Genomic DNA, 115,343 nt, shown 5'->3' with positions numbered 1-115,343 from the left:
TGCAACTGATGGCCGAGTGCACCCGCAAGCGGTTTCCGGAACTGATCGTGAAAGAGCATCGGGAAAATGTCACCGACGCCAGCAGCACTTCCATCGAGCAGAGAATAGAGCTGCTGAGACGCGAGATCGGCAACGATCTGTTCGACGAACTTTGCGTCAGGAATCGGCTGGATCTGCAGTTGTACAGCTACGCCTCCGGGCGATTTGCGGCCAGTCTGCAACGGTTGGAGCAGCGGGTGGGCAGTGCTGCTGCACGTCGTCTGACGCTGGTTCGATAGACGCGTGAGCAACTGTCCGTCGTGGAAGGCCTCCTGCTTCAACGCCATGACTGGCACCTTCGGTCAGTGGCATGTTTGCTGCTGGTCATTGACAAGCGATCGGGATGGGTAAGCGCGTGCCTCAAGCTGCTGTCGAGAAAAAACAACTGCCGGCCAATGATGCCGAGTACGGTGATGATGCCGATGTCGAGCAGGCGGGCGAGGAGGCGCGACGACCTCGTTCCACGGCCGACAATCCGGTCAAGCGTGCGGTCGAGGAATTCAGTGACCTGATCAACGAGATGGATGACATTCGAGAGATGCTGCGGGCTCACGGTGTGCCGCTGCGAACAACTCGAATGATCGTCGAATTCGGTGTTCAGAAAAAGCCCGACAAGCAGGCTGTGGCCATTGACAGCGCAATGGAACAGGCTGAGAGCGCGTTCGGACAAGGTGGTTTGTCCCGACAGGCACTGGAAAATCACATTTCCACGATTGTTAACCTTGAGCTGGATCTGAACCATGCCAGATCGGTAGCACGAGAGGAGGGCCTGGATGCCAAGGCCTTGTCCACCTTGACACAAATGGTTCAGCAAAACCCGGGAGACGGCGGCGCAAAGGCGGTCAATACCTTTCTGGCCTATGCCCTGGCGTGTGGTATCAAGACCGATCAACTATCTGATATTGCTGGAAATCTGCTGCGACAGCCAGCATCCGTACTCCCACAGATACCGCGCAGGAAAGTGGAGGCACCGTCCTGGTCCGGCAAGAGGCTGGTGCGAGACGTTCTGACAGGTCTGCTCATCGGCATAGCGGTCATTGCCTTGCTGCTGTGACAGATAAATGGCACCTGGGGGAGTTATCAGGCTCTGTGCGGGGACTGATCACTGGCTCGCTAATTGCTCGAATACGGATGAGGTGTAATTGCGCAAAAGCCATATCGCAGGCTTTAGCTCTTATAATGGCGGCCGACCTTGCAGACTCTGTTTCTTCAGGCTGTTTCCATTACACATTCATGCATTCAGGAAAATCATTTATCCGATGAACGACGCTACTTCAACGCCCGGCAGTTTGGTCCGGAAGAGAATTCTGGTTACTGGTGGGGCAGGATTCCTGGGATCACATCTGTGTGAACGTCTTCTGAATGAAGGCAATGAAGTGATCTGTATGGACAACTACTTCACCGGATCCAAGCTGAACATATTGCCCTTGATGGACAACCCCAGCTTCGAGTTGTTGCGTCATGACGTAACCTTCCCGATTTATCTGGAGATTGACGAAATCTACAACCTGGCTTGTCCCGCGTCGCCCATTCACTACCAGCATGACCCGGTGCAGACCACCAAGACCAGCGTTCACGGTGCCATCAACATGCTGGGTCTTGCCAAGCGAACGGGGGCGAAGATCTTCCAGGCCTCAACCAGTGAAGTCTACGGTGACCCCAAGATTCATCCGCAGCACGAGAGCTACTGGGGACATGTGAATCCGATCGGTTTCCGGTCCTGCTATGACGAGGGCAAGCGTTGTGCGGAAACCCTGTTCTTCGATTACCACCGTCAGCACGATCTGCGTATCAAGGTGGGTCGTATCTTCAATACCTATGGCCCACGCATGCATCCCAACGATGGCCGCGTCGTGTCCAACTTCATCATGCAGGCTCTGACCGGTGAGCCGATCACCATCTACGGTGAAGGCGATCAGACTCGCTCGTTCTGCTACTGCCTGGATCTGATCGACGCCTTCGTGCGCATCATGGGCACCGGCGACGATTTCACCGGGCCGGTCAATATCGGCAATCCGGACGAGTTCACCATTCGTCAGCTGGCGGAGAAGGTCATCGAGATGACCGGCTCCAGCTCGGAACTGGTGTTCAAGGAACTGCCCAGTGACGATCCCACTCAGCGTCGTCCGGACATCACCAAGGCACGCAATGAGCTTGGCTGGGAGCCGCAGGTGAAGCTGGAGCAGGGCCTGGAAAAGACAATCGCCTATTTCGATGGGCTTCTGAAATCAGGTGCCACAGGGCACAAGGTAGCCGGAGTAAAATAGATCATGAAGGGCATCATACTGGCAGGTGGTTCTGGAACCCGGTTGCATCCGATGACTCAGGTTGTATCGAAGCAGCTGATGCCGGTGTATGACAAGCCCATGATCTACTACCCGCTCAGCACATTGATGCTGGCGGGTATTCGCGAGATATTGCTTATCTCCACACCAAGAGATATTCCCCTGTTCGAATCCCTGCTCGGTGATGGTAGCCAGTGGGGAATCGAACTCGACTATGCCACGCAGCCAGAGCCGGATGGCCTGGCGCAGTCATTCCTGATCGGCGAGGATTTCATCGGAGATGACTCGGTTGCTCTCATTCTTGGCGACAATATCTTCTATGGGCACGATCTGAGCAGCTCATTGCTCAACGCCACCAGCCAGACGCGAGGAGCGAGCGTGTTTGCCTATCGTGTCAGTGACCCGGAACGCTACGGCGTGGTAGCGTTCGACAAGAGTGGCAAGGCTCTGGATATCGAAGAAAAACCTGCTCAGCCGAAATCCAGTCATGCAGTAACAGGCCTGTATTTCTATGACAATGATGTCGTTGATATCGCCAAGTCCATCAAGCCCTCTGCCCGTGGCGAGCTGGAGATCACCGATGTCAACAAGGTGTATCTCGAGCGTGGAGATCTGATGGTAGAGGTCCTGTCGCGCGGCTTTGCCTGGCTCGATACCGGTACTTGCGGCTCTCTGCTGGAGGCCAGCCAGTTCGTCCAGACACTGGAGAGCCGCCAGGGTGTGAAGATTGCCTGCCCCGAAGAAGTCTCCTGGCGTCAGGGCTGGATCGATGACCATGACCTGCTGGCACTGAGCCGGCCGCTGATCAAGAGCGGTTATGGCAATTACCTCGTATCCCTGGTCGAAGAACAGAGCAATCTCGTTCAACTGAAGCTGGCCAGCTAGGTTCGCTGGATCATGCACCGGTGAGTGCAACGATTGCTCGCTGGCTGATGCGGTTGGTCGGCCGCTACCATGAGGTTCGTCAACCGGTAGCGCAAGGCAACATCTCATCGGCAACGGCCCACTGCCCATCCGTCGAAGAAGCCTCTACGCCGTCCGGGACCGCAACCAGCTGGGATTTGCAGCAACTGCGACTCGAAGCCGGTTGGTACATGCTGGAAATCGAGCACTCTCTCAGCAGTATCGGCTGCGTGCTGACCCTGGAAGGCGAGGGTGGTTTGCAGGAGCATCTGCTGCTGACTTCCAAGCCGGTCTGTAAACGAATCATCAGGCTCGATCGCTCCCTGCAGTGTTGCACCATCAGCCTGGATCAACCTGGCTGTACGCTGGAGCGAGTGGTACTGAGTGGCTTGACTTCCCGCTTTGCGATCAACCGGATTCGCAAACGTCTCAGCCATCGCGGTTGTGTCGATGCAGCAGAGACGGCTGACGTGTCAGTGCTCTATGCGGATTACCGGAGCCATGTACATGATGCGATATTCCCCCGAGCCTACACACCACAAGGCGAAGCAGACACTGACGGCAGTGTAGCCGCTACCATTACCGCAGAGCGAGATGGCGTGTTGCTGCTACTGTTGTCGTCCGCAAGCGGGCATGAGAACCCGGATGAGTCGATAATTGCCGCCATGGCCCATGCGAGACGACTGGGTTGGGAGATAGCATGGGATTCGACCACTGATCCGGAGTCGGTCGATACCGCCTCACTGGCGGGAAAACGGGTGTTTCGCATGCCATTGCCACACGGCTACCGTTGTCGGCGGGAGCTGTTTCACCAGATGTTGAGTGCCGTGAATGACGACAGCATCCTGGTATATGCCGATCACGATCATGTGAGTGCTGACGGGGCGGCGTCAGACCCGGTGTTGAAACCGGCCTGGAACCCCGAGCTGCTGTTGAACCGAAACTATATCCGGTTCCCCTGGATGGTCTGTGATGCCTGGAGACAGCGCCTGGCCCTTCCGCCGGGTGAAGGGCAGCAGACTCACGACCTGATACTGCTGGCAGCCTCGGTTGGCGTGTGCGAAAACGCGCACCGGGTGGAGGATGGTGCCTTGCCGCAGCACGAGTGGTTTGACAGACTCATGGCTGTGCCACCCTTGCGGGATCATCAGGTAACACGGATTCCACGGATTCTGGCAAGTCGCTATCTGCTGTCGAATGACAAGTACGGGCACGACCTGGAAGATGCTGACCAATGGCAGCAGTGCATCAGGCTGGCCCTGGCGAGAGCCGGTATCAAGGCCCGAGTCGAAGCGGGTGTGCACGCGGATATCAGTCGGGTTCTCTGGCCCTTGCCGGTAGCCTCGCCGGCTGTCGATATCATCATACCCACACGTGACAAGGTCGATATCCTGAAAACCTGTATCGACTCGGTGCTGGAAAAAACCCGCTATCCGAACTACCGCATACTGCTGGTGGACAATGACAGCGAAGAGCCGAAAACACTGGACTACTACCGTGCGCTGTCTCGGCAATCACGTGTCGACGTACTGCATTTTGCCGGTGCATTCAATTACTCGGCAATCAACAATCATGCGGTGGCGCAGGGTGAGTCTCCGATAGTGGTGTTGCTGAACAACGACACCGAGGTCATCTCGCCAGGCTGGCTGGATGAAATGGTCCGACAGGCCATGCGGCCGGAAATCGGCTGTGTTGGTGCAAAGTTGTATTACAGCAATGGCCGCATTCAGCACGGCGGGGTCATCGTGGGCATCACGGGTGTTGCCGGGCATGCCCACCGATACAGCCCCGGACAAGCAGCAGGCTATTGTCGTCGACTGATCTGCTCACAGAACCTGACGGCGGTCACAGCCGCCTGTCTGGCACTCAGACGAACGGTCTACGAGCAGGCAGGGGGGCTGGATCAGGACGAGTTGGGCGTTGCCTGGAATGATGTCGATCTGTGCATGAAGGTGCGTCGCCTGGGGTACAGGAATCTGTGGACGCCGCATGCCGAGTTGTATCACCACGAAGGTCTGAGTCGTGGTGCTGACGATACGCGCGTCAAGACAAGACGCGTGGATGCGGAACGGCGCGTCATGATGCAACGCTGGGCACTGGAAGACTTCAGCGACCCCGCCTATCACCCCTTACTCGCTCGAGACAATGAAGGCTTCGCGTTGGGGAAAAAGATTGCCTAGCCAGCAGGCCTCCGCTTCCCAGTTGTGCCGAACAGAGCGTGCATCGTCGTCAGCATGATGATTGCCGTGGACCGCATGCTCGGTGACGCAACGGGTAAAGCCGTGACAGCTGACATCGAGATCCATTGCCTTGAGCGATGCCAGCAGCAGGGTTCCCGCGCTGGGCGGAGCCCGGAAGCAGGCAACCAGCTCGTGCCATTGTGATGCAGGACATTGACTCAACGGTTTGCCGGGGCCGGGCAGGGTCGGCCAGAAGAAGGACGGCCGCGTCAGTGAATCCAGACCGCTGACGATGATGCCTTTCGCATCCGCCGGACAGCATGATACCGGCGTCGACGGAGACATGACCCAGATATCGGTACGCCGGCCGGTGTGGCGGATCTTGTTCGGCTCCATCGATACCTTGTTGAACCTGATGACGAGGTCGGCAGAGTCGATTTCGTCTCCCCTGCCGGCAGTCAGTATGCTGGGAGAGTTCCCGACGACCGCGACCGTGGGTCGATACGAGGTGTCCTTGCCGCCTGCAGCACGCGATAGACACTCTCTGATCAGAACTTCGAAAGGTTGTGTCAGCGAGAGCAATTGCCTGGCGGCCTGGCGTCGTCTCTTGCCTACTGGAAACCCCTTTGCCACCACGGGTAGGCGCATGGACTCGCCTTGTGTCAGCAAGCAGGGGTAATGAGAAAGGCGAGACCCCAGGTATCCGGATTGCAGAACATCGCGTGCGCAGGCAATCGGATCCTGCCAGACGGGTGAGATCAGAGCGTCGTGGCGCCGTTGGCGCTCTTCGTTGCTCAGCTCGGGAAACAGCGTCGGGCTGAGAATCGAATCCAGCAGCTTGAGCCACAACTTCGGGGAGGCTCTGTCAGCTGCGAGGTAGTGGTTGGCGACATGCTGCCAGTCTCTCAGGGTAAGTCCCCTGAGTGCCTGGCAAATGTCGAAATGGATTATCCAGTCGCTGGATCGACCACTGTTCTCTGCCTGCGTCAAGGCCGAGTCCAGCAGAGAAGAATCCCAACGACCCTGTCGATAACGTGTCTCGAGTTCGCCGTTCTCCAGTACTGCCGGAGTCACCGTGCCGTGCGCCCGGCAACCAGGGATCTCAGGATGGCGCTCTGACTGTCTTCCATGAAACGGGTGGGGGACTCCTTGAACTTCTGGAACTTTCTGCGACTCGATTCCAGCCCGGACTTCAGTCTGACGGAACGGTTGGCACGGGAACACAACGATTGCTGCGTGCGCAGAATCAGGTCTTCGTAACCATCCGGTTCGTTGACCGAAGACTGTAGCCCTGCCTGGCCATGCCGATCCTGACAAGTTGAGCCCCCCGTGGCTTCCCGGGTGCTTTGCCTGCCAGCTTCTGACAACCGTGTCCGTATCAGTGTACGCAGGGTGCACTGATTGCTCATGACGTGATAGTCGGAAGTTGCGCTGTCGAGCAGATCGGCCAACGCGTCCTGCTGCTCTTCGAGCAGGCGCCGGGAATCGCCATGCTCCAGGAATCTGCTTATGCAAGCCTGGACTTCTTCGAATCCCGATGGGGTACCGCTGATGAAGGCAGCCGGAACCGAGGCGCGCAAGGCATCCACGGCAATGCCAGCGGAATCGCAGAGCACCAGATCTGCCTTGCCAATGACATTGAGACGGTGACACAGATGGGAGAGCTGGTACAGCTCTACCAGAACCTTGTCCAGTCTGCGACTTTTCAGGCTGCCTCCGGGTTCGTTCTTGCTGTCCAGAAAATGTGGAATCAGTACTTCGTGCGGCGTACGCTTGCCATAAAGCATGGGGTTCAGCGCAAGGTGCAGGCTGCGCATCATGGTGGTGTCTGTTCGCTGCAGGTTGGCCTCGTCATCCAGAATGGCGATGGCGTGCCGGCCAGAGCGATACATGAGACCGCCCAGGTAGCTGGGCAGAGGTTCCTGAAGCCTGTAGTGAAGGCTGGTGTCCACCGGGAAGTCCAGCGCGCCACCGGTCTGTCCGACAAGCTCTGCAGGCAGAAGAGCCGGCAAAGGCTCTTGCAACGGGCCCGGAAGATTCACCGCAATCTCGGTGCTCAAGAGGGAGTTGGGAAAAACGGGCCATGCCTCGAGCAGTAACGGCTGTCTGCGGGTATCGTCGTTCGTGCCCGGACGGGCACGATCATGGCGACGTTGCGTTCTCTCGACAACGATGTGCTGAGGCCTTCGGGAGCAAGGCGTCTTGCGCAACAGCGCCGAGTAGTCGGGATAGCTGCTCACGCCGATGACCGAGCTTATCGCGTTGTTGATGTCGATGTATTGCAGCGATGGCAGATTCATGGTTGTGACTGGTTCATTATCCAGGCCATTATTCGTCAAACGACGGCTTGTGATTACACCGCAACGTTCTGCAGCGACTGTGAACCTTCCTTTTTCCAGTGCGCCAGCAGGGTATCGGCTGATTTTCCGGCGGTGGCATTCTGACGAACGTAGCTTTTCATGCGACTCAGCTCCGCGCTGTCATGAGGGGGGTCCAGCGTCCGCTGCAGGGCGGCGTGCCAGTCATCGACGGTATTGGCAATGTGCAGTCCGTCGATGTCGTGCCTGCAGATGTCATGGTTGGGTGAACAGATGGCTGGTGTCCCGAATGCTGCCGACTCGATGAACTTGATGTGCGATTTCGCATGAGTGAACGGTGACTTGACCAGCGGCGCCAGCGTGACGGAACTGCTGGCAATGATCTGGGGAAGCTTGAAATAATCAATCCAGGGAGAGCGTGACAGTCGAGCTTTCGGAAATTTTCTCTCATCCGTGTTCAGCGATCCGACAATCAGCAGTCTGATGTTCTTGTCACGATTCACGAAGTCGGCCAGTACGTCGACAATTTCCGAAAAATCCCTGTTGTGGCTGTTCGAACCAGGCAGATAGGTAATGGTGCGACCTTCGTTTGCCGGATCAGTCTGCCGACTTACCGGCGTATCCAGCCAGCGCATGGACAGACCATTGGGGATGACGCTGACTCGGCTTCTGCCGGTCTGTTCGCGCCAGTGGTGGGCCAGCGGCTCGGTAGCCACCGTTATCTCGTCAAAACACAACATGGCCTGCAGATTGCGCTTGAACTGGGCGCGCACACTGAGTTCGGTCGCCTGATCATTGATGACGCTGGGTGACAAGGCAGAGTAGCGTGGAATGAACACCAGGTCATCCACATCGGCTACGGTGCGAATGCCCAGTCTTCGGCAACGTTTGAGAATCTGGTCAAGCGTCTTGCTCGGGCGAGGGCGGAGTACACAGACAGTACGGTATCTGTTCAGGTGCTCAATGCGCACATCGGTCAGCGGAGCGATGTCAGCAATATGTCCCTTCTGCCGCAGAGATTCGGCCAGGTGATAGCAACGATAGCGTGTCGACCCATCTCGCCAGGGGGTGAGTTCATGACGCGAACCATGCAGAAACAATATGTTCAAGACAACTCTGGATTCCGACCGAGAGAGCGTTTACATGCAGTTTGCAAGCCAGTAATGATCGAAATGTGAGAATCCTTCGGCGCGGCTGGCTTGAATGCTGCTTGTTCCGGAAGTCTCGGCTTATCGGAACTATTGCTAGTGAGCACGTTGGAACTGGAAGACAGTATCACCTGTGAGGAGCAGGGAAGTGACTGCAAGACATCCAGTTTCGCCGTTTCCTTCTCCAATGGCATTCGCAGAATCAGGAACATCAGTCGATTTCTGGGCGTCACCGAAGTGGTCAGCCCGGTACAGGCTGCCAGACGACATCTGCCCGTATCGAGCGTGGTTGTCTGGGGACGCAAGCAGAACAGCGAGCGAGCGCTGCGTTATGCTGCTCACCACCAGCTACCGGTGTTGTATGTCGAGGATGGCTGGATCCGGTCCTGTTCGGCCAATGCGCATTCCCGAGTCTGTTATTCGTTGTTGGTGGACGATCTCGGCGTGTATTACGACAGTACGGTGCCATCCTCGCTGGAGCGCTACCTGAACCAGCCTGACGAGCAGTTCGACCCGCAGTGCAACGCAGGCGATCTGCGCTATGCAGCCCGCTGTCGGCAGCTGATGATCGACAGGGACATCACCAAGTACAATTTCTGCAAGCAGCCTGATGGCGCGCGTCTGCACGGCGATGGCAGAGAGCTGGTGCTGGTGCTGGATCAGACCTGTGACGATGCATCCGTGAGGTTCGGGGGGCTGGATGCCGCAGGCTTCGAAGCCATGCTGGAACGTGCCATACAGGAAAATCCGGAAGCACGGATCGTCGTACGCACGCATCCGGACGTGGTTGCAGGGCGTCGTGAGGGCTATCTGCAGGCGCGGGCAAAGGAGCTGGGCATTGAGCTCAGTGCCGATGCTGACAACCCCATCCCGTGGTTGAAGCGATCGACAGTGGTATATGCAGGCACGTCACAGTTGGGCTACGAAGCCCTGCTGTGCGGATGCACCGTCAAGGTCGCCGGACAACCCTTTTACGCCGGTTGGGGCCTGACCGAAGACTGGCAGCCGATTGAACGCAGAACGGCGCGGCGAACGCTTGACCAGCTGTTTCACGCCACGCATGTACATCATGCCCGTTACTGCTGTCCTGTCACCGGCAGGATCTGGTCACTGCGTGAATGTCTCGATCACGTCTGCCTGCAGCAGGACTATTTTCAGAGGAACGCCGGCAGCCGGGTCTGTGTCGGCATCACGCCCTGGAAAAAACGTTATCTGGCGCAGTTTCTACGCTCACCCGATGGGCGACTGCGTTTTTCCAACAGGAATGATGCCGCGCCCAGTGAGATGCCCCTGTGCTGGAGCTTTACCGACTCGGCCAATGGTATCGGCAGGAAACTGTCTTCTGCAGGCTGCGACCAGCCGGGATCGGCCGGCTCCTCGGCCTTCATCCGGGTCGAGGATGGCTTCATCCGCTCACGGGGCCTGGGTTCCGATTTCGTGCCACCGGCGTCGCTGGTCATCGATGAAATGGGACTGTATTTCGATGCCGGTTCGCCCAGTACACTGGAGAGACTGCTTAACGAATATGTCTGTTCAGACGAGGAGCTACGCCGGGCAAGGGTACTTCGGCAATCGATTCTGTCGGCCAATCTGACCAAATACAATGTCGGTCGGCAGGAGGGTGAGTCCGTACCGCGCAATGCGCGAACTGCCGACAAGAAGCGGATTCTGGTCGTTGGCCAGGTCGAAGGAGATCAATCCATTCTGCGTGGCGGGAAGGACGTCAGATCCAATGGTGGACTTCTGACGGCGGTGAGAAAGGCCAATCCCGATGCCTTCATTGTCTACAAGCCGCACCCCGATGTGGTCAGCGGCAACCGCAAGGGGGAGGTCAATGACAGCATTCTCAACAGTTGTGTCGATCGTGTCGAGAGCGTTCGACATTTTCTCGATTGCCTGCATGAATGTGATGAGTTGCACACCATGACATCGCTATCCGGGTTCGAAGCCATTCTGAGGGATGTGCCGGTCGTTACCTACGGCATGCCGTTCTATGCCGGTTGGGGAATAACCACGGACACACTCACCTGCGCCCGACGCAGGGGTGAACGAACGGTGGACGAACTGGTGTATCTGTGTCTGGTGGCCTATCCGCATTACGTCGATCTGGACAGTGGCGAATTCATCTCGGTGGAACAGCTGATCGCGAAGATGGGGGCCGAAGGGAGTGATAGCCGCACCATGACCGGCATGCGCTGGATGAGCAAACTGGCCAATGTCTGCGGAGCCCTGTCCTACCGGGCATGACCGGATGCCGGAATCCTGTCTGGATACATGCCCGACCGAACAACATTCTGATCATCAGAGTTACTTGCCAGCACCATGAGAAGAGTCATACTGCATATCGGACGTCACAAGACCGGCACGACTGCCATTCAGCGATTTCTGCGCAAGAACCGCAGCTTGCTGGAGGAATGCGGCTTCTGTTATCCCGACTATGGCATACGAGGCTTCGGCCATCACGAGATAGGGGCGCCGATCACGCGTGGTGCATTGTCACGTGTGCGGCACAAGGCGGATGACATCATCGCCGGTGTTCGCAAGGGGCTGGATGCCGTCGTGCAGCAGCAGAAGAATCCCCTTGTCATCAGTTCGGAGGCATTCCAGAACTGCAACCCGGCGGATGTGCGCAAGTTGTTCGACGGGTATGACGTGGAAGTGATTGTCTATCTGCGAGAACAGGTCAAGTACCTGCTGTCGGCCTATGCCCAGAAGGTCCAGGCGAGCAACTACAGCGGTACGCTTGAAGATTTCTTTCTGGCCACGTCGCATTCCACTTACAAGGATTTTCTGGACGATTGGGAGAAGCATTTCCCGAACCGGATCAGGGTGAAGAACTATGACAGACAGGAATTGATCAAGGCCAATGTGGTGGTGGATTTCTGCCAGACCTTTCTGGGCATGGATGGCGATACCGTTGCGGCAAGGTGTCAGGACACAGATGCCAACCCGTCGCTGACCAGTGACCTGCTGGCTTTCAAGTTGCGCGTCAATCACGGGGAGCCACTGTCTGCCGAGCATTCTCGGATGCTGTTCAACGGTCTGGCCAGGCTGGCCGTTGAAGACAAGAGTGGCAGTCTGAGGATTCCCGAGGCGCTGGCCTGTCGAGTGGCACGACGCTATGCAGAGTCGAACCGCTATATCGCTGATCGCTACTTCGGCAGAGAAACGTTGTTCCGACCTTTCAGTTGTACGGCGGGTTCGACGATGGATGCCAGTCTGGATGCGCGCATGAGCCGGATACGTGAAAAGCTGATTTCCGGGACGCCGGAGCTGGCGCCGTATCTGCCGGACAGTAGGGTCGCCGAAAAGCGCTAGTTCACAGAATCGCCAGAATTCATCTGGCACGCAAGTTGTTAGATCAGTCAATGGTGGTGCAGTCGACCTTCATTGGTGATCAGGGACGGTAGGTTCTGTGCCAGCACAATATGTTCAGTATTACTGTTACTGGACGATACCCACGGTAGAGGTCGGCTAAATGCGGGTAGTCATCGAATTACCCCAATGCACATTCGGATAAAAGCAAAAATGCAGAAGAGTGCTTTACGCTCTATTGATTCAGTGTCAGGTTCGCAGGAGCTGCAGGGGGATTCTGCACAGGCCCTGTCGAGAAACGCGCTTTTACTGCAAGGGCCCATTGGTCCATTCTTCTCGCGTTTTGCCCAGGATCTGACCCGGCGTGGCTTCAACGTCACCAAGATCAACTTCAATGGTGGTGACAGCTTCTTCTACAGGAATTCCGGGGCACTCGACTATACCGGTACCCTGGACGACTGGGAGGTCTGGCTGGAGCGCGTGCTCATCAACTGCCAGATTGGTCGTATCTATCTGTTCGGTGATTGCCGTTCCTATCACCGGATCGCCAGAGAGCTGGCCAAGCGCCTGAAGATCAGGGTCTTCGTGTTCGAGGAAGGCTATATTCGTCCCAACTTCATCACGCTGGAAGAGGAGGGCGTCAACGGCCACTCCAGCATGATGTCCCGACCCTTCAGAAAGTCCGAGGTCACCGACGAATTGCCGACCGAATTGCAACAACCGAATCATGTGTTTCACCTGACTGCCGTGTACTCGATGATGTATTACCTGGCCAGTGCGGCGCAACGCGATCGATTCCGACACTATCGCCATCATCGCCCCTTCGAGTGCTTTTCTGAAGGTGCCAGATGGATTCGCTCGGGCCTGAGAAAGTGGAAGTACGGCAGACAGGAGAAACCCGTTCTGAAAGACATCCTCTCCCAGTACGACGGAAATTTCTTCCTGTGTCCGTTGCAGGTGCACTGTGACATGCAGGTGATCGTGCACTCGGAATTCAATTCGATCGAACACTTCATCGGCGATGTTCTGGCCTCATTCCGCGAGCATGCGAGCAGCAACAAGGCCATTGTCTTCAAGCACCATCCTCTGGACAGGGGCTATACCGACTACACGACCCTGTTTGCCAATCTGGTTGCCGAGCTGGGACTGCAGGGACGGGTCTTCTATGTTCACGATGTCTGTCTGCCGACGCTGTTGAAGCATGCTCAGGGGACGGTGTTGATCAACAGCACCGTCGGCATTTCATCTCTGTTCCACGGCGCACCCGTCAAGACACTGGGCAAGGCGATCTACGATATTCCGGGCTTGACGGCGCAGGAATCCCTCGATGACTTCTGGTCCTGCAAGAGGGCTGTCAACAGTGACCTCTTCAAGAGCTTTCGTGCCTTTCTGATCAATCGAAACCAGTTGAATGGCAATCTGTATCGTCGTGTCAGCGACGAAGGGGAAACCGGAATCGTCTGGTCAAGCAATCTTGCGGAGATCCACTCCTGGCAGGAAGATACCGCCGTGGTCGAGAGAGTCGCAGTACCTTCGCTCAAGGTTGTGGGAGGGACATCCGTCGCCGGTTTCAATCAGGACAAGGACGGGAGTGCCGAAGCAGCCTGATCCGCTCATGGGCGAGCAGGCATCAAGCTGCTCGCCTTGTGTCATGGTGGTCGGAAAATGATCGAACAGGCCTCGATGCCCAGAAGCGCCTTGCAATCAGGCTGGCGTGTGCCAATCCATCACGTGTGATAATCCAGCAAGGGTGAAGCGCAGTAAGGGTGAGGCGCAGAAAGGAGCGTGCGCCTCCCTCCTGATCATTCTGTCTGGCCGGGTTCTCCAGTCAGTCTTGTCGCCTCGGAGAGCGAAATGATGCCTTCCTGGGCCAGCTTCAGCAGGCTGCGTCCCAGACTCCGCTGTTGTTCCACGAGTGAAAACGCGTACCGGTAATCGGCATCGTACAGGGCATCGCGTAGTTCGCTGGTGATGGAGATGACATCGAAGATATCCAGCCAGTTGCGATGGCCGGTGCCATTGCAGCGATCGCAGCCTTCGGAACTGCTGAACGAGGAGCGCATGCGGTGCCGGAGCCAGTCGTTGATGTTTCCCGACTGAATCGGGCTGTAGCGGGCCAGCCAGGCGGTGCCTGCATCATCGGGCGAGGCTGGAACTCTGCAATACGGGCACAGGCAGCGGACGCGATGTTGCAGTACGATCGCTGTCAGACAGTGCGCCAGTGTTTCACTGCGTATGCCCAGGCCGAGCAGGCGACCGATACATCCGGCTGCGCTGTCGGCGGCAATGCTGTTGACGACGAGGGTCTGTTCGGCAGCCTGATTGATCAATCGCCGCGCAGCCGTGTCTTCCAGTGTCTGCGCCGTGACGATGGCGTCTGCACCAAGGCGACACATGGCATTCCAGGTATCCTGCTGCGAACTGTCGGCCGGGAAGTCCATGCCCAGCTGGGTGGTGCGTGGTATCACGGGGTGTACCAGTGTGTCTGCCACAATGATTTTCATGTCAGGAGCGACCAGGCTCTGGGCAATGGCTCGACTGATTCTGCGTCTGGCCTGTGACAGCTCGCCCGCAACCACAATCAGCCCGTTTCGTTGCTGCAGGGCTTCTTTCAGGGTACTCAACTGTACGCGGTTGAGGCCGAGATCTTCCAGACGAGCCGGTTGCTGGCGCGAATCGTCCAGATGGGTCAGCAGGTAGGTTGCCCCTTTACTGCTGCGAACCACATCGAGTTGATACAGGCAGGTAGTGTTCGACACCGTGAAGTTGAACCAGCCACGCCTTGCAGTATCAGAATTGTCGGCATGCCACAGGCTGCCTTGCAGACGTGCCAGGGCATCGAGATAGGGAGTGCTGTCCTCGAGTCGGATTTCGGTGAATTCGAACAGACTCCTGAACCGCACGCGCAGGCAATCGCTCTCGGGTTCGAAATGGATCTCGAAGGCGTCCCTGCCTTCTGCCTCATGCAGCACGTTGCCGAGAGTGTCCCAGCAGGCTCTTTCCTCGACAGGGCAGACACTCATGGCCGTTGTCAGATCCACGGGAGCGATATCTGCAGCGGGAGCAGGAGAGGGCAAGGGACGAGACATGCAATGGATTTTGTGCAGTTGATTCAAGCAGCTATCGGCGCAGCTCTCGTTTTTCGTTGCAGCAAAGAGTAAGGTGAAGCGCGATCTGTGATTGGACGCGCGCTTCGAGTCAACGAACTGTGATCAGTTTATCGTGCACTCCAGCGATTCCCCAATGCGAAAGCACCGCTTGCCCGGCGCGCAGGGAATACCGGCTGGCAGGGGGCTGGAACCTGCAGGACAGACATTCCCTCGCTCTCCGGTACACCACTTGCCATTGTTGAGCTCATAACAGGCAGCGTCGTCCTGCAGACACTGACTGCTGCTGTCCACTTGAGTGTCGGTACTCTTGCAGACGTCGGCATGACCCCCATTGCCAGAAGGGCGCGGCTTGTCGTTCAGGCCACCACCGGATGCACAGGCACCCAGCAGCACAAAGAGGGTCGTGGCAAACAGGGCTCGACAGAATGTTGTTCGCATCACTTGAAATACACCGGTTTGACTTCGCCTCGGTCGAGCTTGCCTTTCCACAGGGCAGGGCCGGTGACATGCACGGACTCACCCGTGGTATCGACCGCAACCGTTACCGGCATGTCTTCGACCACAAACTCGTGAATCGCTTCCATTCCAAGGTCCTCGAAGGCGACAACGCGAGACTGGCGTATGGCCTTGGACACCAGATAGGCGGCACCACCGACAGCCATCAGATAGACAGCCTTGTGCTTGCGAATGGCATTTATGCCGGCTTCGCCGCGCTCGGCCTTGCCGATCATGCCGAGCAGACCACACTGATCGAGCATCATCTCGGTGAATTTGTCCATGCGGGTGGAGGTTGTCGGTCCGGCAGGTCCGACGACTTCATCGCGTACAGGGTCGACCGGGCCGACGTAGTAGATGAACCGGCCGTTGAAGTCGACACCTTCGGGCAGGCCTTCTCCACTTTCCAGAAGACTCTGGATACGTTTGTGTGCGGCATCACGACCCGTCAGCATGGCACCGCTGAGCAGCAGGGTCTCTCCCGGTTTCCAGCTGGCTACATCCTCGGGAGTGACACTGTCAAGGTTCACGCGTCTGGCGCCGGTGCCTGCGTCATAGGTGATCGCCGGCCAGTCTTCCAGTGACGGTGGTGTCTGCAGGGCAGGGCCGTTGCCGTCAAGCACGAAGTGGGCATGACGGGTGGCGGCGCAGTTCGGAATCATGGCGACCGGCTTGGAGGCGGCATGGGTCGGATAGTCGAGAATCTTGACATCGACCACGGTGGTAAGCCCGCCGAGACCTTGCGCACCGATACCCAGCGCGTTCACGGCCTCGAAGATTTCCAGACGAAGTTCCTCGATCCGGTTCTGCGGTCCCCGATCCTTCAATGCCTGGATATCGACCGGCGCCATCAGGGATTGCTTGGCCAGTACCGCTGCCTTTTCCGAGGTGCCGCCAATGCCGATGCCGAGCATGCCCGGCGGGCACCAGCCCGCGCCCATGGTCGGCACCGTCTTGACAACCCAGTCAACGATGCTGTCGCTGGGGTTCAGCATGGCCAGTTTGGACTTGTTCTCCGAGCCACCACCCTTGGCAGCAATCTCGAAGTCCACGGTGTCGCCTTCGACGATCTCGGTATGGATGACCGCTGGTGTGTTGTCGCCCGTGTTCTTGCGAGCGCCGGCAGGGTCAGCCAGGATCGATGCACGCAGTTTGTTGTCGGGGTGGTTGTAGGCGCGACGAACCCCTTCGTTGATCATGTCTGTCAGGCTCATGGATGCGTCCCACTGAACATTCATGCCCACCTTGACGAATACGGTCACGATGCCGGTATCCTGACACAGAGGGCGCTTGCCTTCGGCGCACATGCGGGAGTTGACCAGAATCTGCGCCATCGCGTCCTTGGCCGCCTGGGATTCCTCGCGCTGCCAGGCTTCATGCACAGCGTCGATGTAATCCTTGGGGTGGTAGTAGCTCATGAACTGCAGGGCGTCGCAGACACTGTCTATCAGGTCATCCTGGCGAATCACGCTCATTGAAGGGACTCTTGGCTGGGGTGGAAGATAGGCGGCAGTTGCCACTCACATATACTGATTATAGAGCCTGATTGCCACGAGAGGCTTGACGGGTGGCAATCGGGGCAGGCAATATCCACTTGTGATGAATGAATTCTCCCATAACAAGAGCTGCAGTACCCGGAGTTGGCGCTGGCGAAGCTGAACGACCGCATCTGCCTGCCTGTCTGTATCGGCACCGGAGAACCGGACTTGCCGATAGCCATACCAACCGATAGCCTTGTTTGAGAACCGATAGTCATGAATCCCGCCGATTTTGAGCGTTACCGCGCCGAAGGTTATACTCGCATCCCTTTGAGCTGCGAGCTCATAGCTGATCTGGACAACCCGCTTTCCACCTTCATGAAGCTGGCTGACCAGCCCTATACCTTTCTGTTCGAATCGGTGCAGGGTGGCGAGAAATGGGGCCGATACTCGATCATCGGACTCCCGGCCAGAACCGTTGTTCGTGTTCGTGGCAAGCAGATCACCATCGAACATCAGGGGGTCGAGTCGGCACCCGAGGAGGTGGCTGAGCCGCTGGACTGGATAGAAGAGTATCAGTCGCAGTTCCGGATTCCCGATATCGCCGGGCTGCCACGTATCACCGGCGGACTGGTTGGCTATTTCGGCTATGACACCGTGCGTTACATCGAACCCCGGCTGGGCGCCAACCCGCATCCGGATCCCATCGGCAACCCGGATATCCTGCTCATGGTGACCGATGAGCTGGTGGTATTCGACAACCTCAGCGGCAAGCTGACCATCATCGTGTTGGTGGACCCGGAGGCCGAGGATGCCAGGCTTGCAGGCATCCGGCGGGTCGCCGAACTGCATGATCAGATCCGGCAGCCGTTACCGGTCCGGAAAAGCAGCCACCCGACCTCCAGGGTGGCAGAGGCAGATTTCGAGAGCGGATTCACCGAGTCAGGCTACAAGCAGGCGGTATCGAAGATCATCGACTACATCACCCAGGGTGAGTGCATGCAGGTGGTTCTGTCGCAACGTCTGTCAGTGCCGTTTGCCGCGCCACCGCTGGACCTGTACCGCTCCTTGCGCACACTCAACCCTTCGCCGTACATGTTCTACCTCGACCTGGGGGATCACCACGTGGTGGGAGCCTCACCGGAAATACTGGTGCGGCTGGAGGACTCGGAGGTCACCGTTCGTCCACTGGCCGGTACCCGTCCTCGCGGTGCCGACGAGGCTCAGGATCTGGCGAATGAGGAATCCCTGCTGGCCGACCCCAAGGAGTTGGCCGAGCATCTGATGCTGATCGACCTGGGACGCAACGATATCGGCCGCATCGCCACGACGGGTACGGTAGAGGTCACCGACAAGTTCAGCATCGAGCGCTATTCCCATGTCATGCACATCGTGTCCAATGTCGTGGGCAAGCTGAAGGACAACATGACACCGATGGATGTGCTCAAGGCGACCTTTCCGGCGGGAACCCTCTCCGGAGCACCGAAGGTGCGTGCCATGGAAATCATTCAGGAACTGGAGCCTGTCAAGCGTGGGGTCTATTCGGGTGCTGTCGGCTATCTGTCCTGGAACGGCAATATGGACACGGCCATCGCGATACGCACCGCCGTCATCAAGGATGGCACGCTGAACGTACAGGCGGGTGCCGGTATCGTCTACGACTCGGATCCCGAGAGCGAATGGCAGGAAACGCATTCCAAGGCGCGCGCCATATTCAGGGCCGTCACCATGGCAGAAGCCGGGCTGGATTCACCGCCGGTGCTGTTTGACGAGTTGCCATCCGGAGGTGAGGCATGAGCATGCTGGCCGTGATCGACAACTACGATTCCTTCACCTGGAATCTGGTGCAATACGCCGCCGAACTCGGTTGCGATGTTCGCGTGTTTCGGAATGATGTCATCAGCTGCGAGGATCTGGCAGAAATGCAACCGGCGGCCATCATGGTCTCTCCCGGCCCGGGACGTCCCGAAAGCGCAGGCATATCACTGCCGGTGCTCGAGCGCTTTGCCGGGGAGATACCCTTGCTGGGTGTCTGTCTCGGTCATCAGAGCATCGGCCAGCATTTCGGTGGCTCGATCGTACTGGCAAGGCAGATCATGCACGGCAAGCTGTCGCCGGTGTATCACGACAATACCGGGGTGTTCGAAGGCCTGCCGAACCCGCTCACGGTTACCCGCTACCACTCGCTGGTCATTGATGCCGACTCGCTGCCGGAAGAGCTGGAGGTGACCGCCTGGACACAGAATGCCGATGGCTCCCGTGAGGAGATCATGGGGGTACGACACCGGGAATACCTACTCGAAGGCGTGCAGTTTCACCCCGAGTCCATCAGCAGCGAGCATGGCCATGACATGCTGGGCAACTTCTTCAAACGCGCAGGTCTCCTGCCCTGACCACAGGTTGAGCGAACATGAATATCCAGCAGGCACTCGAACTGTTGATTGAGCGGAAGGATCTGCAGGCCGCCGACATGGAGTCGGTCATGCGGCAGGTCATGACAGGCGAGGCGACGCCTGCACAGATCGGTGGTTTCCTGATTGCCTTGCGCATGAAGGGCGAGACTGTGGACGAAGTCGCCGCTGCTGCCAAGGTCATGCGAGCCCTGGCATCAGGGGTCTCGCTGGAGCATGTGGATGCCATCGACATCGTGGGCACGGGAGGGGATTCGACCAGCACCTTCAATATCTCCACCTGCAGTGCGATCGTGGCGGCAGCTGCAGGTGCCAGGGTTGCCAAACACGGCAGCCGTTCGGTGTCCAGCAAATCCGGCGCGGCCGATCTGCTCGAAGAGGCCGGTGTCAATATCGATCTGACACCCGATCAGGTAGCGCACTGCGTCGATGAGCTGCAGCTGGGCTTCATGTTCGCGCCACGTCATCACAGCGCCATGAAGCATGCGATCGGGCCGCGGCGTGAAATGGGCGTGCGGACGATATTCAATCTGCTGGGTCCTCTGACCAACCCTGCCGGAGCGCGAAGCCAGTTGCTGGGTGTCTACAGCAAGCATTGGGTCAGACCGGTGGCGGACGTACTCGAGAAGCTGGGTAGCGATCATGTCATTGTGGTCCACGGACACGATGGCATGGATGAAATCAGTATCAGCGGACCCACTCAGGTGGCTGAACTCAAGGATGGCAAGGTGACTGAATACGTGATCGAGCCGGCTCAGTTCGGTATCGAAGTCTCGCCGCTGGATGCCATCAGGGTCAAAGGGGCCGCAGAGAGTCTGAAGACCATCCAGAGTGTGCTGAGCAATGAGCCCGGCCCGGCTCGCGATATCGTCGTTCTCAATGCCGGGGCTGCACTGTGTGTGGCCGGCATCGCCGATTCGATCAAGGATGGAGTGGTTCTGGCAGACGAGGTCATCGTGAATGGCATGGCTGCGCGGAAGCTGGCTCAGCTGATCTCGGTGTCACAGTCATTCGATCAGGCCTGATCTGCAGGAGCGGTAACAAACATGAACAGCAAGCTGGAAGTGCCGGATATTCTCAAGCGGATCATTGCTCGCAAGCATGAGGAGATCGCGGAGAGAAAACGGACCACGCCACTGCACGCTCTTAAACGGCAGGCTGAACAGGCGGACGATTGTCGTGGCTTCGTGCAGGCTCTGAACGCCAGAACAGAGCAGGGACAGGCTGCGGTGATTGCCGAAGTGAAAAAGGCATCGCCGAGCAAGGGCGTGTTGAGAGATCCCTTCGATCCGGCGGCCATTGCGGCAAGCTATGAAGCCGGTGGGGCGGCGTGCCTGTCCGTTCTGACGGATGCGGATTTCTTTCAGGGCAGTGAAGCAGCCCTGCGGGACGCAAGAGCGGTCTGCAAGCTGCCGGTCATCCGCAAGGATTTCATTGTCGATTCGTATCAGGTTGCCGAGGCCAGGGCCATTGGTGCGGATTGTATTCTGCTGATTGCGGCGGCTCTGGATGATCAGACATTGTCTGACCTGCATGAAGAGGCGGTGGAGCTGGGTATGGACGTGCTGGTCGAGGTTCACGACGCGCGGGAATTGCAACGTAGCCTGGCGCTGTCGCCGATGCTGTTGGGCATCAACAACCGGGATCTGCGAACCTTCGAGGTGTCGCTGAAGACGACCGAGTCCCTGCTGGCCGATATTCCGAAGGGGACGCATGTGGTCACCGAGAGCGGAATCATGAATTCCGCTGATGTGCAGCGCATGCGCAGCGCGGGTGTTCACACGTTTCTGGTAGGGGAGGCGTTCATGCGTGCGCCGGACCCGGGGGCCGCTCTGCAGCAGATGTTTACTGCAAGGGAGTGATGTCAGTCACTGGCGGTCTTGTCGAATCGATTGCATCGGGCTCGTGCATGCGCTCTGAAAGCCGGAACTCTGTTGTCAGTGTTCCGGCTCTCTGGCTGGCCAGGCTGGCTCGGTAGTCGTGTACTGCAAGCTGCGCAATGGAGGATTGTCCTGACGTCGTGTCGAAAGGCACAGAGACATTGTCTGCTGCAAGACCGGTCGACTGTCTCTGCACTCAACGGGTTCCGTAAATGACCATGGTCTTGCCACGAGCGTGGATGAGGCCTCGGTCTTCCAGTTCCTTCAGGACCCTGCCCACCATCTCGCGTGAGCAGCCGACGATACGGGCAATTTCCTGGCGAGTGATACGGATCTGCATGCCATCGGGGTGGGTGATGGCGTCCGGCATCTTCGCCAGATCCAGCAAGGTGGAGGCGACTCGTCCGGTAACATCCAGAAAAGCCAGATCACGAACCTTGATACTGGTCTTTCGCAGACGTGCTGCCATCTGTGTTGTCAGGGCGTAGATCAGGTCGGGCTGATCAGCGGCCAAGCGACGAAACTGGTCGTAGTTCATTTCTGCCAGTTCGCATTTTGCTCTGGCGACTACCAGCGCGCTGCGCCCGGCGGCCTCATCGAACAGACCCATTTCGCCAAAGAAGTCACCGGCGCTGAGATAGGCCAGCACGATTTCCCGGCCATCGTCATCTTCAATGACAACGCTGACAGAACCGTCAACAATGTAGTACAACGTCTCGGGAACATCGCCGTGATGAATGATGGTGGTTTTTGCCGGATACTGTCGTCGGTGGCTGCTTCTCAGGAACATGTCCAACCATTCAACAGGCGGCGGTGCAATACGTGGCGCCAGCATTTTGTGATTCTCCGTACTCAAAGTTTGCGCAAGAACCGGATGAGTCTCGGTTGACCATCCAGGCTGTTTTTGTCTAACGTCAAACATTGATCGGCGGTTTTTTTAAATTCTTCAATGAAATCGACACCACTGCGCGTGGCCGGTTCAGGACACGAGGACGAATAACGTTGCACGCACGAGTAAAATGGCTTGATCATATGAGCTTTGTTGGTGAGTCCGGTAGTGGCCACTCAGTGGTCATGGATGGCTCCCCTGAGCACGGCGGCCGAAATCTGGGCGTTCGTCCCATGGAAATGCTCCTGATGGGTTTGGGTGGTTGCACTGCTTTCGATGTTGTGCTGATGTTGCAAAAGTCTCGCCAGAACGTCATCGATGTGGAAGTGGCTCTGGATGCCGAGAGGGCAGAAGACATTCCGCAGGTGTTTACCGGGATAACGGCGCATTTCAAGGTCTGGGGGAAGGATCTGAGTGCCAGACATGTGGAACGGGCGGTGAGCTTGTCGGCGGAGAAGTACTGTTCGGCTACCAAGATGCTCGAGAAGACGGCCACCATTACTTATACGTGGGAAATCATCGAAAGCTGACGGTCCCCGGGCAGGCAACGTCGGTGGCCTGAACGCGGCGATCGAGCGGCAGGCAGTATCGATTACTGCCCGGATCTCCTCCGCTGGTCACCGGCTTGCGCCGAGTCTGGCCGTTCGGCCTTCCTGTGTTAGCTGGCAGTTGTCGCAGTGTTACAGAGCCTTGCAGGTTTCGGCGTCTGTCCGCGGCAAGCATCGCGCGGTGGCGTCGTCAGGCATCGACAGGGCTTCAGTCTCATGCTCGTTCTGCCGCTGTCATCGGGCAAGTGTAGGAGGCTGCGTTACGCGGTGTGACGGTGCGCTTGTGCGCTCCTGGCGAGCGGAGGCAAGGCCCCTGGTGTATTACCGTGAGACAGATCTCGGTCTGGCCTGCCGTTTGCAATTCCGGTATCGCGCAAGTGACGTTTTCTCCTACATCATCTTTCCCGAGATGGTTTGCGGTGCGGCCGTCAGGCCGCACTGATTCTTTGCGTGTCAATGCCGGATTCATGAGTCTGTGAGCCACTACTCTGACAAGAGAGTCGCACCGGCACAGGAAATGTTCTCCCGATGCTTGAGATTCGTGCAAACCTCCATTACAATTGTGGGCTTAGTTTCGACAGTGCCCTACCGAGAAATATACGTGAACAAGACTACCGTCAGCGCAAAACCTGCAGAGGTTAAACGTGATTGGTTCGTTATCGATGCTGAAGGCAAGACGCTCGGTAACGTAGCAACAGAATGTGCGCGCCGCCTGCGTGGCAAGCACAAGGCCATCTACACCCCCCACGTGGATACGGGTGATTACATGGTTGTCATCAACGCTTCGAAAGTGGAAGTGACAGGCAACAAGGCCAAGAACAAACTGTATCGTCACCACACTGGTTACATCGGCAACCTCAAGACCACAAACTTCGAGAAGTTGCAGCAGACACATCCAGAGCGAATCATCGAGCTGGCCGTCAAGGGAATGCTCCCCAAGAATCCTCTGGGACGCGCCATGTTCGGCAAGTTGCGTGTGTTCGCGGACGACAAACACACACACCAGGCCCAACAGCCACAGCTCCTGGAACTGAAATAAAGTATGGCAGCTCAACAGTATTACGGCACCGGCCGTCGAAAGTCCTCCACAGCTCGCGTGTTCATGAACTCGGGCAGTGGCAAGATCACCGTCAACGACAAGCCGCTTGACGAGTATTTCGGTCGAAAGACAGCTCACATGGTCATCCGGCAGCCGCTGGAGCGTACCGATACGCTGAACAACTTCGATTTCAACATCACCGTCAAGGGCGGTGGTGGCAGTGGTCAGGCTGGAGCCATTCGACTGGGCATTTCCCGTGCACTGCTGTCGTATGACGAAACTCTGCGTGTGACATTGCGCGGTGCCGGATTCCTGACTCGTGATGCTCGTGAAGTCGAACGCAAGAAGGTCGGTCTTCGCAAGGCACGTAAAGCGACTCAGTACTCCAAGCGATAAGGACTTTGCGGAGCTGCTGCGGCAGCTTCGCCAAGCTATTGCAAGGAAAGCCCCGCCAGTCGGGGCTTTTTTGTTTCCGCGAATCGTCGGTCCGAACAGCTCGACAATTCGTAACATGAATTTGTGCCTGAAACTGCTTATCGCCAAGCGTCATTGAGTGTACTGTCGACGTCATGAATGCACCATTGGTCAACGATCCGATCGAACTTCCCGCAACGCAATTGCGAGAGATTCCATACAACTACACCTCGTTCTCCGACAGGGAGATCGCGTTACGCTATCTGGGTGACGATGGCTGGAAACTCATCCAGTCATTGCGCAGTGAGCGGCAGACCGGGCAATCGGCGCGCATGTTGTTCGAGGTTCTGGGTGATATCTGGGTCATTGACCGCAACCCCTTCATTCAGGAAGACTTGCTGAGCAATCGCAAGCGACGGGATGCACTGGTCGAGGCACTGCGGCACCGGGTCGCTCAGATCATCAAGCGTGCCGGGACGGACCCGCGAGTCGATGAACTGATCCGTCTTGCCAGCGAAGCGATCGAATCCTTTCAGGTTCGGCTGACGGAAATGCAGGCCCTGCGCAAACGCATGGTGCAGCAGATGCGTGGAATCACCCACGCTGACAATATCCGCTTTGATGGCCTTTCACGTGTGTCTCACGTGACCGACGCCACCGACTGGCGCGTCGAGTTGCCCTTTGTCGTACTGACGCCCGACAGCGAAGCGGAGCTGCCCGGCATCATCAAGCAGTGCATTGCCTTGTCGTTGACGATGATTCCCAGAGGTGGTGGTACCGGCTATACCGGCGGCGCCATTCCGTTGCATGCGCGAACGGCAGTCATCAATCTGGAAAAGCTGGATGCGCGTGAACCTGTCCAGGCGATAACCCTGCCGGCGGAACAGGATCTGCCGGAAAGGCAGATTCACACGATTCGAGTAGAGGCGGGCGTGGTCACGCGCCGTGTGACTGAGGATGCACAGGCCAGAGGTCTGGCCTTTGCGGTAGACCCGACATCCCAGGACGCCTCCACCATCGGCGGCAATATTGCCATGAACGCGGGCGGCAAGAAGGCCGTGCTGTGGGGGACCACGCTCGACAATCTGCTCTCCTGGCGCATGGTCGATCCCGATGGACACTGGCTGGACATCGAACGCCTGGCGCACAATCTGGGCAAGATCCATGTACAGCCCGACGTTCGGTTCCGCGTGACGCGACGCGACGCAGACACGAACGAAGTCATTGGTGAGCCCTGGATCATCGACGCGCCCGGCGCCAGTCTGCGCCAGCAGGGGCTGGGCAAGGATGTGACCGACAAGTTTCTGGGTGGTCTGCCTGGTGTACAGAAGGAGGGGTGTGATGGTCTGATCACATCGGCCGTCTTCATCCTGCATCGCATGCCGGAACACGTGCGAACCGTCTGCATGGAATTCTATGGGCGAGACCTGCGGCAGGCCGTGCTCGGAATCACCGAGGTCAAGGACTTCATCGACGCCACCGATGGAATCCAGCTGGCAGGTCTCGAGCATCTGGATGACCGATACATCAAGGCGGTTCGATACAGCGCCAAGGCGGCGCGCGGTGAATTGCCTCGCATGCTGCTGATGGCCGATATCGTCAGTGATGACGAGAATCTGCTCGGCAAGGTTGCCTCCGGGGTGGTGCAACTGGTCAACAAGCGCGGCGCTGAAGGCTTCATCGCCATCAGCGCGGAGGCGCGCAAGCAGTTCTGGGCCGCCCGCTCCCGCACCGCGGCCATCGCGGCGCACACCAACGCGTTCAAGATCAACGAAGATGTGGTCATTCCCTTGCCGCGACTGGCTGATTACAGCGAAGGCATCGAGCGCATCAACATCGAGCATTCCCTGAGCAACAAATTGCGCATGCTCGATGAGGTTCGGCGCCTGCTGAAATCGGACGAGGCACGTGCTCTGGTGGCACGTCCGTCAGATGACTCGGATGATGAAAGCAGCCTGATCGTGCACGGCAGTCTGGCAGCGGGTGCTGTCATGCTGGATGAGGTTCATGCAAAGTGGGCAGCGCTCTACGATCAGTTGCAGGCCTCCGAGCAGCAGTTTCTGCAGGCGCTGCGCGACAAGCGCGAACCGGTGGAAGAGGACGACTGTGTTCAGGCCCTGTTGAGTCGCGAAGAGGAGTTCAGCTACCGTGCGTCGGTGGAAAAACCTCTGAAGGACCGCTTCTCCGGGGAGCGCTATGTGCGACTGCGCAAGAAGATTGATGACATTCATGCACAGTGGCGGCCGCAGCGCCTGTTCGCTGCGCTGCACATGCACGCCGGTGACGGCAATATCCATACGAACATTCCGGTCAATTCGAACGACTACACCATGATGCGCCAGGCCGAAGGCATCGTGGATCGTGTCATGGAGCTGGCTCGTGTGCTCGATGGTGTCATCTCGGGTGAGCACGGTATTGGCCTTACCAAGATGCAGTACATGGACGAGAGCGTGGTCGGTGCTTTCGCCGAATACAAGCAGGCCGTTGACCCCGAGGGGCATTTCAACAAGGGCAAGCTGATGCCCGGCTCCAGTCTGGAAAACGCCTATACGCCGTCATTGCGACTGGTGCAGCAGGAGGCCCTGATACTCGAACAAAGCGAGCTGGGTGCGCTCAATGACAGCATCAAGGACTGCCTGCGCTGTGGTAAATGCAAGCCCGTCTGTACCACGCATGCGCCGGGCGCGAACCTGCTGTATTCGCCACGCAACAAGGTGCTGGGTACGGGGCTGATCATCGAAGCGTTTCTGTACGAGGAACAGACTCGGCGGGGTCTGTCCATCAGGCATTTCGACGAGATGAACGACATCGCCGATCACTGCACGGTCTGCCACAAATGCCTGGCACCCTGTCCTGTGGACATCGACTTCGGCGATGTATCCATTACCATGCGCAAGATTCTGAAGGATCGGGGGCAGAAGAACTTCAGTCTGGGTACCCGGGCATCCATGGCCTTTCTCAATGTCAAGGATCCGGCAACCATCAAGTTCATGCGCAAGGGCATGGTCGACTGGGGCTTCCAGGCGCAGCGTACGGCCAGTGCCGTGCTGGGCAAACTGCCTGTGGTCAATCAGAGCCGACAGCAGCCGCCCAATACCAGCGGGCCTGCAAAGCCGATAGAGCAGGTTGTGCATTTCGTCAATCGCAAGTTGCCGAATCGCAGCATGCTGCCGGCCAAGACAACTCGGGCCCTGCTTGGGGTCGAGAACAGGGACTATGTACCGATCATCCGCGACCCGCAAAAAGCCACGGATGACAGTGATGCCGTATTCTACTTTCCCGGTTGTGGGTCCGAGCGACTGTTCAGCCAGGTTGGTCTGGCCACACTTGCCATGTTGTACGACACGGGTAGCAAGACGGTCCTGCCACCGGGGTATCTGTGTTGCGGCTATCCGCAGACTTCAACCGGCGATGTCGACAAGGGCAAGCAGATCACGACCGAAAACCGGGTGCTGTTTCACCGCGTGGCCAATACGCTCAACTATCTCGACATCAAGACCGTGATAGTGTCCTGCGGAACCTGCATGGATCAGCTGTTGAAGTATGAATTCGAGAAGATTTTCCCCGGTTGTCGTCTGCTGGATATTCACGAATATCTGATGGAGAAGAATTACTCGCTGGACGGCGTCAGTGGTGAGCATTACGTCTATCACGACCCCTGTCACAGCCCCATGAAGACCTACCAGCCGATGAAGGTGACCGAGGCACTGCTGGGCAAGCCCGTGACCATGTCCGATCGATGCTGTGGCGAGGCAGGCACTTTTGCGGTTGCGCGTCCGGATATTGCCTCTCAGGTAAGACAACGCAAGGCTCGGGAGCTGGTAGCGAATCTGGAAGCCAATGGCGTCGCCCAGGGGCAGACGCAGCATGATGTCAAGATGATGACTTCTTGCCCGGCCTGTGTGCAGGGCCTGAGCCGCTATCGAGACGAAACCGGCATGGATACGGACTACATTGTGGTCGAGTTGGCCAAGGGCCTGTTCGGTGACAACTGGGCCAATGACTTTGTCGAGCGCGCCAATCGCGGCGGAGTGGAGCAGGTCCTGCTGTAGGCCGTCAGGCCATGGTCTGCCGGTGTCGGTGGATCATGGCCTGTCGAAAATCGAACCGGAGGTCGGGCTCAGCAGCTTGTGATACAGCTTGCCGGCTGACACATCGGTCATGCTGGACAGGTAGTCGGCGATGGCCCGGCGACCAACCTGCTCATACTGTGCGAATACCGGTATGGGGAGCAGTCGCTCCGGATTGGCGGCAAATATTTCGAACAGGCGCACGATCACCCGCTGCCCCTTGTATTGCAGCATCTGCAATTCGGGACGAAATATCACATGACTCATGACAAAGTCCTTGATCAGTCTGAGTATCCGGTAGGCGAGAGGTTCCATGACCGTCTGTAGTTTCAGCAAGGGGGCATCGAACTCTTCCTGCTCGTGTATGACGATACTGCGGATGAGGTAGCCCACGAATCGGCTGATGGCATGCTTGCGATCCTTCGCCGATGCGCTGAACAGCAGGCGATTGAATTCGTCCATATGCCGATTGATCGGGTTTTCCGGCCATCCCATCAGCGTCGCCGAGACTTGTTCCATCCAGACATCTCGGTCCACCAGACCCAGAGCCAGCGCATCTTCCAGGTCGTGTACCCCGTAGGCGATATCATCCGCCAGTTCCATGATGCTGGTATCCAGTGACTTGTAGCGTGTCCGGCCGTGTCCCCGGGGAGAGGGTACGGTCGTCAGAAATCTGTCGCGATCCGCTTGCGAAAACGGCTCCAGCAGCCATTCGAGAACATCGCGCTCGGAGTCATAGATGCATTTCGGAGGGGCCCAGTGGTCGATGTTCAGTGGGTTGTCCGGCTCGACGGGGACGTAGTTGCATACCTCGGAATAAGTCGTGGGGTACTTGATGGTCCCCAGCATGGAGCGGCGAGTCAGGTCGAGTCCGGTGTCAGGGGAGTATTCTCCCAGACGGGCGATGATACGCAAAGTCTGACCATTGGCTTCGAAGCCGCCATGATCGCGCATCATGGTGTTCATCGCGACTTCACCACCGTGTCCGAAGGGCGAGTGTCCGATATCGTGGGCCAGGCAGATTGCCTCGATGAGGCTGAAAGAGGGGATCAGAGGCTCATGGGCTGCGTTTTCCGGTTGATCTCGCAGCCATTCGCAGATCCCGGAGCCGACCTGTGCCACCTCGAGGGAATGCGTGAGACGAGTTCGGTAGAAATCGCTTTCGCCCAGACCCAGTACCTGGGTCTTGGATTGCAGGCTGCGGAACGATGCGCTGTGAATGATTCGCGCCCGATCACGCTGATACTGGCTATCTTCTCGGGTACTATTGAATCCACGCCCCGGGTGGCTCTGGTATTCTGATCGTCGTGCTAGCCAGACGCTCAAGGTGATGCTCCTGCCAGGATCAGAATGTCAGTCCCGGTCGTGGTTTGGTTACAGGTAGAGTCAGGCTGTCGAGGCAGAGTCGATTGCAGATGACAATTCCCCTGTCAGCTTGAATATGCCAACAGTGACATCATAGTGTAAGACATTGACGTCCAACGAGCGTACTTTACAAGGAACGGTTTTTCTACAGGGTCGAAACGCAAGATGCATTTGGCAGTATGGATAAGTTCAGCCGGATACAATGTATGACACATATTCTAAATACAATTGATGGCCCTGAAGAGTATTCTCGATTAACGTCTCAAAAGATTCACGAGTGTCATCAGGATGTTAGATTGATACTCGTCACCGCTCGCATGATAAACCAACACTTCAATTGACAATGGCCAGAAAACCCAGGATTCACTTCTCAGGAGCCGTCTACCATGTGACTCTCACAGGGCTCGACCAGCAACCGATATTCAAGACGGTCGCTGATCGCCGCGCGTGGGAATCTCTGGTGGAGGAAGGCGCTCAGCGCTTCGGGCACACCTTGCACGCCTACTGTTGGGCAAGGAACCATGTGCAGATGGCAATACAGGTCAGCGATGCACCCCTGTCCAAGGTGATGCAGAACCTGTCTTTCCGCTATACGCGATATTTCAATAAGCATCACAAGAGAGAAGGGGCGTTGTTTCAGGGGCGTTACAAGGCAATCCTGATCGACCCGGATGACTATCTCAACGATCTTGTGCGTTACATTCACAACAACCCTGTACGCAATGCAAAGGCAAAATCTGCCGAGGCTGCCAAATGGACCAGCCATGCCGCGTACCTGGATGCGGACAAGCAGCCAGCCTGGTTGACCACGTCCACGGTGTTGTCGACGTTTGGCAAGACCGACAAGGCTTCACGCAAGGCATTTGCAAAATTCGTGGATGCGGGTCGGGACGAGGGTGAGCGAGTCGATCTGATGCGAGGTACCGATGGCGGACGTCTGCTGGGTAACGCAAAATTTGCCAAGAAGGCACTCAAGCCGGTCAAGGTCAAACCACCATTGATGACGCTCAACCAGCTCGTGAAACGAGTCTGCAAGGAAGAGAACATCAAGGAGGCCCAGCTGAAGAGCGAGAGTCGCGCCCGGCATGAAAGCCGAATCCGGCAGACCATTACCTACCTTGCGATGGAGCTGGAAGTTGCCAGCCTGACGGCAATGGCCGACCGGTTCAATCGTGACCTGACCACCATGAGTCGCAATCAGCGTTACTTTCGAGATCGGCTCAATGATGACGCCGAGTTGCAGAAACATGTACGCAAGCTTCAGCGACTGCTGCGATCGGGCGATTGATCGTCTGTTTCAGGGTGCCTTGCCTGCTGATATCCAGCCATGACTGAATGGCTGGATATCGTGGACGACACGGATACGGTGATCGGGCGCGCCCCGCGTGACCGGATCCATCGCGAGGGGCATCTGCATCGATCCGCACACATTGCCCTGTTCAATTCCAGAGGTCAGCTGTTCGTGCAGTTGCGCAGCCGCTTCAAGGATGTGGCGGCCGGCTTGTGGGATACCAGTGCCGCCGGGCATGTCGATAGCGGTGAGTCCTACGAAGCCTGTGCGGTGCGCGAGCTGCATGAAGAGTTGGGTGTCAGGATTGCGGTGGAAAATCTGCATTCCATAGGCCGTTTGCGACCGGAAGAGCGTAACGGCTTCGAATTCACCGAAGTCTATGCCGTGCGATCCGATCAGGCGCTGGTGCTGCAGGCTGAGGAAATCGAGGACGGCCGCTGGCTCGGTCTGCAGGAGCTGGAGCAGTGGATGCAGCAGAAGCCAGCCGATTTCACGCAGGTGTTCAGGATGATCTGTCCGATGATCAAGGGTCTGGACAGACATTTCTGACTGGATCCATCCCTTGTATTGCACTGAAGGTAGAAGCGCGCGTCCGACTCTGTTACAAGTGAGGTTTGTGGTCTCAAGACCGTTCACGCAACCGAGGTAACAGATCGTGACAGATACTCTGCCAAGCCAAGCGAGCGCCGTGATCATCGGCGGTGGCGTCACAGGCGCCAGTGTGGCGTATCATCTTGCCAGGCTTGGCTGGCAGGATGTTGTTCTGTTGGAACGCAAGCAGTTTGCCTGTGGTACCACCTGGCATGCTGCCGGCCTGATAGGGACGGTCCGCGCCAACGAGAGTCATGCCCGACTGACCGAATATTCGATGCGCCTGCTGCAGGATCTGGAGGAGGAGACAGGTCAGTCCACGGGGTTTCGTCAGGTCGGCAGTCTGAGCATTGCCCACAGTACGGATCGCTGGGAAGAATTGCGGCGTGTCGCGGCGATGAACAACGCCTTTGGCGTCACCAGGGTAGACACGGTCACTCCGGAGGAGATCAAGGCCTTGTTCCCCCTGATTGACACGGACAGCCTGATCGGCGGCACCTTTGTCGAACATGACGGCAAGGGAAATCCCATCGAGATAACCAATGCCTTCATCAAGGGCGCTCGCCAGCGTGGTGCTCTTTGCCTCGAAGGAATCCGGGTCGACGAGGTGCTGGCAGACAATGGCAAGGTCACGGGCGTGCGAACCGGGCAGGGCACGATCGCCACCGATTTTGTTGTCAACTGCGGTGGCATGTGGGCGCGTGAACTGGGCCGCATGAGCGGGGTCAACATTCCGCTGCATGCCTGTGAACATTACTACGCGGTCACCGAAAAGCACGAGCTGGTAACGCCTGATCTTCCCATCCTTCGTGACCATGACAAATGTGTCTATATCAAGGAGGATGCCGGTGGTCTGCTGGTCGGGGCCTTCGAGAAGAAGGCAGTCGCCTGGGGACAAGCCGGTATCCCGGCAGATTTCAGTTTCGATGAGCTGCCGGGTCATATGGAAGAGCAGCTGATGCCGGTTCTGGAAGATGCGATGGTTCGCGTACCCATGCTGGCGGATGTAGGCTGGCGCAGCTTTTTCTGCGGCCCCGAATCCTTTACCCCGGACGACCAGTTCCATGTGGGAGAGGCGCCGGAGCTGCGAGGCTACTTCGTCGCGGCAGGACTCAATTCGGTGGGCATTCAGAGCTCGGGTGGTTTGGGCAAGGTCTGCGCGGAATGGATGCACAAGGGCCACAGCCCGCTGGATCTCTGGGGTAACGACATCCGCCGCATGTATCCGTTCATGGGTACACAGGCATTTGCCGCCGAACGTGCCGAAGAGTCACTGGGCCTTCTGTACGCCAATCACTATCCATTCAGGCAGTTCGAGACCGGTCGCAACGTTCGTCTGTCGCCAATCCATCAGCGTCTGCAGGAGCACAATGCCTGCTTTGGTCAGGTTGCCGGTTGGGAGAGGCCCAACTGGTTCGCACCTGCCGGGGTCGAGCCGAGATACCAGTACAGTTTTGGTCGACAGAACTGGTTCGAGCACTCCGCTAGCGAGCACGCAGCCGCACGCGAACGTGTAGCCTTGTTCGACCAGTCCAGTTTCTCCAAATACCTCGTACAGGGACGCGACGCGACGCGGGTACTGCAACGGATCTGTACGGCTGACATCGATGTGTCGGCAGACAGGATTGTCTATACGCACTGGCTGAACGAGCGCGGTGGCATCGAGGCCGATCTGACGGTGACACGGCAGTCGGAAAACGAATACCTGGTCATCAGTGGTGCGGCAACCACCCACAAGGACCTGCACTGGTTACGAACGCATATCGGGCCCGATGACTTCTGCACGGTTACGGATGTCACCAGCCAGTATGCGGTGTTCGGCATCATGGGGCCCGATAGTCGAGCGATGCTGGAGCCGCTGCTGCGCATGGATCTGTCCAACGAGGCATTCCCATTCGGCCGCAGTGTGCCGGGAGAGCTCGGCTATGCCCCCATACGGGTTACCCGTGTGTCCTTTGTCGGCGAGCTGGGTTGGGAGCTGTGTCTGCCGGCGGAGATGGCCATGCCGACCTTCGACCGTCTGCTGGAAGCGGGGCAGGCTCACGGGCTGAAGCTGGCTGGTCTGCATGCCCTCGACAGTTGCCGCATCGAGAAGAAGTTTCTGCATTTCGGCCATGATGTGGCTGACGAGGATACACCGCTGGAAGCGGGAGTCGGCTTCGTCTGCGCCATGGACAAGTCGGTGCCGTTCATCGGTCATGAGGCGATAGCTCGACAGAAGGAAAGCCGGTCGCATCTGAACAAGCGTCTGGTGCAGTTCGTACTGCAGGATCCGGAACCTATGTTCTATCACCATGAGCCCATTCTGGCCGATGGGGTATGTGTGGGCTATCTGAGCTCCGGCAATTACGGTCACACACTGGGTGCCTCTGTAGGTCTGGGTTATGTCAGGAGTGACGAGGCGATCACTGCCGACTGGCTGGCCGGTCAGCAGTGGCAGATCGATGTCGGTGGTCAGCGCCACGCTGCCAGCGCCAGTCTCAGAGCCGCCTACGATCCGGATGGATCGCGCATGCGCTGATTGCCCGAGTTCTGGCGCTCGTGATGAGCATGGACGTCAGAACGGCATTGGCTGACTGCAGGGGGCGACGCCGGTCCGGGAAATGGCCCGCCTCGTGCTTCTTACCGGGTTTCAAGTGGGCTACTCAAGTACCGGTATGCAAATCATCGACACAGCGCTGGAGTCTGTCAAGATTCTGGAACCGAGCGTTTTCGGAGACGACAGGGGCTTCTTTCTGGAGTCCTGGAACCGGCAGGACTTCGAAAAGAGCGGTTTGCCGGGCAATTTTGTCCAGGATAATCACAGCCGTTCGTCGCAGGGTGTGCTGCGAGGCTTGCATTATCAGGTCAGGCATCCGCAGGGCAAGCTGGTCCGCGTAACCCGTGGAGAGGTGTTTGATGTGGCCGTGGACATGCGCCGCAACTCACCGCAATTCGGGCAGTGGGTGGGTGTCATGCTGTCGGAGAGCAACAAGCGACAGTTGTGGGTGCCGGAAGGCTTTGCACATGGGTTCTATGTGGTTTCCGAGTCCGCAGACTTTCAATACAAGTGTACGGACTACTACCATCCGGAGTTCGAGCGCAGCCTGCTCTGGGACGATCCGGCGGTCGGTATCAAATGGCCGATTGCCGCCGGTACGGAGCCCTTGCTGGCCGCGAAGGATGCAGCGGGTTTGCCGCTCGCCGAGTGTGATACGTTTGATGATATCGAACGGCGACTGGCAGCCTGACTGACACATGGTCTGGACATGAAAGCATTCATTACCGGTAGCAGCCGGGGACAATTGCATTGGGAGCTATTGCGGACGGTTCCCGAGGATGTGGAACTTCTGGAACTGGGCGAGCGCCTTGATATCGGTGACGATGCGGCCGTGCAATCGGCCATCTCGATGTTGAAGCCCGATGTGATCATCAATGCCGCAGCCTATACGGCTGTTGACAAGGCAGAATCGGAACCGGAGCAGGCCATGGCGATCAATGCCGGTGCCGTGGAATCACTGGCACGCGCATCGATAGCCAACGATGCGCATCTGCTGCATGTGTCGACCGACTTTGTCTTCGGGCAGGGCAATGGGGCTCCGTTCGTGGAGGATGCGGAGGTTGCACCGGTCAGCGTCTATGGCAAGACCAAGCTTGCCGGCGAGCAGGTTCTACGCCGCCTCATGCCGGATTCCAGCCTGTGCATGCGGACCGCCTGGGTGTATTCGTCTCACGGGAACAACTTCGTCAAGACCATGCTGCGTCTCATGAACGAGCGGGGTGAGGTCGGGGTGATTGCCGATCAGGTAGGCTCACCCACCTGGGCCAGGGCACTGGCAGCTGCCTTGTGGCATGCCGCGGCCAGAAGGTCCAGTGGTACCATGCACTGGACCGGAGCCGGGGTGGCTGGCTGGTACGACTTCGCGGTGGCCATTCACGAAGAGGCTCGTGCTCTGGGGCTGATCGACAGGCCGGTGACCGTCAAGCCGCTGACCACCGAGCAATACCCGACACCGGCAGCACGTCCTCATTACAGTGTGCTGGAACTGACACGCACATGGCAGGCACTCGACCTGCGTGCAGAACACTGGCGCAATGATCTTCGAACCATGCTCAAGGAGCTTACATGAGACGCATGATGGTGACCGGCGCCGCCGGATTCATTGGCGCCAATTTTGTCCGGTACTGGCTTGAGGCCTATCCGGAAGATGTCATCGTGATCGTTGACGCGCTCACCTATGCCGGAAATCGGGCCAACCTGGAAGGCGTATTGTCCGAGCGCTGTTCATTGGTGGAGTGCGACATCAACGATACGGATACGATCAAGGGCTTGCTGCGTGATCAGCACCTGACGACCATCGTGCACTTCGCGGCAGAGAGCCATGTCGATCGCTCCATCGAAGGCCCGGATGCCTTCATCGAAGCCAACATTCTGGGTACACACAGTCTGTTGAAGGCGGCCAGACAGGTCTGGCAGATCGAAGGGCTTGCCGTGGATCAGCACCGTTTTCATCATGTGTCCACCGACGAAGTGTATGGCTCTCTGGCCAGTGACGATCCTGCCTTTACCGAAAGCACTGCCTATGCACCCAATTCACCTTACTCTGCCAGCAAGGCGTCCTCGGATTTTCTGGTGCGTGCCTATCACCACACCTACGACCTGAACGTGACGACCAGCAATTGCTCCAACAACTACGGTCCATATCATTTTCCGGAGAAACTGATACCGCTCATCATCATCAATCTCCTGCATGGAAAGTCGCTGCCGATCTACGGTGACGGCAAGAACATTCGCGATTGGTTGTATGTCGAGGATCACGCGCGTGGCATCGAACTCGTGCTGAACAAGGGGGCTGTTGGCGAAACCTACAACGTCGGTGGTGTCAACGAGTGGACCAATATCGACATCGTCAGACTCATCTGCGAGCTGATGGATGAGCGTTTTGCCAGCAATCAGGCGCTGGCAGCACAGTACCCGGCGTGTCCGGCTGCGCAAGGTCAGCGCTGTGACTCGCTGATCAGCTTTGTCACTGATCGCGCTGGTCACGACTTTCGCTATGCCATCGATACGGCAAGGATCAGGGATGAGCTCGGTTATGAACCTGCCGTCGACTTTGAAACAGGCATACGCCGAACGCTGGACTGGTATCTGTCCAACGCCGAATGGTGGAAGGCCGTGCTCGACGGCAGCTATCGCCTGCAGGGTGAGTCGGTCAGCGCCACGGCGTGACACCGTCTTTCTACCTGCTCTCGCGAGACGAGGGCAGGCCGGTACGGCTTCAGATCCCTACGAACGGTTGCATTATTCTGCCAATGACGCCGGAATAGCGGACCGGTGACTGCGTGGCAATCAAGGCGATACAGGGCTCTTCGCTGTCAACCACTGGCTGGTGTTCGATGCTGCCATCCAGGTCGGCAATATCACCTGCCTGAAATCTGCCAATGCTGTCACGGTAGGAGCCCTGCACCAGAAACGTCAGTTCCCGATCGTGATGGGAATGTTCGCTCATCACGGCTCCCGGAGCCAGATGCAACAATTGAAAGGCGCCGTGTCGACGATGCTGATCATCCAGCTTGTATTGCTTGATGCCGGGCGCGACGCGCCGCCACTTGAGTTGTTCCAGAGGGGCGGGCAACAGGCGGGCAAGTGGACGAGGAACGCCCTTGATGGCAGGCGCTGAAGCGCCATTCACAGCGGGCCGATTCGGCTCACCGGCAACCGGCCCAGAGCACCGTGAGTCGGCCGCTTCGGCTGATCGGGCAATGAGATCCAGTGCTGACACCTTGATGGGGGCCGGTTCCAGGCGCTCGAACAGTCCACCACCGACACCATCGGCCATCAGGGCCCGCTCACGACACTGCCGACAAACGGTCAGGTGGCACGCGACCAGCGTTTCCATGGGCATGCTGAGGCTACCCGTTGCATAGTCGTGTATCGTTTCATCTGTCAGATGGTGGGAAACGCTCATGTCAAACTTGTCTGGCTCTGTTGGTCAATCGGTGAGGGGCCTGTCGCTGGAGTCCGGGGGAGCAGCAGCAATGTCTTCATCCTTCAGACTTGACCTTACGGCCTGCATCGCCAATCGGATTCGTGATTTTACCGTTCCGATGGGCAAATCCAGCCATTCGGCTATATCCCCGTGCGATTGCCCCCTGAAATAGGACAGGTGCATCACCTGACGCTGTTCCTGGGGAAGTCGTTCCAGTGCGCGATGCAGACGCTCGGAAGCCTGCTGTGCATCGACGAATCCTGCCTGAGTGTCAGATTCATCGACATCGACATCCAGCATTTCATCCTCGAGTTCCACCTCGATACGTGAGTTGCCGCGCAGGAAGTCGATACGGCGATTCCTTGCAATGGTGAACAGCCAGGTGCTTGCTGCGGCCTTGGCAGGGTCATAGCTCTCGGCTCGACGCCAGACGATGAGCATGATCTCCTGCATCAACTCATCGGAGATCTCCTCGGTCATGCCCTTGCCCATGAGGAAGGATTTGACGCGTCCAGCATAATAGTTGTAGAAATCTGCAAACGCTGACTCATCGCGATCACGACCGACTCTCAGCAGATTGTCGCCCATGCGCTTGCGCAAGGCTATCGATGCCTCCGCATCCTTGTCTTGTCTGGTGTTCGCCATGTTGGTCATTGAAGAATTGTACCGTCGAGCGGAGGACAGGTCATGCTGGTTGATCCTGTTGGCCGAATAATGCGTAGCAGAGCATTCACATACCCACTATAGAGTAGACTCGAGAGCATGGTCCCAGACAGCAAAAAGCACATTGCGGTCGTTGGCAGCGGCGCAGCGGGCATGTCGGCTGCCTGGTTGCTGTCTCGATCGCACCGGGTCACCTTGCTGGAAAAGGACGATCGGATCGGTGGTCATGCCCACACGGCGACCATTCCGGGTGAACTGCACGGTGGACAAGCACTGGGCATCGATACCGGCTTCATCGTCTACAACGAGCCCAGCTATCCGAACCTGACACGCTGGTTCGAGGCCTTGCAGGTGGCCACGGAAGACAGTGACATGTCGTTTGCGGTGTCGCGCGACAATGGCAATTTCGAATACGCGGGCGGTCCGCTGCTCGGTTTGCTGGCTCAACCCGGTCTGCCATTGAAGCCGAGATTCTGGCGCATGTTGCTTGACCTGTTGCGCTTCTACCGGGAAGCTCCGAACCGCATTCCGGCTGACGGGAGCGTGACGCTGGGAGCTTATCTGCAGGCGAATCGCTATTCGCAGGCATTCATTGACGATCATCTGCTACCGTTCGGTGCCGCCATCTGGTCGACACCCAAACAGCAGATGCTCGATTACCCTGCAGCCTCCTTCATCCGGTTCTGCAGCAATCATGGGCTGTTGCAGATCAGCAACCGTCCGCAGTGGAAGACCGTCACCGGTGGTAGCCAGTCCTATGTCAGAGCGGTGGCCGATATCATCGGGCATGACGCCATCCAGACCGGGTTTGCAGTACAAAAGGTCGAGCGCCGAGTCGACGGCATCACCGTCCATGCGGAAGACGGACGCACACTGGATGCTGATGAGCTGGTACTGGCCACGCACGCCGATCAGGCGCTGGCCTGCCTGGAGTCACCGTCGGAACGGGAAGTTGCACTGTTGAGCCCGTTTCGCTATGAGAGCAACCAGGCGTATCTGCACACTGATATCAGCTACCTGCCAAAGCGACGACGAGCCTGGTGCAGCTGGAATTACGTCGAGCAATCACCTGATGATACGCAACAGGTGTCCCTGAGTTACTGGATGAACCGTTTGCAGAACCTGCGGAGCGATACGCAATTCGTGGTGACGCTCAATCCCGACAGAGTTCCGGATGACGCATGCGTACTGCGCTCGCACACGTATGAACATCCCTTGTTCAATGCTGACACCTGGCAGGCGCAACAGGCTCTCTGGTCCTTGCAGGGACAGAACCGGACCTGGTACTGCGGCAGCTATTTCGGTTCCGGGTTTCATGAGGACGCGGTCCAGTCGGGTCTGGCAGTCGCGGAGCAGCTGGGAGGTCTCGAGCGGCCGTGGAAGCTGGAAAACCCGTCCAGTCGCATTGTTCTCTCCGCAGACGCAGATGCTCCTGCAAGGCGGGCTGCTGCGTGACGTTTGCCAGTCGACTCTACGCCGGACAGGTCTTTCACTGTCGGCGCCGGCCGAAGGTGCACCGCTTGCGCTACTCCGTGTTTTCGCTGTTACTCGATCTGGATGAGATCGATGATCTGCAGCGCCAGTTGTGGTTGTTTTCACGTAATCGTTTCAATCTGTTCTCGTTTCACGACGAGGACTTCGGCGATGGGTCAGGGGATTCGCTGAAATTGCAAGTCAAGAACAGGCTGCTGGCGGCCGGTATGGCCGAGACACCGGTCAAGGTGTTGCTCAGCTGTTACCCCCGGGTGTTGGGCCATGCCTTCAATCCGCTGAGTCTCTTCTATTGCCTTGACGGGGAGGGGCGCTGCATGGCAATCGTGCATGAAGTCCACAATACATTCGGTGAGCGGCATTGCTATGTTCTGCCGGTCGATCTGCAGGCTGGCGGAACGCCCCGGTGGATCCACCAAAGGGCGGACAAGGCCTTGTTCGTCTCACCCTTTGCACAGATGGACATGCAGTATGACTTTCGACTCAATCTGCCCGCGGAGCGACAGGTGATCGTCATTCGCGCCTCAGACCCACAGGGCTTGCTGATCACGGCGAGTTATGTCGCTCACCGAGAGTGCATCACTGCCACCCGCCTGCTGCGTTGTTTTCTGGTCTATCCGCTGCTGGGTGCCAAGGTGGTTGCAGGCATCCACTGGGAAGCATTCGTTCTGTGGTGCAAGGGTGTTCCCTGGTTCAGGCACCAGCCCAAGACGTCTGCCTGAACAAACCAACGAACCGAATTCACACAGAAGCCAATGTCAGATATGGAAAACCAGACGATCAGCCGGGCGCTACCTTCGCTTCAGTGGTATCAGCAGTTGCTGGGTCATCTCATCGGTCGTCGTTTCGATCATCTGCTCGACGGCATCAGCCACGGTCAGTTGAGTCTCACCTGGCCGGATGGCCACCTGAGCCGCCACGGCAGGAAGTCGATCGATCCCTCTCGCAATGCACAGCTGACCCTGCACAACTACCGACCGATCCGTCAGATGATGCTCTCGGGTGAGAATGGTTTTGCGGAGAGCTACCTGCAGGGTGATTGGTCATCGGACAATCTGCGTAATCTGTTTACCCTGATCGTCAACAACGAGGCGGAAGTTGCCACCATGACTACGGGTAGCTGGTACGCGAGATGCCTGAACACGCTGCGCCATGGCAGAAACCGGAACTCGTTGCGAGGTAGCCAGCGCAACATCGAGTTTCACTACGATCTGGGCAACGATTTCTATGAGCTCTGGCTGGATCGAACGATGAGTTACTCCTCCGCCATGTTTCGTGGCGATGAATCCCTGGAGCAGGCCCAGATAGCCAAGCTGACCAGGGTTGTCGAAACCCTGCAGCCGGCACCGGGAGCCCGTGTACTGGAAATCGGCTGCGGCTGGGGAGCCATGGCCCGGCAGCTGGCGACTCGAGCCCACTGTCATGTGGAGGGCATTTCACTGTCTCAGGAGCAGCTGCGCTACGCACAGGAGGTCAACAGTATTGTCAGCGACGACCGGCAATCGCAGGGCAGTACCGAGTTTCGTTATCAGGATTATCGGTCAGTGCAGGGTCGCTATGACCATATCGTTTCCATCGAAATGTTCGAAGCCGTCGGCGAGAAATACTGGTCTACCTATTTCGGCAAGCTGAGTCAGCTTCTGCAGCCGGGAGGAACTGCATTGTTGCAGGTGATAACCATCGATGAAGAGCGCTTCGATGACTATCGTGCCAGTCCGGATTTCATCCAGCGCTATATCTTTCCCGGCGGCATGCTGCCGACGAAGGATCACCTGGTCGGTCTGGTTGAAGACTCCGGATTCGAGCTGGTCGACGTTGACTGGTTCGGTCCGGGCTATGCGCAGACATTGCTGCACTGGCGGGACCGCTTCGATCAGGCGATAAGCGAGGTGACCGCATTGGGGTTTGACGAGCGCTTTGTGCGTATGTGGCGTTATTACCTCGACTATTGCGAGACCGGCTTCAGGCTGGGTCGAACGGATGTCGGTCAGTTGTTACTGCGAAAATCGGGCTGACTCTGTCTCCAGGCAGCGTGCCACCGCCTCTCTGAGTGTCGCTTCGTGCTGGCGCCTGCTGATGCCCGGTGGGGGCGATAGTGTCAGGGGGTATTGCATGGCCAGTCGGCTCAGGGCTGCATACGTGTCGACCAGGCTGCGCTGAGAGCGGGAAAAACGTGTCAGCAAGCTCATATCGACCGGGTCATGAGCCGTGTGCGGGTTCGTGTCGTGCAGCCAGCACTGGTTGTCATCGTGGATGCGGGCAGCTTCCTGCAAGGCCGCATTCACAGGGCTGTCGAAGGCCTTGAGTACGGCAATGGCCTGAGTTCCCGTGCGCGGATTGCGTCGGAAGCCGGTATGAAAACGCGTGAATCCGTTGGCTGTCCAGAAGTCGAGTCTGCTCGAGTCTCCCGCAAAACTGGCACCCAGAGCACTCGATCCACCCTGCGGTACGGTGATGGACCGAGTGACCTGCTGAAGCAGTAAGGAGCCCAGTCCTCTGCGCCGCCTGGCGGGGGGAACCGCGATGCGAATGACTCTGGCCATGCGAGCCTGTAGTGGTGCCGTCTGGTTGGCACTCTGGGCCAGCAGCTGTGGCAGCAATTGATGCGGCAATCGTCTTTGCTTGCTGAGTACCGCATCGTGCAGCTCGGTGTCCAATTCGCCTTCCACCACCAGCAGCAACGCAGCTTCCAGCCGTCGCTGTTCTTCCAGCACCCAGATCTGCAGTTCGGGGCCGTCGAGCAGGTGGGCAATATCCGAGGCCGTCGTCTGGTAATGGCTGTCGCGCAGCAGCGAGAAAACCTCGGCCAGCAGCGTTTCGTCACGTGCCAACTCATCCCGGTCCAGGCGGCGTACCTGCCGGTCCGCACTGTGGCTGTCCGGCCAGTGTTGGTCCTCGCCACTCAGCTGCCCGGTCAAGGCCGAACCGGGCGCCTTGTGAGTATCGGCGTTCGTGGACTGAGTATCGCTCTGTCCGGTGAGCAGGAGAGTGTCGAGAAATTCTTCCAGAGGGTCTTGCCGGTTCCAGCGCCAGGGGGTGTGCGGATGCAAGTGCAAGACATGGTGCCGCTGCCGTTGCAGGACCTCATTGAAACGGATATCGAATGCTCTGCCGGCTTGCTCGTAGCCGTCGATCGTGGTGGCGTAGATGATTTGTGGGTGCTGCTGCAGATACCGTGTCAGCGTGTCGACCGACAGGCTGGCGGCCTCGTCCACCAGCAAGACCTGACAAGCGGCATGTACGGCGTCGGCTGCAGCGATAAACGGAATCCGGACTCCCTGATTCTCGAGGCTCTGCAGGGCGGATCGTCTGGCAGCGGTCATGGCAACCGAGATGCCCTGTTGCAGCAGTTCTTGCGCTATGCGGCCAAGCAGTACGGACTTGCCTCGCCCCCGACGTCCGGTAATCGTGATGCAGCCGCGAGGGTGCTGTCGCAGATGGGCGACTGCGGCGTCCAGCAACTCATCCTGTTCGCTGACAGCAGCGCTGTCAGGCAGGTCATTGTCCGCTGAGTGGGCTGTTGTCGTGCAATTGGCGATCCCTTGCCGGTACGTGGTCGCGTCATCGCCTCGGGCATCCGCCTTGAGCGGGCGCATGTCGGCACCACAGCCGATCCTGATCATGTTGCCGTGTCTGTGCGCCGATTGCAGCAGCAGCCTTGTCAGCCGCTGCTGAAAGCGGCCGATGGGCTGCGTGGCGGTGTTGCTCTCGGATTCCCGCAAGGCGAATGGAACTCCGAGTATCAGTAGCCCACCGGCTTTCAGGGTGCCAGCCAGGGCGGCCAGCAGACCAGCGTCGACGGCCTCGAGGGTTTCATGAATCAGGATGCCGAATTCCCGACCGAGCAGGGCAGTAATGCGATCGGCACGGTCAGCGTTATCGTTCGGGGTCAGAAACGGGACATCGAGCAGTGTTGCCAGGTCTTGCAGGTGGCCCGCAGGCGGATTTTCGATGATCAGCAGTGCCCGGTGCCGATCGATGCGGGCTCTCTCACGCAGCTCGGAGATATATTGCATCAGACCCGGGTCATTGCTGATATCAAGGCGTGACACAGATGTTCCAGTTTCACAATCAAAGGGGGGGCGTTTTTGTATGATAGAGACTCGAAAGTGTGGTGACTTTCGTTATTCCTCCTCCAAGTGGTATTGAGGCACGGAGCCCGGCGAGGCCACGGACGGCCACTTTTTTTGTCTTGTCCGTAGAGTGTAGTGCGTTTACCTGCCTTACGGGAATGACAATCAGGAGTCGAGTGATCTTGCCCGCCGTTTTCTGTTCGAAATCTGCGAACCATGCCCGGACTGCGCCTTGTTTCTCCCTCATCATGGCGAGACGGTTGTGGTGTGGGTTTCTACCGGTTGCAGCAACGACCCCTCGCTGACGGCACGATTCTGTGTCCGCAGGCGTACCGGACGCGGTAAAGGGACTGGTTATCGCAATTGCAATGGTCGTGGAGTCCATTTGAAACTATAATGGATTCAATAGTTTGAGTGTTTTATTTGATTTTGTTCCTAGGGACAGGGCTGTGGTTGCCAACTGTTTCGTTGAAATAATGCGCGCGTCCAGTAACATGCGCCTTCGTTCGGTGGCAGAGAGTTCCACGGCAGTAGACAGACCTGCGTTTCTGCGTGCTGGAGAGGTCTTGTTTTTCAGAGTTTGAATATCACTGTGGCGACGGCCATACTTGTTCATGCCTGAACAAGGGTAGTATTTGCAACGTTGCTCACGAAGCGTTGAACAGTTGGTAGTTTTGTTCGGATACACTATGCAGTGTGTTCGGCAGTTAATAATTCATGTTTTCAATCGAGGATCACCTATGATCAACAAATATTTTGCATTGAGTCTTGTTGCTGCCAGCGTGGCAGTGGCTTCTGGCTGTTCTTCCGACGATGACGACGATAACGGTGGAACGGATCCGGTATACGTATCGCCTCCAGCAACTCCTGGCGTCGGTGGCTCGGTGTACGATTACATCGTTGATGCCAATGAAGCTGGTGAGTTCACATCACTGAAAGCGGCAATCGACGCTGCGGGTCTGGCTGATACTCTGGATGATGAAACTCTGGAATTCACTGTATTCGCTCCGGATGATGCCGCATTTGCAGCACTGGACGCAGAAACCGAAGGTACTGTTGCCGCTCTGCTGGCCGACACAGACCGACTGGCTGAAATCCTGATGTACCACGTGGTACCAGGCACTCAGCTGTCCACCGATATTGCAGCAAGCGTTGCTGCAGGCCCGGTAGAAGTCGAGACTCTGCTGGAAGGCGAGAGCGTGACTCTGGCACTGGGTGAAGAAGGCCAGGGCCTGTCTGTCAACGGTGTTGCTCTGGTTGGTACCGATCTGCAGGCTGAAGTCGGCGAAGATGAGACTGCTGTTGGTGTTGTTCATCAGATCACTGAAGTACTCGACGCTCCTGAAGTTGATGATTCAACGACTGGTGGTGAGACCGGCGGCGAGACTGGCGGTGAAACCGGTGGCGAGACTGGTGGTGAAACCGGCGGCGAGACTGGCGGTGGTGAGAACACAGGTCCTGTGACTTCTTCTCTGGCTGCCAACAACAGCGCCTTCCTGAGTGCTTTCTCATCAACTTTCGGTGCTCAGAAGCTGGATGCCGAGACTGATGCAGATCCATGGACTGTCTTTGCTCCAACTGAAGCTGCTGCTGACATCGATGTTCGCAACTACCTGATCACTGGTACTGCACTGACAGCTCAGGAACTGATCGACATGGGTCAGGGCACCACTTTCGGTGGAACGACTCTGACTTTCGGTGGAACTGCTGATGCACTGACCATCAATGATCTGCCAGCGACTGTAGTTGGTGACGGTACAACTGCGTCAGTCACCTACTCTGTAGAAGGTGCGCTGTAAGTAGTTCACGACAGTTTCTGAACTGATTTCGAACGAAGTTCAGTTGTTGTAAAAGGCCGGAGGATCCGCGTGATCCTCCGGCTTTTTTTTGGGCGACAGAATGTGACTTGGCTTGCCCCGGTTTCCGGATCATCGGGAAGACGGGGATAGTCCGTTGTCATTCGCCACGCGACCACAGGTCCGATCTCTGCCTCCTCCGAGATTTTCGATTACGGAATCTGCAACTCCATGACTATCCGCATCAACAGCTGTTTCGACAGTGGCAATATCGACGTCGTCGATGCCACGGACTGTACATCCATCGATCTGCGGATCCGCAAGGACAGCAATTCCGACTTTCTGCAATGGTTCCATTTCAGTGTGGCAGGCGTTCGCGGCAAGACTTGTCGGATCAACATCGTCAATGCCGCAGACACCAGCTATCCCAAGGGCTGGGAAGGTTACGATGTGGCGACATCATTGGACAGGCAGTTCTGGTATCGGACACCGGCTGAATACGATGGACGGACCCTCAGCTGGACGTTTGAAGCACAGAACGATCTCATCTGGTTTGCCTACTTTGCACCTTACTCGATGGACCGCCACCTGGATTTCGTTGCCGCGGCGGCAACCGGGGAGAGTGTTCAGTACGAGAGTCTGGGTGTGACACACCAGGGGCGAAGCATTGATTATCTGAAAGTGACTGCCTTGCAGTCCGAAGCGGCCAACGAGCCGCACAACAGCAAGCGCAAGCAGCTCTGGGTCATCGCTCGTCAACACCCGGGTGAGTCCATGGCCGAGTGGTGGATGGAAGGATGGCTGGATCGCCTGCTGGATCAGGATGACGCACGCAGTCGGGAGTTGCGTTCACTGGCGGACATTCATATCGTGCCGAACATGAATCCGGATGGCACTTTTCTCGGCAACCTCAGAACCAATGCCCTGGGGGTCAATCTGAATCGTGAGTGGCAGTCTCCGAGTCTCGACAAGAGCCCTGAGGTCTATCATGTGCGGCAGCGCATGCAACAGACCGGTATCGATCTGGCGCTGGATGTTCACGGCGACGAAGCACTGCCCTATAACTTCATTGCCGGCACGGAAGGGGTGGAAGGGTGGACGGATGAACGGGATGCCGAGCTGCAGGTCTTCAAGCACGAATGGGCTGCCATCAATCCCGATTTTCAGTATGCGCAGGGCTATCCCCGAAGTGCAAAGGGTAAGGCCAATCTGGATATCTGCAGCAGTTATCTGGCACACCATTTCGGCTGTCTGGCGATGACGCTGGAAATGCCTTTCAAGGACACCATGGATACGCCGCGACCATTCAGCGGCTGGTCCCCCGAGCGAAGCATGCGTCTGGGAGCCTCGTTTGTGGACATGGCCCATCAGGCACTGAGTGGGCGTTTGCCACGTTGACGCAGGATTCATTGCGTTTCCCGCCGCCTTGGAACGCGCGCTGATGCGGTTCGTTCGTGCGGCGCAGCCCGCCGTCATTGACTGGCGGGCCTTGCCTGCTTCTTTCTACTCGCCTACTGGAAAGCGGTTTCGAAGAAACTTCTGAGCTTTCTCGAGTGGAGGCGCTCTGATTTCATCTCGCTGAGCTTTCGCAGTGCCAGCATGCCGATTTCCAGGTGCTGGGCGACCTGGTTCTGATAGAACTCGGACGCCATACCGGGCAGTTTCAGTTCACCCTGCAAGGGCTTGTCGCTGACGCAGAGCAGGGTTCCGTAGGGAACACGCAAGCGGAATCCGTTGGCTGCAATGGTGGCTGATTCCATGTCCAGCGCGATGGCTCGGGATTGTGACAGCCGGCGAACCGGCTCTCTCTGATCCTGCAGTTCCCAGTTGCGATTGTCGATGGAGGCTACCGTGCCGGTTCGCATGATGCGCTTCAGCTCGTAGCCATCCAGACCGGTCACCTCGGCCACGGCGCCTTCGAGTGCCTGTTGAACTTCGGCCAGCGCAGGGATCGGCACCCAGACAGGGATATCGGCATCGAGTACCTTGTCCTCACGGACATAGGCGTGAGCGAGCACGTAGTCGCCCAGTTCCTGCGAATTGCGCAGTCCGGCGCAATGGCCGAGCATCAGCCAGGCGTGTGGGCGCAGCACGGCGATGTGATCGGTGATGGTCTTCGCATTGGAAGGCCCCACACCGATATTGACCATGGTGATGCCTTTCTGCTTGCCGGCCTTCAGATGGTAGGACGGCATCTGGGGTTGGCGTGGCGGCGGCGTGCCGGAGCTGGGTTCAGACTCGCCATTGAGGGTGGTTACATTGCCCGGTTCCACGAAGGATTCGTAAGAGGTGTCGCCCTTGCGCATCATCTCGCGAGCCAGGCGGCAGAACTCATCGATATAGAACTGATAGTTCGTGAACAGAACATAGTTCTGGAAATGCTCGGGTGCCGTCGCGGTGTAATGGACCAGGCGATGCAGCGAGTAGTCGATTCGTTGTGCAGGAAAAGGGGCCAGGGGCAAGGGCAGGCCGGGCTCGATCTCGTGCGTGCCGTTGACGATGTAGTCGTTGACCTGCGCAATGTCGGGCACATCGAAGGCATCTCGCAGGGCCACGGTAATCTGTTGTGGGCGGTGTACAGCCAGCGCGGAGCCTGATTCCAGTGCGAAGTGCAGGGGAATGGGAACATCCGATTCGGCAATCTCCACCGGCTGTGCGTGATTCTCGATCAGCAGGCCGAGCTGGTGTATGAGATAACCGCGGAACAGGCGAGGCTGTGTGATAGTGGTGGTATACACACCCGGCTGGTCGACATGCCCGTAGGAGAGGCGTGAATCCACTCGCGCATAGGTACTGTTGCGAAAGCGGATTTCAGGGTAGAAGGCGCGATGCTTGTTGTCGGGCAGGTTACCGGCAAGATACTGGGCGAAGGCATCGGCAAGAAAGGCCGTATTGCGATCATAAAGGGCGATCAGGCAGTCGACTGCTTCGGTGGCGTCGGTGAAACTTGCCGAGGCTTGTCGGGGTGGGGTCGTCTGTTGTTCTGTCATTGCAGCTCCGTTCGAATTCTTGAGCAACGATATCATGCCTGTCGGTCACGTCCCGTCCGAATAACGCAGGTACAGGACGGATAACAGGGCCGCTGGCAGGTAGAGATACTGGAGTAGCAGATCATGCGGTAATGGTGTGACAAGCAATACAACCGCGAGCAGGGAAAAGCAGCCGCCAAGCCAGAATTGGGAGCTGTAGCTCTTCATCAGAAGGTAGCGCTGGCTGCCGCTTGTCCGGGCAACATCATAGAAGCGTTTGTTGAAGGCCAGGCGGAAGAAGGATGAGAAGAAAGTGATGAAGATCAGCGTCATCCAGAGGCTGGGTCCGCCCGAGTCGTCGTTCAGCGTAAAGCGCAGCAGCCAGGAGCCCAGGTACAGCCAGACGGCGGCCTGGTAGACCTGCCGGGAAGCCAGCTGATCGATTCGGTTCTTGATCAGGTAGAAAAGAGCGGCGAACGTCAGTGCCAGTACGACCACGGCAAGACCCAGCCGACCGAAGTCTTCCTGCACCACGAGAAACAGTGTCAATGTCCAGAAATGGCTTTCCAGATAAAGGAATACACCGTCAATCAGGAAAATCGGTTGGGAGCCGCGCTTGTCACGAAATGCAATGCTGTCGCGCAATGTAACTGCCGTGGATTCATCATGCCTGGCCAGTGGTTGCTGGCCTGTCGGTTTGCCGGCCAGGTGCAGATTGGCGATCAGGCTGGTGCCGGCTGACAGGGCGAGCAGCCAGACGAAGCCGCCGGTGTCCAGCAACACGCCACCGAGCAGGATGCCGATCTTCAGAAATACCATCACGAATATCTGAAAGTTGCCGTACTGTCGTCCGGTATCGTTTTTGCCGAGCAGCTGCATGAAAAGCGTGCGCTGGGTGGTCCAGAAGAAGGCGTTGTAGAGACCATTGAACAGGCCCAGTACGGCGGCAGCGACGATCATGTCCGGTGTCGACACCGACACGGCATTGCCTGCTGCGGTAAACAGCGCCGCCCCCGGGACCGTGGTCACCAGCCCGACTGCACCAAGCAGCAGCAACTCGAGAATGAAGGTGAGGGCGACCAGATGCTTCAGCTGCCAGCGACGAGACAGGGCCTGCCACAGGCCCAGTGCGGCGGTGAAGCCGAGACCTGACAGGCCTATCATCAATGACAGGCCTGCAAGGCCGAGCCCATGCTGCCAGAGGTATACCGGCAGAAAGAAGGGCAGCAGACCGATCAGCAGTGAATGGGTTCCCAGAAACAGATAGAAGTAACCCGGGCCGGAATTGCCGGCCGGTAGTCTTGGTCTCATGGGGAGGGTCCGCCGCCAGGGCTGTTGTCAGAGGGTGGGCAGCGCGTAGCGGTTGATAGCGGCAGCAGAATCAGAAGGTATCCGAATCGGCGATGACCAGGGAGTCCATTTCGCTGTAGAACTCATCCAGGTTTTCTCGTTCGCCATAACGGGGAACACTGTGCATGCGCGTGTATGGGCGGGAGTTCACTTCGAGAAAGATGCAGCGCTGTTCGCGGTAGTCCTTTTCGATACCTTCTTCGAAAATGACATCGATGCCGAACAGCTTTGCATCGAAGGCATTGATCACTTTCAGGAAAAGTTCGCGATTGGCGTCGGGAATGGTTGATTGATCGATGATTTCGATCACGCCACCCGGCGCAAGCGCCACGCGGTTGAAGGTGTAGACGCGTTCGCCGTCATCCGGCACGCTGTCCAGCGTCTTGCCATGGCGGCGCAGATAATCGATGGTGGCCTGCGATTTCTGTATGGGGTGAATTGTCGGGTACAGACCCATCTGCTCCCGCGTGGCGTTTTCGGCATCGATCAGAGTGCTGATGGAGTCCCGGCCATTGCCATCGACAAAGGGCGGGTAGCGGCGAATCACCGAGACCAGCGAATCCCCGGTGGCCAGTACCCGGTAATTGGCGCCCAGCAGATACTGCTCGATAATGCTGGTCGGCCACCAGATCTTGACCATCAGCGCGGCTTTCCACAATTCCCGGTAGTTGTTGATCGGGAAGTGACTGCCGCGAGAGAAACCACTGACATTGGGTTTGATGCACAGCGGGAAACCGTGTTCTCTGGCAAACAGATGGGCTTTCCACGGGTTCAGAAACAGTGTGCCTCGGGCGTGAGGGATGTCATGCCGGGCAAACATCTCGCGCGCCTGCCGTTTGGACCGGCTGGCCTTTCTCACCTGCAGGGAGTTGTAGTTGCTGCAGCCAGCCATGTATTTCTGGCTGACCCAGCTGTAAATCAGCGCTTTGATGGATTTCACGGTTGTATGTAACGTTCGCCGATCTTGTGTGTCGATTTGGAATTGCTGACGGTTGCAGGCGACTTGCCACGGCCGTACAGCATCATGCGAGTGAAGATGGGTTGAGGGTTCTCGACAGGGGTGATCATGCGGGTGGCGCGTGCCAGGCTCATCATGGCCGAGCGAATGAATTTCCAGCGTTGCGACCAGGTGTAACTGCGATCCAGCAAGTTGATGGGCATCGGCAGAAACAGGTTGATCTCGATGACGTGGAAATTACCGGCAACCAGCTCTTCGTTGGAGTCGGCCCTGACACTCATGCGGCTGATGCCGAACTCGCCTACCTGGGACAGGTACTGGGCCACGATATCCTTCTGGTCTGCAGCGAATTGATGGCTGATATCCACATAGCGTGTGTGCCGGTTGTTCTTGCTGTTGATCGGAAACTGCTCTCGATCGTTGACAGCCTCGGTAATGGTGATGACATCGTGCCGCCCATCCTTGCGGTTGGCGTCGATGCTGAAAATCTCGTATTCGCGCTTTCCGGGAGCTGCTTGCTGGATCAGGTAACGCTGAGGTTCGGAACGCAGTGATGCTCGCAGACGGACCAGTTGCTCGGCGTCATCCGCACGATGAATGCCGTGGGCATTCTGACCCCACTCGGGTTTCAGGAATACAGGGTAGGTGGTTGGTGTGATCGCATCGGAATCGATGGACTGGGACAGTCTCCAGCGTTCCGGAATCAGGGCGTCCAGTGACAGTTTGGAAAAAATGCCGTGCTCGGCAGAGAAGTAGCGCGCATTGAGCTGCCAGTATCGCCAGGGCGGGGTTCCAATGCGCACGCAGCACAGGATGTAGGTTACAACCATGATTATGGTGATATGCATGTCGACCTACCACTGACTCCTTGATTCTTGGGCGGAAATCCCACAACTCGCAATATTACAGTGTCATGCCATACCACTGCCACTGCCTGAGGGCTCTGGCGGCTTGCAATATCGTTATCCGACGTGAAATTGTAGATACTGAAACTCATTGGCGATTGTGAGCAGCTGTAGCCGGGAAGGTTCCATCGTGTTACTCGCCTTGTGGATCAGAGGCTAGCGTGAGCGGAGCCCGATCGGCTGAGACTTGCAATATTCACTGTCGTGATCATTCGGACAGGCTGATGGTCAGCTCACCGCCGCGGTGCAGGATCTCGTAGTGTCGCAGAAAGTTCATGCCCAGTAGTGCTGTCGAGCCTTCCAGGCCCGGGTTGATATGGGCCGTCACGTCATGTCGTGTGAATGGGCCGATGGAGAGCGTGTCGATTCGCGTGCGATGGACGCGGGTGCTGCCATTGGCCGTCATGACGTCGAAGGCCCGGCCTCTGGGCAGATTCAGTGTCTCGGCGATGCTCCCGGGTATGCTGATGCCCGAAGCGCCGGTATCGACCAGAAATGCCACGTCCTGATCGTTGGCGCTACCGGTGACTACGAACTGGCCATACCGATCGGCCTTCAGGATCAGGGACGGTCGGCCGCTGTCATCACTTGACCATTCGGGCGCTCTGTCCGCCTGGCGAGCATCCAGCCAGCCCTGCACCAGCCAGGTGCCTCCACCGAGAACCAGCACCCAGAGCAGGGCGATCATCACGCCGGCCATGCGACGGCTCTCATCATGTACCGAATCTGACTTGCTATCTGACATTGCGTCCCAAAATTGGGTAGAATTGTGGGTTTACCGCGTCAGGCATCTTCTCGAAAGACGTTGCTTCTGATTCACGGAGTCGAGGGCAGGCAACTGCATGTCTTCGGACAGTGATCAGGGTATCGGGTTTCGGGAGCATGGCCTGTAGCGGATCCCAGCAAGGTAACGTCCGGATTGGAACAAGACACCGGGCCATCAATCCCAGACCGTGAGCATCAAGATGACTGACCTTTCACACTACCGCAACATCGGCATTTTTGCCCACGTTGATGCGGGCAAGACCACAACCACAGAGCGTATCCTGAAGCTCACGGGCAAGATTCACAAGACTGGTGAAGTGCACGACGGTGAAGCCACTACCGACTTCATGGCGCAGGAGCAGGAGCGTGGTATCACGATCCAGTCGGCTGCAACAACCTGCGAATGGGACGGCCACCGTTTCAACATCATCGATACTCCCGGACACGTGGACTTCACCATCGAAGTGTATCGCTCGCTGAAAGTACTCGATGGCGGCGTGGGCGTTTTCTGTGGTTCCGGTGGTGTCGAGCCACAATCGGAAACCAACTGGCGTTATGCCAACGAATCGGAAGTTGCGCGCGTCATCTTCGTCAACAAGCTGGATCGCATGGGCGCGGATTTCTATCGCGTTGTCAAGCAGGTGAAGGACGTGCTGGGTGCGCGCCCACTGGTCATGGTGCTGCCAATCGGCACCGAAGACGACTTCGTCGGTGTGGTCGATCTGCTGACTGAAAAAGCCTGGATCTGGGACGATTCCGGCAACCCGGAAAGTTACAAGATCGAGGACGTGCCTGCCGATATGGTCGAACAGGTTGCCAAGTATCGTGAAGAGCTGGTCGAGAGTGCGCTGGAAATGGACGATGAGGCCATGGAAAAGTACTTCGAAGGTGAAGAGCCGGACATCGAGACTCTGCAGCGCTGCATCCGCAAGGGCACCATCGACCTGGTCTGGTTCCCCACGTTCTGTGGATCTGCGTTCAAGAACAAGGGCATGCAGCCCATGCTCGACGGTGTGGTTGCGTATCTGCCCAGCCCGACTGAAGTCAAGCCACAGCCTGAAGTGGATCTGGAAGGTAACGAGACTGGCGAGTTTGCCATCGTCGATGCCAGCCGGCCGCTGCGCGCGCTGGCGTTCAAGATCATGGATGACCGCTACGGTGCACTGACCTTCATCCGAGTCTATTCGGGCAAGCTGGCCAAGGGCGATACCGTGCTGAACACCTTCACGGGCAAGACCGAGCGTATCGGTCGAATCGTGGAAATGAATGCCGATGATCGGATCGAGCTGGATTCTGCGCAGGCGGGCGACATCGTTGCCGTGCTGGGCATGAAGAACGTTCAGACCGGTCACACACTGGCAGATCCCAAGCATCCGGCCACGCTGGAGCCCATGGTATTCCCTGATCCGGTCATCTCGATCTCGGTGTCTCCTGTCGACAAGGCAGGAACCGAGAAGCTGGGTGTGGCCATCGGCAAGATGGTTGCCGAGGATCCGTCTTTCCGCGTCATGACCGACGAGGAAAGTGGTGAGACCATTCTCATGGGTATGGGTGAATTGCATCTGGATATCAAGATCGACATCCTGAAGCGTACTCACGGCGTCGAGGTTGAAGTCGGCAAGCCGCAGGTGGCTTACCGTGAAACCATCACTCAGACGATCGAAGACACCTACACGCACAAGAAGCAATCTGGTGGTTCCGGTCAGTACGGTCGTATCGATTACACCATCGAGCCGGGCGAGCCGGGCAGTGGTTTCGAATTCGAGTCCAAGGTCACGGGTGGTAACGTTCCACGCGAATACTGGCCGGCGGTCGAGAAGGGCTTCAAGATGTCCATGGAAGACGGTGTTCTGGCCGGATATCCGCTGCTCGACTTCCGCGTAGTGCTGAACGACGGTGCTTTCCACGCGGTTGACTCCAGCGCCCTGGCCTTTGAAATCGCAGCCAAGGGTGCCTACCGTCAATCGATTCCGAAGGCGGGTCCTCAGATCATCGAGCCGGTCATGAAGGTGGATGTGTTCACACCGGAAGATCACGTCGGTGATGTCATCGGTGACCTCAACCGTCGTCGTGGCATGATCAAGTCACAGGAGCCGGGTGCCACGGGTGTGCGCATCAAGGCCGATGTGCCTCTGTCGGAAATGTTTGGCTACATCGGCGATCTGCGTACCATGACTTCCGGTCGTGGCCAGTTCTCGATGGAGTTCAGCCACTACAACCCATGTCCCAAGAATGTGGCAGATGTGGTCATCAAGGAAGCTCAGGAGCGCAAGGCAGCCAAGTGATCGGCCGCATTGTGACGTGATGCAAAAAGGCGCTCCGCGAGGAGCGCCTTTTTTTGGTGTTCTGTTCGAGCTGTTCGCCCGTTGACTGGAGAATCTGCGTGAAATACGCCGTTTCCGGCGGGGTGATTTTCAGAAGTCGATGATCGATGCTTGCAGTGCCTTGGCAACCGCATGCAGGCGGTTGGCGGCGTTCAGCTTGCGTGTGGCATTGCGCAGGTGGTAGATGATGGTGCTTTCGGTCACGCCCAGTATCTGGCTGATTTCCCAGGACGTCTTGCCCTTGGCAGCCCAGTTGAGGCACTCCCGTTCCCGTGCACTGATGTGACTGTCACCAGCGGCATTGCCGGTCTCGTCATTCCTGTCGCGAACGCTGTAACGTGATATGACTCTGGGTTGACTGGTGGAGGGGTCCGCAGCGTCGCTTGGGCGGCTGTTGACGTTGTTGATCAGGTTCATGACGCGTTGCGCGGCGTCTTTCCCGACCTGCGTGAGTGGCAGTCGCAAGGTGCTCAGGGCCGGGCGGGTATGCGCTGCCTCGTAATGGTCCCCGCAGCCGATCAGTGAGATATCGTCGGGAACGCGAATACCGTTTTCCTGGCAGACGCGTAGCGCTCCGATGGCCATGCGGTCGTTGAGCAGGAAGATGGCGGTCGGGGTGACCTTCGAGGCCAGCAGGATATTCATGGCATTGGCGCCGCCTTCTTCGTCCATGGAGGACTCCAGTGTCTGCAATTCCACACCGCGTCCCTGCGGACTGTTGATGGGCTGCATGAATCCTTCGACCACATGCTGGATGCTGAAACGGTAGAGCGGTCCGGATACCAGCGCGATTCGTCTGTGCCCGTTCCTGATCAGATGGGCGGCTGCCAGTTTGCCGGTCAGCGTATTGTGGACATTGGCCAGCACCACGTTCTTGCGGGTGCTGATCAGTCGTGCGAGCTGGTCGTTGGACAGGCAGTCGGAATGCAGGATGATTCCGTCGCAGGCACTGCGGGACAGAATGTGCCAGGCGGTCTTCTCGGCACGCATGCTGCGCCCCGCCGAAACCACTACGGTTTCGAAGCCGTTGGCCTCCAGGTGGTCGACGGCGGCGTCGATCAATGGTGCCAGACTGGAAGTGCCTGTGAGTTCAGCCATAAGGCCGACACGCCGGGTCGTGGAGGGCAGAAACCTGTCAGACATCCCGGATTCAGTGGCCTGCAGGTACATGACAGGGGGACGATGACAGTCTCTGAGAGCACAAGATTTTTTTGACCGCGGAACCTTCCATGTGGGTGCCTGTACGTTGCTGTGCGTGTAGGATAACGTCTTTATCAAGCACATTGCCCAGTACCATGCTCGACACCACACTAAACGATGCGTCAGATAACCTTCTGCTACCCGATACAACGGTTTCCGTCAGGGAAGTCTTTGGGCTGGATGTGGATCTCATGGTACCTGCCTACTCGAATCATACCGAGCGTGTGCCGGATATCGATCCATCCTATCTGTTTGATTTCCGCACCACAATGGCCATTCTCTCGGGTTTTGCCAATGACTGGCGAGTGCTGATCTCCGGGTTTCACGGAACGGGAAAATCCACGCATATCGAACAGGTGGCTGCCAGGCTGAACTGGCCTTGCCTGCGGATCAATCTCGACAGTCATGTCAGCCGTATCGATCTGATCGGCAAGGATGCGATCGTGCTGCGCGAAGGCAAGCAGGTAACGGAATTTCAGGACGGCATTCTGCCCTGGGCGTATCAGCGCAATGTCGCACTGGTGTTCGATGAATACGATGCCGGGCGTCCCGACGTCATGTTCGTCATACAGCGTGTCCTGGAATCGGCCGGGCAGCTGACCCTGCTTGATCAGAGCCGGGTCATCCGGCCGCACCCGGCCTTTCGCTTCTTTGCCACGGCCAATACGGTGGGCCTGGGTGATACCACAGGGCTCTATCACGGAACACAGCAGATCAATCAGGCGCAGATGGATCGCTGGTCGGTGACCACCATCCTCAACTATCTGCCGCCGGATCAGGAGGCCAAGGTGGTGCTGGCCAAGGCGCCGCATCTGCAGGATGAAGCCGGGCAGAAACTGGTTGCCCAGATGGTTACCCTGGCAGGGCTGACTCGCAGCGCCTTTCGCAACGGCGATCTGGCCACCGTCATGAGCCCACGCACGGTCATCACCTGGACGCAGAACCTGACATTCTTCAAGGATGTCGGCCTGTCGCTCGAGCTGGCGTTCGTCAACAAGTGTGATCCGGCCGAGCGTGCATTGCTCGGTGAACTGTATCAGCGTGTGTTTGGTGAGGAGCTTCCGGACATTGGCGACTGATGATCGCAAGGCGCCGCATGGCGGAGGGCTGAAGGCCACTGCATCGCCACCCGTGCAGGTGGGGCAGGGTATCAATGCGCCCCGAGATGATGAGTCGCACATGCCCGAGTCCTTTCGGCAATCCACGGGTGCCTGCGCCCGGGCCATTGCGCGGGACACCTCCATCGACATCACCTTCGACGATGCTGCCGCCGATGTCGAAGGCATGGTGTTGCCGGGTATTCCGGATGATGCCACCGAGCTGCAACGGCGACAGACTCGTGGCCGCAGTGATGCCATCGCACTGCACAAGCAGCATCACGATGCCCGTACGCATGCCCGGCATCAACCCACCACCGATACGTCGCAACGTCTGCATGCCATGGCCGAGCAGACGCGGGTGGAACTGCTGGGCGCCAATATGTACGAAGGCGTCGGTCGCAATCTCGACGCAGCGCTGGATGGTCGTTATCGCCTGCTGCTGGATACGGTGGCCAAGCCGGTCATCGACCTGCGGGAGAACAAGTCCGAACCGCGCCTGGGTATCGAGCATGCCTTGAGCCTGTATCTGCGGGAGCAGCTCGGTAATCGGCCCTTGCCTGCCGCCGCTGCGGAAACACTGTCCGACTGGCGTGAATGGCTGTCCAGTGATGTGGCGGACAAGTTCAGACCGGGCGACTTCAACCTCGAGGATCAGGCCGGTTTTGCCCGCGCACTGGGGCAATTGCTGCGCTCTCTGGAGATGGAAAACGGCGATCCGAGTGATAACCCGGAAGACCTCGAAAACGAGGAGCAGCAATCGGAGGACATGCAATCCGAGCAGGATCAGTCCGAATCCACTGAATCCGACAGTACTTCCCTGGAAGAGGATGGTGAATCGGAATCCATGGAGGATGACGATGGCAATGCCGAGGATGGCAGCGATATCGTCGAACCCGAAGAGGACATGCCCGAGCGCAGCTCGGAATCCCCGGGCAGTGAATGGCGCGCCACCGCGGGTGAGGCTCAGCGACGCTCGCTCAACGACTATCATGTCTATACGCAGGAGTTCGATGAGGTCATCCGGCCGCTCGACCTGTGTGATGTCGACGAGCTGACTCGTCTGCGGCAGACTCTGGACAGTCATATCGGCGACCTGCAACGTCAGATTGGTCGCTTCGCCAATCGACTGCAGCGGGTGCTCATGGCCCAGCAGCGTCGATCCTGGGAGTTCGATCTGGAAGAGGGTCAACTGGATACCGCGCGGCTGACGCGAGTGCTGACGGATCCGATGATGCCATTGACCTTCAAGCAGGAATCGGAAACGCCGTTTCGCGATACGGTGGTGACCCTGCTGCTGGACAACTCCGGATCCATGCACGGTCGCTCGATCCGGGTGGCTGCCGTGTGCGCCGACATACTGTCCTCCACGCTGGAGCGCTGCGGCGTGCGTGTCGAGATCCTGGGCTTTACCACCTGTGCCTGGAAGGGCGGGCGATCCCGTGAGAAATGGGTCGCCGGTGGTTATCCGGCCAATCCCGGCAGGCTGAATGACCTGCGGCATATCATCTACAAGGCCGCAGACACTCCCTGGCGGCAGTCACGGCGCAACCTCGGCTTGATGATGCGCAAGGGGCTTCTGAAGGAAAACATCGATGGCGAGGCCCTGCAATGGGCGCATGGGCGTCTGCTGCAGCGAACGGAACAACGCCGCATCCTGATGATGATTTCCGACGGTGCCCCCATTGACGATTCCACGCTTTCCACCAACCCGGGGCGTTTTCTGGAGAAGCATCTGCGGCATGTCATTGCCCAGATCGAACGACAGGATGACGTCGAGCTGGTAGCCATCGGCATCGGTCATGATGTCAGACAATACTACTCGCGTGCCACGACCATCCACGATGTTGCGCAGTTGGCGGATGTCATGACAAGCCAGCTGGTGGATCTGTTCTCAACCAACCGCGCTCGACAGCCTCGCTGAAAATGACGTTGGCCAGGTTCCACAGCTCGTCGGAACCCTTGCCGATCTGCGCTGTACGGGATCTGACCTGAGCCAGCGATACGTCGAAGTCGTTCCAGGTGCCGCCACCGGTGAGCGCATTGAGCAACACCGGCTGAAGTCGGTCGATGGCCTTGGCGAAGCGGGCGTCAGCACTGTCGCCCGCCTCGAATTCGTCCCAGCACTGTCGTAGCAGGCTTGCCTGATCATCGGGTAGCAGACCGAACAGGCGGTCGGCGGCAGCTTGCTCCTCGGCTTCCATGTTCGGGTTCTGCTGACCGTGGATGGGAACATCGCCGGCATCGACTTCGACGATGTCATGCACCATCAGCATGAACACCACTCTGTCCACATCCACCGGCTGGTTGGCATGCTCAGCCAGGATGCGGGCAAACAGAGTCAGATGCCAGCTGTGTTCCGCACTGTTCTCGCGCCGTTCTCCCGAGGCAATCAGAGTGGCACGGTGTACCGACTTGAGCGCATCGATGGCGACCAGAAACTCGATCTGCGATTTCAGGCGAGGTGCCAGCGGTTCGGACCAGACGGGTAGAGACATGTATTTCGGGCTCGTTCGTGAAGGACAGGGCGCTGACCATAACCGATCGCTGCCAGTCAGGTAAGAGGAATTGCCGGACAGTGAAGCTGGCGGGCAGGTGATAGGTGATTCCAGGTCTCGTGACAGAACAGCGTGGCGGCAGGTTGGTCGAGTCGTCATTTAAAATTTGACCATTTGGAAAAAGATTGCTTTAATCGGATTCATCCCGTGGTCTTCCGGTCCGGATGATGCGCGGCGGCACAGTCTGTAGAGGAGTCCTCAACGATGGCGTCCAGTAGTTACGAACAACTGCAACAAGACCTGCACCCTCCACTGTCCAGGCACGAAGCGGCGGTGGAATCCGACCGTTGCTACTTCTGTCACGACGCGCCCTGCGTGACTGCCTGTCCCACGGGCATCGACATTCCCCTGTTCATTCGGCAGATCAGTACGGATAATCCGACAGGGTCGGCACGGACCATCTTCAACGAGAACATTCTGGGTGGCATGTGTGCCCGGGTCTGTCCCACGGAAACCCTGTGCGAGCAGGCCTGCGTGCGCAACACCGCCGAGGACAACCCTGTCCGCATCGGCGAATTGCAACGCTATGCCACTGACCACCTGATGGAAACCGGTAGACAGCCCTTCGAACGCGCCCCTGCCACAGGCTGCAAGGTGGCCGTCGTCGGCGCAGGTCCGGCAGGATTGGCCTGTGCGCACAGGCTTGCACTACTGGGTCATGAGGTCGATATCTTCGATGCCAGGGGTAAGCCCGGCGGGCTCAACGAATACGGCATTGCGGCCTACAAATCCGTGAATGACTTTGCCCAGCAGGAGGTGGCCTATGTCCTGTCCATCGGTGGCATCACGCTGCGTCAGGATGAAGTGCTGGGGACAGACTTCGTCCTTGATGATCTCAAGCGTGATTATCAGGCAGTGTTTCTCGGTTTGGGCCTGGGCGCGGTCAATGATCTGGGTATCGAAGGCGAAGAGCTGGCAGGTGTCGTTGATGCCATCGAATTCATTGCCGAGCTTCGCCAGAGTCAGGACTATGCAACGCTCGATCCCGGCCAACGCACCCTCGTCATCGGTGGCGGCATGACGGCAATCGATGCTGCCGTGCAGAGTCGCATGCTCGGCTGCGAAGAGGTTACGCTGGCCTACCGCCGAGGGGTCGATCGCATGAATGCCAGCCAGTTCGAACAGGATCTGGCCAAGGTCAATGGCGTGGTGATTCGCAACTGGCTGCAGCCTCTGCGCGTCATTGGCGAGAACGGTCGGGTGACGGGAGTCGAATTTGCCAGAATGAGCGAGGAAGAGGGCCGGTACGGCCCTACGGGAGAGACCGTGATTCTGCCCTGCGACCGGGTGCTCAAGGCGATTGGTCAGCAATTCGTCAACAGTGTTGCCGCAGCAGATGGCGTCACGGCAGTCGAGCTGGACGCAGGGCGCATTCGTGTGGACGAGGAAGGTCGTACCTCGGACCCTCAGGTCTGGGCTGGAGGTGACTGCGTCACCGGTGGCGAGGATCTGACCGTGGCAGCCGTGCAGGATGGCAAGCTGGCTGCCGAATCCATTCATTCAACTCTGACAAAGGGGTAGGCACATGGCTGATCTGAGCAGCGAATTTCTGGGCATCAAATCCCCCAATCCGTTCTGGTTGGCGTCAGCGCCACCGACAGACAAGGAATACAATGTCGTGCGCGCCTTCGAAGCCGGCTGGGGCGGGGTCGTATGGAAGACGCTGGGTGAGGACCCCCATGTGGTCAATGTCAATGGTCCGCGCTATGGCGCCATGTATTCCAATGATCGCACACTGATCGGCTTGAACAACATCGAGCTGATTACCGATCGTCCCCTGCAGGTGAATCTGGACGAGATCACTCGTGTCAAGCGCGAATGGCCCGATCGGGCTGTGGTGGTGTCACTGATGGTGCCTTGCGAGGAACAGAGCTGGAAGAGCATCCTGAAGAAGGTCGAGGATACCGGTGCCGACGGCGTGGAGCTCAACTTCGGTTGTCCGCACGGCATGTCGGAACGTGGCATGGGAGCAGCCGTGGGGCAGGTGCCGGAGTACATCCAGATGGTGGCCGAATGGTGCAAGCAGAATACGCAGTTGCCGGTCATCGTCAAACTGACTCCCAACATCACCGATATCCGGGCACCTGCCAGGGCGGCCATGGCCGGTGGTGCCGATGCGGTATCGCTGATCAACACCATCAATTCCATCATCAGTGTCAATCTCGACACCATGTCGCCGGAACCGTCCATCGATGGCTGGGGGTCCCACGGTGGTTATTGCGGGCCGGCCGTCAAACCCATAGCACTGAACATGGTGGCGGAAATCGCGCGGGATCCGCAAACCGCCGGCATGCCCATTTCGGGCATTGGCGGGGTGACCACCTGGCGTGATGCCGCCGAATTCATGGCACTGGGAGCTGGCAATGTACAAGTGTGTACTGCAGCCATGACCTATGGTTTTCGAATCATCGAGGAGTTGACGCAGGGCCTGTCGGACTGGATGGACGAGCAGGGTTATCGCCACACCAGTGATATCGTCGGCAAGGCGACACCGAACGTCAAGGACTGGCAGAATCTGAACCTCAACTACATCAGCAAGGCTGTCATCGATCAGGATCTGTGTATCCAGTGTGGTCGATGCCATGTGGTTTGTGAGGACACCTCACATCAGGCCATCACTTCCATGGTGGAGGGCAAGCGGCACTTCGAGGTCATCGATGAAGAGTGTGTGGGTTGCAATCTGTGTGTCAGTGTCTGTCCGGTGGTTGACTGCATCTCCATGGAACAGGTCAGTGAAGGCATGGATGTACGTACCGGCAAACCCATCGTCAATGAATATGCCAACTGGACGACTCACCCCAATAATCCGTCCGCCCAGCGTTGATGCTTCTGGGCCAGCGTCAGGCTGGCCATGGCCGGGCTGCTCGAGGGCAGGGAGACGATACGCAGCTGACGCTGCAAGCGTCCTTGCAGCGCGTCGAGGGATGCGCCGCAGTGGCGCACGAGCAGCTTCTCTGCAGCCTTGCCATTGCAGGCAATGCAGTCAAGCTGCGGATGGCGCCTGACCAGGCCGGCAATGTCATTGGCCTGTTCGCTGGCGCGCACGATGCGACTGTCCAGGCTGCCGGGTCTTTCACAGCGAGCCAGGACATCCCACAGCGCATAGCCGCCGGATGTCAGCAGGGTGCAGCGTTGGGTGTAGTCGAATGCCTGCACGGATTCGAAGCTGGCTTCCGACTGACCGCCGATGATCGCCAGCATGATGGGCCAGAAGGCGTTGCGCGGATGGGCGTAGTAGCGAGCGGCAGTCAGCGAGGCCTGACCCGGCATGCTGCCCAGTATCAGCGTGTGTGCTGCACGACCTTCCAGGGGAGCAAAGGATTCTGCCTGACTCATGCTCAGCTGGCGTCAGGCTTGAGAAAACATGACAAGTCCTGTCCCGATCGTCGTGGTTTCGGTAGGCGGCTGTAGTGGTCCTTGCCTTGCGTCATGTCGGGCTCAGGCCTCGTGTCAGTACGAGTTTCAGGGTCTGTTCGGCCTGTGCATACAGGGCTTCTTCCGAACCTTCGTGGAGTGCACTGATCTGGGGGGCAAAGTCTGCATAGTGTTGAGTCGAGGACCAGATGAGGAATATCAGGTGCAGTGGCGCGACCGGAGCCAGTTTCCCCGCATCTATCCAGTCCTGGATTATCCGGCATTTGGCGCTTACCAGGCTCTTCAGCTGATTCTCCAGAAAGGGTCGGATGACCGGACCACCCTGCAGGATTTCATTGGCAAACAGGCGTGAAGCATGTGGAGCCTTGCGAGACAGACGCAGCTTCTGTTGCGCGTACTTCCACAACTCCTCGATGGGATCACCATCGGCGTCGAGTTCTTCGAGCGGGTCCAGCCAGACGGTCAGGGTTCGTGCCAGCACGGCCGCGTAGATATCCTGCTTGGTGTTGAAGTAATACAACACATTGGCCTTGGACATGCCGGCGGTATCGGCAATCTGATCGACCGTGGAGCCGCGATATCCGTTGGAGGCAAACACGTCCAGCGCAGCGCGCACGATACGCGCTTCGTTACGTATCTGGATGCGCGTACGCTTGCGCGGACTCGAGTCTGCTGTCGACACGTCGCCACTGAGATTGATCTCGTCGTCTGCCAAGAGAGTTTCGTAAATTGTTGACCAAGTGGTCAAGGTACGATAGCGTTGAATCAATCACAAGTAAAATCAGTCGAACCCTGAGAGTCCAATCATGATCACGAATCTTGTCGGTGGCCAGCGAGTAGCGACGAGCAGCGGTAGAACGCAGCCAGTCTATAACCCGGCAACCGGAGAAGCCATTGATGAGCTCGGCCTCAGCACGGCGGACGAGGTGGCAGCGGCGGTGGACGTGGCGGCCGAGGCCTTTCCTGCCTGGGCGGCAACGCCCCCCCTGAAACGTGCTTCCATCATGTTTCGCTTCAATGAACTGTTGATCAAGCATGCCGATGACATTGCCCGCGAGATTTCACGCGAACACGGCAAGACTCACGATGATGCTCTGGGCGAGGTGCAGCGTGGTCGGGAAGTGGTCGAGTTCGTGTGTGGCATTCCGCACTTGCTCAAGGGGGAATTCTCGCGCAATGTCGGCCCGCAGATCGATACCTGGTCGGATCGGCAGGCGCTGGGTGTCTGTGCCGGTATCACACCGTTCAATTTTCCGGCCATGGTGCCCTTGTGGATGTACCCGGTAGCCATCGCCTGTGGCAATACCTTCGTGCTGAAACCTTCCGAACGTGATCCGTCGGCAGCGCTCATGGTCGCCGATCTGCTGCATCAGGCCGGCTTGCCAGACGGGGTCCTGAATGTCGTGCACGGTGGCAAGGAGACCGTGGATGCGTTGCTGGACAACCCCAGGGTGCAGGCCATCAGCTTCGTCGGTTCCACCCCCATAGCCGAATATGTCTACCACCGTGGTACTCAGGCGGGCAAGCGAGTACAGGCGCTTGGCGGCGCCAAGAATCACATGGTTGTCATGCCGGATGCCGACATGGATCAGGCGGTCGATGCGCTGATGGGAGCCGGTTTCGGGTCTGCCGGTGAGCGTTGCATGGCCATTTCCGTGGCAGTGCCGGTTGGAGAAGAAACTGCTGACAGACTGGTCGATGCTCTGCGTCCTCGGGTCGAGGCACTGCGAATCGGTCCGTCAGACGACCCCGATGCGGAGATGGGGCCGGTGATCACGGCGGCGGCCAAGCAGAAGATCACCGCGCTGATCGATTCCGGGGTCGAAGCCGGGGCCGAACTGGTTGTCGACGGGCGCGACGTCACATTGCAGGGTTACGAGAATGGCTACTTTCTGGGTGGCTCCCTGTTCGACAAGGTCACAACCGACATGCAGATCTATCAGGAAGAGATCTTCGGACCGGTGCTGGCCGTGGTCCGGGCTGCCAGCTATGACGATGCCGTGACCATGATCAACGATCACGAGTACGGCAACGGTACCGCGATCTTCACACGAGACGGCGATGCCGCACGATCCTTTACCGACAGCATCCAGGTCGGCATGGTTGGGGTGAACGTCCCGATTCCGGTGCCGGTGGCCTATCACAGCTTCGGCGGCTGGAAGCGCTCCCTGTTCGGCGATCACTCCATCTACGGACCGGAAGGCGTGCATTTCTACACGCGTCTGAAAACCATCACCAGTCGCTGGCCCACCGGCATCAAGTCGGGTGCCGTGTTCACCTTTCCAACCTGATTCCGGGCTGTATCGGATTGCCTCATGAACGCGGTGCTTCATGAGTGATCCGGGCGGTTTCGGGGCATTCACTTTTCAGGCTCGCCAAAGACGTCATTCGTTTCAACCAGCAAGAGGGCAGGACATGGCCATTACCAGCAACATGCGCATCAACAGTGAACGTCTGTGGGATTCACTCATGGAGATGGCGAAGATCGGGCCGGGGATTGCTGGTGGCAACAATCGTCAGACACTGACCGATGAGGATGCCGAAGGGCGTCGCCTGTTCGAGCGCTGGTGCAAGGAAGCGGGCTTGAGCATGGGCATCGACAGGATGGGCACCATGTTCGCCAGGCGTGAGGGCAGTGACCCCGATGCCTTGCCGGTCTACGTCGGCAGTCATCTGGATACCCAGCCCACGGGTGGCAAGTACGATGGCGTGCTGGGGGTGCTCGGTGGTCTGGAGATCATCCGTCAGCTCAACGACATGAAGGTCACCACACGACACCCGATCGTCGTGGTCAACTTCACCAATGAAGAAGGTACGCGGTTTGCCCCGGCCATGGTAGCCAGTGGGGTGTTCGCCGGCATGCATACGCTGGAATGGGCCTATGACCGGACCGATGCCGAGGGCAAGCGTCTCGGTGACGAGCTGCAGCGGGTGGGCTATCTGGGTGAAGAGGAAGTCGGTGCCCGGAAGATGCATGCCTTCTTCGAACTGCACATAGAGCAGGGGCCCATCCTGGAAAACGAAGGCAAGGACATCGGGGTGGTCACCCACGGACAGGGGCTGAAGTGGCTGGAAGTGACGCTCATCGGCAAGGAGAGTCACACCGGGTCCACGCCGATGCCAATGCGGGTCAATGCCGGCCTGGGCATGGCACGCATGACAGAACTGGTCAACGAGATCGCGCTGAGTCATGCACCCCATGCCGTGGGGGCCATCGGTCACTGCGATGTCTATCCCAATTCACGCAACATCATCCCCGGCAAGACGGTTTTTACCGTCGACTTCCGGCATCCTGAAAAGGACGTCATCACCGATATGGAAACACGCTTTCGGGCGGGTGCGAAGGAGATAGCCGATGGTATCGGCCTGCAGATGTCCATCGAAGAGGTGGGCGGATTCGATCCGGTGGCCTTTGACGAGAACTGTGTCACGGCCGTTCGCAATGCAGCGGAACGACTCGGATACAGTCATCGGGATCTGGTATCGGGCGCCGGCCACGATGCCTGCTGGATCAATCGCGTGGCGCCGACTGCCATGGTGATGTGCCCTTGTGTCGATGGCCTGTCGCACAACGAGGCCGAGGAGATCTCGCCCGAATGGGCGGCAGCGGGCACCAATGTGCTGTTCCATGCTGTTGTGGAAACAGCCGGTATCGTTGACTGAACCGTGGTGAACAGTCAGCACACAGGATTCACATTCGTCGAGTCAGCATCACAGGAGTCACAGACAACATGAGCAAGGTGATCAGGGGAGGTACGGTCGTTACTGCCGACCGGAGCTACAAGGCCGACGTCAGGATCGACAATGGTGTCATCACACGGATTGGCGAGAATCTCACTGCAGACGAAACACTCGACGCCACCGGTTGTTATGTCATGCCGGGTGGTATCGATCCGCATACGCATCTGGAAATGCCATTCATGGGCACGTATTCCTCCGACGATTTCGAGTCCGGTACCCGTGCGGCCCTGTCCGGTGGTACCACCATGGTGGTGGACTTCTGCCTGCCGGCGCCGGGTCAGTCACTGCTCGAAGCACGGCAGATGTGGGACAACAAGACCGTCAAGGCATCGTGTGATTTTTCCTTTCACATGGCCATCACCTGGTGGGACAAGCAGGTCTTCGAGGAAATGGAGAAGGTGGTCGACAGCGGCATCAATACCTTCAAGCATTTCATGGCCTACAAGGGCGCCCTGATGGTCAATGACGAAGAACTGTATTCGTCATTCAAGCGTTGCTCGGCACTGGGTGCCATGCCGCTGGTGCACGCCGAGAACGGTGATGTCGTGGCGCAGCTGCAAGCCAGCCTGATGGCTGAAGGCAACAGTGGCCCCGAGGCGCATGCCTATTCGCGTCCGCCGCAGGTGGAAGGCGAGGCGGTGAACCGGGCCGTCATGATTGCCGACATGGCTGGTGTTCCGCTGTATGTCGTGCATGTATCCTGCGAAGAAGCCCATGAGGCGATTCGGCGTGCACGGCAGCTCGGAAAACGGGTCTATGGTGAACCGCTGGTGCAACACCTGACCCTGGACGAATCCGAATATGCCAACCCGGATTGGGATCATGCTGCGCGGCGAGTCATGTCACCGCCATTTCGCAGTGCGGTCCATCAGGATTCACTGTGGGCAGGTCTGGCGGCGGGCAGCCTGCAGGTCGTGGCCACCGATCACTGCGCCTTCACCACCGAACAGAAGCGCATGGGGCTGGGTGATTTCACGCAGATTCCGAACGGCACCGGCGGTCTGGAAGATCGCCTGCCTGTGCTCTGGTCACGCGGAGTCAACACGGGTCGATTGACCATGAACGAGTTCGTGGCAGTGACCTCCACCAACATAGCCAGAATCCTGAACATGTATCCGAAGAAGGGTGCCATTGTCGAAGGTGCAGATGCCGACATCATCGTCTGGGACCCGGAGCGCACCAAGACCATCACGGCAGCCACACAGCAATCGGCCATCGACTACAACGTTTTCGAAGGTTTCGAACTGAAGGGTCTGCCGCGTTTCACCCTGACGCGTGGCCAGTGTGTCGTGACGGAAGACAGCATCGACACTCGGGAAGGGCATGGCAAATTCGTTGCGCGAGACGCCTATCCAGCCGTCAACCGTGCCTTGTCACAATGGAAGGAGCTGACAGCACCTCATCCGGTGCAGCGTGATCCATCGAAGATGCCTGCTGGTGTCTGATGCGAGCAAGGGCCGGAATCTGCCGATATGAATGACGCTTCCAGGGTCATCGAAGTCAATGGACTATCCTTGATCTTTCCCACCAGCGATGGCGATGTACACGCCTTGCAGGACATCGATCTGACCATCAACCGGGGGGATTTCGTCTCTTTCATAGGTCCCTCGGGATGTGGCAAGACGACGTTGCTGCGGGTGATTGCCGATCTGGAGCAGGCGACTGGCGGCTCCATCGAAGTGAACGGCATGAGTCCGGAGGAGGCACGCCTGGCCCGGGCCTACGGGTATGTGTTTCAGGCGGCCTCGCTGTATCCATGGCGCACCATTGCCAGCAATGTTGCACTGCCGCTGGAAATCATGGGCCTCAAGGCGGAGGAGATCCGCTCTCGTGTCGAACAGAATCTGGCACTGGTGGAACTGGCGGGATTTGGCAAGAAGTATCCCTGGCAGCTGTCCGGTGGCATGCAGCAGCGAGCATCCATTGCCCGTGCTCTGGCAGTCGAGCCCGACCTGTTGCTGATGGATGAGCCGTTCGGGGCTCTGGACGAGATCGTGCGGGATCACCTCAACGAACAGTTGCTGAAGCTCTGGGCCAAGACCAACAAGACCGTGGTCTTCGTGACCCACTCCATTCCGGAAGCGGTGTTTCTATCCAACCGGATCGTGGTCATGTCGCCGCGACCGGGACGCATCCATGAAATCATCGACAGTGACCTGCCGGTAGAGCGGGATCTGTCGATACGTGAAACGCAGTCGTTTCTGCAATTGGCCAACCGGGTACGCGATGGCTTGCGTGCCGGTCACGGCTACGACGAGGTGTCCTGACATGGTGTCACGCCATGTGAGTGCGGTGATACCGGTTGCAGTCGTGACGCTGGCCATTGTGCTGTTGTGGTATGTCGGCGCCGCGTTATTGAATCTGGCCTGGGAGAGAAGCGTTGCCGAGCGTAACGGCACCACGCCCACGACCATGCAGATGCTGCGCAACACCATGCAGCAGGAGCGTCCGGTGCTACCGGCTCCTCACCAGGTGGTGCAGGAAATCATCGATACCACCGTGCACAAGAAGATCACCTCCAAGCGATCACTGATCTACCACGCCGGCGTGACCTTGTCATCGTCGATGCTCGGCTTTCTGATGGGCACATTGCTGGGTATCGTACTGGCGGTCATCATCGTTCATGACGATGCCCTGAACAAGAGTCTGTTGCCCTGGATCATTGCCTCGCAGACCATTCCGATACTGGCGATTGCACCGATGATCATCGTGGTCCTCAATGCCGTCGGCATTCAGGGGCTGTTGCCCAAGGCTTTCATCTCGATGTACCTGAGCTTCTTTCCGGTAGCGGTCGGCATGGTCAAGGGACTGAACTCGCCCAGCAGCAGTCATCTGGACCTGATGAGAACCTACAGTGCCTCCAGCTGGCAGACATTCTTCAAGTTGCGGTTGCCGACCTCCCTGCCGTTTCTGTTCACCAGCATGAAGGTCGCCGTGGCCATTTCGGTGGTGGGTGCCATCGTTGCCGAGCTGCCAACCGGTGCTGTTGCTGGTCTGGGGGCACGCTTGCTGGCTGGATCCTATTACGGGCAGACCGTGCAGATCTGGTCGGCTCTGGTCGTGGCTTCGGTACTGGCCGCCTTGCTGGTAGTTCTGGTGGGTGTTCTGGGTGACTGGGTAAACCGTCGTATGGGGCTGGCCCATGGCTGAGTCGGTGAACCTGCATACCATTACCGGGCAGCTGCCGTCGGCCAGGCCGTACCGCTACCGCATCATGGAGCGCATCCTGTTCACCGGAGCGAGCATTCTTGCGGTGCTCGGTGTGCTGTTGCAAGGCCCTTGGCAGACCGCTCTGGCGATACTCGCCGTGGCGCTCATTGCCTTTCTGCAGATCAGGCGCTCGCGTCTGCTCGCCGCCTTTGCCACGGGGGCGATGGCGCTGGTGGCAGCCAACAGTCTGCTTGCCCTGGTGGATGAACCCGGCGCGACCAACGCCGGTTTCTGGTGTCTGGTCGCCGCTGCCTGGCTTCTGGCCTGGGGCAGTGTGGGGCAACTGGCTGCCATCCGGACACTGTCGCGTAGCTACCGCACGTTTCTCGGCGTGCTCATTCCCGTGCTGTTCGGTCTCTGGCTGCTGATCCTGTGGGAGCTGCTGACCCGTGGCCTGAATGTGCCGCAAGTGCTGCTGCCGGCGCCCAGCCAGATCGGTCAGCGCTTCGTGGAATCCAGCGCCATTCTGTGGATGGACTTCAAGCAGACCTTTCTCAGAGCGGTACTGATCGGCTATGCCATTGGCTGCGGGGCCGGTTTCATGGTGGCGATACTGATCGATCGTTCGCCGTTTCTGCAACGCGGGCTGTTACCCATCGGCAATCTGGTGTCGGCACTGCCGATCGTCGGTGTGGCGCCTATCATGGTCATGTGGTTCGGTTTCGACTGGCCTTCGAAAGCAGCGGTCGTGATCATCATGACCTTCTTCCCGATGCTGGTGAACACCGTCTCCGGGCTGGCGGCGGCGCAACCCATGCAGCACGACCTGATGAAGACCTATGCTGCCAGTTACTGGCAGAGCCTGTTCAAGCTGCGCATACCCGAAGCCCTGCCATTCATCTTCAATGCACTGAAAATCAACTCGACTCTGGCCATGATCGGCGCCATCGTGGCTGAATTCTTCGGTACGCCAACCCTGGGGATGGGCTTCCGAATTTCCACCGAAGTAGGGCGCATGAACGTGGATATGGTGTGGGCAGAAATCGCAGTGGCAGCACTGGCCGGCTCATTGTTCTATGGCCTTGTCGCCTTGCTGGAGAGAATTTTCACGTTCTGGCATCCCTCCGTTCGCAGCTAGTCTTCCGCTGGTGGAGGCGAACGGCAAGAGTGTCCCGGGCAAGCTGTAAAACCTGTACCTGAAGAGGAAATTGGAGCAAGCATGAAACGAATGAAATACGGCACGACGATGGCTGTTCTGGGTGGAACGATGCTGGGTGCATCCTTCCAGGTCAGCGCGGCAGATGATGTTGCCCTGCAGCTCAAATGGGTAACGCAGGGGCAATTCGCCGGCTACTATGTGGCTCAGGACAAGGGCTTCTACGAGGAGGCCGATCTGAATGTCACGATCAAGCCTGGGGGGCCTGACATCGCACCTCCACAGGTCATCGTGGGAGGCGGCGCCGATGTCATCGTCGACTGGATGCCCTCTGCACTGGCCAGTCGGGAAAAGGGTGTTCCTCTGGTCAACATCGCACAGCCCTTCAAGCGCTCCGGCATGATGCTGACCTGTCTGAAGGAAACCGGCATCACGTCTCCGGACGATTTCAAGGGGCGCACGCTGGGCGTGTGGTTCTTCGGTAACGAGTATCCCTTTCTGAGCTGGATGTCGGCACTGGGAATTCCGACCGACGGCGAGGAGAACGGTGTCACCGTGCTAAAGCAGGGCTTCAATGTGGATCCCCTGCTGCAGAAGCAGGCGGACTGTATCTCGACCATGACCTACAACGAGTACTGGCAGGTCATCGATGCCGGCATCAGCGAAGAACAACTGGTGGTTTTCAAGTATGAGGATACCGGCGTATCGACGATGGAAGATGGTCTCTACGTGCTGGAGGAGAACCTGCAGGATGAGGCCTTCGTCGACAAGATGGCGCGATTCGTGGCGGCCAGCATGAAAGGTTGGGAGTACGCTCGGGAGAATCCGGATGAGGCGGCAGACATCGTGCTGGAAAATGATGCCAGTGGCGCACAGACGGAAAAGCATCAGCAACGCATGGTTCGAGAGGTCAACAAACTGACAGAAGGCAGTGATGGCTCTCTGGACCCGGCGGACTACGAGCGAACCGTGCAGACATTGTTGTCCGGCGGTTCGGATCCGGTCATAACCAAAGAGCCGGAAGGTGCCTGGACATCCATTGTCACGGATAAAGCGCTGGCCATGTAGGCCGGAAGGGCGTACTTTGGTGCGCCCTGTTTCACGGAAAATCGCGTGGCATGTCAGATCAGAGTAAGTCGGGTCCCGGTGCAATCGCACCGAGGCCCAGTATCGGTCTGGTGGTGGGGATTCTGGTACTGGCATCCAGTGTCAGCATCATGTCGACGGACATGTATACGCCAAGCCTGCCGGATCTGGCCATCTGGTTCGATACCACACCCACTCATGTCAAGCTGACCATCAGCCTGAACATGCTGGCCTTCGGCCTGGCGCAGCTGATTCATGGCCCCTTGTCCGATCGTTTCGGGCGTCGGCCGGTCATGATGTGTTCTCTCGTGTCTGTCGCCGTTCTGTGTCTGGCCTGTGCCGCTGCACAGAGCATTGATCAGCTGATCGCTGCCAGAGTCCTGCTGGGATTTGCTGCGGGCGCCGAAGCCGTGGTGGGGCTGGCCATCATCAAGGATCTCTATTCCGAAAAGGAGCAGGTCAAGGCGCTGGCACTGCTGGGCATGGTGATTGCCGTGGCACCGGCCATTGCCCCCATACTGGGCGGCTATATTCATGTGGCCTTTGGCTGGCAGGCCAATTTCTTCGTGATTGCCCTGATGTCTCTGCTGGCGGTAGCCTTTGTGGCCAGGCTGCTGCCGGAGTCCACTCAGGCCGATCCTGAAGCACTGCAGCCGACTGTCGTGTTCAATGGCTACCGGGGCCTGCTGGGCAATTCGGATTTTCTGACCCATACCGCCATGCTGGGAGTGGCTCTGGGGCTCGTTTTCGTGTTTGTCACGGGCGCTCCTTTCGTCCTGATGGACTTGATGGGGGTGCCTGCTGATGAATTCGGTTATTACCAGGCCGGCATCGTGGTGGCCTTCTTTCTGGGTAGTGTGCTGGCGTCGCGATTGGCCGATCACTGGCAGGCCAGCTCACTGTTGACACTGGGGGTGACCCTGGTGGGCGGTGGGGCGGTGACACTGACTCTGGTGGTCATGCTGGGTGTGGCAAGTCCCGTGACTCTGACGGCGGCCTATTCGGTCATGACCTTCGGCATGGGGCCGTTGTTTGCGGTAGCGCCGAGTCGAGCACTGCGCTCCATCCAGGGACAGGCGGGCACCGCATCGGCCATGTTGAGCGGGATCGAGCAGTGCATGGCAGGCATGGCCGCTGTGATGATCAGTCTGCTCAACGACGGAACGGCCAGACCGATGGCCATCATGTGCATGGTGTTGGCCGTGTTGTTGATTCTGCTGTTCACGCGTTCGCGGGCAGAGGATCGTCTGCGTGAACAGGCCCTGGTGGGTATGCGGCTCTGAGACCCTGCCCTGCGAAAGAGGTCGTGTCGCTACGGGAAATCAGAGGCGGGGCATGATCGCTGCCCGAACTGCCCGAACTGCCCGAACTGCCCGAACTGCTTGAATTGCTTGAATTGCTTGAATTGCTTGAATTGCTTGAATTGCTTGAACCGGCGGAGTTGTCCGAGTTGCCGTGGATGGCCGGACGGGCGTCGGGGGCAAGGCGCGGGATCGACCACGCCTTGACCTTGGCGGCAACTACTCAGTCAGCCTGACTGTCATCACTGACATACCGTTCCATCAGGGCGATGCCGGCTGCACCGGCCAACATCAGCAGGATGGCAATCCAGGTGCTGCCGTCCGTCAGTGCCGGCAGAAACCAGTCGTAGCTGGTGACGACCTCGCGGGGCGGTTTGCCCACCCGTTCAACGGTATGGGTTATCGCGTTCTTCCAGGGCCAGATGACAACCAGAGAACCGATGACGAATCCCGTCATGACCGCCAGCGTGACGTCGGCGAAGCGCTTGAAGACCCAGGACAGGATGTGCGAGAACGCCACCAGGCCAAATGCGCAACCCAGTGCCAGCGGGATCAGTATGCTCAGGGAAAACGCGCTGATGGCACCCAGAACCAGCGCATAGTTGCCAAGCAGGATGAGCACGAAGGAACCGGACAGCCCCGGCAGGATCATGCTGCTGATGGCCAGCACTCCGCACAGGAACATATACGCCATGCCGTCATTCTGTGAAGCCGGGGCCAGCATGGCAATGCCCATGGCAACAGCTGTACCGACCAGCAGGGCCAGTATCACTGACAGATTCCACTGTCGAACTCCGCGGGCAACGTACAGGATGGACAGCAGGATCAGGCCGAAGAAGAAGGCCATCGTGTAGCGTTCATGGTATGCCAGCAGGTATTCGAAGAGTCTGGCCAGGGAGATGATGCTGACGGCGACACCAGCGAGCAGGGTGAACAGCCATTGGCCGTCGACATGTTGCCAACAGGCTTTCCACTGGCCGCTGAAGAACAGGCGAGCGGCAGTCAGATCGCAGCGTTTGATGGCATTGATCAGGCGTTCATAGATGCCGGTGATGAGGGCAATGGTTCCGCCTGAAACGCCGGGTATGACATTGGCTGCACCCATGGCGAGCCCCTTGAAAAACAGACCGAGTGCGGCATTCATGAGGGATCTACATCGTCCAGGCTGGCAAGAATCGGGAGCATCCAGGGTTTGTTCTGGCTGATCTCGTCATGGGTCAGCCCGCTGAGTTCATAGGGCATGACCAGCCAGTCGTCAGAGGTGTTCACGTAGTAGTCCGGTTTCAGGGTCGTGCGATTGTGAGCGGGTTTGTACCAGGGCACGGCGATGCGTACATCCGCTGGCATGTTGTTCTTCAGTCGAGCTGTCAGGCGTCGAATCACGGCGCTGCTGGTCAGGCCGGAACTGAACACGTCGTCGACGATCAGCAGGGAATCATCCCGGTCGAGCGTATCCAGCAGGTATTGGGTGCCGTGAATGCGAATCTCGGTTTCCGGGTTGTCGACCATCTGCTGATAGCTGGCCAGGCCCCGATAGGAAGTTCGAATGGCAATGTGATCGGTAGGAATGCCGATGTACTGCAGACACTCCTGCACGGCAATGCCCACGACACTGCCGCCACGCCACAGACCGACGATGAAGGTGGGACGAAATCCGCTTTCGGCGATCTGCACACCGAGCCGGTAGGCGTCGTGCAGCAGATCGGTTTCGGTAACGTAGTGTTTGGCTTGCACAATGGGGTGCCTGCAGTGACTCGAGGGAAGCTGGTGTCCGGTTCCGGGCGTTGTGCACAAGGCGAGACAGGAATCGGGGCATCAGGGTGGGCAGTTTAACCAATTTGGCTGTACGGTGGCGGCAACACAGTCAGGCCTGACAAGCGTGGCTCTTCAGGTAAACTCCGCCCATGAGCGAGAAACTGTATCTGAATCCCCAGCAACTGCTGGAAGACTCCTTTTCACTGGCGGCCGAGGTCTATCGCAGCGGGTTTCGTCCCAGCTTCATCGTGGCGGTCTGGCGGGGAGGCGCCCCCATGGGTATAGCGATGCAGGAACTGCTGGCCTATCGGGGGGTGCACTCAGATCACATTACCGTGCGTACCTCGTCCTACCACGCCATCGATCAAAAGGCCAGCCAGGTACAGGTCTTCAATCTGAATTACCTGGTACGCAAGATCAGCGCGGAAGATCGCCTGCTGATCGTCGATGACGTCTACGATACTGGCCGCAGTGTGCAGGCGATCATCGAGACACTGCGCGAGAGGACCCGACGTAACCTGCCTCATGATATTCGAGTGGCAGTGCCATACTACAAGCCGAGTCGCAACCAGACCGGCAAGGCGCCGGATTACTATCTGCACGAAACCGACCAGTGGCTGAAGTTTCCGCATTCACTGGAAGGTCTGTCGCATGACGAAGTCCGCAAAAGCCGACCTGAGCTGGCAGCCATACTCGACAAATATCTGACGCAAAGCGCGCCATAGTGTACAGATCTGTATCTGTTTCACGAATCGTGTTGAGCACTTACCTGCAATGATGGCAAAGCGGTACACTCTGCTGCAACGCGGTAAGGCCATTCCGGGATGATCGCCTTGCCATATCGCTGGTCAAGCTGACCTTCGCCATTGCGCAAGTTGCCACAACGTAACCCATGAGTGCACAGCCCGACAGATCACACACTGCCCAGATAGTGGACATGGTGAGATTGCTGGATTCGTCCAGTCGCCGGCGAGAGTCCTGCCAGGTCGAGCAACGGGGTTCGGCGTTGTTGTTGTCCATCCGGCAGAGCCTGCGATACCAGGCATCCGTCGGGCTCGATGACATGCCAGGACTGCAAAGCGAATACCCGAAACCACAACTCGATGCCTATCTGGGCCAGGTGCGTCGATTGCTCGATGCACAGTTCGGTCGACTGCGCGTGTATCGCTATCGACAGGCTTTCATCGTCGGTCATCACAATCTCGAGGGACTGATAGCCGGTTTGTTGCGCGTTCAGTATTACGCCAGACAGCTTCAGCTGACCGACCGGGATTCCCGTCCTGTGCCAAGCCTCGGCTGGGGAGTGGGTGCGACGGTTCTGGAAGCGGACAACGAGCGCGCAAGGCGGCGTCGTTCAAATCGCTGATTCACCGCTCGATCCGCCATTTGCGCCTTTGCGGCGTAAACGTGATTCCAGGCGTCGCAGCAGCAAGGACAGAACGATCGTGACCAGCAGGTAGATGTAGGCGACGATATTGTAGGTTTCCATGAAGCGAAAGGAGCCTGCCGCATAGATCTTTCCCAGCTGCGTGATGTCCGCCACGCCGAGCACCGACACCAGCGCCGAGTCCTTGATCATGGCAATGAAGTCATTGCCCAGTGGCGGCAGAATGGTTCGAAAGGCCTGGGGAAAGATGACGTAGCGAAACCGGCTCAGAGGCGACAGTCCCAGCGATAGCGCCGCTTCGGTCTGGCCACGTCCGACCGAGAGTATGCCGGCGCGAAACACCTCTGCAATGAATGCCGAGTAGCCCAGAGTCAGCGCCAGTATGGCCCGCCACATCAATGAGAAATCGCGGGTACGAATCGGCTGTTCCAGCCAGGGTTCCAACAGGGTGTTGGCCAGAGCCACGACTGCCGGTGCCGCGACAAAGGCAATGTAGAACAACAATACAAGCATGGGTATGCCGCGCATGATCTCGATATAGAATCGTGCGCACTGGCGGACAATCAGCCAGGGCGACAGAACCGCAGCGGCCAGCAGCAGTCCCAGAGCGCTGGCCAGGGCAAAGGCCGTTACCGTGACGAAGGCCGTGATGCCGATGCCCCTGGCCAGCACATCGAAGACTTCTGCATACAGTTCATCGTTGACTATGCGGTAGCCGAGCCACAGTCCGATTGCCAGTGTGGCCAGCAGCCACCAGGGGAAATCGCCGGCCGAGGGGTCTGTCTGATCCTTGCCTTGCTGCACGTGTTCAGTGCCTCGACAGCGGTGTCGGCAAGGCCTGTGGGGATACCGTCATCGAAGAATCATTCACCCAGCTTGTAGTCGAGAAACCAGGTGACATTCAGTTGATCCAGAGTGCCGTCCGCCTTCATGCTGGCAATGCCGGCGTTGATCGGTTCCACCAGGTCGGAACCCTTTGGAAAGATGAAGCCGAAATCTTCGCTGCCCATGGCCTCTCCCACCAGCTTGAAAGTGTCGGGGTTGGCCGTGACATAACCGTTGCCGGCTGTGCCGTCTGTCAGCACCAGATCGACATCGTTGCTGCGCAAGGCCTGAATCGAGGCGCCGAAGGTCTCGAAAAGCCTGATCCGCGGATTCTGCTCGTTGCCATCGAGTACCTCGTAGACGGCGGTGTAGAAGGGCGTGGTGCCCGCCTGAGCGCCGATCAGCCCATCTTCCAGCGCCGCGAACTCCTCGGCATTGGCAAAGCGATCCTCGTCGGCCCGTACCAGCATGAACATTTCGGAGCGCATGTAGGGATCGGAAAAATCCACCTTCTCGCGACGATCGTCCCGAATCGTGATGCCGGTCATGCCGATATCGTATTGAGCCTCGCTGACGGCCGGGATCATGGCGTCCCAGCTGGAGTTTTCGATGATCAGGGTGAAATCGAGTCGTCTGGCCAGTTCTCGCATGGCGTCGTATTCCCAGCCGATGGCCTCTCCGGTCTTCGGATCGACAAACTGCAGGGGAGGGTAGGCGTTTTCCGTGACAACCACGACTTCACGGCCTTCCAGGTCGGGCAGCTCGTCGGCACTGACCAGGCCCGGCAGCAGTGCAGCGATCAGTGTCGCAAAGATTGCGGCGGCCAAGGGGCGGCTTGCAGCTCTGGCGATGAGATGTCGGCGCAGCGGGCAGGCAGCAGTGCTGAGAATTCTGCGGCCTTGTGGTCGTTTCTTGTCTGAAGAAGTCTTGTTCATGATGGCAGGCGTTTGTCGTGGACAGGTCGTAGCGGCATTGTGATGGGCCAGCGCCGAGTGTGCAAGCCGCTCCGGAGCCTGGCTGAGCTACAGATTCCAGCCCAGCCATTGGCTGAGCAGATACAGCAGGCTGCAGGCAATCAGTCCGATGCTCCAGACCTTCATCCAGAGGATCCGGCCATGTCGCCCGGCAATGTACAGGCAGATTCCGATGACGATGGACATGACCATGGACAGCGTCAGCATGTCGTGCATGGTTTCGCCGTAGGGCACCGTCGGATCAGGAGCTGCGTTCTCGGGATATCTCATCGGGTGGCAAGCGGCTGCGATGACCATCATGATAGCGCGTTGGTATAGCCTTGCCAGCAAGCACGGCCCGATCGGCAGGACAATCCGGGTGAGGGCGGCAGTCCTGATCTGTACAGGCGGCTGTCTGTCCGAGAGTCTCGTCTGCAGATACCCTGGCGGTACGCAGGAATGCTGTTCGGCAGAAGGAATCCCGCGAAAGTGCTCTGGAGGATCACTTTCGCGGGGAGGGGCCGGATCGAATCTGCGATGCGGCCAATGGCTTGACGAGTCGAATTCTACGGTAATGCTCTCGAGCGGCGCGGACCCAGGTCGCTGTTTTGGCCAATCGACTGCGTCAAGGACAGAGAACTGTCGATCAGCCGTGTATTTGGCGTATCACCAGTGTCTGCACGGCGCGACCCACCGGACCTTGCGCATCGAACAGCAGTGCATCGGCCAGGCCGATACCATCCGGCTCCCAGTAGTTGACACTGTCAGTGCCCAGCCACTCGCCAACCGGATCCCTGTGCAGAATCAGCGTCAGGTCGGCATTCATGAAGGTCACCTCCCCGGGTTCCGCGTTGCGGCCGAAGGCATTGCCGCAGTCGGCCAATGGGCAGATGCGCTGAAACGGGCTGGCAGTCTCATTGCGTAACAGCGGTACGGTCTTCATCCAGGCTCGGGTGGGGCCGGGGCTGCTGTCCTGACCGGCCGGGTAGCGCACGCTGACCCCGTTGCCGTTGAAAGCCGGTTTGTCATGCAGGGTCTGGCGAATCGGAAAGTCGCCGGGCAAGGCGTCATCCGGCTTGCCCAGGTCCCGGTGATGCGTCGGAAAATCACAGGGCTCGGCAGGTTTCAGGTGCAGACCCGCGGCCGTGATGATGCTGCGTCCATCCTGGTCCAGCAGGCTGGCCTCGGACAGGCAGACGGTACGACCCCGGCGTACGGTGTTGGCTGTCACGCTGAATCCGGCGAATGGCACCGGACGTTGCAGATTGACCGTCAGACGACTCAGTCGGTGCTCGGGAAACAGCTGCTCGACGGCCCGCGCGAGCAGGCCGGTAGGAGGACCGGCATGACAGGCGTGTTCGTCCCAGGGCCCTCGGCTGTGCTCGGTGGGCTGAAACCACTGACCATCGTTTGTGGTGAAGAAGCAGTCACTCATGACCTGGCACCTCCTGGTACGCCTTGCGGGTCAACAGCATGCCATATACCGACACCTTCACGACTTGAACAGCTCGGCCAGATAGGGTGCCGTTCGGGAGCGTTTCGATGCCGCGATCTTCTTCGGTGTACCTCGAGCCACGATCTTGCCGCCGCCGGTGCCGCCCTCCGGTCCCATGTCGATGATCCAGTCGGCCTCGGCCATGATGTCCAGATTGTGTTCGATCACGATGACGGAATTGCCGGCTTCCACCAGACGATGCAATACGTGGATCAGGTTTTCCACATCGGCCATGTGCAGACCGACGGTGGGCTCATCGAGGATGTACAGCGTGTGCACGTTGACGATGTTCTTGCCCGAGGAATCCTTGACGGTCGGTTTTGCCTTGGCCAGCTCCGATACCAGCTTGATGCGCTGCGCCTCGCCACCGCTCAGGGTGCGACTTTGCTGGCCCAGAGTCAGGTAACCGAGGCCGACGTCCTGCAGCAGTTTCAGTGCATGATGAATGCTGACATGCGCGTCGAAGAATTCGACCGCCTCGTCCACGTTCATCATCAGCACTTCTCCGATGGACTTGTCCTTGTACCTGACCGACAGCGTCTCATGGTTGAAGCGCTGGCCATTGCAGACCTCGCACAGCACGCGGACATCGGGCAGAAAGCTCATTTCAATGCGTTGCATGCCCTGACCACCGCACTCGTCACAACGCCCATCGCCGGTATTGAACGAGAAACGACTGGCGTTGTAACCGCGAATACGTGCTTCGGTGGTATCGGCAAACAGTCGGCGAATATTGTCCCAGAAGCCGATGTAGGTGGCCGGACAGGAGCGGGAAGTCTTGCCAATGGGGGTCTGGTCGACTTCCAGCAGGCGGGAAATGCTTTCCCAGCCGGTAATCGCCTCGCAGCCTGTCAAGGGGCCCAGCTTGCGTTTTCGTTTCTGGGCATTCAGCACGCGCAGATTGTCGTGCACGACATCCCGTATCAGGGTGCTCTTGCCCGAGCCGGAAACGCCGCTGACACAGACCAGCTGGCCCAGCGGAATGTCCACCGAAACGTTCTTCAGATTGTGCAGGGTGGCGTTCTTCACCTGCAACTGCAACTCGGGTTTGCCGCGAGGAGGGTAGAGTGGATGTTGCAGGGGCTTGTCCAGCAACCGTCCGGTAACCGATTGCGGGTTCCTGCGCACCTGGGCAACCGTGCCTGCCGCAACGATCTCCCCGCCGCGAATACCGGCACCGGGCCCGATGTCGATGATATGGTCGGCACTGAGGATGGTCTCCTCATCGTGTTCGACCACCACGATCGTATTGCCCTTTTTCTGCAGTCTGGCGAGGGTATCGAGCAACATGCGATTGTCTCGAGGATGCAGGCCGATGGTAGGCTCATCGAGGATGTAGCATACACCCTGCAGATTGGAGCCCAGCTGTGCGGCCAGCCGGATGCGCTGCGCTTCACCCCCGCTGAGTGTGGGAGCAGAGCGATCCAGAGACAGATAGGACAGCCCCACTTCGTCCAGAAAGGACAGGCGCGAGTTCAGTTCCTTGAGACTGTCTCGGGCAATGGCGGCCTGCCGCTCGTCAAGTCTGATCGAGGCGAAGACCTTGCCCGCCTCGACAATGGACAAGGTGGTGTAATCAGCGATGTTCCAGTCCTGAAAGTACACCGAAAGCGATTCGGGCTTGAGCCGCTGCCCGTGACAAGCCGTGCAGATGACCGACTCCTGGTCGGCGCCTGACCAGCTGCGCTCTTCACCGGTCTGTTCCTCATCGAAGCCCGGAATGATCTCACCGGTTCCGAAACATTCCTGACACCAGCCGTGGCGTGAATTGTAGGAGAACATGCGTGGATCCAGTTCGGCGAAACTGCGCTGGCAGGAGGGGCAGGCACGCTGGGTGGAAAACAGCTTCTCGTTGCTGCGACTGGTGCCGATCTTCACGACCCCGCTGCCGAAATCGATGGCGCGCTGGATCAGCGCCTGCAGTTCGGCTTCGTTGCGCACATCCACCGTGACACTTGCCACCGGCAGGTCGATGGTGTGCTCCTTGAAGCGATCGAGCCGTGGCCAGTTGGCTGTCGGTAATGCCTTGCCATCCACGCGCAGAGTCTCGAAGCCCTTGTTCAGCGCCCACTTTGCCAGGTCGGTGTAGTAGCCCTTGCGATCGACAATCAGGGGCGCATGCAGGTGGATCGTCTTGCCGCGATGGCGCTTGAGAACCTGGGCGGTAATGGCATCGACCGATTGTGCGGATATCGCTACTTCGCAATCGGGACAGTACTGCACGCCCAGTTTGACGAACAGCAGCCGCAGAAAATGATAGATCTCGGTCATTGTGGCAACCGTGCTCTTGCGGCCACCGCGACTGGTGCGCTGTTCGATGGCGACCGTAGGCGGGATGCCGGTAATGGCATCGACATCGGGTCGGGAGGCGGGTTGGACAAACTGGCGAGCGTAGGCGTTCAGTGATTCCAGGTAACGACGCTGGCCCTCGTTGAAGAGTATGTCGAATGCCAGGGTGCTCTTGCCACTGCCGCTCATGCCGGTGATGACAGTCAACCGGTCACGCGGAATGTGGACGTCGATATTCTTCAGATTGTGTTCACGGGCCTTGTGTACCTCGATGGCGTCACCGGGTTCAGGCAGGGGTACCAGTGCCTGGGTGGGTGCAATGGGTTCGGCAACGGCCGAGATGCGCAGTCGGTCACTGGCTTCCTGATAATCACGCAACGAGGCTGCGGTGACGCTGCTTGCGTGGCTCATTATCTGTTGCGGGGTGCCTGTACACACGATTTCCCCACCCGCTTCGCCACCGGCCGGGCCCAGGTCGATGATCCAGTCTGCATTGGCAATGACGTCCAGATTGTGCTCGATGACCACCAGGGAATGACCCTGTTCCACCAGTTGTTCGAAAGCCCCCAGCAACTTGTCGATATCCTCGAAATGCAAGCCGGTAGTCGGTTCATCGAACAGGAACAGCGTCTTGCCATCAATGGTGCGCTTGGAACGTGTCATGGCAGCCTGGCCCAGATAGGCGGCCAGTTTCAGGCGTTGCGCCTCGCCACCACTGAGCGTCGGTACCGGCTGGCCGAGTTGCAGATACCCCAGGCCGACATCGCACAGGGATTGCAGGGCCGTGCGCACAGCCTTGTCGTCGATGAAGAACTCCAGGGCGCGATCCACCGTCATGTCCAGCACATCGGCAATCGATTGTCCTTCTTCCTCATGGGCATTGAACAACTTGATTTCCAGCAGTTCCGGTCGGTAGCGACGCCCCTGACACTCGGCACAGCGCAGATAGACGTCCGACAGGAACTGCATTTCCACATGCTCGAAACCATTGCCCGAACAGGCCGGGCAGCGCATGCCGGAGTTGAAGCTGAAGGCACTGGCCTTGTAGCCGCGTTCCTGTGCTTCGGGCACCTTTTCGAACAGCTTGCGAATTGCTTCAAAGGCACCGGTGTAGCTGACCGGATTGGAGCGAGCCGATTTGCCGATGGGTGACTGGTCTACCAGAATCACATCGCTGATCTCGTCGGCGCCGCTAATTCCGGCGTGCGACAGCGGCAGCTCTCCGGGTTTGCCCTTGAGGGCCGACAGGGCACTGAACAAGGTGTCCTGAATCAGGGTGGACTTGCCCGAGCCACTGGGTCCGGTCAGACATACCAGACGGTTCAGCGGAATGTCGAGTGTCACGTTCTTCAGATTGTGACCGTTGGCGCCGGTCAGGACCAGATGTTCCACCGACTCGTGATCTCGCTGTGGCGACTGGAAATGCAGGGTCTTGTCGCCCTTGAGATAGCTTGCCGTCAGCGACTTGCGGCTTTTCAGCAAGGCTGCCGGTTTTCCGTTGAACACGATATTGCCGCCGTTGCGGCCCGGGCCGGGACCGATATCGATAATGCGATCGGCCGCCATCATCAGTTGCGGATCATGCTCGACCACGATCAGCGTGTTACCGGCATCGCGCAAACGCTGCAGCACACGAATGACGCGATCCATGTCCTGAGCGTGCAGTCCGATGCTGGGTTCGTCCAGGACGAACAGGGTATTGACCAGAGAGGTGCCGAGCGCGGTGGTCAGATTGATACGCTGCACCTCGCCGCCGGAGAGCGTGCGCGATTGACGATCCAGTGTCAGATAGCTCAGACCGACGTCGTTCAGATAGCTCAGGCGAGCCCGCATTTCGCGCACAACCATGTCAGTGGGATCGTCGACATGACCTGCGGCGATGGCCTCGACGAACTGCAGCGAGGCTGATAGGGGCAGTTGCATCAGATCGACGATATTCAGGCCGGGCAGGGTCTTCATGGCTTGATCGGACAGTGGCGATTCCACCGATCTGTGGCGTGCCAGCGGGTCGATGACCAGCTGCGCGTCCGCCAGTGAGCCGACTCGCCAGTTCAGCGATTCGGGTTTGAGCCGAGCACCATGACAGGCCGGACATTCGTCGTAGCTGCGATACTTGGCCAGCATGACTCGCACATGCATGCGGTAGGACTTGCGTTCCAGCCAGTCGAAGAATCCCACAACGCCATACCAGTGATCATCGCCATTCTGGCCATCGCCGTGGATGACCCAGTCCTGTTGTTCCTGACTCAGGGACTCGAAGGGGACATCCAGCGGAATACCCTGCTTGCGGGCTGCCTTTTCCATGTCACGCTGGCAGACCGAGCTCTTTTCCGTCTGAAAAACCTTGACGGCTCCTCCCTTGAGCGTCTTGCCGACATCGGGCAGGGCAAGTCGGTAATCGATGCCGATGACACGACCAAAGCCCTTGCAGGTCTCACAGGCACCGATGGGGGAATTGAAGGAGAAGCTCGACGGCGTCGGCTCGCGGTATCGGATTCCGCAGTCCTCGCACTGCAGGGCAACAGAGTAGGTGGTCCGGGAGGCTGATTGCCGATCGTCGTCGAGCGTATGCACGGTGACCTTGCCCTGACCATAACGCAGTCCGGCCTCGATGGCTTCGATGAAGCGCCCGCGATTGTCTTCGCGGGTACTCAGCCGATCCTGAATGACGTCGATGCTGTCGTCGTTCTGCTGGTACACCCGCGTGTAGCCCTGGCGCGCCAGCCAGTCCTGGATCTCGGCAGCTTCGAAGTTCTCGGGGATGGGGATCCTGAAGGTCACCATGATACGGACAGACTCGTCGCTGTCGAACCAGTCGCTGCTGATGTTCTCGGGGGTGTCACGTTTGACCGGCTTGCCGCAGCAGCCGCAATACAGTTCGGCGGTTCGCGCAAACAGCAGCTTGATGTGATCGTTCAGCTCGGTCATGGTGCCGACGGTCGAGCGGGAGGTCCGCACCGGATTGGTCTGATCGATGGCAATCGCCGGTGGAATGCCCTCGATGCGATCCACCTGAGGTTTGTCCATGCGATCCAGAAACTGACGCGCATAGGGCGAGAAGGTCTCTACATAGCGGCGCTGTCCTTCCGCATAGATGGTGTCGAAGGCCAGTGTCGACTTGCCGCTGCCGCTGACGCCCGTGATGACGATCAGCTCGCCATGGGGCAGTTTCAGATCGAGATTCTTCAGATTGTTCTGATAGGCATTCTCGATCAGTATGTGTTTGCTCATGAACTCAGGGGCGTTGTCTGAAGGGAAGTGGGGCGCCGCACTCTGAAAACCGTTGCCAGGCCCTCACAGGCACTGTCGGTCTGATACCGATTGACGCTGATCGTATAGTGTACGGATATACGGTAGTTTGGGCCACGCAGGATCACACCTGACCGCTGCTGTAGAGTTGACACGATCCGGCAAGTTCAGGCAAGAGCCGCCGGTTGGCAAACGCCAGCATTGCCGCCTCTCCATCTGCAGGACGCCCGACTCTTCAGCAGGCAGGCCGAATGGCGGCTCTGCTGAATTATCACACCTGACGCTGATCAGGGTGTCAGGACGATGGCGTGCGTTTCTAATGATGCTATTTCTTCTGGCAAACCAGTGATGCCCAGTCCGGATTCGGTATTGCACTGCCAGCAGCTCGCAGCCAGCCTTGATGACACCGTGCCAAAGCTATCTCTGAGCGGATTGGGGTTGACATCCACTTCGAGCAAACCGTCGCCTCCCACTGCCGCCAGCAGGTTGGCCGATGCCTGCAGTCCGATACCTCCACCCAGGAAATGCGGGCAATAGCGCAGGCCGGCGTTGCGCAGCTTCATGCCGACCTCCAGACAGCCTGTAATGCCGCCCCATTTGATGATGTCAGGTTGCACCACACTCAGGTATCTGGCCGCTATCGCCTGATCATATTCTTCATGCCCGACCAGGTTTTCCCCTCCTGCCAGCGGGTAGCTGCAGGTCTGAGACAGCAGTTGCCAGTCAGACTGAGGGGCATTGGCGGGAATGGGCTCTTCCAGCCAGGACAATGGCATGGAGGAGGAACCGCTCATGAATATCGTGGCTGATTCGGTGTTCCAGGCCTGATTCGCATCCACCGCAAAAGATTCGCCACTGACGCAATCGTCCAAGACCTGCCGCAGTTGCGCGAGATCCCGTTGCATTGAAAACCCGACCTTCAGTTTGAAGTCTCTGAATCCGATCTTCCGAGCCTCGTCAACAAGGGATTGTGCCTGGTCAATGTGAATTCCGCTGGCGTAGGCCGGAACACTGTCCACCGCACTGTGGTTGATGTAGTGTCTCAATGTCAGGTCGGATTTGCGTGCAAACAAGTCCCACAGCGCGATATCGAGACCGGCAATGACCTGGCGAAACGGGCCCCATTCACCGCTTTGCAAGGCCACGATCCGTGTTTGCTGCTCCAGCGCGGGATACAGTTCACTCGGATGATTCAGTGCCAGTTCGAATGCCAGTGGACCGATGTCTCGTGCCAGCAGATTGACCCGGTGTTCAGCTGCAGCGCTTGGCCAGTTGGCAAACACCTCCCCCCAACCGAAAGCGCCATCGGCGTCTTCGATACGCAGAAAGACGGCCGGCCGATCGCGCAGAGTTCCGAAGGAGGTGGCGACTGGCCGATCGATCGGGCTTCGTAGTGAAAAGGCGTCTATGCGCTTTATTCGAAGTGTTTGAGTCATGCGAGCAGGTTCATGTCCAGCTGGATGTAGTCACCGCGGTAGATCACGTCGGCAACGTACAGGATGGTCTCATTGGCGTCACACAGAATCCGTCGCACTTCCGCTACCGGCTCACCGAGGGGGATGTCCAGGTGCATGGCGGTTTCCATGTCGCATTTGCTGACAAGCAATCGTTGTCTTGCGATTGAGATGTCGATATCCGGATCATCAAACAGAACGGGCAGTGCCAGACAGGTTCGAAATTCCGTTTCGTGCTTGTCGAAAATGGCCTTTGCCAGATACAGGGTGATCACGCAATACCGCTGCCCGTCCCTGGAATGCATGCGTTTGAGCATGTGATATTCCCCGGCGGAGGTGCCTGTCGAAACACCCTCGGGCAGCTCTGTAACCCGGTCTTCGAGGCTGACCAGATCCGGTACATCACCCCGGTAGACATCAACCAGTTCGGACAGACTGGTGACAACATGCAATGGGCGGGTCGGGGATTTATGAGCCAGAACGACTGTGCCTCGTCCACGCCGAGGGTCGACAAGTCCTTCGGATTCAAGAATCTTGATGGCTTCACGAACCGTCACCCGGGCTACCTGGAACTCTTCCACCAGTTCGTTCACTGTGGGCAGGAATTCGCCGGCTTGCCAGACCTTGCGCAGGATTCTCTGGCGCAATACTTCTGCCACCTTCAGGTAGAGCGGGGTCCGATCCTTTCGGAATTTCGAGTTTGACATAGGTTCATTCATACCTGACTTTCACACGGTTGACCATCAAAAGAACCTAAAGTCCCATGTTTGGTATTTTTGTCTTGCATCGGAATGGAATCACTGATTATACTTTGCACATTGGTCCTATATATAGGACTTTAGGTGTTGGCTTGCGGAAGAAGATGGCAGATTTTGACTACATCATCGTGGGAGCGGGGACCGCAGGCAGCACACTCGCTGCCCGCTTGACGGAGGATTCATCCTGTCGGGTTCTGGTCCTGGAGGCTGGTGGATCCGATCGAAACCTGTGGTTGAAGCTGCCAGTCGGATACTACAAGTCGATATACAACGACCGATATTCACGTTTGTACCGCACCGAGACTGATGTGGGCATCAATGGTCGTCGTATGGATTGCCCGAGAGGCCGTGTAATTGGTGGATCCAGTTCGATAAATGGCCTGATCTACATACGTGGTCAGCATCAGGATTTCGATGACTGGGCGCTGCAGGGCGCGGATGGCTGGGACTACAACAGCGTTCTGCCACACTTTCGCACGCTCGAGAACTACGCCGGTGAACCCTCACAGTATCGAGGCAACCTGGGTCCGTTGCATGTCAGTGACTTGCGCAACCGCAACTCGGCGTGTGATGCATGGATGGCCGCGGCGCGGGCAAGTGGTTTGCCGTTGAATCAGGATTTCAATGCGGAAACGACTTTCGGCATCGGATCCTATCAATTGACGCTCAACGGACGTTTCCGGGACAGTGCTGCCACCGCCTTTCTCAAGCCTGCGATAAGCCGTCCCAATCTGACGGTAAACTTGCATGCCAACGTTACGGCTTTGCATTTCGAGGGGAACCGGGTTCGCGGTGTGAAGTACCTCCACCGAGGGGAGGAAAGACAGGCGATGGCCGATTGTGAAGTCATTCTTTGCGGTGGAGCTGTACAGACCCCGCAGCTGCTGCAACTTTCCGGTATCGGCCCAGAGAAGCTGTTGCAACGACACGGTATCACCGTGCGGTACGCTTCTCCCGAAGTGGGGGAGAATCTGCAAGACCATATTCAGATGCGCACCATTGTCGAACTCTCCAGGAGAGGTGTTTCTCTGAATGACCACGTGCGCAACCCCCTGCGTCTGGCGAAGATGGGTCTGGAATGGTTGCTCGATGCTTCCGGACCATTGACAGTCGGTGCCGGTCAGGTTGGTGGTGCCTTGTGTACGCGACATGCCGATGGAGACCGACCGGATTTGCAACTGTTTGTCATGCCATTGTCAGTAGACAAACCGGGCAAGCCTTTGCACAAGTTCCCCGGGTTCACCACCTCCTTCTGGCAGTGTCACCCTGAAAGTCGTGGCAGCATTCACATAAACTCGACGAACCCGCTGCAGGATCCATCGATTCAGATGAATTACCTGAGTGCGCAACGGGATCGCGAAGTGACAGTAGAGGGTCTCAAGATGGTCAGAGACATCTATCGTCAGCCGGCTTTCCGGTCCGAATGGACTCGCGAGATAATCCCCGGGGACGGCTGCAACAGTGACGAGGAAATGCTGCAAGCCATTCGAGAGAATGCAACTACGGTTTATCACCTGGTTGGCACCTGCCGGATGGGTCGCGATAGCAACGCAGTCGTGGACCCGAAGCTGAGAGTTCTCGGCGTTGAAGGGCTTCGCGTGGTGGACGCATCGGTCATGCCGCGCATCACTTCAGCCAATACCAATGCTGCAACCTACATGATTGCAGAAAAGGCAGCCTCCATGATTCGAGCTGCCACTGATACCACCAACCACCAAGGAGAATTCAGTCATGCGACTACATAAACAGGCACTCTGCCTGGCCAGTATTCTTGCGTTCGGACCGGCTCTGGCAACGGCTCAGGATACCAATCCACTCAACTGGGAATCCGTGCCGGAACTGGATGACCAGATCACCATGAAGATCGGTCATTCGGTCAATATGGAATGGTCATCTCATACGGCGACCCTGAAGCGATTCGCGGAATTGGTGGCAATCTATACCCACAACGAAATCAAACCTGAGATCTTTCCGGGCGCACAGCTGGGAGGGGAGCGCGAAATGGTTCAACAGGCGAGGCAGGGTGCATTGCATGTAACTCTGCCTGCCACCAATAATATCGCAGCCCTGGCACCTTCGCTCAATGTGTTCATATTGCCTTACCTGGCAACATCCACCGAGCAGGTCAACTATCTGCAGGATGAAATCACACCCTTTCTGGTGCCTCGTGTCATCGAAGAGGCCGGTGTTCGCATCGTGGGGTGGGAAAACTCCGGCTGGCGGGCGTTTTTCTACAAGTCGGACAAACCGATCGAGAAGCCGGCTGATCTCGAAGCCCTGAAAATGCGAGTTCCCCCCAATCCGATCATGATTGCCACCTACGAGGCCTGGGGTGGGAATCCGACGCCTATCGCCTGGGCGGAACTCTACAATGCGTTGCAGCAGGGTGTTGTCGAAGGCGGGGACAATCCGGTGACGGACGTCATCGGCATGAAATTCAATGAAGTGATCAATCGCATGACCACTTTCCACTACACCATACTGACACACCCTATCGTGGTTTCCGAGCGTTGGTTCCAGAGGCTCTCGGAAGAACACCAGAATGCGATTCTTCGGGCCGGGAAGGAAGCCACGGATTACATCCGATGGTGGCAGCCGCTGGATGAGGCCAACTGGTGGGACAAGGCTCGAGAAGCCGGTGTCGAGATCACTGCCATCGAGAATGAAGACGAGTGGTTGGAGAAGGCGCGTGCAATCTGGCCCGACTATTATGAAGTCATTGGTGATGATGGGGAAGAAGTGGCCAACAAGGCACTGGAAATCCTGGACAGCTTTTCTGGCAAGCCGTAATTGCTGGTTCCTCAGTGCCCGGCGATGTCATTCGCCGGGCAACACGACAATGGTGCTGTAAGGAGTAGGCAATGCAATTCTTGAGACATGCCCTGTTTGCGCTGGCAGCAGGAGGCCTCGGACTGATGGTGGCAGCACTGTTCCTGCAAGTGCTGTCCCGCGAATTTCGCTGGGCTGTCGACTGGACCGAAGAACTGGGCAGGTTCAGCTTCATCGTCATGGTTTTCATTGCCGCTGCCTATGGCACTCTGACGCGAACCCATTTGCGTGTTTCGGTATTCTCCGATTTGCTGGCGAAGGTTGTGGGTGTTCGAACTGTCGATTTCATGCATACCGTGATATTGCTCGGCTTTGCTGCCGTCATGACAGTATTCTCCTGGTTGAATTTCATCGACGGACTGCGCTACCCCAACACGTCGCCGGCCATGGGCTTCAATCAGAACCATCTGTTTCTGGCGATGAGTGTCGGGTTTCTCATGATCTTCATCCTGCATGTGCGTGATTTCTGGATTCTGTCACGTGGCGGTTTCCTGGATGATCCACAGCAGGAGGCAGGGGATGAATGAGGTTCATCTTGTCCTGCTGCTTGTATTCCCACTGTTGCTTTTTCTGGGAATTCCGATCTATGCCGCATTGGGTATTACTGGATTGGCTGTCAGTTATCTTACCGACGCTCCTCTTGTATTTGCCACGCAGAATGTTCTGAACGGTCTCGACAAATTTGCGCTCCTGGCCATACCGGCGTTCATTCTCGCCGGCAATATCATGGAAAAAGGCGGTATCACCGAAGACATCATCAGCATATTCAGGCATGCATTCGGCCATATACCCGGAAGCCTGGGGCTCGTCACGATATTCTCCTGTATGTTTTTCGCCGCGATTTCAGGCTCTGGTCCCGGTACGGTAGCTGCCATCGGAGCCATCATGATCCCTTCCATGATCAGGTACGGCTATCCGCCAGAGTATGCTGCCAGTGTCTCTGCGACCGGGGGCACGCTGGGGGTCATGATTCCGCCGAGTAATCCACTGATCATCTACGGCATCATTGCCAACGTCTCCATTGCTGATCTGTTCGCTGCCGGCATGTTGCCTGGACTGTTCACGGCCTTTCTCCTTGCGGGTGTCGCTTATGTGTTGGCCAGACGCTCCGGTGCCGTTACGCTGGTTGACGAGAATGTCGAGCGTGAAAACATCTGGAGATTGGTGTGGAAGGCAAAGTTCGCGTTGTTTCTGCCTGTGTTCATTCTTGGAGGAATCTATTCAGGTGTGTTTACACCGGTGGAAGCGTCGGTCTGTGCCGTGGTGTATGCGTTGCTTGTCAGCGTGCTCGTCTACAGGCAACTGACACTGCAGAAGTTGAAAGCGGCCTTCGAGAATGCAGTGCGCCTCGGTGGTGCCTTGATGATCATCGTGGCCTGTTCCACCCTGTTTGCCACGGTTATCACGCTGGAGCGCATACCGCAGGACGTAGTTGCCTCTTTTGCCGGTATCACCGACAGCGCGACAGTCATCTTGCTGGCCATCTGCGCAATGCTGATCATCGTCGGTACCTTCATGGAAACCATCAGTGCCATCATCATATTGGCTCCCATCCTGGTGCCTCTGGTGACCAGCTATGGAGTCGATCCGGTTCATTTCGGCATCATACTGATCGTCACCATCGAGATTGCATTCCTGACACCGCCGTTGGGAGTCAATTTGTTTGTTGCCAGCCAGATTGCCAATATACGGTTCGAACGCGTGGCGGTTGCCATCGTGCCATTCGTCATCACACTGATGGTCGCGATGCTGATCGTGATCTTCTTTCCGCAGTTGAGTCTGTGGTTGCCCGAAACACTGCGAAGTCTGAGGTAGTCAATGTCCATTGAAACAAGAAATCCTGCCAGCCCTGATTCGGTCGTTGCCGTGTACACGGAGACCCGAACCACGGACATCGATGCTCTGGTCATCAAGGCACAGTCAGCTCAACGCCAATGGTCGGCAATTCCACAACCGGAACGAGGCAGGCTGATCGATCAATATCTGAATGCGCTCGAAGCGCGCGGTGAGGATATTGCCAGGATAATCACACTGGAAATGGGCAAGACCCTGACTGAAAGTCGCGGTGAAGTAGCCAAATCCATTGCTGAAGGACGAATGGTGCAACAACGTGCTGCTGCTGCGATCGGAGAGTTGCTGCCATCGCAGGTGCCGGGTGTTACAGCTTATTCAATGCGCAGGCCGCGCGGTGTGGTGGTCGGTATCAATCCGTGGAATTTTCCGTTTGGCACCCCGGTCAGAAAATCGATTCCCGCCTTGGTCTATGGCAATGCGATCCTGCTCAAGCCCGCCTCGCAGACACCGGGTGCCGTACAACTGATGGCAGATATTGCTGCTGATTTACTTCCTGAGGGGCTGGTACAGGCTGTCATCGGCTCCGGCAGTATGGGGGAGAGCCTGTGTGGACACCCCGGAGTCCATGCCGTCACATTCACGGGATCCGTCGCCGTCGGTAAACGGGTGGCTGCCGCCGCCGTATCGCATCTTGCTGAAGTCAGCCTGGAGCTGGGAGGGAAGAACCCGGTCATTCTGAATGATGCCTCACGACTGGATGTTGCTCTCGATCAGATATTCACGGCCGCATTTGCACTCTGTGGGCAACGATGTACGGCGATCAGTCGGGTCATCGTGCATCGCGATTTGCTGAAACAGACCGTTGACGGGCTCGTCAGCAGGGCAACTGACATCATCCCGTCAGATGGAACTGTGGAAGGTGCCCGTATGGGGCCACTGTCCAGCCGGAGCCAGCTCGATGATGTGGATGCATTCGTGTCGCGTGCCAGAGAAGCAGGTGCGACCGTCGCGGCAGGAGGCCAGCGTCTGGAATTGGTGCAAGGTGGGTACTTCTACCCGCCGACTGTTCTATCCGGCGTCACGCCGGATATGGAGATTGCCCGGGAAGAGGTATTCGGTCCGGTTCTGAGTGTATTGAGTTTCGACACACTGGATCAGGCATTGCAGATAGCCAACGATGTGGCCTATGGTCTGACATCCTGTCTGTATTCCGAACAGGCGCCGGTGATAGAGCGGTTCCTGTCGGAAAGTGAAAGCGGCATGCTGCACGTGAATGCGGGTAGTTTTCCGGAGAACCATGTGCCGTTTGTCGGTATCAAGGACAGTGCCCTGGGAGTGGGAGGCTCGAACGGACCATCAACCATCCAGTTTTACACTACCGAACATGCGGTTTACCGGAAAGGTCAGGCATGAGCCTTGGTACCGTAACAGCCAGTTCCGAGGCCCGTACCAGTCTGCAGGTTCATCCGGACGACAATGTGGCCACCTTACTGGACAATGTTGTGGACTGCACTCTATTGGCAGATGGCATGACCATCGCTGCGGGTATCCCCTTTGGTCACAAGGTGGCGTTGCGCCGCATGGAGGTGGGGTCTGCTGTGGTCAAGTACGGGGTCACCATAGGCACAGCGACGCATGTGATTCATCCGGGAGAACATGTACATGTACACAATGTTGTCTGACGTCGGCGAGCTGATGTGCTGGGATCGGGAAGGTATGGCGCCGGGTCTGCGCAACCATGTCATTGCCTTTTCGACAGTAGCACTGACCGATCAGGTAACCCGACTGGCAGCGAGCAAAGTGCCGGGTACGTTGGCACTGACACCGCAGTTCGAGCGCGGAATTCGTGGTGCAGACGCAGGCTTGCAACAACGTGCGATCGAGGCCATCGTCAATCATCCCAACGTAGGTGCTGCCCTGATCGTGACCCATGATCGTGTTGCTGCAGAGGAATTGCTGGAGCGGTTCTCGAGCCTGTCAAAGCCCGTTGCGGTGATTGCCCTGATGGCGGAGAACGGGCTTGATGCGGCATTGCAGTCCATGACGCGACAGCTTGGTCTCTTGCTCGCGCAGACGGCCGGTGCAATGCGCCGTCCCATGCAAGCTGCAGAACTGACCGTGGCTCTGGAATGCGGAGGCTCGGATGCTTCATCGTCAGTCTGTGCCAATCCTGCAATTGGTCGTTTCGTTGATCGGCTTGTCGCCGCAGGCGGCACCGCAATCGTGTCGGAGACCGCTGAATTCCTTGGCGGTGAGGAGGTGGTACGCCATCAATCGACAACTGCGGCCGTTGCCGATGAGATCTTGCATTGCATGGCGCGAGTCGAGGCGCTGATGCTTGAATCCGGCGAAGACTATCGTGGTGTGAATCCGACACAGGAGAATATAGAGGCCGGACTGACGACATTGACCGAGAAGACCATGGGTGCATTGTGCAAGATCGGCAATAGTTCCTTCAGTGGGTGCCTGGCGTTTGGAGAAGCGCCCACAGGTGCCGGACTGTTCTTCATGGACACGCCGTTCTTCAGCCCGACATCGCTCAGTGGAATGGCCCTGGGAGGAGCGCAGATCAGTCTGTTCGCAATCGGGGTTTTCAATCCGTCCGGCATGCCGTTGATGCCAGTGCTGAAGGTATGCGGCAATCCGGCCACGGTTGACATGTGGAAGGATGGGATCGATCTGGATGTCACCGGGTTGATCGATGGCCGATACACGCTTGAACAGGCTGCAGATCAGCTCTCTGAAACGCTCTGCCGTGTCGGCAATGGTGAATTGACTGCAACTGAACGGCGGAATGAAGGTCAGTTGATAGTGCCGAGAACCATCGCCGCTTTGTAGGGCCCGAGTATCGGTCTCGGTTCAGCCTGTGGAGTGTCGTTGGCGAGAGGCGGAATCACGATTGATCGCCTGTTGTCCATGCTTCTGTTCCGCAACAACCCCCACCAGGCAAGGTTCGGTCACAGCAATCGGCTCTCACAACGCTTAGAATCCATGGGTGCAGGGCTGTTCAATCGCATGGGTCGGTGAATACGTTCCGTCGTTGTCGGTCCGATGCACGAATTCAGGTTCAATCGGTTCAGGAGTATATGCAGTTGGACGCAATCAGCGAAGCAGTCAAGGCCTTCCAGCGCGACGGGTACTATGTGGCGCGTTCCCTGTTTTCGAGCGATGAGGTGTCGGCATTGGTCGAACTGATCGACCAGTCACTGTCACCGGCGCTGGCGCCTGTGGAATTCGAGGCCGATGTGCATTACCCGGGCGCACCGCCGTCGAAAACGGCACCGGGCGGTAATACACCAAGACGACTGCTGCATGCCTTCGGGCGCGACAGGCTCTTTCAGCAGGTTGGCAGACACCCGCAGGTGGTAGCCATGCTCAAGGCTCTGATGGGCGCCGAAGGCATCCGCCTGTCCCAGAATCATCACAACTGCGTCATGACCAAGCATCCCGGGTTCAGTAGTGTGACCAGCTGGCATCAGGATATCCGCTACTGGCGGTTTGACCGGCGCGAACTGGTCAGTACCTGGTTGGCTCTGGGTCCCGAGAATGCGCGCAATGGCGGATTGCTGGTCATACCCGGCTCTCACACACTGGACTTCGAACCGGGTCAGTTCGATGCCTCGCTGTTTCTGCGAACCGATCTGGCCGATAACGAGGAGTTGCTGGCGCGGGCGGTGCCGGTGGAGCTTGAAGCCGGCGATCAGCTGTTCTTTCATTCAAGGACACTGCATGCTGCCGGGCAGAATGACTCCGATATCATCAAACGCTCGCTGGTGTTCACCTACCGGGCAGAGGACAACCAGCCGATTCCGGAAACACGCTCTGCGGTCTACGAAGATATTCCCGTGTCGTGAGTGGCATCGGCGAGTCCATCCCGAATCCCATCAACGGCTTGACCTACGCCCCGGAATGGGCGGGTACCAATGTGTATCTGGCTTGCTGCGAGGTCGGGCAGGGGCTTGACGAGTTGTATCCCGAGGAGTGGAATCTGGTCAGTGCCTCGGCGCCCCTGCGCCGCCGGACCTTTGCCAGCGGTCGCTACTGTGCCAGAGCTGCGCTGGCCGAGGCCGGCCTGCCAGCGGTGCCATTGCTGCGAGCCACCGACGGTGCCGTTGTCTGGCCCGAAGGCGTGATCGGCAGCGTCAGTCACACCAACGAGTGGGCTGTGGCAGCCGTGGCAATCCGCGACATGAGCGACGCGCTGAGTCTGGGGGTCGACCTGGAGCGCATTCAGGAGCTCGGTGCCGGCGTTCTGAAGCTGGTCGCCACTGCCGGGGAACGGGCGGAGCTTGCTCAGGCAGGCAGTGAGGATTGGCAAGCCACGGCATTGTTCAGTCTGAAGGAGAGTCTCTACAAGTGTCTGCGACCCGTGTGTGGACGTTTCATCGAATTCGCCGAGGTGGAAATCAGCGATATCGTGTCCGGCAGACCCCGGGTCAGCCTGCAGAGCGACGATCTGGCGAACCTCTTCGAGCCGTCTGCACTGAATCTGCGGATGGCCGTGACACCCGGGCATGTCTTCACGCTGGCCTGGCTGCGAACCGGCTGATTGGAGGCCGGGCGCCGGTAATCACTCCTGTGCAACGGGGCGGGTGGCAAGCCGCGGTCGCTGCTGTATATTAGGGAGTCCGGTCGTGTCCGGACAATCTTTCCCCCTATTCTCTGGCAATCCACCGAAGACATCTCATGCAGGACCAATACGACTTTCGCCGCACGGAATCCGAAGTGCAGGCCGTCTGGACCTCCAACGACGCGTTCAAAGTCACCGAGGACCCGAAAAGGCCCAAATACTATTGTCTGTGCATGTTTCCCTATCCCAGTGGCAGCCTGCACATGGGGCATGTCAGAAACTACACCATTGGCGATGTCGTTTCGCGCTACAAGCGCATGCAGGGATTCAACGTGCTGCAACCCATGGGCTGGGATGCCTTCGGTCTGCCGGCGGAGAATGCGGCAATCAAGAACAACACGGCGCCGGCCAAATGGACCTACTCGAATATCGAGGAAATGCGTGAACAGCTGCAGAAGCTGGGTATTGCCTATGACTGGTCTCGAGAGCTGGCAACCTGCACACCGGAGTACTATCGGTGGGAGCAGTGGTTCTTCACCCAGTTGGTGAAGAAGGGTCTGGCCTACAAGAAAATGGCCGTGGTCAACTGGGACCCGGTGGAAGGCACCGTGCTGGCCAATGAACAGGTGGATGCCGATGGGCGTGGCTGGCGATCAGGGGCCAAGGTGGAGCGTCGGGAGATTCCTCAGTGGTTCCTGAAGATCACGCAGTACGCCGAAGAGCTGCTGGAGGAGACCGACAAGCTGGAAGGCTGGCCGGAGGCAGTGCGGGCGCAACAGAAGAACTGGATCGGCCGCTCCGAAGGGGTGGAGTTCGAGTTTTCGCTGGCAGGCAGAGGCGACAAGCCACTGGATATCACCGGAGACGGCATGGCCGACGCCATCCGTGTCTACACCACGCGGCCTGATACGGTTGCCGGCGTGACTTACATGGCGGTTGCCGCCGAGCACCCGGTGGCGCGTGCCATGGCCAGGCGTAATTCGGAAGTGGCAGATTTCATAGCTGAATGTACCAGTACCGGAACGTCCGAAGCCGCCATGGAAACCATGGAGAAGCGTGGTGTGCCGCTGGGACTCGAAGCAATCAACCCGGTATCCGGCGAGCGTGTACCGGTCTATGTCGCCAACTTCGTCCTGATGACCTACGGTACCGGGGCGGTCATGTCGGTTCCCGGACACGATCAGCGCGACTGGGATTTTGCCAGCAAGTATGGTCTGCCGATCAAGCAGGTGGTGCAGTCGGTAGACAATCCCGTTGACGTCAGCGAAGCGGCCTTCACAGACAAGGAAAACACCATCACCATCAATTCCGGCGATTTCGATGGCCTGGATCATGAGGCGGCGTTTGCAGCCACGGCCGATCATCTGGTGCAGGTGGCCAGGGGGGAGCGCAAGGTCAATTACCGGCTGCGTGACTGGGGCGTTTCGCGCCAGCGCTACTGGGGTTGCCCGATTCCGATCATCTATGACGAGGAAGGCAATGTGCATGTCGTGCCCGAAGAGGACCTGCCGGTCCGCTTGCCGGAGGATGTCGCCTTTTCCGGTGTGAAATCACCCATAAAGGAAGATCCGGATTTCATCAACACCACAGTACCCGGCACCGACAAACCCGGACGCCGGGAAACCGATACCTTCGACACCTTTTTCGAATCCAGCTGGTACTACGCGCGCTTCTGTTCACCCGGTGCCGACAGCATGCTGGACGAACGTGCCAATTACTGGCTGCCGGTGGACCAGTACATCGGCGGCGTCGAGCATGCGGTGCTGCATCTGCTGTATGCGCGCTTTTTCCACAAGCTGATGCGCGATGCAGGCCTGGTTGTCTCCGATGAGCCCTTCACCCGACTGCTGACCCAGGGCATGGTTGTGGCCGAATCCTTCTACCGGACGGCAGACAGCGGCAAGGCGGAATACTACAACCGCAAGGAGCTGGACATCGAGTATGACGACAAGGGGCGTATTGCCAGTGCCGTACTGAAGGCCGACGGCCAGCCGGTCACGGTCGGGCGTATCGAGAAGATGTCCAAGTCGAAGAACAATGGGGTCGATCCGCTGGAAATGATCGATCGCTATGGCGCGGACACCATGCGCCTGTTCTCCATGAGCGATACACCGCCACACCAGTCGCTGGAGTGGAAAGAGGGTGGTGTGGAAGGCATGCATCGTTTTCTGAAGCGTGTCTGGCGGGAAATCGGTGCGCTGGATGACTCGTTCTCCGCGGCCGAGCTGAATGCCGATGCGCTGAATGCGGATCAGAAGGCCCTGCGTCGCAAGACCCACGAAACCATCGCCAAGGTTACCGACGATATCGAACGGCGAATGACCTTCAACACGGCCATCGCCTCCATGATGGAACTGTTCAATGACGTGACACGTTTCGATGATCACAGTGAAGCGGGCAAGGCAGTTGTCTTCGAAGCCTGTAGTGCGCTGATACGCCTGCTCAGTCCTTTCGTACCGCACATCACCCACGAACTGTGGCAGCACCTGGGATACAGTACAGCCCTGGTCAACGAGGCCTGGCCGGAATGCGATGAAGCCGCGCTGACCCGGGACGAGCTCGAGCTGGTGGTGCAGGTCAATGGCAAGCGTCGTTCCTCGATCACGGTGTCAGCCGATGCCAGCAAGGAGGACTGTGAAGCTGCCGCCAGGGCCGATGCCGGGGTGCAGCGACATATCGATGGCCTGACCGTTCGCAAGGTGATCGTGGTACCGGGGCGTCTGGTCAATATCGTCGCCAACTGAGCCTGACTGGAGTCAATGCGGTGATGTGTCCGGTTCGCGATAGAATTCAGATCCCGTCTGTCAGATTCTGGCCGATACGGTGCTCGCCTGAACCGGAAGCAGTCTCGTGACAGCACTGGTCAGGCGAGCCTTCGAAGGCACGATCGGCAACGCCTATCTGCTGCTGATCATCGCTCCGCTGCTGTGGGGTGGCAACGCGGTCGCCGGACGTCTGGCCACCGCAGACTGGCAGCCCTTCACCGTGACCAGTCTGCGCTGGCTGTGTGCATCCCTGTATCTGCTGCCGTTCGCCTATGGTCCCTTGAAACGTGACTGGCCCAGAATTCGTCCGCGGTTGTGGCTACTGATCTCGCTGGGTGCTTTCGGCATGGCGATGTTCAATCTGTTGATGTATCTGGCACTGAACTACACCACGGCAATCAATGTGAGCATCGAGCAGGCGGCCTTGCCGATGCTCATCATGCTGGCCAACTTCGTTTTCCTGTCACAGCGCGTCAGGTGGCTGCAGATCGTCGGCCTGCTGCTGACTCTGTTCGGCGTGCTGCTGACAGCAACCGCGGGTGAACCCGGGCGTTTTCTCACCGAAGGGCTCAATCGCGGTGATGCCATCATGCTGGTGGCCTGCATCTTCTACGCGGGATATTCCTTCGGCTTGCGCTGGCGGCCGGATATCCACTGGATGAGCTTCATGTGGATCATTGCCAGCAGCGCATTCGTCATGACCATTCCGTTTGCCGGCTGGGAGCTGGCTGGCAGTGGCTTCAGCATGCCGGGCTGGCGCGGCTGGCTGGTGTTGCTGTATGTCATCATCTTTCCGACCGTGGTCAGTCAGCTGGCCTTCGCGCGTGGGGTCGAGCTCATCGGCAGCAATCGTGCCGGGCTGTTCGTGAATCTGGTGCCGATCTTCGGTTCGCTACTGGCCGTGCTGATTCTGGGCGAGCAATTTCGCTGGTTTCATCTGGCGGGGCTGCTGCTGGTTCTGGCCGGAATTGCGCTTGCCGAAAAAGCGGCAGTCAAGCCGAAGCCCGAGGTCATTGACGCCGGACCCTGAATCCTTGCGGAAACCATCCGTCGTGACCGGAGCAATCGGCGCCATGCAGAAGCGAAAAACGCTGGCAGCCGCGTGGCTGCCAGAGTCTGCTGACGCTGTGCTCAGCTGCGCCAGTTGCGTTCGAACGGCAGGCGCCAGGCGCGAGGTCCGATGAGCTGGTGGATGGCATTCGGTCCCCAGGAACCCGGAGAGTAACGGGCTACCGGAGGCGGATTGTCGAGCAACGGTGACGACACTTCCCACAGGCGTTCGATACCTCGCGAGGTGGTGAACAGCGTGTGGTCTCCACGCATGGCATCCAGGATGAGCCGTTCATAGGCTTCGAGCACTTCACCGACCTGTTTGGTCTCGTCCATGGCAAATTGCAGGCTGTGCTTGTCCAGTTTCATGCCGGGCCCCGGGCGTTTTCCGTAGAAGCTCAATGAGGTGCGTGAGGAGTCCGACAGGTCGAATGTCAGGTGGTCAGGCCCATGCAGGCCGACACCGGAATCGCGCGGAAACATGCTCTTGGGGGGTTCCTGAAAGGCGATGGAGATGATGCGCTGGCCCTCTGCCAGGCGCTTGCCGGTGCGCAGATAGAACGGTACGCCTGCCCATCGCCAGTTGTCTATCGAGCATTTCAGGGCAATGAAGGTCTCCGTTTCCGAGTCCGGGTTGACGCCTTCCATTTCCCGATAGCCGTTGAACTGACCGCGCACGGCATGCCGCGGCAGAATGGGCATCATGCTGCGGAAAACCTTGTTCTTCTCCTCACTGATGGACGCCGGCTCCAGGGCGACCGGAGGTTCCATTGCCACGAAAGCCAGGATCTGGAAGAGGTGAGTGACGACCATGTCGCGAAAGGCACCGGTGGTTTCGTAGAAACCCGCGCGGTTCTCCAGCCCCAGTGTTTCCGGCACGTCGATCTGTATATGGTCGATGAAATTGCGATTCCAGATGGGCTCGAACAGACCATTGGCGAAACGAAAGGCCAGAATGTTCTGGGCGGGTTCCTTGCCCAGAAAGTGATCGATGCGAAAGACCTGCTGTTCATCGAAGACCTTGTGCACTTCACTGTTGAGTCGTACCGCCGACTCCAGGTCGACCCCGAACGGTTTTTCCATGACGATGCGAGCCCGTTCGATCAGCTTTGCCTCGCCCAGAGTGTTGATGACCGACAGCGCGGCCTTGGGTGGTACGGACAGGTAATGCAACCTGCGGCATTCCGTGCCGATGCTGGCTTCGGCTGCCAGAACAGCCTGTCCCAGTGCAGCGGCTCCCGCCGACAGCGGGACGTAGGACAGACGGTCACGGTAGGCCTGCCAGTCCGCATCACTGATGGCGCGACTGGAGAATTCATCCAGTGATGCCCGGCACACCGTCTGGAACTCTTCATCACTGAGTTCCTCGAGTGACACGCCAATGATCTTGCAGTCGGGAATGAAGCCGGCGCTGGACAGGTGAAACATGCCGGGTATCAGCTTGCGCTTCGCCAGATCGCCCGTGGCGCCGAAGAGCACGACGACCTGTGGGTATTCGGGGCCTACGCCCGGAGTCACTTTAGCCATGTTGTCTGGGTTCTCGGTGGCAGAGTTTCAGTGTGTAGTGTAAGCGGTGGACAGAGCCGCAGGCTGCCCTGTCGGGATGAAGGTAACTCAGTCGTGTCCAGCCAGCGTGAAACGAAAGCGTTTTCGTCCTTCATCATAGGATCTGACACGCAGTTGCACGGCATCGCCCAACACCCACTCGGGGCATTGCCGATTCGACGGGGTCGCAGCGATGTCTCCCATCTCGTAATCGGTACCGAACTGTTGTTCGATATCCTCGCGGTACACCTTTACATCCATGGCCAGATCCTCGAGGCTGACGTAGAGTCGGTCTCCACGCAGACCCATGATCGTGCCGGCGTGTTCCGGCGGTTCGGCCAGTGTCAGTTCATTCGAGAAGACGCTGAACAATGTGGCGAATTCGATTGTCTTTTCCAGTTTGCGCTGGACCTGGCGGGAATGGTTGGCCGACTCGATCACGGCATCTCGAAGATCGGTATCGACATCCTTGTCGTAACTGTGCCCGCCCAGGGCTTCCAGCAATTCCTTGTGAGTGAAGATACCGACAACTTCCCGCATCGGCGATGAAAAGCGGGCATAGCTGGCGGCCTTGAGGGCATGATGCTCGCCGGCGTCGGGCGTGAAACTGGATGCGCGTTGCGCCTGCATGATCTGACGTTGAATGGATAGCACCTGGCCACGATAACGCGCTGCCTGCGGTAGTTTGTCGACATAATCCGCCAGTGACTGTCCCTTTTGCCAGCGCCAGAGTGCCGGCTCGGGCTGCCGTTCGGCAAACTGCGCCAGTGTGTCGCGCAGTTCCCCCAGACTCTTGCGCAAGGGGGCTTCGTGAACCCGGAATACGGCCTGCACCGCATCGCTGACACCGGACAGCGCCAGCATCATCTCGGCTCCCTGCATGTTGCACATGAGGCTCAGCTGCTCGTTGTAGCGTTCGGTGGCGTAGCGCTTGCGTCTGGACGCTGTGAATCGGGGAGGTTGTCCTTCAACACTGATCCGGGTCTCGGTGCGATCGAAGCGAACCACGCCGCGCCGGCCAGCGGCCTGGATCAGCAGATTGCCCAGTTCGCGCAACAGCAGCAGCGATTCATCATAGGGGCGCTGTGGCTGTGGGTCACTGTCCAGCCAGGCTTGCACACCGGCATAGTCGAGTTTTGCCTGACTGTGAATTCGTGCCCGCTCGACGCAGGTTCGGCTGACGACAGCCTGATCGTCGACGATCATGTCGAACACGAGTGCGCGGCGATCGACCTGTGGATTCAATGACACCAGTCCTTCCGACAGTTCGGTGGGCAGCATGGGGACTGAGAGTATCGGTGTGTAATAGGTTGCACCTCGAGCGAGTGCGGAAGCGAACAGGGCGGATCCAGGCGGCACATAGTAGGCCGCATCCGCCAGCGCATAGCGCACCCGGTAGGTCCTGTCGTCGTGGCGTTCGATCAGCAGTGCCTGATCGAGATCGCGAGAATCGGGATTGTCGATGGTGACGAAGGGCAGATGAGTGAGATCTACCAGCGATGGATCGGTCAGCCCCGGGTTGTTCAGCCAGTGCCGCGTCTCGACCATGCTGGCCTGGCTGTGGACCGTTTCCATCTTCAGGGATTGCAGCGCGTCAGCAACGATATTGACCGGGCTGGAAGGGGTCTGTGAGGCGTCCTGTTTCATGGCGTGTCTCAGTCAGCGGTGCAGTTCGATGATCGGATCCGGGCAATGCTCCCGGCGTTTGCAATCATGGCAGTATTCTCCCAGATAGAGTTCGTCTATCCAGTCCATGAGCTGCTCCAGCTGTTCCTGATCATCGAAAACGAATCCGGCTTCGAAATTGCGTTTGTCGGCGTGCTTCGAACCCATTCCTGCGCCCGTCAGATTGGCAGATCCGACAAAGGCCCGTACCCCATCGATGACGATGGCCTTGGTATGCACACGAGGACAGAGGATACGCTCGAACAGGTCACTGTCGATCAAGGCCTCACAGCGATCGAAGTCCTCGCGAAAGCGCGGTCCAGGCTCCTTGGCGTGGATCAGACGCACGGCAACACCGGACTCCACCAGATCGTTGAGGATTTCCAGCAGGGGTTTGAAACGATTCTGGTGTTCGACATGCAGATCCTTGATGTCGGCCGTGACAATCCACAGGAACCTTCTGGCCCTGGGAAGGTCCGTTTGCAGGAATTCGGTATAGATGTCTCTGTTGAGCAGAAGCCGGTGCATGATGAGAGTGTAGCGCTGTCGTGAAAAACTGCTGACGAGGAGTACACTACCGTGGTTGTTCCATCCACTCAGGGGAAATAGTTCATGCGTGCTGTCATTCTTGCTTTGGTCACACTATTCACGGCGCAGTCTGCCTTGGCTCAGCAGGGTCTCGAAACCGTCGAGAGTCCATACGATGTGGCCACTACCATCGACCGGCTGACTGCGGCTCTGGAGAGCAAGGGCATGACCATCTTCGAGCGAGTGAATCATGCAGCCAATGCCGAAAAAGTCGAACTGTCCCTGCGCCCGACCGAGGTGCTGATCTTCGGTAATCCGAAGCTGGGTACACCGCTGATGAATTGCGCACCGACGCTGGCCATCGATTTGCCACAGAAGATGCTGGCCTGGCAGGATGAGGCGGGGCAGACCCATCTTGGCTGGAATGACCCTGCCTGGTTGCAGGCACGCCATGGTATCGAAGGCTGCGACGAGATCCTGCAGACGGTCAGCAATGCGCTGGCCAACTTTGCCAAGGCGGCTACCAGCGAGTGATGTCGGGCATGCCTCGATCGATGCGAAACAGGGTCGCGGTCATGGCTCTGCTGATGCTGCCATGGCTGCTGGCCAGCTGTGGCTTTCATCCGCGAGGCAGTGTCACCCGATTGACGGATCTGGGCAGCATCTATGTCGATGCGTCGCGCAACATGAGCATTTCCGAAGCCGTTGAAGAGGCCTTGACGGATGCCGCTTTCGAGCTGGCCAGCAATCGGGACGATGCCAATATTCTGTTGCGCCTGACCGACGAAGAGCAGTCCGAGCGGGTGGTGTCGGTCAAGAGTACCGGTCGGGTCAGCGAGCTCGAGCTCAGCCACGCGGTCAATATGCTGATCGCCGAGTCGATCGACGGTCGTGCCCCGGCCTATCAGCCCGGACAGACCTTCAACCGGGTGGAAGTGACGCGCGAGTACACGTATGACGAAACCAATGTACTCGGCAAGGAAAACGAAGCACGCATTCTCCGTTCTGAAATGGAAGAGGAGCTTGTGCGGCAGATCGTTCTCCGAATTACTGCCAGTCTGGCCCCTTCAGTAGCCGCTCTGCCGGCAGACGACGCATGAAGGAGCGTCGCCTCTGTCGATTGCCTCGATATCGTCAACTATCTGGTTGACGGATTCGTCCTCCAGGCTCTGGGCAGCAACATGCGGCGTGATGAGAATGTCGGGGTGGTCCCAGAAAGGGTGATTCTCGGGCAGTGGTTCCGTGCTGAACACATCGAGCAAGGCTCCGCTGAGCTGCCCGGTCTCCAGGGCTGACAGCAGGTCGTTTTCGACCAGATGATTGCCGCGTCCAGGATTGATCAGGAAAGCACCCTGGGGCAGGCCTTCGAACAGCTGCTGGTTCAGAATGCCGCGAGTCGCATCCGTCAGTGGCAGCAGGCAGACCAGTACCTGACAGCCTGCGAGAAACTCGGACAGGGCATCCTGACCGTGAAACATGCGGATTCTATCATCGGGTGACTGGCGGGCAGATCGGCTCCAGCAGTGGACCGGGTAGCCATTGAGTGACAGCCTGCTGGCCACGTGCAGACCGAGCGCACCGGCACCCAGTATCCCGACCTGGGTAACCGCGGTGGCGCTGGCCTTGACCTCACGCTGCCAGTGCCGACGGCGTTGCGACTTGCGCAGCTGACCCATCTGGCGCTGTGAATGGAGAGTGCCGTACAACGCGTATTCAGCCATCTGCTGAGCCATTCCGGCATCCTGCAGGCGAATGATGGTGACGTCCTCGGGCAGACCCGGATGCTGTAACAGGTGATCGACACCGGCAGAAAAGGCGTGGATCTGCTTCAGACCAACCAGTTGGTCGAAGAAGTCTTCGGGAGGCATCCAGACGATGGCTGCCGTGATCAGCTCCGGTTCGGCCAGTGGGCGCTCGCTGTTCCAGTCGATGAACCGATGCTGCGGCAGCCGTTGCCGAAACGACTGCAATACCTGGCCATCATCACCCTGGCAGTAGAAGAGGATATTCATGAGAATCCCTACAACGGAACGGGTTCCACCACGGCGAATCGACGATCCGTATACAGCAGTGGCTCGCCACTGGTGGTTCGAACATCCACGACCTTGCCGAAGAAGACTCGGTGGGTGCCCTTGACGAGGCTGGAATCCAGCTCGCAGTCCAGCGCAACCAGCGCATTGCTCAGCACGGGAGCACCCGTGGAGAGTGAGGTCCAGTGGCCGGTGTCGAACCGTGATTGCTCGGGTATCTCGCTCAGGCCAGCGAACACCATTGCCAGCTCCATGCAATGGCTGGGCAGGATGTTGACGGCAAATCGCCCGCTCTTGTCCGCCAGTGTGCAGAACTCGTTGTCCAGATTCACGCAGACCAGCAGCAGGGCAGGGTCTGCACACACGGAACACATGGAGCTGACCGTCAGGCCAGCCTCCATGTCTTCGTGCGATGTGGTTACCACCGAGACGCCATTCGCTGCCTGCGAGAGCGCCGAGGTGAAAGCCGAGGCTGTTATGCTCGGCCTGTCCGCATCATCTGCCACTCGGATAATCGCGCATGGCGGCACCGGTGTAGATCTGACGAGGTCGACCGATACGGAACTCCGGATCTTCGTGCATTTCCATCCAGTGCGAAATCCAGCCAACGGTTCGTGACATGGCAAACATCACCGTGAACATGTTCATCGGAATGCCCAGTGCACGCAGAATGATGCCCGAGTAGAAATCGACATTCGGGTACAGCTTGCGCTCGATGAAGTAATCATCTTCCAGCGTGGCGCGTTCCAGTTCCATGGCCAGTTCGAACAGGGGCTGATCGCCGCCCAGATCCTTCAGCAGTTCGTGACACATCTTCTGGATGAGTTTGGCGCGAGGGTCGAAGTTCTTGTAGACGCGATGGCCGAAACCCATGAGTCGGAAAGGGTCATCCTTGTCTTTTGCCCGGGCAATGGTCTGTTCGATGGACTCGCCCGAGTACAGGATGCGGTCAAGCATGTTGATGACCGCCTCATTGGCGCCGCCGTGAGCAGGGCCCCACAGGCAGGCTACGCCTGAAGCGATGGAGGCGAACGGATTGGCGCCGGAGCTGCCGGACAGGCGAACCGTGGATGTACTGGCGTTCTGTTCATGATCGGCATGCAGGATCATGATCAGTTCGATGGCCTTGACGGCGACCGGGTTCAGCTGGAAATCCTCTGCCGGTACAGCGAACATCATGCGGGTGAAGTTTTCCACGTAACCCAGGTTGTTGTCGGGGTACATGAACGGCATGCCGCGATGATGCTTGTAACAGTAGGATGCGATGGTCGGCATCTTGGCAATCAGTCGCTGCGCGGATATCTCGCGATGCTCGGGATTGTTGATGTCCAGGGAGTCATGATAGAACGAGGACATGGCACCGACGGTACCGACCAGCATGGCCATCGGGTGCGCATCGTAACGGAAGCCATCGATGAAATCGCGGATGTTCTCGTGCACCATGGTGTGCTGGGAGATGATGTGATTGAAGGATTCGCCCTGTTCCTTGTTGGGCAATTCGCCGTACATCAGCAGGTAACACACTTCCAGATAGGTGCTGTGTTCGGCCAGTTGGTCGATCGGATAACCGCGATACAGCAGAATGCCTTCGTCGCCATCGATGAAGGTGATGGCACTCTTGCAACTGGCTGTCGTGGCAAAGCCCGGATCGTAGGTGAACAGCCCCGTGTCCTTGTAGAGACTGCGCACGTCGGCCACATCGGGCCCGTGGGTCGGGCTGATTCGAGGCAGTACAGACTCACGTCCGTCATCGGTCGTGATGGTTATGGTGCGTTCAGTCATTTGCTTTTTCTCCAACGATATTACGTTGATTATACGTCCAAAGTGTCGTGCGCAAGATTATAGAAACTATTGTCAGCTCATTCGCCGCCCTTATCACCGGTGTGCGCGAAAGGGACTGACTATACTCAAGCCAGAGAGTATTCGCAGCCATTTTCTGGCACTTCAGTGCATATTCGGCCGGTCGAATGGCTGTCTCGCACCGTGTTGTCAGTCGCCCTCGACGCTCGGTGCCCGGCGGTGGAGCCTGGCCGTGCAACGGCGTGCATCAGAGGCGACACAACTGTTCGTGGATACAGTAACGCAGCCCTGCGAAAGCATCCATTGTTCCGGAAGGTATCGGCAAAGTCGGCCTTGAACATGAGTCCGGGTGCGTAAGCCTCCGGCTGTGTGCTAGCGATGGAGCACGATCAGGTAGAAGGCGACCAGGGTGCCGCCGATACGCACCAAAGATGATGGCAACGAACACACCGCAGGCGACCAGCAGGCTGCCCGGCTATGCCGGTCGCTGCCATTGTTCGTCCAGTATCCACCATGCGAGAAACACGGTCATGGGAGCATCGCAGGAGAACAGGATTCCGGTTCTGCGAGGGCACAGTCTGTTGAGGGTAAAGAACAGGGCCGTGTCGCCGATGAATATGCCGATGATGCCAGACAGGATCAGCAGCACCCAGTCTGCCGGTACCAAGGTTCCGCTGCCGCTGTGCATCAGTGCAGCGAGCAAGACACAGAAGACCATGACCATGCGCAGGCACGTGAAGGCGAGAGCGCCCGGTTGACGCCTCGCCGTGGCGGCGAGCAGGTTTGCCACCCCCGGCATGATGCTGCACCCAGGACCGCAAGCCGAGCAGGTACTTCAGCCAGCATATGCACAATCAACCATGAAAATTTGTGACAAATTGCCAAACCGGATCAAGACCTGTTCCATAGAGTGTAACCTTGTCGTAATGTGGTACTTTAGTTTCACTATCTAGAGTCGGCATGGACGCTGTACCTGAGTGTGGGATCTCGAGTTCTCGCATTTCCATTCAACCTGTTTAATTCGGAGCAATTAATGCATCCAGTAAAGACGATAGCGCTTTCAGTCGCTCTGGCAGCATCGGCCGGTTTGGCGCACGCTGATGAAACACTTGACGCTGTCAAGAGCAAGGGGTTCGTGCAATGTGGTGTGTCCCAAGGGCTCCCGGGATTCTCGAATCCTGATGACCAAGGTAACTGGACAGGTCTTGACGTCGACTTCTGTCGCGCCATGGCTGCTGCGATCTTCAATGATGCCGATGCCGTCAAATACACCCCATTGTCTGCCAAGGTCCGTTTTACTGCACTGACTTCCGGCGAAATTGACGTGCTGGCACGTAACACCACCTGGACCATGAGCCGCGACAGCGACTTCGGTGAGTTCATCGGTGTCAACTACTACGATGGTCAGGGTTTCATGGTGCCGACCAATCTGGGCGTCAGCAGCGCAACAGAGCTGGACGGAGCAGCTGTCTGCACCAACACGGGCACCACAACCGAGCTCAACGTGGCTGACTACTTCCGTGCAAACGGACTCAACTACACCGTTGTGGCGTTCGAGAAGGCAGACGAAGTGGTTGCCGCCTATGACGCCGGTCGTTGTGACGTCTATACAACCGACCGCTCAGGTCTGGCCGCGCAGCGTACCAAGCTGTCCAAGCCGGATGAGCATGTCGTTCTGCCTGAAATCATCTCCAAGGAGCCTCTGGGACCTCTCGTACGTCACGGTGACAGCCAGTGGGCCGATGTGGGTCGCTGGACTCTGAACTGCATGATCAATGCAGAAGAAGCCGGTATCAACATGGACAACGTGGCAGACATGGCAACGTCCACCGATCCGAACATCAAGCGAATTCTGGGCACCGATGGTGACCTGGGTGCCAAGATCGGTCTGGACAATGCCTTCTGTGCCAATGTCGTGGCAGCAGTGGGCAACTATGGTGAAAGCTACGACCGCAATGTCGGTCCGGATACCCCTCTGAAGCTTGAGCGTGGTGTCAACGCGCTTTGGTCACAAGGTGGATTGCTCTACGCCGCACCGCAGCGATAAGCGATAGTTCGCAAACGGTAGTTGAACGTGAGGGGCCGCAGCTCGGTCCGGAGAATTCCGGGCAGAACGCGGCCCCTTCTGCAATTCATGGGGTCAATGTATGGCGAAAAATTCCGATAACAGTGCTCTGGCGGCGCCGGCACCGTCCTTCTGGCGAGATCCCGAGAAAAGGGCAATCGTCTATCAGGCGCTGGTTCTGGCATTCATTGCCTGGCTGCTCTATTCGATAATCAACAACACCGCGACCAATATGGAGTCAAGGGGCCTGGCTTCCGGCTTCGGTTTCCTGACGTCGTCCGCCGGTTTTGGCATCATCTCCACCCCATTCGTGCCCTACAGCGAAGATTCCAGCTACTTCACCGTCTTCCTGGTGGGGCTGGTCAATACCATCATCATTGCCTTTGTCGGCTGTGTACTGGCGCTGCTGCTGGGCTTCATCGTGGGCATTGCGCGGTTGTCGAGCAACTGGCTGGTACAGAAAATAGCAACGTTCTATATCGAACTTTTCCGCAATGTGCCCTTGCTGCTGCAGATCCTGTTCTGGTACAGCGCCGTACTGAAGCCACTGCCAGGGCCCAGAGAGCTTCACGAGGCTGGTGAATCGGTCTTCTTCTCGATCAACAATCGCGGGCTGATCTTTGCCGAGCCGGTGGGGCAGGATGGTTTTCAGTACGTCTGGTATGCCTTCTTCGCGGCCATCGTGATCAGTTGGCTGATCAGCAAGTGGGCAACGGCCAGGCAGATGCAGACCGGAGAGCAGTTTCCGAGTTTCATGGTCAGTCTGGGGCTCATCGTCGGTGCGCCGTTGATCACGTATTTCGTCATGGGGCGGCCATTGGACTTCGTGCCGGCCGAAATGTCGCGCTTTGCGCTACGAGGGGGTGTCACCGTGATACCGGAGTTCGTGGCCTTGTTGCTGGCGCTGGTCATCTATACGGCTGCGTTCATCGCTGAAATCGTGCGCGCCGGCATCCAGTCGGTGAGTCATGGGCAGACCGAGGCGGCCTCGGCACTGGGCATCAAGCCGACACATCGCATGCGTCTGGTCGTGGTACCACAGGCCTTGCGGGTCATCGTGCCGCCCTTGACCAGTCAGTTTCTCAACCTCACCAAGAACTCCAGTCTGGCGACGGCCATAGCCTACCCGGATCTGTTTTCGGTATTTGCCGGTACGACGCTGAACCAGACGGGGCAGGCGGTGGAGATCATGGCCATGACTCTTGCTGTCTATCTGACATTGAGTCTGCTGACCTCGGCGTTCATGAACTGGTACAACTCACGCATCAAGCTGGTGGAGCGGTAAGTCATGGCTATCAATGACAATATGAGTCCGCGGGGCGTGGTGCATGCTGGCGACCTGCCAGATCAGCCGGCGCCGATGGCAACGGAAGGTGCTGTCGCCTGGATGAGAGACAATCTGTTCAACGGTCCATTCAATTCGATCCTGTCTCTGATCGCACTTGCACTGGTGCTGTACATCGTGCCCGGAACACTGTCCTGGCTGGTGTTCGATGCCAACTGGACAGGCGGGGCAGAAGCCTGTCAGGCCAATCCGGACGGTGCCTGTTGGCCATTCGTCAGCTCTCGCTGGGAGCAGTTTCTGTACGGCTTCTATGAACATTCCGAACGCTGGCGAATCAACATCCTGCTGATCATTCTCGCTGTCGGTATTGCCTGGCTGGCCATCGAACGGTTGCCGGGGCGTGGTCTGGCAGCAATACTCATGCTGTTCGTCTACCCGGTTTTTGCCTTTTTCATGCTGTACGGCAGCGAGACCCTGGGGCTGCCCATTGTCGAAACGTCCCAGTGGGGTGGATTCACGCTGACGCTGGTCATAGCGCTGAGCGGCATCGTGGCCTCCTTGCCACTGGGTGTACTGCTGGCTCTGGGGCGGCGTTCGAAAATGCCCATCATCAGTCTGCTGAGTACCGTATTCATCGAATTCTGGCGCGGAATTCCGCTGGTGGCCGTGCTGTTCATGGCGACCATCATGTTCCCCCTGTTCCTGCCAGCCGGGGTGACCTTCGACCAACTGCTACGTGCGGTTATCGGGGTGGCTCTGTTTTCATCGGCCTACATGGCGGAGGTGGTGCGGGGCGGTCTGCAGGCCATTCCGAAGGGACAATATGAAGGGGCCATGGCTCTGGGGCTACCGTTTGGCAAGATGATGCGATTGATCATCCTGCCGCAGGCCCTGAAGATCGTCATACCCGGCATCGTCAATACCTTCATCGGCCTGTTCAAGGATACGACGCTGGTATTGATCATTGCCTTGTTCGACCTGCTCGGCGTTGTCCAGGCATCCATTGCGGATCCCAACTGGTCGATCCGATCCGTTCCCTACACCGGTTATGCGTTCGTCGCCATCGTTTTCTGGATCTGCTGCTACAGCATGGCCCGTTACAGCCGGTATATCGAAGATAAACTGCACACAGGACACAAGCGATGACGCAAGGTGATCAGAACAGCCCTGAAACGGTAGCGGGAAATCCGTCGGCCATGCAGGTGGGTGACGAGGCGGTGATCAGCATCACCGACATGAACAAGTGGTACGGTCAGTTTCATGTACTCAAGGACATCAATCTGACGGTCAGGCGAGGCGAGAGGATCGTCATCTGCGGGCCGTCAGGCTCCGGCAAGTCCACGCTGATCAGGTGTATCAATCGCCTGGAAGAGCATCAGCAGGGGTCGATCAATGTCGATGGCATCGAATTGAACAATGATCTCAAGAATATCGATGCCATCAGGCGCGAAGTGGGTATGGTGTTCCAGCATTTCAATCTGTTTCCTCACCTCACGGTATTGCAGAACTGCACCCTGGCGCCTATCTGGGTCAAGAAGATGCCACGCAAGGAGGCGGAGCAGATTGCCATGAAGTATCTCGAGCGTGTCCGCATTCCCGAGCAGGCCAACAAGTTTCCGGGGCAGCTCTCCGGTGGTCAGCAGCAGCGTGTCGCGATAGCCCGGTCCTTGTGCATGAACCCGAAGATCATGCTGTTCGACGAGCCGACATCGGCACTGGATCCGGAAATGATCAAGGAAGTGCTCGATGTCATGATCGAACTGGCGCATGAGGGCATGACCATGATCTGTGTCACGCATGAAATGGGCTTTGCCAAGACGGTCGCCAACCGTGTCATTTTCATGGATGGCGGGCAGATCATCGAGGAAAACGAACCGGAGCCTTTTTTCAACAATCCACAGTCGGAACGTACGCAATTATTTCTCAGCCAGATACTTGCTCACTGAAAAAAGCATGTACAATACGGCACTCGGTTTTCGAGACTGTGCTGCCTGAGGGCAGTCGGAGTCCCGGAAGCCGGGTGAAGTAAAAATATCCGTATAGTTGTTGACATCTACGTATTCAGGTTTCATAATTATCGGCTTGCCCGATGGAGGGATTCCCGAGCGGTCAAAGGGGGCAGACTGTAAATCTGCTGGCTCAGCCTTCGGAGGTTCGAATCCTCCTCCCTCCACCATTCGCGGCAAGTGGTAATGAGTTCATTGAAATCAGCAAGTATGTAGCACAGTCAGTAATAGCAGGTCAGTCAGTTCAAGCGTGCGGGTGTAGTTCAATGGTAGAACCTCAGCCTTCCAAGCTGATGACGAGGGTTCGAATCCCTTCACCCGCTCCATTTCCGATTCGGTATCTGGTGCGGATTTCCAGGACGATTCGGATCAGCTGTTGTTCCTGTGCGGTTTGCGGCAACTTCTGCTATTGCAAGTGATGAATCAGCGCTCATATAGCTCAGTCGGTAGAGCACTTCCTTGGTAAGGAAGAGGTCACCGGTTCAATTCCGGTTATGAGCTCCATTTGTCCTGGCTGTCTGGTAGCGGTGCTTGCGCGCAGTTGCTGGCTTCCAGTCAGAATATTACGGTAACCGCGGCGTCGCGCGGCAGAATTTTCCAAGTCGACGACAGAACACAACAATCCGGTAGAGGCAGCGCCTGATGTCCAAGGAAAAATTCGAACGTAACAAGCCGCATGTCAACGTAGGCACCATTGGCCACGTCGACCACGGCAAGACCACATTGACCGCAGCGCTGACTATCTGCCAGGCAGAGAAGTTCGGTGGGGCGGCTCGTGCATACGACCAGATCGACAACGCGCCGGAAGAGAAGGCCCGTGGTATCACGATCGCGACAGCCCACGTCGAGTACGAGTCCGACTCACGTCACTACGCGCACGTTGATTGCCCCGGCCACGCTGATTATGTCAAGAACATGATCACCGGTGCGGCGCAGATGGACGGTGCCATTCTGGTCTGTTCAGCTGCTGATGGCCCGATGCCTCAGACTCGCGAGCACATCCTGCTGGCACGCCAGGTGGGTGTCCCTTACATCGTTGTCTACTTGAACAAGGCTGACATGGTTGATGATGCCGAGCTGCTGGAACTGGTTGAAATGGAAGTGCGTGAGCTGCTGGACAGCTACGATTTCCCTGGCGACGACACGCCGATCATCACCGGTTCTGCCCTGAAGGCCATCGAAGGCGATACGTCCGACATCGGTCGTCCGTCCATCGACAAGCTGATCGAAGCGCTGGATACCTACATTCCAATGCCAGAGCGTCCGGTTGATCAGCCGTTTCTGATGCCAGTGGAAGACGTGTTCTCGATCTCTGGTCGTGGAACGGTAGCCACCGGTCGAGTCGAGCGCGGCATCATCAAGGTGGGTGAGGAAATCGAGATCGTCGGTATCCGTGACACCACCAAGACCACCGTTACCGGTGTCGAGATGTTCCGCAAGCTGCTGGATCAGGGTGAAGCAGGCGATAACGTCGGTATTCTGCTGCGTGGTACCAAGCGCGACGATATCGAGCGCGGTCAGGTACTGTGCAAGCCCGGTTCGATCACACC

96 protein-coding genes and 3 tRNA genes (1 of these 99 running past the window's edge) are annotated in these 115,343 nt (G+C 58.0%); 63 read left to right on the top strand and 36 right to left on the bottom strand.

The annotated features are described in order from the left end of the window. The 5 genes from ACUNV4_RS14645 to ACUNV4_RS14625 all read left to right on the top strand — a co-directional run. Positions 1 to 278: the 3' end of a hypothetical protein gene (locus tag ACUNV4_RS14645; RefSeq protein WP_430879320.1), read on the top strand. Its footprint begins 547 nt before the window's first position; only the last 278 of its 825 coding nucleotides appear in the window; its start codon lies off the left edge, out of view; the stop codon is at positions 276 to 278. 116 nt (positions 279 to 394) lie between these two features. Continuing rightward, positions 395 to 1,093: a hypothetical protein gene (locus ACUNV4_RS14640; protein WP_430879319.1), complete on the top strand. Its 699-nt coding sequence runs from the start codon at positions 395 to 397 to the stop codon at positions 1,091 to 1,093. A gap of 205 nt (positions 1,094 to 1,298) precedes the next feature. Next, a complete protein-coding gene (locus tag ACUNV4_RS14635) occupies positions 1,299 to 2,306 on the top strand; it encodes a UDP-glucuronic acid decarboxylase family protein (protein ID WP_430879318.1) in 1,008 nt (335 codons plus the stop codon). Between the two features lie 3 nt (positions 2,307 to 2,309). Further along, positions 2,310 to 3,209 (top strand): glucose-1-phosphate thymidylyltransferase RfbA, encoded by a 900-nt coding sequence (rfbA, locus tag ACUNV4_RS14630; protein ID WP_430879317.1) that lies wholly within the window; start codon positions 2,310 to 2,312, stop codon positions 3,207 to 3,209. A gap of 20 nt (positions 3,210 to 3,229) precedes the next feature. Continuing rightward, positions 3,230 to 5,407 (top strand): glycosyltransferase family 2 protein, encoded by a 2,178-nt coding sequence (locus ACUNV4_RS14625; protein ID WP_430879316.1) that lies wholly within the window; start codon positions 3,230 to 3,232, stop codon positions 5,405 to 5,407. Here the strand turns inward: ACUNV4_RS14625 and ACUNV4_RS14620 are convergent. From ACUNV4_RS14620 to ACUNV4_RS14610, 3 genes are read right to left on the bottom strand one after another with little or no spacing between them, the layout of a single operon-like run. After that, positions 5,357 to 6,481: a glycosyltransferase family 29 protein gene (locus ACUNV4_RS14620; RefSeq protein WP_430879315.1), complete on the bottom strand. Its 1,125-nt coding sequence runs from the start codon at positions 6,479 to 6,481 to the stop codon at positions 5,357 to 5,359. The two genes, ACUNV4_RS14625 and ACUNV4_RS14620, sit on opposite strands and share 51 nt — an antisense overlap. Beyond that, entirely contained in the window at positions 6,478 to 7,707 is a 1,230-nt protein-coding gene (locus tag ACUNV4_RS14615) for a hypothetical protein (protein ID WP_430879314.1), read from the bottom strand. The genes ACUNV4_RS14620 and ACUNV4_RS14615 overlap by 4 nt, the downstream gene beginning before the upstream one ends. Before the next feature lie 53 nt (positions 7,708 to 7,760). Next, positions 7,761 to 8,834, bottom strand: a complete 1,074-nt coding sequence (locus tag ACUNV4_RS14610; protein ID WP_430879313.1) for a glycosyltransferase — start codon at positions 8,832 to 8,834, stop codon at positions 7,761 to 7,763. A 138-nt stretch (positions 8,835 to 8,972) separates the two neighbouring features. Between ACUNV4_RS14610 and ACUNV4_RS14605 the strand changes: the two genes are divergently transcribed. From ACUNV4_RS14605 to ACUNV4_RS14595, 3 genes are all read left to right on the top strand, one after another. Continuing rightward, entirely contained in the window at positions 8,973 to 11,120 is a 2,148-nt protein-coding gene (locus ACUNV4_RS14605) for a capsular polysaccharide biosynthesis protein (protein ID WP_430879312.1), read from the top strand. Positions 11,121 to 11,195: 75 nt separating this feature from the next. Continuing rightward, positions 11,196 to 12,191, top strand: a complete 996-nt coding sequence (locus tag ACUNV4_RS14600) for a hypothetical protein (protein ID WP_430879311.1) — start codon at positions 11,196 to 11,198, stop codon at positions 12,189 to 12,191. 243 nt (positions 12,192 to 12,434) lie between these two features. Continuing rightward, on the top strand, positions 12,435 to 13,796 hold the full coding sequence (locus ACUNV4_RS14595) for a capsule biosynthesis protein (protein WP_430879310.1): 1,362 nt from the start codon (positions 12,435 to 12,437) through the stop codon (positions 13,794 to 13,796). 194 nt (positions 13,797 to 13,990) lie between these two features. On the opposite strand, the gene ACUNV4_RS14590 is transcribed toward ACUNV4_RS14595, so the two are convergent. The 3 genes from ACUNV4_RS14590 to ACUNV4_RS14580 all read right to left on the bottom strand — a co-directional run bounded on the left by ACUNV4_RS14590 (position 13,991) and on the right by ACUNV4_RS14580 (position 17,268). Beyond that, entirely contained in the window at positions 13,991 to 15,277 is a 1,287-nt protein-coding gene (locus ACUNV4_RS14590) for an ATPase, T2SS/T4P/T4SS family (protein ID WP_430879309.1), read from the bottom strand. A gap of 123 nt (positions 15,278 to 15,400) precedes the next feature. Then, positions 15,401 to 15,736: a hypothetical protein gene (locus ACUNV4_RS14585; protein WP_430879308.1), complete on the bottom strand. Its 336-nt coding sequence runs from the start codon at positions 15,734 to 15,736 to the stop codon at positions 15,401 to 15,403. Next, the gene (locus tag ACUNV4_RS14580) at positions 15,736 to 17,268 is read right to left on the bottom strand and encodes a fumarate hydratase (protein ID WP_430879307.1); all 1,533 of its coding nucleotides are present in this window, start codon (positions 17,266 to 17,268) and stop codon (positions 15,736 to 15,738) included. Before ACUNV4_RS14580 ends, ACUNV4_RS14585 begins: the two co-directional genes overlap by 1 nt. Positions 17,269 to 17,547: 279 nt before the next feature. On the opposite strand from ACUNV4_RS14580, the gene trpE reads away from it, so the two are divergent. From trpE to trpC, 4 genes are read left to right on the top strand one after another with little or no spacing between them, the layout of a single operon-like run. Beyond that, the gene (trpE, locus tag ACUNV4_RS14575) at positions 17,548 to 19,068 is read left to right on the top strand and encodes an anthranilate synthase component I (protein WP_430879306.1); all 1,521 of its coding nucleotides are present in this window, start codon (positions 17,548 to 17,550) and stop codon (positions 19,066 to 19,068) included. Between the two features lie 2 nt (positions 19,069 to 19,070). Further along, positions 19,071 to 19,664: an anthranilate synthase component II gene (locus ACUNV4_RS14570; protein WP_430879604.1), complete on the top strand. Its 594-nt coding sequence runs from the start codon at positions 19,071 to 19,073 to the stop codon at positions 19,662 to 19,664. A 17-nt stretch (positions 19,665 to 19,681) separates the two neighbouring features. Continuing rightward, positions 19,682 to 20,707, top strand: coding sequence for an anthranilate phosphoribosyltransferase (gene trpD / locus ACUNV4_RS14565; RefSeq protein ID WP_430879305.1), 1,026 nt, complete (start codon positions 19,682 to 19,684; stop codon positions 20,705 to 20,707). 21 nt (positions 20,708 to 20,728) lie between these two features. After that, on the top strand, positions 20,729 to 21,544 hold the full coding sequence (gene trpC / locus ACUNV4_RS14560; RefSeq protein ID WP_430879304.1) for an indole-3-glycerol phosphate synthase TrpC: 816 nt from the start codon (positions 20,729 to 20,731) through the stop codon (positions 21,542 to 21,544). A 214-nt stretch (positions 21,545 to 21,758) separates the two neighbouring features. Here trpC and crp read toward each other — a convergent pair whose 3' ends face one another. Further along, positions 21,759 to 22,397, bottom strand: a complete 639-nt coding sequence (gene crp, locus ACUNV4_RS14555; protein ID WP_430879303.1) for a cAMP-activated global transcriptional regulator CRP — start codon at positions 22,395 to 22,397, stop codon at positions 21,759 to 21,761. A 167-nt stretch (positions 22,398 to 22,564) separates the two neighbouring features. On the opposite strand from crp, the gene ACUNV4_RS14550 reads away from it, so the two are divergent. The 4 genes from ACUNV4_RS14550 to ACUNV4_RS14535 all read left to right on the top strand — a co-directional run bounded on the left by ACUNV4_RS14550 (position 22,565) and on the right by ACUNV4_RS14535 (position 28,504). After that, positions 22,565 to 22,981 carry an OsmC family protein gene (locus ACUNV4_RS14550; RefSeq protein ID WP_430879302.1) on the top strand — a complete coding sequence of 139 codons (417 nt, stop codon included), beginning with the start codon at positions 22,565 to 22,567 and terminating at the stop codon, positions 22,979 to 22,981. A gap of 619 nt (positions 22,982 to 23,600) precedes the next feature. Beyond that, positions 23,601 to 24,038 (top strand): 50S ribosomal protein L13, encoded by a 438-nt coding sequence (gene rplM / locus ACUNV4_RS14545; RefSeq protein ID WP_430879301.1) that lies wholly within the window; start codon positions 23,601 to 23,603, stop codon positions 24,036 to 24,038. A 3-nt stretch (positions 24,039 to 24,041) separates the two neighbouring features. Beyond that, on the top strand, positions 24,042 to 24,434 hold the full coding sequence (gene rpsI, locus ACUNV4_RS14540) for a 30S ribosomal protein S9 (protein ID WP_430879300.1): 393 nt from the start codon (positions 24,042 to 24,044) through the stop codon (positions 24,432 to 24,434). Between the two features lie 173 nt (positions 24,435 to 24,607). Continuing rightward, positions 24,608 to 28,504, top strand: a complete 3,897-nt coding sequence (locus ACUNV4_RS14535; protein ID WP_430879299.1) for a DUF3683 domain-containing protein — start codon at positions 24,608 to 24,610, stop codon at positions 28,502 to 28,504. A gap of 33 nt (positions 28,505 to 28,537) precedes the next feature. Here the strand turns inward: ACUNV4_RS14535 and ACUNV4_RS14530 are convergent, their stop codons facing one another. Further along, a complete protein-coding gene (locus tag ACUNV4_RS14530) occupies positions 28,538 to 29,848 on the bottom strand; it encodes an anti-phage deoxyguanosine triphosphatase (RefSeq protein ID WP_430879298.1) in 1,311 nt (436 codons plus the stop codon). Positions 29,849 to 30,230: 382 nt separating this feature from the next. On the opposite strand from ACUNV4_RS14530, the gene ACUNV4_RS14525 reads away from it, so the two are divergent. The 6 genes from ACUNV4_RS14525 (at position 30,231) to rfbB (ending at position 36,978) form a co-directional block, all read left to right on the top strand. Then, entirely contained in the window at positions 30,231 to 31,175 is a 945-nt protein-coding gene (locus ACUNV4_RS14525) for a transposase (RefSeq protein ID WP_430879297.1), read from the top strand. A gap of 39 nt (positions 31,176 to 31,214) precedes the next feature. Further along, positions 31,215 to 31,727: an NUDIX hydrolase gene (locus tag ACUNV4_RS14520; protein ID WP_430879296.1), complete on the top strand. Its 513-nt coding sequence runs from the start codon at positions 31,215 to 31,217 to the stop codon at positions 31,725 to 31,727. Positions 31,728 to 31,833: 106 nt separating this feature from the next. Then, the gene (locus ACUNV4_RS14515) at positions 31,834 to 34,290 is read left to right on the top strand and encodes a GcvT family protein (RefSeq protein ID WP_430879295.1); all 2,457 of its coding nucleotides are present in this window, start codon (positions 31,834 to 31,836) and stop codon (positions 34,288 to 34,290) included. A gap of 136 nt (positions 34,291 to 34,426) precedes the next feature. Next, positions 34,427 to 34,999, top strand: coding sequence for a dTDP-4-dehydrorhamnose 3,5-epimerase (rfbC, locus tag ACUNV4_RS14510; protein WP_430879294.1), 573 nt, complete (start codon positions 34,427 to 34,429; stop codon positions 34,997 to 34,999). An 18-nt stretch (positions 35,000 to 35,017) separates the two neighbouring features. Continuing rightward, a complete protein-coding gene (gene rfbD / locus ACUNV4_RS14505) occupies positions 35,018 to 35,878 on the top strand; it encodes a dTDP-4-dehydrorhamnose reductase (RefSeq protein WP_430879293.1) in 861 nt (286 codons plus the stop codon). Beyond that, positions 35,875 to 36,978 (top strand): dTDP-glucose 4,6-dehydratase, encoded by a 1,104-nt coding sequence (gene rfbB / locus ACUNV4_RS14500; protein ID WP_430879292.1) that lies wholly within the window; start codon positions 35,875 to 35,877, stop codon positions 36,976 to 36,978. The genes rfbD and rfbB overlap by 4 nt, the downstream gene beginning before the upstream one ends. Before the next feature lie 49 nt (positions 36,979 to 37,027). Here the strand turns inward: rfbB and ACUNV4_RS14495 are convergent, their stop codons facing one another. Beyond that, on the bottom strand, positions 37,028 to 37,717 hold the full coding sequence (locus tag ACUNV4_RS14495) for a ChrR family anti-sigma-E factor (protein ID WP_430879291.1): 690 nt from the start codon (positions 37,715 to 37,717) through the stop codon (positions 37,028 to 37,030). A 24-nt stretch (positions 37,718 to 37,741) separates the two neighbouring features. Next, complete coding sequence (locus ACUNV4_RS14490) at positions 37,742 to 38,383, bottom strand: sigma-70 family RNA polymerase sigma factor (RefSeq protein WP_430879290.1); 642 nt, start codon at positions 38,381 to 38,383, stop codon at positions 37,742 to 37,744. A gap of 117 nt (positions 38,384 to 38,500) precedes the next feature. Here ACUNV4_RS14490 and ACUNV4_RS14485 point away from each other — a divergent pair, with 117 nt between their 5' ends. Genes ACUNV4_RS14485 through ACUNV4_RS14475 form a run of 3 tightly spaced genes read left to right on the top strand, consistent with a single transcriptional unit; the run spans position 38,501 to position 41,907 of the window. Then, complete coding sequence (locus tag ACUNV4_RS14485; RefSeq protein ID WP_430879289.1) at positions 38,501 to 39,856, top strand: NAD(P)/FAD-dependent oxidoreductase; 1,356 nt, start codon at positions 38,501 to 38,503, stop codon at positions 39,854 to 39,856. Next, complete coding sequence (locus ACUNV4_RS14480; RefSeq protein ID WP_430879288.1) at positions 39,853 to 40,614, top strand: DUF1365 domain-containing protein; 762 nt, start codon at positions 39,853 to 39,855, stop codon at positions 40,612 to 40,614. Before ACUNV4_RS14485 ends, ACUNV4_RS14480 begins: the two co-directional genes overlap by 4 nt. A 33-nt stretch (positions 40,615 to 40,647) precedes the next feature. Further along, positions 40,648 to 41,907, top strand: coding sequence for a class I SAM-dependent methyltransferase (locus ACUNV4_RS14475; RefSeq protein ID WP_430879287.1), 1,260 nt, complete (start codon positions 40,648 to 40,650; stop codon positions 41,905 to 41,907). Here the strand turns inward: ACUNV4_RS14475 and ACUNV4_RS14470 are convergent. Next, the gene (locus ACUNV4_RS14470) at positions 41,887 to 43,944 is read right to left on the bottom strand and encodes a GNAT family N-acetyltransferase (protein ID WP_430879286.1); all 2,058 of its coding nucleotides are present in this window, start codon (positions 43,942 to 43,944) and stop codon (positions 41,887 to 41,889) included. The genes ACUNV4_RS14475 and ACUNV4_RS14470 overlap by 21 nt on opposite strands. Positions 43,945 to 44,630: 686 nt before the next feature. Here ACUNV4_RS14470 and ACUNV4_RS14465 point away from each other — a divergent pair. Both ACUNV4_RS14465 and ACUNV4_RS14460 read left to right on the top strand, forming a co-directional pair. Beyond that, on the top strand, positions 44,631 to 45,764 hold the full coding sequence (locus ACUNV4_RS14465; RefSeq protein ID WP_430879285.1) for a fasciclin domain-containing protein: 1,134 nt from the start codon (positions 44,631 to 44,633) through the stop codon (positions 45,762 to 45,764). 228 nt (positions 45,765 to 45,992) lie between these two features. After that, positions 45,993 to 47,159 carry a M14 family metallopeptidase gene (locus tag ACUNV4_RS14460; RefSeq protein WP_430879284.1) on the top strand — a complete coding sequence of 389 codons (1,167 nt, stop codon included), beginning with the start codon at positions 45,993 to 45,995 and terminating at the stop codon, positions 47,157 to 47,159. Between the two features lie 113 nt (positions 47,160 to 47,272). On the opposite strand, the gene ACUNV4_RS14455 is transcribed toward ACUNV4_RS14460, so the two are convergent. The 5 genes from ACUNV4_RS14455 to ACUNV4_RS14435 all read right to left on the bottom strand — a co-directional run bounded on the left by ACUNV4_RS14455 (position 47,273) and on the right by ACUNV4_RS14435 (position 52,688). Beyond that, positions 47,273 to 48,751, bottom strand: coding sequence for an AMP nucleosidase (locus ACUNV4_RS14455; protein ID WP_430879283.1), 1,479 nt, complete (start codon positions 48,749 to 48,751; stop codon positions 47,273 to 47,275). Between the two features lie 45 nt (positions 48,752 to 48,796). Further along, entirely contained in the window at positions 48,797 to 50,041 is a 1,245-nt protein-coding gene (locus tag ACUNV4_RS14450) for a hypothetical protein (RefSeq protein WP_430879282.1), read from the bottom strand. Positions 50,042 to 50,111: 70 nt separating this feature from the next. After that, complete coding sequence (locus ACUNV4_RS14445) at positions 50,112 to 51,020, bottom strand: hypothetical protein (protein WP_430879281.1); 909 nt, start codon at positions 51,018 to 51,020, stop codon at positions 50,112 to 50,114. Beyond that, positions 51,017 to 51,886 (bottom strand): hypothetical protein, encoded by an 870-nt coding sequence (locus tag ACUNV4_RS14440; protein WP_430879280.1) that lies wholly within the window; start codon positions 51,884 to 51,886, stop codon positions 51,017 to 51,019. The genes ACUNV4_RS14445 and ACUNV4_RS14440 overlap by 4 nt, the downstream gene beginning before the upstream one ends. A 265-nt stretch (positions 51,887 to 52,151) precedes the next feature. Next, positions 52,152 to 52,688, bottom strand: coding sequence for a retropepsin-like aspartic protease family protein (locus ACUNV4_RS14435; protein ID WP_430879279.1), 537 nt, complete (start codon positions 52,686 to 52,688; stop codon positions 52,152 to 52,154). A gap of 220 nt (positions 52,689 to 52,908) precedes the next feature. Here ACUNV4_RS14435 and fusA point away from each other — a divergent pair, with 220 nt between their 5' ends. After that, positions 52,909 to 54,993, top strand: coding sequence for an elongation factor G (fusA, locus tag ACUNV4_RS14430; protein WP_430879278.1), 2,085 nt, complete (start codon positions 52,909 to 52,911; stop codon positions 54,991 to 54,993). Positions 54,994 to 55,122: 129 nt separating this feature from the next. On the opposite strand, the gene ACUNV4_RS14425 is transcribed toward fusA, so the two are convergent. Next, positions 55,123 to 56,130 carry a substrate-binding domain-containing protein gene (locus ACUNV4_RS14425; protein ID WP_430879277.1) on the bottom strand — a complete coding sequence of 336 codons (1,008 nt, stop codon included), beginning with the start codon at positions 56,128 to 56,130 and terminating at the stop codon, positions 55,123 to 55,125. A 197-nt stretch (positions 56,131 to 56,327) separates the two neighbouring features. Between ACUNV4_RS14425 and ACUNV4_RS14420 the strand changes: the two genes are divergently transcribed. Together ACUNV4_RS14420 and ACUNV4_RS14415 are read left to right on the top strand one after the other, a co-directional pair. Beyond that, positions 56,328 to 57,311 (top strand): AAA family ATPase, encoded by a 984-nt coding sequence (locus tag ACUNV4_RS14420; protein WP_430879276.1) that lies wholly within the window; start codon positions 56,328 to 56,330, stop codon positions 57,309 to 57,311. After that, entirely contained in the window at positions 57,301 to 59,253 is a 1,953-nt protein-coding gene (locus ACUNV4_RS14415) for a cobaltochelatase CobT-related protein (RefSeq protein WP_430879275.1), read from the top strand. The genes ACUNV4_RS14420 and ACUNV4_RS14415 overlap by 11 nt, the downstream gene beginning before the upstream one ends. Here the strand turns inward: ACUNV4_RS14415 and ACUNV4_RS14410 are convergent. Then, positions 59,195 to 59,827, bottom strand: coding sequence for an HD domain-containing protein (locus ACUNV4_RS14410; RefSeq protein WP_430879274.1), 633 nt, complete (start codon positions 59,825 to 59,827; stop codon positions 59,195 to 59,197). The genes ACUNV4_RS14415 and ACUNV4_RS14410 overlap by 59 nt on opposite strands. A gap of 264 nt (positions 59,828 to 60,091) precedes the next feature. Between ACUNV4_RS14410 and ACUNV4_RS14405 the strand changes: the two genes are divergently transcribed. Together ACUNV4_RS14405 and preA are read left to right on the top strand one after the other, a co-directional pair. Beyond that, entirely contained in the window at positions 60,092 to 61,408 is a 1,317-nt protein-coding gene (locus tag ACUNV4_RS14405; RefSeq protein WP_430879273.1) for an NAD(P)-dependent oxidoreductase, read from the top strand. Between the two features lie 4 nt (positions 61,409 to 61,412). Then, complete coding sequence (preA, locus tag ACUNV4_RS14400) at positions 61,413 to 62,711, top strand: NAD-dependent dihydropyrimidine dehydrogenase subunit PreA (protein WP_430879272.1); 1,299 nt, start codon at positions 61,413 to 61,415, stop codon at positions 62,709 to 62,711. Here preA and ACUNV4_RS14395 read toward each other — a convergent pair. Both ACUNV4_RS14395 and ACUNV4_RS14390 read right to left on the bottom strand, forming a co-directional pair. Further along, the gene (locus tag ACUNV4_RS14395; RefSeq protein ID WP_430879271.1) at positions 62,681 to 63,223 is read right to left on the bottom strand and encodes a DNA-deoxyinosine glycosylase; all 543 of its coding nucleotides are present in this window, start codon (positions 63,221 to 63,223) and stop codon (positions 62,681 to 62,683) included. The two genes, preA and ACUNV4_RS14395, sit on opposite strands and share 31 nt — an antisense overlap. A gap of 91 nt (positions 63,224 to 63,314) precedes the next feature. Further along, positions 63,315 to 63,977 (bottom strand): TetR family transcriptional regulator C-terminal domain-containing protein, encoded by a 663-nt coding sequence (locus tag ACUNV4_RS14390; protein ID WP_430879270.1) that lies wholly within the window; start codon positions 63,975 to 63,977, stop codon positions 63,315 to 63,317. A gap of 91 nt (positions 63,978 to 64,068) precedes the next feature. On the opposite strand from ACUNV4_RS14390, the gene ACUNV4_RS14385 reads away from it, so the two are divergent. The 8 genes from ACUNV4_RS14385 (at position 64,069) to ACUNV4_RS14350 (ending at position 73,678) form a co-directional block, all read left to right on the top strand. Further along, positions 64,069 to 65,553 carry a CoA-acylating methylmalonate-semialdehyde dehydrogenase gene (locus tag ACUNV4_RS14385; RefSeq protein WP_430879269.1) on the top strand — a complete coding sequence of 495 codons (1,485 nt, stop codon included), beginning with the start codon at positions 64,069 to 64,071 and terminating at the stop codon, positions 65,551 to 65,553. Between the two features lie 124 nt (positions 65,554 to 65,677). Further along, the gene (locus ACUNV4_RS14380) at positions 65,678 to 66,925 is read left to right on the top strand and encodes a Zn-dependent hydrolase (protein ID WP_430879268.1); all 1,248 of its coding nucleotides are present in this window, start codon (positions 65,678 to 65,680) and stop codon (positions 66,923 to 66,925) included. A gap of 68 nt (positions 66,926 to 66,993) precedes the next feature. Continuing rightward, complete coding sequence (gene hydA, locus ACUNV4_RS14375) at positions 66,994 to 68,448, top strand: dihydropyrimidinase (protein ID WP_430879267.1); 1,455 nt, start codon at positions 66,994 to 66,996, stop codon at positions 68,446 to 68,448. Positions 68,449 to 68,475: 27 nt separating this feature from the next. Further along, on the top strand, positions 68,476 to 69,270 hold the full coding sequence (locus tag ACUNV4_RS14370) for an ABC transporter ATP-binding protein (RefSeq protein ID WP_430879266.1): 795 nt from the start codon (positions 68,476 to 68,478) through the stop codon (positions 69,268 to 69,270). Between the two features lies 1 nt (position 69,271). Continuing rightward, positions 69,272 to 70,153, top strand: coding sequence for an ABC transporter permease (locus ACUNV4_RS14365; RefSeq protein WP_430879265.1), 882 nt, complete (start codon positions 69,272 to 69,274; stop codon positions 70,151 to 70,153). Then, positions 70,146 to 71,291: an ABC transporter permease gene (locus tag ACUNV4_RS14360; protein WP_430879264.1), complete on the top strand. Its 1,146-nt coding sequence runs from the start codon at positions 70,146 to 70,148 to the stop codon at positions 71,289 to 71,291. Before ACUNV4_RS14365 ends, ACUNV4_RS14360 begins: the two co-directional genes overlap by 8 nt. A gap of 81 nt (positions 71,292 to 71,372) precedes the next feature. Further along, positions 71,373 to 72,377 carry an ABC transporter substrate-binding protein gene (locus tag ACUNV4_RS14355; protein WP_430879263.1) on the top strand — a complete coding sequence of 335 codons (1,005 nt, stop codon included), beginning with the start codon at positions 71,373 to 71,375 and terminating at the stop codon, positions 72,375 to 72,377. Positions 72,378 to 72,427: 50 nt separating this feature from the next. Beyond that, on the top strand, positions 72,428 to 73,678 hold the full coding sequence (locus tag ACUNV4_RS14350; RefSeq protein WP_430879262.1) for a multidrug effflux MFS transporter: 1,251 nt from the start codon (positions 72,428 to 72,430) through the stop codon (positions 73,676 to 73,678). A gap of 241 nt (positions 73,679 to 73,919) precedes the next feature. Here the strand turns inward: ACUNV4_RS14350 and ACUNV4_RS14345 are convergent, their stop codons facing one another. Together ACUNV4_RS14345 and ACUNV4_RS14340 are read right to left on the bottom strand one after the other, a co-directional pair. Continuing rightward, on the bottom strand, positions 73,920 to 74,840 hold the full coding sequence (locus ACUNV4_RS14345) for a DUF368 domain-containing protein (protein WP_430879261.1): 921 nt from the start codon (positions 74,838 to 74,840) through the stop codon (positions 73,920 to 73,922). Continuing rightward, positions 74,837 to 75,430: a phosphoribosyltransferase gene (locus tag ACUNV4_RS14340; protein WP_430879260.1), complete on the bottom strand. Its 594-nt coding sequence runs from the start codon at positions 75,428 to 75,430 to the stop codon at positions 74,837 to 74,839. The genes ACUNV4_RS14345 and ACUNV4_RS14340 overlap by 4 nt, the downstream gene beginning before the upstream one ends. Before the next feature lie 170 nt (positions 75,431 to 75,600). On the opposite strand from ACUNV4_RS14340, the gene ACUNV4_RS14335 reads away from it, so the two are divergent. Both ACUNV4_RS14335 and ACUNV4_RS14330 read left to right on the top strand, forming a co-directional pair. Then, positions 75,601 to 76,176, top strand: a complete 576-nt coding sequence (locus ACUNV4_RS14335; protein WP_430879259.1) for a phosphoribosyltransferase — start codon at positions 75,601 to 75,603, stop codon at positions 76,174 to 76,176. A 167-nt stretch (positions 76,177 to 76,343) separates the two neighbouring features. After that, positions 76,344 to 76,817: a hypothetical protein gene (locus ACUNV4_RS14330; protein WP_430879258.1), complete on the top strand. Its 474-nt coding sequence runs from the start codon at positions 76,344 to 76,346 to the stop codon at positions 76,815 to 76,817. Here the strand turns inward: ACUNV4_RS14330 and ACUNV4_RS14325 are convergent. The 7 genes from ACUNV4_RS14325 to ACUNV4_RS14295 all read right to left on the bottom strand — a co-directional run bounded on the left by ACUNV4_RS14325 (position 76,806) and on the right by ACUNV4_RS14295 (position 87,810). Beyond that, positions 76,806 to 77,642 carry an amino acid ABC transporter permease gene (locus ACUNV4_RS14325; protein ID WP_430879257.1) on the bottom strand — a complete coding sequence of 279 codons (837 nt, stop codon included), beginning with the start codon at positions 77,640 to 77,642 and terminating at the stop codon, positions 76,806 to 76,808. The genes ACUNV4_RS14330 and ACUNV4_RS14325 overlap by 12 nt on opposite strands. Positions 77,643 to 77,701: 59 nt before the next feature. After that, positions 77,702 to 78,598 (bottom strand): transporter substrate-binding domain-containing protein, encoded by an 897-nt coding sequence (locus ACUNV4_RS14320; protein WP_430879256.1) that lies wholly within the window; start codon positions 78,596 to 78,598, stop codon positions 77,702 to 77,704. Positions 78,599 to 78,685: 87 nt separating this feature from the next. Further along, positions 78,686 to 78,937 (bottom strand): hypothetical protein, encoded by a 252-nt coding sequence (locus ACUNV4_RS14315; RefSeq protein WP_430879255.1) that lies wholly within the window; start codon positions 78,935 to 78,937, stop codon positions 78,686 to 78,688. 325 nt (positions 78,938 to 79,262) lie between these two features. Continuing rightward, on the bottom strand, positions 79,263 to 80,051 hold the full coding sequence (locus ACUNV4_RS14310; protein ID WP_430879254.1) for a thioesterase family protein: 789 nt from the start codon (positions 80,049 to 80,051) through the stop codon (positions 79,263 to 79,265). Positions 80,052 to 80,108: 57 nt separating this feature from the next. Continuing rightward, the gene (gene uvrA / locus ACUNV4_RS14305; protein ID WP_430879253.1) at positions 80,109 to 85,631 is read right to left on the bottom strand and encodes an excinuclease ABC subunit UvrA; all 5,523 of its coding nucleotides are present in this window, start codon (positions 85,629 to 85,631) and stop codon (positions 80,109 to 80,111) included. A 305-nt stretch (positions 85,632 to 85,936) separates the two neighbouring features. Then, positions 85,937 to 87,085: a mandelate racemase/muconate lactonizing enzyme family protein gene (locus ACUNV4_RS14300; protein ID WP_430879252.1), complete on the bottom strand. Its 1,149-nt coding sequence runs from the start codon at positions 87,083 to 87,085 to the stop codon at positions 85,937 to 85,939. Then, on the bottom strand, positions 87,082 to 87,810 hold the full coding sequence (locus tag ACUNV4_RS14295) for a GntR family transcriptional regulator (protein ID WP_430879251.1): 729 nt from the start codon (positions 87,808 to 87,810) through the stop codon (positions 87,082 to 87,084). The genes ACUNV4_RS14300 and ACUNV4_RS14295 overlap by 4 nt, the downstream gene beginning before the upstream one ends. Positions 87,811 to 87,965: 155 nt before the next feature. On the opposite strand from ACUNV4_RS14295, the gene ACUNV4_RS14290 reads away from it, so the two are divergent. From ACUNV4_RS14290 to ACUNV4_RS14240, 11 genes are all read left to right on the top strand, one after another. Then, positions 87,966 to 89,606, top strand: a complete 1,641-nt coding sequence (locus tag ACUNV4_RS14290; RefSeq protein ID WP_430879250.1) for a GMC family oxidoreductase — start codon at positions 87,966 to 87,968, stop codon at positions 89,604 to 89,606. After that, the gene (locus tag ACUNV4_RS14285) at positions 89,593 to 90,651 is read left to right on the top strand and encodes a TRAP transporter substrate-binding protein (RefSeq protein WP_430879249.1); all 1,059 of its coding nucleotides are present in this window, start codon (positions 89,593 to 89,595) and stop codon (positions 90,649 to 90,651) included. The genes ACUNV4_RS14290 and ACUNV4_RS14285 overlap by 14 nt, the downstream gene beginning before the upstream one ends. 71 nt (positions 90,652 to 90,722) lie before the next feature. After that, complete coding sequence (locus tag ACUNV4_RS14280) at positions 90,723 to 91,217, top strand: TRAP transporter small permease (RefSeq protein WP_430879248.1); 495 nt, start codon at positions 90,723 to 90,725, stop codon at positions 91,215 to 91,217. Continuing rightward, complete coding sequence (locus tag ACUNV4_RS14275) at positions 91,210 to 92,505, top strand: TRAP transporter large permease (protein ID WP_430879247.1); 1,296 nt, start codon at positions 91,210 to 91,212, stop codon at positions 92,503 to 92,505. Before ACUNV4_RS14280 ends, ACUNV4_RS14275 begins: the two co-directional genes overlap by 8 nt. 3 nt (positions 92,506 to 92,508) lie before the next feature. After that, positions 92,509 to 93,897 carry an aldehyde dehydrogenase family protein gene (locus ACUNV4_RS14270; RefSeq protein ID WP_430879246.1) on the top strand — a complete coding sequence of 463 codons (1,389 nt, stop codon included), beginning with the start codon at positions 92,509 to 92,511 and terminating at the stop codon, positions 93,895 to 93,897. Next, on the top strand, positions 93,894 to 94,166 hold the full coding sequence (locus tag ACUNV4_RS14265; RefSeq protein ID WP_430879245.1) for a UxaA family hydrolase: 273 nt from the start codon (positions 93,894 to 93,896) through the stop codon (positions 94,164 to 94,166). Before ACUNV4_RS14270 ends, ACUNV4_RS14265 begins: the two co-directional genes overlap by 4 nt. Further along, a complete protein-coding gene (locus ACUNV4_RS14260) occupies positions 94,147 to 95,322 on the top strand; it encodes a UxaA family hydrolase (RefSeq protein WP_430879244.1) in 1,176 nt (391 codons plus the stop codon). The genes ACUNV4_RS14265 and ACUNV4_RS14260 overlap by 20 nt, the downstream gene beginning before the upstream one ends. 254 nt (positions 95,323 to 95,576) lie before the next feature. Next, complete coding sequence (locus ACUNV4_RS14255; RefSeq protein WP_430879243.1) at positions 95,577 to 96,338, top strand: phytanoyl-CoA dioxygenase family protein; 762 nt, start codon at positions 95,577 to 95,579, stop codon at positions 96,336 to 96,338. Further along, the gene (locus tag ACUNV4_RS14250; protein WP_430879242.1) at positions 96,335 to 97,033 is read left to right on the top strand and encodes a 4'-phosphopantetheinyl transferase family protein; all 699 of its coding nucleotides are present in this window, start codon (positions 96,335 to 96,337) and stop codon (positions 97,031 to 97,033) included. The genes ACUNV4_RS14255 and ACUNV4_RS14250 overlap by 4 nt, the downstream gene beginning before the upstream one ends. Before the next feature lie 137 nt (positions 97,034 to 97,170). Then, positions 97,171 to 99,798: a leucine--tRNA ligase gene (leuS, locus tag ACUNV4_RS14245; protein ID WP_430879241.1), complete on the top strand. Its 2,628-nt coding sequence runs from the start codon at positions 97,171 to 97,173 to the stop codon at positions 99,796 to 99,798. Positions 99,799 to 99,904: 106 nt separating this feature from the next. Next, entirely contained in the window at positions 99,905 to 100,849 is a 945-nt protein-coding gene (locus ACUNV4_RS14240; protein ID WP_430879240.1) for a DMT family transporter, read from the top strand. Between the two features lie 101 nt (positions 100,850 to 100,950). Here the strand turns inward: ACUNV4_RS14240 and zwf are convergent, their stop codons facing one another. The 3 genes from zwf to ACUNV4_RS14225 form a co-directional block, all read right to left on the bottom strand. Next, positions 100,951 to 102,396: a glucose-6-phosphate dehydrogenase gene (gene zwf / locus ACUNV4_RS14235; RefSeq protein ID WP_430879239.1), complete on the bottom strand. Its 1,446-nt coding sequence runs from the start codon at positions 102,394 to 102,396 to the stop codon at positions 100,951 to 100,953. A gap of 87 nt (positions 102,397 to 102,483) precedes the next feature. Beyond that, positions 102,484 to 104,061 carry an RNB domain-containing ribonuclease gene (locus tag ACUNV4_RS14230; protein ID WP_430879238.1) on the bottom strand — a complete coding sequence of 526 codons (1,578 nt, stop codon included), beginning with the start codon at positions 104,059 to 104,061 and terminating at the stop codon, positions 102,484 to 102,486. Between the two features lie 12 nt (positions 104,062 to 104,073). Continuing rightward, positions 104,074 to 104,607: a phospholipase D-like domain-containing protein gene (locus tag ACUNV4_RS14225; RefSeq protein ID WP_430879237.1), complete on the bottom strand. Its 534-nt coding sequence runs from the start codon at positions 104,605 to 104,607 to the stop codon at positions 104,074 to 104,076. A gap of 84 nt (positions 104,608 to 104,691) precedes the next feature. Between ACUNV4_RS14225 and ACUNV4_RS14220 the strand changes: the two genes are divergently transcribed. Together ACUNV4_RS14220 and ACUNV4_RS14215 are read left to right on the top strand one after the other, a co-directional pair. Beyond that, positions 104,692 to 105,141, top strand: a complete 450-nt coding sequence (locus ACUNV4_RS14220) for a DUF302 domain-containing protein (protein ID WP_430879236.1) — start codon at positions 104,692 to 104,694, stop codon at positions 105,139 to 105,141. Positions 105,142 to 105,161: 20 nt separating this feature from the next. After that, a complete protein-coding gene (locus tag ACUNV4_RS14215; protein WP_430879235.1) occupies positions 105,162 to 105,707 on the top strand; it encodes an LPS-assembly lipoprotein LptE in 546 nt (181 codons plus the stop codon). Here ACUNV4_RS14215 and ACUNV4_RS14210 read toward each other — a convergent pair. The 4 genes from ACUNV4_RS14210 to ACUNV4_RS14195 form a co-directional block, all read right to left on the bottom strand. Continuing rightward, positions 105,675 to 106,619: a 2-hydroxyacid dehydrogenase gene (locus ACUNV4_RS14210; RefSeq protein WP_430879234.1), complete on the bottom strand. Its 945-nt coding sequence runs from the start codon at positions 106,617 to 106,619 to the stop codon at positions 105,675 to 105,677. The two genes, ACUNV4_RS14215 and ACUNV4_RS14210, sit on opposite strands and share 33 nt — an antisense overlap. Before the next feature lie 8 nt (positions 106,620 to 106,627). Beyond that, positions 106,628 to 107,143 carry a flavin reductase family protein gene (locus ACUNV4_RS14205; protein WP_430879233.1) on the bottom strand — a complete coding sequence of 172 codons (516 nt, stop codon included), beginning with the start codon at positions 107,141 to 107,143 and terminating at the stop codon, positions 106,628 to 106,630. After that, positions 107,133 to 108,419, bottom strand: coding sequence for a citrate synthase (locus ACUNV4_RS14200; protein WP_430879232.1), 1,287 nt, complete (start codon positions 108,417 to 108,419; stop codon positions 107,133 to 107,135). The genes ACUNV4_RS14205 and ACUNV4_RS14200 overlap by 11 nt, the downstream gene beginning before the upstream one ends. A gap of 493 nt (positions 108,420 to 108,912) precedes the next feature. Next, positions 108,913 to 109,236: an EamA family transporter gene (locus tag ACUNV4_RS14195; protein WP_430879231.1), complete on the bottom strand. Its 324-nt coding sequence runs from the start codon at positions 109,234 to 109,236 to the stop codon at positions 108,913 to 108,915. Between the two features lie 234 nt (positions 109,237 to 109,470). On the opposite strand from ACUNV4_RS14195, the gene ACUNV4_RS14190 reads away from it, so the two are divergent. From ACUNV4_RS14190 to tuf, 8 genes are all read left to right on the top strand, one after another. Then, the gene (locus ACUNV4_RS14190) at positions 109,471 to 110,484 is read left to right on the top strand and encodes an amino acid ABC transporter substrate-binding protein (protein WP_430879230.1); all 1,014 of its coding nucleotides are present in this window, start codon (positions 109,471 to 109,473) and stop codon (positions 110,482 to 110,484) included. Positions 110,485 to 110,584: 100 nt separating this feature from the next. After that, positions 110,585 to 111,787, top strand: coding sequence for an amino acid ABC transporter permease (locus tag ACUNV4_RS14185; protein ID WP_430879229.1), 1,203 nt, complete (start codon positions 110,585 to 110,587; stop codon positions 111,785 to 111,787). Positions 111,788 to 111,790: 3 nt separating this feature from the next. Then, positions 111,791 to 112,933, top strand: a complete 1,143-nt coding sequence (locus ACUNV4_RS14180; RefSeq protein ID WP_430879228.1) for an amino acid ABC transporter permease — start codon at positions 111,791 to 111,793, stop codon at positions 112,931 to 112,933. Further along, a complete protein-coding gene (locus ACUNV4_RS14175) occupies positions 112,930 to 113,733 on the top strand; it encodes an amino acid ABC transporter ATP-binding protein (RefSeq protein ID WP_430879227.1) in 804 nt (267 codons plus the stop codon). Before ACUNV4_RS14180 ends, ACUNV4_RS14175 begins: the two co-directional genes overlap by 4 nt. 145 nt (positions 113,734 to 113,878) lie before the next feature. Continuing rightward, positions 113,879 to 113,963 (top strand) — tRNA-Tyr (locus ACUNV4_RS14170). 82 nt (positions 113,964 to 114,045) lie between these two features. Beyond that, a tRNA-Gly gene (locus ACUNV4_RS14165) sits at positions 114,046 to 114,119 on the top strand. Positions 114,120 to 114,221: 102 nt separating this feature from the next. Next, a tRNA-Thr gene (locus ACUNV4_RS14160) sits at positions 114,222 to 114,297 on the top strand. A gap of 138 nt (positions 114,298 to 114,435) precedes the next feature. After that, the coding region (gene tuf, locus ACUNV4_RS14155; RefSeq protein WP_430879226.1) for an elongation factor Tu at positions 114,436 to 115,343 on the top strand (908 nt) is incomplete at its 3' end.

Source organism: Granulosicoccus sp. 3-233 (assembly GCF_052681095.1).
This window is presented reverse-complemented; position numbering and strand designations above follow the sequence as displayed.

Coding starts and splice junctions, on each gene's coding strand:
- ACUNV4_RS14475 (WP_430879287.1), top strand. CDS start 40,648: ATGTCAGATATGGAAAACCAGACGATCAGCCGGGCGCTACCTTCGCTT.
- rfbC (WP_430879294.1), top strand. CDS start 34,427: ATGCAAATCATCGACACAGCGCTGGAGTCTGTCAAGATTCTGGAACCG.
- ACUNV4_RS14200 (WP_430879232.1), bottom strand. CDS start 108,419: ATGACTGAACGCACCATAACCATCACGACCGATGACGGACGTGAGTCT.
- ACUNV4_RS14330 (WP_430879258.1), top strand. CDS start 76,344: ATGAGTGCACAGCCCGACAGATCACACACTGCCCAGATAGTGGACATG.
- ACUNV4_RS14230 (WP_430879238.1), bottom strand. CDS start 104,061: ATGAAACAGGACGCCTCACAGACCCCTTCCAGCCCGGTCAATATCGTT.
- ACUNV4_RS14210 (WP_430879234.1), bottom strand. CDS start 106,619: ATGAATATCCTCTTCTACTGCCAGGGTGATGATGGCCAGGTATTGCAG.
- ACUNV4_RS14525 (WP_430879297.1), top strand. CDS start 30,231: ATGGCCAGAAAACCCAGGATTCACTTCTCAGGAGCCGTCTACCATGTG.
- ACUNV4_RS14185 (WP_430879229.1), top strand. CDS start 110,585: ATGGCGAAAAATTCCGATAACAGTGCTCTGGCGGCGCCGGCACCGTCC.
- ACUNV4_RS14350 (WP_430879262.1), top strand. CDS start 72,428: ATGTCAGATCAGAGTAAGTCGGGTCCCGGTGCAATCGCACCGAGGCCC.
- trpD (WP_430879305.1), top strand. CDS start 19,682: ATGAATATCCAGCAGGCACTCGAACTGTTGATTGAGCGGAAGGATCTG.
- ACUNV4_RS14410 (WP_430879274.1), bottom strand. CDS start 59,827: ATGTCTCTACCCGTCTGGTCCGAACCGCTGGCACCTCGCCTGAAATCG.
- ACUNV4_RS14380 (WP_430879268.1), top strand. CDS start 65,678: ATGGCCATTACCAGCAACATGCGCATCAACAGTGAACGTCTGTGGGAT.
- ACUNV4_RS14290 (WP_430879250.1), top strand. CDS start 87,966: ATGGCAGATTTTGACTACATCATCGTGGGAGCGGGGACCGCAGGCAGC.
- ACUNV4_RS14175 (WP_430879227.1), top strand. CDS start 112,930: ATGACGCAAGGTGATCAGAACAGCCCTGAAACGGTAGCGGGAAATCCG.
- crp (WP_430879303.1), bottom strand. CDS start 22,397: ATGCTGGCGCCACGTATTGCACCGCCGCCTGTTGAATGGTTGGACATG.
- ACUNV4_RS14590 (WP_430879309.1), bottom strand. CDS start 15,277: ATGTCTCGTCCCTTGCCCTCTCCTGCTCCCGCTGCAGATATCGCTCCC.
- ACUNV4_RS14260 (WP_430879244.1), top strand. CDS start 94,147: ATGTACACAATGTTGTCTGACGTCGGCGAGCTGATGTGCTGGGATCGG.
- ACUNV4_RS14345 (WP_430879261.1), bottom strand. CDS start 74,840: ATGAATGCCGCACTCGGTCTGTTTTTCAAGGGGCTCGCCATGGGTGCA.
- ACUNV4_RS14535 (WP_430879299.1), top strand. CDS start 24,608: ATGAATGCACCATTGGTCAACGATCCGATCGAACTTCCCGCAACGCAA.
- ACUNV4_RS14335 (WP_430879259.1), top strand. CDS start 75,601: ATGAGCGAGAAACTGTATCTGAATCCCCAGCAACTGCTGGAAGACTCC.
- ACUNV4_RS14425 (WP_430879277.1), bottom strand. CDS start 56,130: ATGGCTGAACTCACAGGCACTTCCAGTCTGGCACCATTGATCGACGCC.
- rfbD (WP_430879293.1), top strand. CDS start 35,018: ATGAAAGCATTCATTACCGGTAGCAGCCGGGGACAATTGCATTGGGAG.
- trpE (WP_430879306.1), top strand. CDS start 17,548: ATGAATCCCGCCGATTTTGAGCGTTACCGCGCCGAAGGTTATACTCGC.
- fusA (WP_430879278.1), top strand. CDS start 52,909: ATGACTGACCTTTCACACTACCGCAACATCGGCATTTTTGCCCACGTT.
- ACUNV4_RS14580 (WP_430879307.1), bottom strand. CDS start 17,268: ATGAGCGTGATTCGCCAGGATGACCTGATAGACAGTGTCTGCGACGCC.
- ACUNV4_RS14190 (WP_430879230.1), top strand. CDS start 109,471: ATGCATCCAGTAAAGACGATAGCGCTTTCAGTCGCTCTGGCAGCATCG.
- ACUNV4_RS14180 (WP_430879228.1), top strand. CDS start 111,791: ATGGCTATCAATGACAATATGAGTCCGCGGGGCGTGGTGCATGCTGGC.
- ACUNV4_RS14300 (WP_430879252.1), bottom strand. CDS start 87,085: ATGACTCAAACACTTCGAATAAAGCGCATAGACGCCTTTTCACTACGA.
- ACUNV4_RS14455 (WP_430879283.1), bottom strand. CDS start 48,751: ATGACAGAACAACAGACGACCCCACCCCGACAAGCCTCGGCAAGTTTC.
- ACUNV4_RS14460 (WP_430879284.1), top strand. CDS start 45,993: ATGACTATCCGCATCAACAGCTGTTTCGACAGTGGCAATATCGACGTC.
- ACUNV4_RS14295 (WP_430879251.1), bottom strand. CDS start 87,810: ATGTCAAACTCGAAATTCCGAAAGGATCGGACCCCGCTCTACCTGAAG.
- ACUNV4_RS14365 (WP_430879265.1), top strand. CDS start 69,272: ATGGTGTCACGCCATGTGAGTGCGGTGATACCGGTTGCAGTCGTGACG.
- uvrA (WP_430879253.1), bottom strand. CDS start 85,631: ATGAGCAAACACATACTGATCGAGAATGCCTATCAGAACAATCTGAAG.
- ACUNV4_RS14280 (WP_430879248.1), top strand. CDS start 90,723: ATGCAATTCTTGAGACATGCCCTGTTTGCGCTGGCAGCAGGAGGCCTC.
- rfbA (WP_430879317.1), top strand. CDS start 2,310: ATGAAGGGCATCATACTGGCAGGTGGTTCTGGAACCCGGTTGCATCCG.
- ACUNV4_RS14635 (WP_430879318.1), top strand. CDS start 1,299: ATGAACGACGCTACTTCAACGCCCGGCAGTTTGGTCCGGAAGAGAATT.
- ACUNV4_RS14450 (WP_430879282.1), bottom strand. CDS start 50,041: ATGAGACCAAGACTACCGGCCGGCAATTCCGGCCCGGGTTACTTCTAT.
- rpsI (WP_430879300.1), top strand. CDS start 24,042: ATGGCAGCTCAACAGTATTACGGCACCGGCCGTCGAAAGTCCTCCACA.
- preA (WP_430879272.1), top strand. CDS start 61,413: ATGGCTGATCTGAGCAGCGAATTTCTGGGCATCAAATCCCCCAATCCG.
- ACUNV4_RS14285 (WP_430879249.1), top strand. CDS start 89,593: ATGCGACTACATAAACAGGCACTCTGCCTGGCCAGTATTCTTGCGTTC.
- ACUNV4_RS14405 (WP_430879273.1), top strand. CDS start 60,092: ATGGCGTCCAGTAGTTACGAACAACTGCAACAAGACCTGCACCCTCCA.
- ACUNV4_RS14385 (WP_430879269.1), top strand. CDS start 64,069: ATGATCACGAATCTTGTCGGTGGCCAGCGAGTAGCGACGAGCAGCGGT.
- ACUNV4_RS14370 (WP_430879266.1), top strand. CDS start 68,476: ATGAATGACGCTTCCAGGGTCATCGAAGTCAATGGACTATCCTTGATC.
- zwf (WP_430879239.1), bottom strand. CDS start 102,396: ATGGCTAAAGTGACTCCGGGCGTAGGCCCCGAATACCCACAGGTCGTC.
- hydA (WP_430879267.1), top strand. CDS start 66,994: ATGAGCAAGGTGATCAGGGGAGGTACGGTCGTTACTGCCGACCGGAGC.
- ACUNV4_RS14495 (WP_430879291.1), bottom strand. CDS start 37,717: ATGAGCGTTTCCCACCATCTGACAGATGAAACGATACACGACTATGCA.
- ACUNV4_RS14420 (WP_430879276.1), top strand. CDS start 56,328: ATGCTCGACACCACACTAAACGATGCGTCAGATAACCTTCTGCTACCC.
- ACUNV4_RS14355 (WP_430879263.1), top strand. CDS start 71,373: ATGAAACGAATGAAATACGGCACGACGATGGCTGTTCTGGGTGGAACG.
- ACUNV4_RS14315 (WP_430879255.1), bottom strand. CDS start 78,937: ATGATGGTCATCGCAGCCGCTTGCCACCCGATGAGATATCCCGAGAAC.
- ACUNV4_RS14270 (WP_430879246.1), top strand. CDS start 92,509: ATGTCCATTGAAACAAGAAATCCTGCCAGCCCTGATTCGGTCGTTGCC.
- ACUNV4_RS14615 (WP_430879314.1), bottom strand. CDS start 7,707: ATGAATCTGCCATCGCTGCAATACATCGACATCAACAACGCGATAAGC.
- ACUNV4_RS14600 (WP_430879311.1), top strand. CDS start 11,196: ATGAGAAGAGTCATACTGCATATCGGACGTCACAAGACCGGCACGACT.
- ACUNV4_RS14220 (WP_430879236.1), top strand. CDS start 104,692: ATGCGTGCTGTCATTCTTGCTTTGGTCACACTATTCACGGCGCAGTCT.
- ACUNV4_RS14320 (WP_430879256.1), bottom strand. CDS start 78,598: ATGAACAAGACTTCTTCAGACAAGAAACGACCACAAGGCCGCAGAATT.
- ACUNV4_RS14585 (WP_430879308.1), bottom strand. CDS start 15,736: ATGCGAACAACATTCTGTCGAGCCCTGTTTGCCACGACCCTCTTTGTG.
- ACUNV4_RS14485 (WP_430879289.1), top strand. CDS start 38,501: ATGGTCCCAGACAGCAAAAAGCACATTGCGGTCGTTGGCAGCGGCGCA.
- ACUNV4_RS14265 (WP_430879245.1), top strand. CDS start 93,894: ATGAGCCTTGGTACCGTAACAGCCAGTTCCGAGGCCCGTACCAGTCTG.
- ACUNV4_RS14490 (WP_430879290.1), bottom strand. CDS start 38,383: ATGGCGAACACCAGACAAGACAAGGATGCGGAGGCATCGATAGCCTTG.
- ACUNV4_RS14360 (WP_430879264.1), top strand. CDS start 70,146: ATGGCTGAGTCGGTGAACCTGCATACCATTACCGGGCAGCTGCCGTCG.
- ACUNV4_RS14215 (WP_430879235.1), top strand. CDS start 105,162: ATGCGAAACAGGGTCGCGGTCATGGCTCTGCTGATGCTGCCATGGCTG.
- ACUNV4_RS14225 (WP_430879237.1), bottom strand. CDS start 104,607: ATGCACCGGCTTCTGCTCAACAGAGACATCTATACCGAATTCCTGCAA.
- ACUNV4_RS14395 (WP_430879271.1), bottom strand. CDS start 63,223: ATGAGTCAGGCAGAATCCTTTGCTCCCCTGGAAGGTCGTGCAGCACAC.
- trpC (WP_430879304.1), top strand. CDS start 20,729: ATGAACAGCAAGCTGGAAGTGCCGGATATTCTCAAGCGGATCATTGCT.
- leuS (WP_430879241.1), top strand. CDS start 97,171: ATGCAGGACCAATACGACTTTCGCCGCACGGAATCCGAAGTGCAGGCC.
- ACUNV4_RS14570 (WP_430879604.1), top strand. CDS start 19,071: ATGCTGGCCGTGATCGACAACTACGATTCCTTCACCTGGAATCTGGTG.
- rfbB (WP_430879292.1), top strand. CDS start 35,875: ATGAGACGCATGATGGTGACCGGCGCCGCCGGATTCATTGGCGCCAAT.
- ACUNV4_RS14195 (WP_430879231.1), bottom strand. CDS start 109,236: ATGCCGGGGGTGGCAAACCTGCTCGCCGCCACGGCGAGGCGTCAACCG.
- ACUNV4_RS14310 (WP_430879254.1), bottom strand. CDS start 80,051: ATGAGTGACTGCTTCTTCACCACAAACGATGGTCAGTGGTTTCAGCCC.
- ACUNV4_RS14435 (WP_430879279.1), bottom strand. CDS start 52,688: ATGTCAGATAGCAAGTCAGATTCGGTACATGATGAGAGCCGTCGCATG.
- ACUNV4_RS14275 (WP_430879247.1), top strand. CDS start 91,210: ATGAATGAGGTTCATCTTGTCCTGCTGCTTGTATTCCCACTGTTGCTT.
- ACUNV4_RS14440 (WP_430879280.1), bottom strand. CDS start 51,886: ATGCATATCACCATAATCATGGTTGTAACCTACATCCTGTGCTGCGTG.
- ACUNV4_RS14520 (WP_430879296.1), top strand. CDS start 31,215: ATGACTGAATGGCTGGATATCGTGGACGACACGGATACGGTGATCGGG.